Here is a 112,819-nt window from a genome sequence, read left to right as displayed (position 1 = left end):
CGGCGACCGGTACATCAACGTGCCCGCCGGCATCATCCAGACCCTCTCCTTCCCGTTCTACGACCCGAACTGGAACAAGCCCGGCCAGGAGAAGCTCCGCCAGGGCCTGTCACGGGCGATCGACCGGAACCAGATCACCGAGACGATCTTCCAGAAGACCCGCACCCCCGCCGTCGACTGGACCTCGCCCGTCCTCGGCGAGGAGGGCGGCTTCAAGGACGTCTGCGGCGACCTCTGCACGTACGACCCGGCCGAGGCGAAGAAGCTGGTCGCCGAGGGCGGCGGCATCCCCGGCGGCACCATGAAGATCTCGTACAACGCCGACACCGGCAGCCACAAGGAGTGGGTGGACGCGGTCTGCAACTCCATCAACCGCGCCCTCGGCAACGACCGCGCCTGCGTCGGCAACCCCGTCGGCACCTTCGCCGACTACCGCAACCAGGTCACCACGCAGAAGCTCACCGGCCCGTTCCGCGCCGGCTGGCAGATGGACTACCCGCTCATCCAGAACTTCCTCCAGCCGCTGTACTACACCAACGCCTCGTCCAACGACGGCAAGTGGACGAACCCCGAGTTCGACAAGCTGGTGAACCAGGCCAACGCCGAGGCCGACACCGCCAAGGCCGTCGGGATCTTCCAGCAGGCCGAGGAGGTCCTCCGCGACGACATGGGCGCCCTCCCGCTCTGGTACCAGAACGGCAGCGCCGGCTACTCGGAGCGCGTGAGCAACGTGACCCTGAACCCCTTCAGCGTCCCGGTCTACGACCAGATCAAGGTGAACTGACGCCGTAGCAAGGCCGACGGCACACGGCCCGGCCCGCGGACCTCCGCGCCGGGCCGTACGCCTTCCCGCATCCCTTCCCGGAGCCAACCCCCGGAGTCCCCCATGGGTCGATACGTGATCCGGCGACTGCTGCAGATGATCCCGGTCTTCTTCGGCGCCACGCTGCTGATCTTCCTGATGGTGAACGTGATGGGCGACCCCGTCGCCGGACTGTGCGGCGACCGCCAGTGCGACCCGGCGACCGCCGCCCAGCTCAAGAAGGAGTTCGGCCTCGACAAGCCGGTCTGGCAGCAATACCTGACCTACATGGGCAACGTCTTCACCGGGGACTTCGGCACGGCCTTCAACGGCCAGGAGGTCACCGAGCTGATGGCCAACGCCTTCCCGGTCACCATCCGCCTCACCATCGTCGCGATCCTCTTCGAGATCGTCATCGGCATCAGCCTCGGCGTCCTCACCGGCCTCAAGCGCGGCCGGCCCGTCGACACCACGGTGCTGCTGCTCACCCTGGTCGTCATCTCCGTCCCCACCTTCGTCACCGGCCTGCTCGTCCAGCTCCTCTTCGGCGTCAAGTGGAAGTGGATCGACCCCTCGGTCTCCTCCGACGCCACCTTCGACGAACTGATCGTCCCCGGCCTGGTCCTCGCCTCCGTGTCGCTCGCCTACGTCACCCGGCTCACCCGGACCTCGATCGCCGAGAACAAGCGCGCCGACTACGTCCGCACCGCCGTCGCCAAGGGCCTGCCCCGCCACCGGGTCATCACCCGGCACCTGCTGCGCAACAGCCTCATCCCCGTGGTCACCTTCATCGGCACCGACGTCGGCGCCCTCATGGGCGGCGCCATCGTCACCGAGCGGATCTTCAACATCCACGGGGTCGGCTACCAGCTCTACCAGGGCATCCTCCGCCAGAACACCCAGACCGTGGTCGGCTTCGTGACCGTCCTCGTCCTGGTCTTCCTGGTGGCCAACCTGCTCGTCGACCTCCTGTACGCCGTCCTTGACCCGAGGATCCGCTATGCCTGAGATGCCCGAGCACCACGACGAAGGGTCGGCCATCGCCTCCACCGGGGCCGGCGGCGCCACCGACCTCGCGATGTCCGAGGCCGAGACCCTGGAGAAGGCTCCCGGCGGCCCCGACGGCACCGGCCCCGACAAGAAGGCCCGCTCCCTCTGGTCCGACGCCTGGCACGACCTGCGCCGGAACCCGGTCTTCATCATCTCCGGCCTGGTCATCCTCTTCCTGGTGGTCATCGCGATCTGGCCGCAGCTCATCGCCAGTGGCAACCCGCTGGACTGCGACCTCTCCAAGGCCCAGGAGGGCTCCCAGCCCGGCCACCCCTTCGGCTTCAACGGCCAGGGCTGCGACGTCTACACCCGCACGGTCTACGGAGCCAGGGCCTCCATCGAGGTCGGCGTCCTCTCCACCCTCGGCGTGACCCTCCTCGGCTCCGTCCTCGGCGGCCTCGCCGGCTTCTACGGCGGCGCCTGGGACGGCTTCCTCTCCCGGATCACCGACATCTTCTTCGCCATCCCCGTCGTCCTCGGCGGCCTGGTCCTCCTCTCCGTCGTCAGCAACAACACCGTCTGGCCCGTCATCGGCTTCATGGTGCTGCTCGGCTGGCCGCAGATCTCCCGCATCGCCCGCGGCTCCGTCATCACCGCCAAGCAGAACGACTACGTGCAGGCCGCCCGCGCGCTCGGCGCCTCCAACTCCCGGATGCTGCTGAGGCACATCACGCCCAACGCCGTGGCCCCCGTGATCGTCGTCGCCACCATCGCCCTCGGCACGTACATCTCCCTGGAGGCCACGCTCTCCTTCCTCGGCGTCGGCCTCAAGCCCCCCACCGTCTCCTGGGGCATCGACATCTCCGCGGCCTCGCCGTACATCCGCAACGCCCCGCACATGCTGCTCTGGCCGGCCGGCGCGCTGGCCGTCACGGTGCTCGCCTTCATCATGCTCGGCGACGCCGTCCGCGACGCCCTCGACCCCAAGCTGAGGTAGGGATCCATGCTGCTCGAAGTGCGCGACCTGCACGTGGAGTTCCACACCCGGGACGGGGTGGCCAAGGCGGTCAACGGCGTCGACTACTCCGTCGACGCGGGGGAGACCCTCGCCGTCCTCGGCGAGTCCGGCTCCGGCAAGTCCGTCACCGCCCAGGCCGTCATGGGCATCCTCGACATCCCCCCGGGGAGGATCACCCGGGGCGAGATCCTCTTCCAGGGCCAGGACCTCCTGAAGCTCAAGGAGGACGAGCGGCGCAAGATCCGGGGCGCCAAGATGGCGATGGTCTTCCAGGACGCGCTCTCCTCCCTCAACCCCGTCCTCAGCGTCGGCGACCAGCTCGGCGAGATGTTCCAGGTCCACCGGGGCATGTCCCGCAAGGACTCCCGGGCCAAGGCCGTCGAGCTGATGGACCGGGTCCGCATCCCCGCCGCCAAGGAACGCGTCGGCCAGTACCCCCACCAGTTCTCCGGCGGTATGCGCCAGCGCATCATGATCGCCATGGCGCTCGCCCTCGAACCCGAACTGATCATCGCGGACGAGCCCACCACCGCCCTCGACGTCACCGTCCAGGCCCAGGTCATGGACCTGCTCGCGGAGCTCCAGCGCGAGCTCAACATGGGGCTCATCCTCATCACCCACGACCTCGGCGTCGTCGCCGACGTGGCCGACAAGATCGCCGTGATGTACGCGGGCCGGATCGTCGAACAGGCCCCCGTCCACGAGATCTACAAGGCCCCCGCCCACCCCTACACCAAGGGCCTCCTCGAATCGATCCCGCGCCTGGACCAGAAGGGCCAGGAGCTGTACGCGATCAAGGGCCTGCCGCCCAACCTGCTGCACATCCCGCCCGGCTGCGCCTTCAACCCGCGCTGTCCGATGGCCCAGGACGTCTGCCGGACCGACGAGCCCCCGCTGTACGAGGTGACCGAGTCCCCGGTGCCGCGCGCCAGCGCCTGCCACTTCTGGAAGGAGTGCCTCCATGGCTGAGGCGATTCTCGAAGTCCGGGACCTCCACAAGCACTACCCGCTGACCCAGGGCATCCTCTTCAAGAAGCAGGTCGGCGCCGTCAAGGCCGTCGACGGGGTCGACTTCGACCTCGTCGCCGGCGAGACCCTCGGCATCGTCGGCGAGTCCGGCTGCGGCAAGTCGACCGTCGCGAAGATGCTGGTCAACCTGGAGCGGCCCACCTCCGGCACCATCCGCTACAAGGGCGAGGACATCACCAAGCTCTCCGCGCGCGCCCTGAAGGCCGTCCGCCGCAACATCCAGATGGTGTTCCAGGACCCGTACACCTCGCTCAACCCGCGCATGACGGTCGGCGACATCATCGGCGAGCCGTACGAGATCCACCCCGAGGTCGCGCCCAAGGGCGACCGGCGCCGCAAGGTCCAGGACCTCCTGGACGTCGTCGGCCTCAACCCCGAGTACATCAACCGCTATCCGCACCAGTTCTCCGGCGGCCAGCGCCAGCGCATCGGCATCGCCCGCGGCCTCGCCCTCCAGCCCGAGGTCATCGTCGCGGACGAACCCGTCTCGGCCCTCGACGTCTCCGTCCAGGCCCAGGTCGTCAACCTCCTCGAACAGCTCCAGTCCGAGTTCTCCCTGTCGTACGTCTTCATCGCCCACGACCTGTCCATCGTGCGGCACATCTCCGACCGGGTCGGCGTCATGTACCTCGGCCGGATCGTCGAGATCGGCACCGACGCGCAGATCTACGACCACCCCACCCACCCCTACACACAGGCGCTGCTCTCCGCCGTCCCCGTCCCCGACCCCGAGGCCCGCGCCCACCGCGAGCGGATCATCCTCACCGGCGACGTGCCCTCCCCGGCCGACATCCCCTCCGGCTGCCGCTTCCGCACCCGCTGCTGGAAGGCCCGGGAGCGCTGCGCCCAGGAGGTCCCCCTCCTGGCGGTCCCGGCCGTCTTCCGCCTCACCGACAGCCCGGCCCGCCACGACTCGGCCTGCCACTTCGCGGAGGAGAAGCACGTGGTGGCCGAGGAGCACCGGGCGGTCCTGGAGAAGCCGGAGGACACGCCGGGGGCCGGCGCCCCGGACCTGGAGAAGGGCGCCCCGCCGCCCCCGGGCGGCAGCCACCTCCTCCGCCCGGACGACGAGAACCCGGAGACGGACCCCCCGGAGACGGACCCCCCGCCCCCCGGCACCCCTTAACACCGGGGCAACCCGCCCGACTCGGCTCCGATATACGGACACGGCAGGCTGCACACCGTACGGCCGTGCGGGTGCCGTGGGCCGGCCGGGACGCACCGAGCGCCCCGGCCGGCCACCCCGCCCCTCCGGATATCCGGAACCGCTTGTTTCGGCCGGTCGCGACCGTGAGTATCGAAGCCGTGACTGTGACACGACCGGCACGACTCACCGGCGCCGCCCTCTGCGGCGCCCTCGTCCTCGTCGCCGCCGTGTGGATCCTCAAGGACCTCGCCGCGCTCGGCGCGCCCGCCGACCTCGCGTGGTACTGGGCCGGGGACCGGTTCTTCCTGGCCCGGGGCCGGGCCGCCACCTCCCTGGCCGACCCGGTGCTCCTCGTCGCCTCCGCGGCCACCGCCGTCGCCGCCCTCCGCTCGCGGCACGCCGCCTCCGCGCTCGCCGCCACCGGCACCGCCACCCTCGCCCTGCGCCTGCCCGGCCTCTGGGCGCCCGGGAGCGGGGCCCTCGTCACCGCCCTCCTCGAACTGGCCCTCGCCGCCGGCCTCGTCCTCGTGGCCGCCGTCGGCCGCCGCCCGGCGGACACCCCGTACGAGCCGCTGCCCGGCCGCCCCCGCACCGGCCCCGCCGTCACCGCCGGGGTCCTCCTCGCGGCCGCCGCCGTCACCGTCACCGTCTGGGAGCTGTACTGGGGCGTCCGGCTGCCCGCGGAGATCACCGTCGACCGGTTCACCGGCGGCCGGTCCGTCGTCAAGGCCACCCTCGCGCCCCCGCCCGGCTGGCTGTCGGCGGTCCTCGTCGCGCTGTACGCCACGGCCGCCGCCTCCGCCGTCGCGCGGGCCCGCCACGCCCGCGCCTTCGGGCTGCTCGCCGGGGCGTTCCTGGCCGCGGGCGGGCTCGCGGGGACGGCGGGGGCCCTCCGGTACGGAACGCTCGTCCAGCTCGCGGACCTCCCCGGCCCGCACCGGGCGGACGTCCTCACCTCCGTCCTCGGACTGCTCGCGGGCCTCGTCGTCCTGGTCCTCCTGGCCGGGCGCGGCGCCCCCGCCGCCGCGCCCGCCCCGTACCCGCCGGCGGGGGCGCTGCCGCCGCCCCCGCCGCACCCCCGGCCGCCCGGCTGGTGAACCGGCCCGGTCCCGGCCCCGCTATCCGTCTCGCCCTCAGCCCCGGTCGAGCCCGAGGGACCGCTTCAGGAAGTCCACCTGGAGCAGGAGCAGGTTCTCCGCCACCTGCTCCTGCGGCGTCATGTGCGTCACCCCCGACAGCGGCAGCACCTCGTGCGGCCGGCCCGCCGCGAGCAGCGCGGAGGAGAGCCGCAGCGCGTGCCCCACCACCACGTTGTCGTCCGCGAGGCCGTGCACGATCATCATCGGCCGCGCCGGCACCTCCGGGGACGACAGCCCGTCGTCGGTGAGCAGCGACTGCGCCGCGTACACCTCAGGGTCGTCCTGCGGGGTCCCGAGGTACCGCTCCGTGTAGTGGGTGTCGTAGAGCCGCCAGTCCGTCACCGGCGCCCCGACGACGGCCGCGTGGAAGACGTCCGGCCGCCGCAGCACCGCCCGGGCCGCCAGATAGCCGCCGTACGACCAGCCCCGGACCGCCACCCGGCCCAGGTCGAGCGGGAAGCGCCCGGCGAGCGCGTGCAGCGCCTCCACCTGGTCGTCGAGCGTCGGCGTCAGGTCGCGCAGGATCGCCTTCTCCCAGGCGGGGGAGCGGCCCGGCGTGCCGCGCCCGTCCGCCACGACCACCGCGAAGCCCTGGTCGGCGAACCACTGGGACGTCAGGTGCGGATGGTGCGCGGCCACCACCCGCTGCCCGTGCGGGCCGCCGTACGGGTCCATCAGGACCGGCAGCGGCCCGTCGCCCTCCGCGTACCCCGAGGGCAGCAGCACCGCGCACGGGATGCGCCGGGCCCCGGCCTCCGTGAGCCGGGGCCGGGCGGTGATCACCGGCTGCTGCGCGTACGAGGCGACCACCGCGACCGGTTCGCCGTCCCGCAGCACCCGCGCCGTGCTCCCCGGCTCGTCCGGGCGCGCCGACACCAGGACGGTCACCGCCCCCGCGCGCACCGCGCCGTGCACGCCGACGCCCCCGGACACCCGCTCGGCGCCCTCCTCCGTCACCCGGTACACATGGATCTCGCCGGTCTCCGGCGCCGCCGCGCCCGTACCCGCCGAGGCCGACACGAGGAGGTCGTCCGGACCGGCGTCGAGCACCGCCCGGACGTGCAGCCGCCCGTCGGTGAGGACCCGGTCCCCGACGGCCAGGACCCGCGTCCCGCCGTCGCCCGTGTCCACGTCGGAGCCGCCGTCCGCGACGTCCGCGATCCGGACGAGCCGCCCGTCCGCGCTCCACGCCGGCACCCCCGGGAGCAGCTCCAGCCACGCCGGGTCCTCCTCCACCCGTACGACCGAGGTCGCCCCGGTCGCCGGGTCCACCGCCAGGTGCGCCTGCTCCCGCTGCTCCCGGGTCTGGACGAGCAGCAGCGGCGGCCCGGCCGCCGACCAGTGCACCCGCGCCAGGTACGGGTACCGCTCCCGGTCCCACGCCACCTCCGTACGGGACCCGTCGAGGCCCACGAGGAACAGCCGCACCTCCGCGTTGTCCGTCCCCGCCGCCGGGTAGCCCACCCGCTGCGGCTCCCGCTCCGGGTGCGCCGGGTCCGCGATCCACCAGCCCCGCACCGCCCGGTCGTCCACCCGCGCCACGAGCAGCCGGTCCGAGTCCGGGGACCACCAGTGGCCGCGATACCGCCCCATCTCCTCCGAGGCGATGAATTCGGCCAATCCGTAGGAGACGTGCGGGTCCTCCGGGCCGGCCAGCTCCCGGTCGTCCGAGCCGTCCGCGCCCACCACCCGCAGCGCGCCCTCCGCCGCGTACGCCACGAGCCGCCCGTCCGGCGAGGGGCGCGGGTCGATCACCGGGCCCGGCACCGGCAGCTCCCGCGCCGTCCCCGCCCGCAGCTCCGCCGCGAACAGCCGCCCCGACAGGGCGAACGCCGCCAACTCCACGGCCGCGTCCACCGCGTACGCCACGATCCCGGAGGAGCCCTCCCGGCTCCGCTCCCGGCGCGCCCGCTCCCGCGGGGACAACTCCTCCTCCGCGCCCGCGAGCAGCGCCTCCGGGTCGGCGGCCACCCGCTCGGCCGGCGCGCCGTCCCGGGGCAGGTCGAGCACCCAGAGCCGGTGCGAACGGTCCGTGCCGGAGCCGGATCTGACGAACACCACGCGCTCCCCGTCGGGGGAGACCGAGAAGCCGCGCGGGACTCCCAGGGCGAAGCGCTGGGTCCTGGCCTGCTGGCGGGGGAAGGAGAGTCCGGCCGAGGGTGCGGCGGACCGCTGTCGAGACGAGGTCATGAGGCCGAAACTAGCGCTGTGCGCCCCCCTCGTGCCTCCGTCCGCCGATCGATGCGATGGCACGGATAGTTATGATCCGTAGCGCTGGGTGGGTATGCATCCGTCTGGCACATGCTCTCTGCTCCATGCCCGAACCGCTCCGGGCGAACCGACCGAAGAAGTCCGACCGAGAAGTGTGGAGGTGAACCGCCGTGGCACTCTCGATCTCCGTGGTGGTGCTGCTGGCGATCGTCGTCTTCCTTCTGATCCGGAAATCCGGACTGAAGGCCGGACATGCGGCGGTCTGTGCCCTCCTGGGCTTCTACCTGGCGAGCTCGTCCATCGCCCCGTCCATCAGCACCCTCACGACCAACGTGGCGGGCATGATCGGCGGCCTCAAGTTCTGAGCCCCCGGACCCGGGGCCTCCTCCCGGTCCGGCCGCGCGGGGTCTCGTAGGGTGGGGGCATGTCCGATCTCCCCGCCCGCCGTCTGCTGCTGGTGCACGCGCACCCGGACGACGAGTCGATCAACAACGGCGTCACCATGGCCAGGTACGCGGCCGAGGGCGCCCTCGTCACCCTCGTCACCTGCACGCTCGGCGAGGAGGGCGAGGTCATCCCGCCCGGCCTCGCCCACCTGGCCCCGGACCGGGAGGACCGGCTCGGCCCGCACCGCGTCGGCGAACTCGCGGCCGCGATGGCCGAGCTGGGCGTCACCGACCACCGCTTCCTCGGCGGCCCGGGACGCTTCCGCGACTCGGGGATGATGGGCGCCGAGCAGAACGGCCGGGACGGCGCCTTCTGGAGCACGGACGTCGACACCGCCGCCGCACACCTCGTCGAGGTCGTCCGCGAGACCCGCCCGCAGGTCCTGGTCACCTACGACCCCGACGGCGGCTACGGCCACCCCGACCACATCCAGGCCCACCGGGTCGCCACCCGCGCCGCCGAACTGGCCGCCGACCCGGCCTTCCGCCCCGACCTCGGCCCGGCCCACACGATCGCCAAGGTCTACTGGAACCGCGTCCCTCGCCCCGTCGCCGAGGCCGGCCTCGCCCGGCTGCGCGCCGAGGGCTCCGCCTTCTCGGCGGTCGCGGACGTCACCGACGTCCCGGGCGTCGTCGCCGGGGACCGGATCACCGCCGAGATCGCCGCGACCCCGGAGCAGGCGGCCCGCAAGGCCGCCGCGATGGCCGCGCACGCCACCCAAGTCGCGGTCGACGGGCCCTTCTTCGCCCTCTCCAACGACCTCGGGCAGCCGATCCTCACCACCGAGTACTACGAGCTGGTCCGGGGCGTCCCCGGAGCCCCCGAGGGCGAGCGCGAGACGGACCTCTTCGCGGGGGTGACCGCGTGAGCCCCTCCTCTTCCTCCCCGAAGCCCTCCCCGAAGCCCTCGTCGAACCCGCTGCCGCGCGGGCGCGCCGCCTCGTCGGACCGCCCCGACCGCTCCGCCGCCCCCGGCCGCCCGGCCGCCGCGCCGGACGGCTTCCCCGTCTCCCGTACCGCCCGATACGTCTGGTACGGCCTCCTGTTCGTCCTCGGCCTCCTCGTCGGGACCGCCGGGGCCCTCGTCCAGGCCGCCTGGCTCCCCGCCGGCCTGCTCCTGGCGCTCCTCGCCGCCGCCGGCCTCTTCTACGGCGGGCTGCGCGCCACCGGCACCCAGATCGGCGTGGCCGCCGCGGGCGGCGGCTGGCTCGTCGCCGTCGTCCTGCTCAGCTTCGGACGCCCCGAGGGCGACGGGGTGTTCGGCGGGGGCGTCGGCGAGCTGCTCTTCCTCTTCGGGGGCATGGGCATCGCTGTGATGTGCACCACGCTGGCCCGGCTGCCGCGTCCGGCCCGGTGAGCAGGAGGACTTGAGGTCGGAGACGTCCCGACTTCGGCCGGATTGCCCGTCGTCGGCGGCCCGGGGGTCGGGTGCGTGACGGCGGCGGCCAGTATGGTGGTGCGCGCCGCCGAACCGCCCGGGTCACACGAGCACACGAGCATCAGCAAGAGCGGGCGGTGGAGCCAACCGGGAGATCCTGCTTTGAGTCGTGAAACTGGTCGAGAGACTGACAGTTCGTCCTCCGGCGCCCAGGGGCGCGGTGGAGCCGCATACCCCTCGGGCACCCCGCCGTACGGTTCCCGCCAGTATCCGTCGCTCCACCCCTCGCAGGACGCGCCGGAGGAGACCGCCGCCGCGTCCGCGCCGCCGGAGGAGCCCAAGACCGAGACGACGCTGACGACCCGGATCCGGATCAACATCCCGGGTTCGCGTCCGATTCCGCCGGTCGTGGTCCGCAAGACGGTCAACGAGACGCCCGCCCCGGAGCCCGAGCCGGAGCCCGCCCCCGCCGTGGAGCCGGAGCCCGAGCCGGTGGCGGCCCCGGAGCCGCCGAGGGCCGAGGAGGCCGCTCCGAAGGCGAAGGAGACGAGCGACTGGTTCGCCCCCCGCAAGTCCTCCGCGCCCGCGCCGGCGCCCGCTCCGGCTCCCGCGCCGTCCCCGGCCCCCGCGCCGGGCCCGAGGCGGACGGCTCCCGGCCCTGACGCCCCGGGCACGGGCTTCGCGGGCTCCGCGACCTCGGGCGTCCCGACGGTCGGCAGCACCCCGTCGAGCCGCCCGGTCACCCAGCCCGGCCCCGGCCCCGTCCCCGACAACCCGCTCTACGAGACCGGCACGCCGGCGGGCGGCACCCCGGCGTACGACGGGACCCCGGCGGGCGGCACTCCGCGCTACGACGGCACCCCCGCCGGTGGCGTGCCGCGCTACGACGGGACCCCCGCGGGCGGCGTGCCGCAGTACGACGGCACTCCCGCCGGTGGCACCCCCCTGTACGACGGCACCCCGGCCGGCGGCACGCCCGTCCACGGGGGTCCGGCGGCTCCGACCGGTCCGACCACCGGCCCGGCCAGCGGCATCGCCTCGCTCGGCGGCCCCGGCGGCGCGGGCCAGGGTCCCTTCCCGGGCCAGGGCCTGGGCCAGGGACAGCCGCAGGGCCCGGGGCAGGGTCACGGCGGTCCGGGCGCTCCGGGCGGTCCGGGCGCTCCGGGCGGTCCGGGCGCTCCGGGCGGTCCGGGCGCTCCGGGCGGTCCGGGCGGTCCGGGCGCGGGTTCCCCGTTCCCCGGCGGCGCCCCCCGCCTGTCCGACGACACCGCGGTCCTGACGCCCCAGCAGCCCGCCCCGGCGCCCGGTCCCGGCCGTGGCCCCGGCCCGGGCGGCCCGGCGGCCGGGGGCGGCGGTCACGTCTCCGGCGACACGCTCACCAGCGGCATCCCCGTCGTCCCGCCGACGGCGGCCCGCCCGGACCTCACCCCGAGGATCGAGGAGCGGCCGGCCCCGGCCCCCGCTCCCGCCCCGGCCGCGCGCCAGGCGCCCCCGGCGGGCCGGGCCCCGGCGAAGAAGGGCCGCTCCAAGCTGGTCCTCCTCGGCGCCGGAGTCGTCGGCCTCCTCGGCATCGCCTACGGCGCGGGACTGCTCCTCAACCACTCCGACGTCCCCAAGGGCACCACGGTGCTCGGCGTGGACATCGGCGGCGGCACGAAGGAGGAGGCCGTCAACAAGCTGGAGAAGGCCCTCGGCAAGCGCGCCCAGGCCCCGCTCCAGCTCTCCGTCGCGGGCAAGAAGGTCCAGCTGCCGCCGGACCGGGCGGGCCTGTCCCTCGACAGCCAGGAGACCGTCCGGGGCGCCGCGGGCAGCGACTACAACCCCGTCTCGGTCATCGGCTCCCTCTTCGGCGGCGAGCGGGTCGCCAAGCCGGTCTTCCCGGTCGACGACGAGAAGCTCGCCGTCGCCCTGACCGACCTGGCGGGCACCTCCGGCTCGGCGACCGAGGGCACGATCCTCTTCGCGCCGAACAAGGTGACCCCGGTCGAGGGCAAGCCCGGCAAGGGCCTGGACGTCCGCCGCGCGATGTTCTCGGTCAAGGACGCCTTCCGCGCCCAGGTCGAGACGGGGCGGAGCAACCTGGTCGAGCTGCCGGTCACGTCCCGCCAGCCGTCGGTCACCAAGGCCGAGCTGGACCGGGCCATGAAGGAGTTCGCGGAGCCCGCGATGTCCGACCGGATCACGATCAGGGCGGGCGGCAAGGAGATCCAGTTCGGCCCGGCGCGGTCGCTGCCGCAGATCCTCTCCATGAAGGCCGTCGACGGCCGGCTGGTCGAGGTCTACGACAAGAAGGCGATCGAGCGGCTCCTGGACGGCGCCTTCGAGGGCATCATGATCACCAAGGGCGACGGCACCAAGCACGAGGTCTCCGCCGACGACGTGGCCTTCGTGATGCGCGACGCGCTGCTCGGCAAGACGCCCGCCGAGCGGACGAAGACGATCGACCTGTCCGGCCAGGGCTGACCGGCCGGGGCCGACCGCCCGGGAACGAACGGTCGTGGGGGGGGGGGGGGGGCGCCCGCGCCCCCCCCCCCCCCGCCGCCCCCGCCCCCCCCCCCGGGCCCCCGGCCGCGCCCCCCCCGCCCCCCCCCCCCCCCCCCCCCCCCCCCCCCCCCCCCCCCCCCCCCCCCCCCCGGGGGGGGGCGGGGGGGGGGGGGGGGGGGGCGCCCCCGGGGCCCCGGGGGGGGGGGGGGGGGGGGGCCCCCCCCCCCCCCCCCACGACCGTTCGCGGGCCTCTGCCCGCCGGGTGGGCCTCAGTTCAGCCGGGCCCGTGCCGCCAGCGCCCGGCGTCGGATCGTGGTCGCCGCCTCCGGGTCCACCGCGTCCATGACCTGCGCGTACGCCTCCATCTCCACCGCGCCCGTCAGGAAGTCCCCGCGCCGCACCAGCAGCTCGGCGCGCTCGTAGCGGAGCCTCGCCGGGTGGGAGGGGAGCAGCAGGGCGAGCTCGACCGCCCACAGGGCGACGCCGGAGCGCTCGGGGCGGGGGGCCGCCCAGGCGCGGATGTTGTTGAGGACGCGCAGCACGATCGCACCGGGCTCGGCCGGCCGGAGCATCGAGCGGTCGAGCGCCTCGCCGGTCGCGCTCGTCACCAGCAGCTCGGCGTCCGCGCCCGTCATGGCCCGCCCGCCCGCGAACGGGTCCGCGAGGTCCAGGTCGGCCGGGTCGCCGAAGCCGACGACGAAGTGGCCGGGCAGCCCGAGCCCGTACACCGGCGCCCCGGCCCGGCGGGCGACCTCCATCCACACCACCGAGAGCAGGATCGGCAGCCCCCGGCGCCGCCGCAGCACCTCGTGGAGCAGCGAGGACTCCAGGCGCTGGTAGTCGGCGGGCACGCCCTCGAACCCCTCGCGGCGGCCGAGGAGCGCGGCCAGCGCGGCCGCCCAGTCGCCGGTGACCCGGGTCGTGTACGGGACGAGCCCGGCGAGCCGGTCGAGTTCGATCTCGGCCGCGTCGAGGTCGTGCCGGGTGACGGCGGGGTCGGCCACCGCCCCGATGAGCAGGCAGAGCCGCGCGAGGTCGGGCCGTTCGGCCCGCGCCTCCTCGGCGAACTCCCGCCGCCAGTCGGGCGGCCCGGGGGCCTCGTCCTCCGGGTCGTCGGCCGGGTCGCCGAGGGGGTCCTCCCGCGTCACGACTCCGCCCGCCGGTAGTGGTGGTAGTGGTGGTGGGGCGCGAAGCCCATGCCGTCGTACAGCGCCCGCGCGCCGTCGTTCCCGGCCTCCACCTGGAGCCAGGCCGCCGACGCGCCCTCGTCCAGGGCCCGGCGGGCGAGCGCGGTCATCACGGACGTGGCCAGGCCCCGGCGCCGCAGGTCCGGGTCGACCTCGACGGCCATGAAGCCGGCCCAGCGCCCGTCGACGACGCAGCGGCCGACGGCCGCCGGCACCCCGTCCGCGCCCGCCGCGGACGCGAACCACACGCTCGGGCCGGAGGCGAGGACCGCCCGCGCCGCCGGGCCCGGCTCCGTGACGTTCCGGTAGCGGCGCAGCCACCCCTCGTCGGCGGTGCGGGAGAGGCGGACGGCGGACACGTCGGCGTCCTGGTCCCCGATCGGGGCGAGCGCCGCGATCCGCACCTCGGCGGACACCTCGCGCCGCCAGCCGAGCCGTTCGAGCTCGGCGCAGAGCAGTTCCTGGGTGCCCTCGGCGCCGGTCGCGGCCTGGACGTACGCGGGCAGCCCCCGGTCCGCGTACCACTCCCGCACGCGCGCCAGCGCCTCGGCGACCGGCAGCCCCGGATCGCCCAGGGGGAGCACGGAGTTGGCCCGCCGGGTGAATCCCACCCGTCGCCCGGCCACCGCCCCTCCAGGACGCCCTTCGGGCGGCACCTCCTGGAACGAGGCACGCAGGACCCACTCTCCGAGCGCCTCGCTCTCGACCGGCTCCCACGCGCGCGCGGTGGCCCGCGCCAGCTCCGGGAAGGTGGCCGAGGGACCCCGCCGGCGGGCCGGCGCGGCGGGCACGACCTTGCCCGCCACCAGGCGGGATTCCGCGATCCGGACGGCCTCGCCGCTCCTTCGTGTGATCAGCAGCACGCCACCGTCCCATGATGTGAGAACCCCGACCGCGTCGGTGAACATGCCGCCCGCCTCGCCCGAGTCGGTCACGTACCGAACGGAGACACGTTTTCCCACGTCAGCGCTGGTGACACGGATCTCAAGGCGCCCACCGCCGGTGAATTCCACTGCTTCTCCACCCCTCCTGTTCGGATCGCCCCCGAGAACGGAGATACTAGGTGCGGGCATCGACGACGCCGCGCTCCCGCGCAGACCAGCCCTATCGAGGAGGAACGACAGCGTGACCTACGTCATCGCGCAGCCTTGTGTCGACGTCAAGGACAAGGCGTGCATCGAGGAGTGCCCCGTCGACTGCATCTACGAGGGCAAGAGGTCCTTGTACATCCACCCGGACGAATGCGTCGACTGCGGGGCCTGTGAGCCGGTTTGCCCGGTCGAGGCGATCTTCTACGAGGACGACACTCCGGAGGAGTGGAAGGACTACTACAAGGCGAACGTCGAGTTCTTCGACGAGCTCGGTTCGCCCGGTGGTGCCTCCAAGCTCGGCGAGATCGAGCGCGACCACCCCTTCGTCGCCGCCCTGCCGCCGCAGAACGGCTGATCGACCGCATCCGGTCCCGTACGGCGTCGAGCGCCGTGCGGGGCCGACGCGTTTCCCCCGACAGCCGGTCCGAGTCCACCAGTCCGTACGGGCCCGCACGCGCCCCTACGAGGAAGTGAGCCAATCCGTGAGCGCAGTCTCCTCGCGCCTTCCCGTCTTCCCCTGGGACAAGCTGGAGCCGTACAAGAAGACGGCCCTGGCGCACCCGGACGGGATCGTGGACCTGTCCGTCGGCACGCCCGTCGACCCGGTCCCCGCGCTGATCCGGGAGGCCCTGGTGGCGGCGGCGGACTCGCCGGGCTATCCGACGGTGTGGGGGACCCCGGCGCTGCGGGACGCGCTCACCGGCTGGTGCGAGCGGCGCCTCGGCGCGGTCGGGTTCGTCCACGAGAACGTCCTCCCGGTGGTCGGCTCCAAGGAGCTGGTGGCCTGGCTGCCGACGCAGCTCGGGCTCGGCCCGGGGGACGCGGTCGCCTACCCGCGCCTGGCCTACCCGACGTACGAGGTCGGCGCGCGGCTCTGCGGCGCGACCCCCGTCGTCTACGACGACCCGGTGGCCGACCTCGACCCGGCCGCGGTCAGGCTGCTCTGGCTCAACTCCCCGTCCAACCCGACCGGGAAGGTCCTCGGCAAGGAGGAGCTGACCCGGATCGTGGCCTGGGCGCGCGAGCACGGGATCCTGGTCTTCTCCGACGAGTGCTACCTGGAGCTGGGCTGGGAGGCCGACCCGGTCTCCGTCCTGCACCCGGACGTCAACGGCGGTTCGTACGAGGGGATCGTCGCCGTCCACTCGCTCTCCAAGCGCTCCAACCTGGCCGGCTACCGGGCCGCGTTCGTCGCGGGCGACCCGGCCGTGCTGGGCGAGCTGCTCCAGATCCGCAAGCACGGCGGCATGATGACCGCCGCCCCGGTCCAGGCGGCGACGGTCGCGGCGCTCGGCGACGACGCGCACGTGGCCGAGCAGCGCGGGCGGTACGCGGCCCGGCGGGCGGCGCTCCGGGCGGCCCTGGAGGCGCACGGCTTCCGGATCGAGCACAGCGAGGCGAGCCTGTACCTGTGGGCGACCCGGGACGAGCCGTGCTGGGAGACCGTGGCGTACCTGGCGGAGAAGGGGATCCTGGTGGCGCCCGGCGACTTCTACGGCGAGGCCGGGGAGCGGTTCGTGCGGGTGGCGTTCACGGCGACCGACGAGCGGGTCGAGGCGGCCGTCAAGCGCCTGGGCTGACCGGAAACGGCACACGGAAGGGCCCGGGGAGCGACGCGCGCTCCCCGGGCCCTTCCGGCGTTCCGTGCGGAGGTCAGCCGCCGAGGGGCAGGCCGCCCAGCGTCTGGCCGGTCGGCAGGCCGCCGAGGCCGCCGCCCAGGGCGCCGCCGGCCGGGGCCTCGGTGCTCTCGGCGGCCGCGCCGGCGGTCTTGCCGAGGGCCTCGCCCGCGCTGCCGGCGGTGTCGCCCGCGACCTTCTGGGCGACCGGGGCGGCGGCCTCGCCGGCCTCGCCGACGACGCCGGTGGTGGTCCGCGAGGCGCTGTCGACGGTGCCGCCCGCCTCGGCGGAGTCCAGGGCGGACAGGGTGCCCAGGGCGCCGGTCGGCGCGAGGCCGTGGTCGAGGGCGCTCGCGGAGCCGGCCGCACCGACCACGGGGGCTGCTCCGGCCGCGAGGATGAGGGCGGCGCGGGCGATCCGGCGGGTCAGGGGGAGGGACATGGTGCTCCTTCGACGAGGTGCGACGTGTGCGTTCGGACGCAGTGACAACCGGCTCCGGGGAGGGAGAGGTTGCGGCGGTCGAAGGTAAAGAATTGGCAATGCGTCCTATTGTCGGGCGGGGAGGAAAATGGACGAAGGCGTCATCGCGGGGGCATCTGGCGAACCGTCACTTCCCTTGTGGGGCAAGGGGATTGAGGGGTGGGAACGACACCCCGGAAATGCGCTCCGAAGACGTGCCGAATTCCCCGCGCTCCGGACCCGGGCCGTGCCACGGGCGGGTGAGGGGGGGAACGGCCGTGCGGGAGGTTCCGGCTACCGCGCCAGCCGGATGCGGACGGACTCGCCGCCCGCCGCCGGGGCGCCCGAGGGCTTCGACCAGCCGCCGAGGGCCTCGCCCGCGCGCCAGACCCGGTCCCCGTACGAGACCTCCGTGATGCGCAGGCCCTCCGCCCGCGCCACCGCCCACTGCGCCAGCTCCCAGCCGCGCCGCTCGTCCGCGCCGGCCCCCGCGCCCGCCACCGGCCGCACCGGCACCACGAGCACCGGGGGCTCCGCCGCCGACCGGCCCGCGCTCGGACCGCCGGTCACCGCCGTCGGGGCCGCCTTCTCGCCGAAGGCCCGTATCAGCTCCGCGCGCACCTTCCGCGGATCGCCCGGCCGGCCCTCCTCCGGGTTCGCCGTGCAGGAGAGCCCGGCCGGCGTCCGGCCCGTCAGGGCGGCGGCGAGCAGCGCGGCGTCCGGCTCGTGCTTCGCGTACGCCTGCGGGAAACCGCTCTTCTGCACCTTCTGCGCCGCCACCGTCAGCGGCAGCCGCGAGTACCCCGGGACCTTCTCCAGGCCCGCGTAGAACCTCCCCGCCGAGTACACCGGGTCCATGATCTGCTCCGGCGTCCCCCACCCCATCGAGGGACGCTGCTGGAAGAGGCCGAGCGAGTCCCGGTCGCCGTACCCGATGTTCCGCAGCGCCGACTCCTGGAGCGCCGTCGCGAGCGCGATCGTCACCGCCCGCTCCGGCAGCCCCCGGGTGGTGCCCACGGCCGAGATCGTCGCCGCGTTGGACGCCTGCTCCGGAGTGAACTCGTACCGGTGGTCGCCGCTGCCCACGCTGCACCGGGGAGTGCCCTTGCTGCCGGTCATCTGATGGAGACCGACGTACGAGGCAAGGCCGAGGAGCACGGCGAGGGCGGCCGCGGAGCGGGCGAGGCGGCCACGGCGGGCGGGGCGGATGGGCTCGGACACGGGCCCACCGTACTGGAGGCCGGGTTAGGGTCGGCATATGGCTGACATCACCCCGCTCGACGCCCCCCTCGACCTGTCCCTGGACGGGGCCGCGCTCACCGCCGCCCTCGTCGACTTCCCGTCCGTCAGCGGGACCGAGCGGCCCCTCGCGGACGCGATCGAGCGGGCCCTGCGCGCCCTGCCGCACCTCACCGTCGACCGGTACGGCAACAACGTCGTGGCCCGCACGACGCTCGGCCGCGCGGAGCGGGTCGTGCTCGCCGGCCACATCGACACCGTCCCGATCGCCGACAACGTGCCCTCGCGGCTCGACGGGGACGGCGTCCTGTGGGGCTGCGGCACCTCCGACATGAAGTCCGGCGTCGCCGTCCAGCTCCGGATCGCCGCCACCGTCCCCGAGCCCAACCGTGACCTCACCTTCGTCTTCTACGACAACGAGGAGGTCGCCGCCGACCTCAACGGCCTCGGGAAGATCGCCGCCGCGCACCCCGAGTGGCTGGAGGGCGACTTCGCGGTCCTCCTCGAACCCTCCGACGGCCAGGTCGAGGGCGGCTGCCAGGGCACCCTCCGGGTCGTCCTGCACACCGCCGGCGAGCGCGCCCACTCCGCCCGCTCCTGGATGGGCTCCAACGCCGTCCACGCCGCCGCCCCGATCCTCGCCCGCCTCGCCGCCTACGAGCCGCGCAAGCCGGTCATCGACGGCCTGGAGTACCACGAGGGCCTCAACGCCGTGGCGATCGCGGGCGGCGTCGCCACCAACGTCATCCCCGACGCCTGCACCGTCACCGTCAACTACCGGTACGCGCCCGACCGCTCCCCGGCCGAGGCCCTGGCCCACGTCCGCGAGGTCTTCGCCGACTGCGACATCGCCGAGCTGGTCGTCGACGACGAGAGCCCCGGCGCCCTGCCCGGCCTCTCCCACCCCGCCGCGGAGGCCTTCATGAAGGCCGTCGGCGGCAGCGCGCACCCCAAGTTCGGCTGGACCGACGTCTCCCGCTTCAGCGCCCTCGGCGTCCCCGCCGTCAACTACGGGCCGGGCGATCCCATGTACGCGCACAAGCGGGACGAGCACGTCGTCGTCGAGCGGATCCACCACTGCGAGGCACGTCTCCGCGACTGGCTGACCGCCCGACTTCCGTAATTTCGCGTTTCGTCACCTGTGTCGTCCTACCCTGACCGGACCAGAAGATCAGTTGGCGGTCCACGGCGGGCCGCCGATCGGCGGAGGGAGCAGGCCATGGGCATTCCCGAGGGAGTGGCGAAGCCCGAGGAGCAGCGTCAGGGCCCGGTGCTCAGGCGCAGGGACCAGGTCCAGCCGGGCACGGCGGACCAGCGGCTGCTCGACACCGAGGGTGACTCGGAGTGGGTGCACACCGACCCCTGGCGGGTCATGCGCATCCAGTCCGAGTTCGTCGAGGGCTTCGGCGCCCTCGCCGAACTGCCGAGCGCGATCAGCGTCTTCGGCTCGGCCCGCACCAAGCCGGACTCGCCCGAGTACGAGGCGGGCGTGCGGCTCGGCCGGGCGCTCGTCGAGGCGGGCTTCGCGGTCATCACGGGCGGCGGCCCGGGCGCCATGGAGGCGGCCAACAAGGGGGCCAGCGAGGCCAAGGGCGTCTCGGTGGGCCTCGGCATCGAGCTGCCCTTCGAGCAGGGCCTCAACCCGTACGTCGACATCGGCATGAACTTCCGGTACTTCTTCGTCAGGAAGACGATGTTCGTGAAGTACGCCCAGGGGTTCGTCGTCCTGCCCGGCGGCCTCGGCACCCTGGACGAGCTCTTCGAGGCGCTCACCCTGGTGCAGACCCGCAAGGTCACCCGCTTCCCGATCGTCCTCTTCGGGACGGAGTACTGGAAGGGCCTCGTCGACTGGCTGCGCGACGCGGTCGTCGCGGGCGGCAAGGCCGCGGAGCAGGACCTGCTGCTCTTCCACGTCACGGACGACGTGGAGGAGGCGGTGGCGCTGGTGAGCAAGGAGACCGGCAAGTAGGACCGGTCCGCTTACGGGGGGCGCCGCACCGCGGCGCCCCCTCTCGCTTCTCCGGAGGCCGTACGGGAGGGGCTACGCCAGCCCGCGCCGCGCCACGGCCGGCGGGCGGTGGCCCGCGATGGACGCCACCATGTCCAGGACCTGCTTCGTCTCCGCGACCTCGTGCACCCGGTACACCCGGGCCCCCAGCCACGCGGACACCGCCGTCGTCGCCAGGGTGCCCAGCAGCCGCTCCCGCACCGGGCGGTCCAGGGTCTCGCCCACGAAGTCCTTGTTCGACAGGGACACCAGCACCGGCCAGCCCGTCTCCGCCATCTCGCCGAGCCGCCGGGTCGCCTCCAGGCTGTGCCGGGTGTTCTTCCCGAAGTCGTGCCCCGGGTCGATCATGATCGCGTCCCGGCGCACCCCCAGCGCCGCCGCCCGCTCCGCGAGCCCCACGGTCACCCGCAGGACGTCGGCCATCACGTCCTCGTACTCCACCCGGTGCGGCCGGGTCCGGGGCTCCGCGCCGCCCGCGTGCGTGCAGACGAGCCCCGCCCCGTACTTCGCCGCCACCTCCGCGAGCCGGGGGTCGACCCCGCCCCACGCGTCGTTCAGGACGTCCGCGCCGGCCTCGCAGACCGCCTCGCCGACGTCCGCCCGCCAGGTGTCCACGCTGATCACCACGTCCGGGTGGCGCCTGCGGACCTCGGCGACGAAACCGACCGTGCGCCGCGCCTCCTCCTCGGCCGTCACCTCCTCGCCGGGGCCCGCCTTCACCCCGCCGATGTCCACGATCGCCGCCCCCTCGGCCACGGCGCGCTCGACCCGGGCGAGCGCCGGCTCGTCCAGGAAGGTCGCGCCCCGGTCGTAGAAGGAGTCCGGCGTCCGGTTCACGATCGCCATGACCACCGGCTCGTGCGGCCCGAATTCACGCCGTCCCAAGCGCAGCATCCCTTTTGTCCTCCCTCGCGTCCGTTCGCCTGCGACCCTAACCGTCGGTGACGCATGGCACGATCGGCACCGGACGGTTTCCACTCCGGGAAGAGGCGCGCAGGTGTTCTGGTTTCTGCTCATCACGATGGTCGTGGTCGTGGCCGCGGTGACCCTGGCCGTGGTCGGCGGCGGCGACAGCGAGGTGCTGCCCGACGTGGCGCCCGAGCAGCTCGTCGACCCCCTGCCGGTCACCCGGCCCGTCGACCGCGCCGACGTCGAGGCGCTCCGCCTCCCCGTCGCCGCCCGGGGCTACCGGATGGCCGACGTGGACGACGTCCTGGTCCGCCTCGGCGCCGAACTCGCCGAGCGGGACGCCCGGATCGCCGAGCTGGAGGAGGCGCTCACGGGCGCGGGCGACGGCCCCGGCTTCGGCCCGGCCCCCGGCTTCGGACCGGCCTCCGGGCCCGGCCGCGCTCCCGGGCCCGCCTCCGGCGGCGAGGACGACCGCCCGTGACGGCCGGCGGGACGGTCACCGGCCCGGACGGCCTCGCGCGCTGTCCCTGGGGCCTGTCGGCCGAGGACTACGTGGCGTACCACGACGAGGAGTGGGGCCGCCCGGTCCACGGCGACGACGCCCTCTTCGAGCGGCTCTGCCTGGAGGCCTTCCAGTCGGGCCTGTCCTGGATCACGATCCTGCGCCGCCGCGAGGGCTTCCGGCGCGCGTTCGCCGGCTTCGGCATCGCGGCCGTCGCCGCCTTCGGCGACGAGGACCGCGAGCGGCTCCTCCTGGACGCGGGCATCATCCGCAACCGGGCCAAGATCGACGCCACCCTCGCCAACGCGAAGCTGCTCGCCGGCTGGGACCCGGGCGAGCTCGACGCCCTGATCTGGTCCCACGCGCCCGACCCGGCGGCCCGCCCGGTCCCGCGCACGCTCGCGGACGTCCCGGCGGTCACCGACGCGTCCACGGCCCTGTCCAAGGCCCTCAAGAAGCGCGGCGTCCGCTTCGTCGGCCCCACCACGGCCTACGCCCTGATGCAGGCCTGCGGGCTCGTCGACGACCACCTGGAGGACTGCGTGGCCCGGGGCGGCCGCCTCGCCGCCCCGCAGGACGCCTCCTAGCGCCCCAGGTACACCGGCTTCTCCTTGGCGACGAAGGCGCGGACCGCGATGGTGTGGTCCTCCGACGCGCCCGCCAGGTTCTGGAGCTCCTCCTCCTTGCCGAGGGCCTCGGAGAGCGAGTGGTCGGCGCCGTACGCGAGGGACTCCTTCAGGGCCGCGTACGCCACCGTCGGGCCCTCCGCGAGCTTCCGGGCGGTCTTCTCGGCCTCGGCGGCCAGGTCGGCGGCCGGGACCAGACGGTTCGCGATGCCCAGCTCGTACGCCTCCCGGGCGCTGATCGAGCGCGGGAAGAGCAGCAGGTCGGAGGCGCGGCTCGCGCCGATCAGGCGCGGCAGGGTCCAGGACACGCCCGAGTCGGCGGTCAGCGCCACGCCCGCGAAGGAGGTGTTGAAGGAGGCCGTCTCGGCGACCACCCGGTAGTCCGCCGCGAGGGCGAAGCCGAAGCCGGCCCCGGCCGCGACGCCGTTCACGCCCGCCACCACCGGCTTCCGCATCCCGGCGAAGGCCCGGACGATCGGGTTGTAGTGGTCGCGGACCGTGTTCATGGTCTCGCGCGTGCCGGACTCCTGGTCCGCCAGGAGCAGCCCCACGTGCTCCTTCAGGTCCTGCCCGACGCAGAACGCCCGGTCCCCGGCCGCGGTGAGCAGCACCGCCCGTACGGCGGGGTCCGACGCGGCCGTCTCCGCCGCGTCCCGGAGGGCGACCTTGGCCGCCACGTTCAGCGCGTTCATGGCCTCGGGCCGGTTGAGCGTGATGGTGGCGAGCCCGTCGCTCACCTCGTACAGCACCGTGTCGGCCATGGGTTTCCTCCGCCTCGTCGCGTGGTTGACCAGCACAGCATGGCGGAGATCACCCCCGTCGCACATGTGAGCTGCGTCAAAGAACGAGGGGGTCCCGCCGGACGCCGGGCGGCGAAGTATCGCAGGCCGATCGCCGAAATGTGGGGTTATGAGAGAGCGCGTTGCGCAAGCGATGCCATTCGATGTTGGTCATCGGGTCCTGCCATGCGGGATAATGACCTGGAAGCAATGTGTTCGAAGCCGGTGACGCGTGCTCCACATCAAGGAGCTGCCCGGTTGTCTATGGGCTGGTTTCAGGAAGGGGAACAAGCATGGCGGCCATGAAGCCGCGGACGGGTGACGGCCCGCTCGAGGTGACCAAGGAGGGGCGGGGCATCGTCATGCGCGTTCCGCTCGAAGGCGGCGGTCGGCTTGTCGTCGAGCTGACCCCGGACGAGGCCGAGGCGCTGGGCGACGCACTCAAGAAGGTCGTCGGCTGACCCTCTCTCCACGCTTTCCGCCGCTGCCCCGGTACGGTCCGCCGTGCCGGGGCAGCGGTGTCTCCGTACCCCCACGGCGTGTACGGCCGGCTGTACGGCTCCGGTCAGCCGCGGCGCACCGCGCACAGCAGGCCGTCGCCCACCGGCAGCAGCGAGGGCACCAGGTCCTGGCTCTCCCGCACCGCGCGCAGCAGCTCGCGCACCCGCTGCACCTCCGCCGGCTGCGCCGACGAGTCGATCGTCCGGCCGTCCGCGAAGACGCCCTCGAAGCAGACCAGACCCCCAGGTCGCAGCAGGCGCAACGATTCAGCGAGGTAGTCCAGGTACTCGAGCCGGTCGCCGTCGCAGAACACGAGGTCGTACCCGCCGTCCGCGAGCCGGGGCAGCACGTCCAGGGCGCGGCCGGGGATGAACCGGGCCCGGTTGCCCGCGAAGCCCGCAGCCCGGAAGGCCGTCTTCGCCAGCTGCTGCCGCTCCGGCTGGAGGTCCACCGTCGTCAGGACCCCGTCCGGCCGCATCCCGAGCAGCAGATAGATGCCCGACACGCCCGTGCCGGTGCCGATCTCCGCCACCGCCTTGGCGTCCGCCGTCGCGGCGAGCAGGCGCAGCGCCCCGCCGGTGCCCGGCGACACCGAGGGGAAGCCCGCCTCCAGGGCCCGCTCGCGGGCCCAGCGCAGTGCTTCGTCCTCGGCGACAAAGGCGTCGGCGAACGCCCAGCTCGTCTGCCGGTTGGCGGTAATGGCCCTCTCCTGTCCCCGTAGTTGACGCAACGGTGACTGTATCCGCTGCCGGCGGGAACCCGCAGATGGGACCGGGCGTTCACCAGGGGAGGGACGCGACGGAGGCAGCCGGGCGAGCCGGTTCCAAATTCGCGTAAAGATTCTTATCCGGAACTAACGGGCGAGGTGGCTATGGTAGGGGCTCCACTGGACACCACCAGAGCCGACAGGGGAGGTGCGGCTGCGCCTGTGGATCGGGGAGGAGTGCTTCGGCGTCTTCTCAGGTCGGCGGGTGAGCCGAAATCCGTGACCGACACCGCTGACCGTTTCCGCACCGCCGACTCCGCACCCACCACCGCGACCTTCGCATCGGATGCGGAATCGCAGGCGTGGACCCCTCCCACGTGGGAGGAGATCGTCAGCACGCACAGTGGCCGGGTCTACCGCCTCGCCTACCGCCTCACGGGCAACCAGCACGACGCCGAGGACCTGACCCAGGAGGTCTTCGTCCGCGTCTTCCGCTCGCTGTCGACGTACACCCCGGGCACCTTCGAGGGCTGGCTCCACCGCATCACCACCAACCTCTTCCTCGACATGGTCCGCCGCAAGCAGCGCATCCGCTTCGACGCGCTCGCCGACGACGCCGCCGAGCGGCTGCCCAGCCGCGAGCCCTCGCCGCAGCAGGCCTTCAACGACACGCACTTCGACGCCGACGTGCAGCAGGCCCTCGACACCCTCGCGCCCGAGTTCCGCGCGGCCGTCGTCCTCTGCGACATCGAAGGACTGTCGTACGAGGAGATCGCCGCCACCCTCGGCGTGAAGCTCGGCACCGTCCGCAGCCGGATCCACCGCGGGCGCTCCCACCTTCGCAAGGCGCTCAAGCACCGCTCGCCCGAGGCCCGGGCGGAGCGTGCGCTCGCCTCCGTCGGATGGGAGGCGGGCACAGCGTGAGCGGCACACTCCCCACGTCACCGACCCCCGCGGAGCACCACCTCGGGGACCGGCTCGCCGCGCTCGTCGACGGCGAGCTGGGCCACGACGCCCGCGAGCGGGTCCTCGCCCACCTCGCGACCTGTGCCCGCTGCAAGGCCGAGGCCGACGCGCAGCGCACCCTGAAGAGCGTCTTCGCCTCCGCCGCGCCCCCGCCGCCCTCCGAGGGCTTCCTCGCACGGCTCCAGGGCCTTCCCGGAGGACCCGGTGGACCGTCGGGAGATCCCGGCGCCCCGGGAGACCCGGGGGACCTCAGGGGCACGGGGGGTCCGAAAAGCCCCCTCGAAGAGCTCCTGGGAGCCGGGGGGCTGAAGTCGGACGGCTTCGCCACGGCGGCGGTCGTCACCCCGCACCCGGTGCGGCCCGTCACCGGCTTCCGCATACACGAGGTGGGTGACCGCCCCTCGGGCTCCGGCGGCCGGGGCCGGCGCTTCGCCTTCGCGGCGGCCAGCGCCGTCTCGTTCGCGGCCATCGCCCTCGGCGGCACCCTGCCGCTGGACGCGTCGGTGAACGCGGGCGGGCGCGGTGGCCAGGGCACGGGCAGCGCGGTCACCCCGCTGCGCGCCGCCACCGGCGGCACCGGCACGGGCAGCACGTCCCTCGGCCGCGGCACGCGTTCCGGCGAGCGCACGGGCGCGCAGGCCGTCGCCGCCGAGCCGCTCGCCGCGGTCACTCCCGCGGCGGTCCCGCAGGCGCCCGTGGCGGCCGCGGTCCCGTTGATGGCGCGCTCCTTCACCCCGCCCCTGGTCGCCGTGGGCCTCTCGTACCCGCCTTCCCGATCCCTACTCCCCCTCGCGCCGTACGTCCGGCAGACGGGACCGGCCCTGCCGCCGGCCTTCGCCCCCGGACCCAGTCCGGCGCCGAGCCCGACGACCGCGCCTCTCGGCTCCCCCCGTTGACCCGCGACCTGGTTGAATCCAGGGACAGTCGCGCCCGATCCAGGGGCGCGGACGGGTCAGCGGTTGCGGGGAGAGCATGAACAACGGGAAGCCGAACTGGTGGAGCCGTCCTTCGAGCACACCGGAGGCGGCGCGGATACCCTCGCCGCCTCCGTCCGGTGACGGCGAGGGCGACTTCCCCCTGCCCGCGCCGCAGCCGCAGGCGACCCCGGAACCGCCGGTGGCGGCCGCCCCGGCCGCCCCGGCCGCCCCGGCCGAGCAGCCCCCCGCGCCCTCCGTCGTCCTGACCAAGGGCGACCCGCAGGGCCAGGAGCGGGACCGGGGACAGGAGCGGGACCGGGGACAGGACATGGACCAAGGCCAAGGCCAGGACCGGGGCCAGGTGCCGGAGCAGGCCCAGGTCCCGGCGCCCGAGCCCGTCTCCGCGCCCCCCGCGCCTCCGGCGGACCCGGCCCCCGCGCCGCAGGCACAGGCACAGGCGTCACAGGCGCAGCCCCTGCACGCCCCCGACGAGTACCGGACGCCGCCCTACGGCGAGCCCGGCCCGTGGGCGCCCGCGCCGCCCGTGCAGCGCCTCCCCGGCCCCGTACCGCCCCAGCAGGGCCCCGGGCACCCCGTACCCCCCGTACCGCCGCAGCCGCAGGGCCCCGCGCCCTGGGGGCAGTACGACCCCTGGGGCGTCGGCGGTCCCGCGCTTCCGCCCGCGCCCGCGAAGAGGTCCCGGAAGGGCCTCGCCGTCGCGGGAGCGCTCGTCTTCGCGCTGCTCACCGGCGTCATCGGCGGCGGGATCGGCGCCTACGTCGAGCGGAACGGCGGGCTCACCACCGTCGAGCTGCCCCAGGCCGCCGCCGAGGACACCGGCCGCGCCCCCGACAGCGTGGCCGGGATCGCCGCCAGCGCCCTGCCCGGCGTGGTCACCCTGCACGTCAAGGGCAGCGGCTCCTCCGGCACCGGCACCGGCTTCGTCCTGAACACCAAGGGCCACATCCTCACCAACAACCACGTCGTGGACGGGGCCCGGTCCTCCGCCGACATCTCGGTGACCTTCTCCAGCGGCGAGACCGCCCGTGCCAAGCTCGTCGGCAAGGACACCGGCTACGACCTGGCCGTCGTCCAGGTCACCGGCGTCTCCGGCCTCAAGCCCCTGCCGCTGGGCAACTCCGACAACGTGCGCGTCGGGGACCCCGTCGTCGCCATCGGCGCCCCCTTCGACCTCTCCAACACCGTCACCTCCGGCATCATCAGCGCCAAGGAGCGCCCGATCACCGCGGGCGGCGAGAAGGGCGACGGCAGCGACATCAGCTACGTCGACGCGCTCCAGACCGACGCCCCCATCAACCCCGGCAACTCCGGCGGTCCCCTCCTCGACTCCAAGGCCCGGGTCATCGGCATCAACAGCGCGATCCGCGCGGCCGGCGGCTCCGGCGGCGACGGCGAGGGCGGCGGCGCGAGCCAGCCCGGCTCCATCGGCCTCGGCTTCGCCATACCGATCAACCAGGGCAAGCGGGTCGCCGAGGAGCTCATCAGGACCGGGAAGGCCACCCACCCGGTCATCGGCGTGAGCCTCGACATGCAGTACGACGGCGACGGCGCCCGCGTCGGCGAGAAGGGCAAGGACGGCACCGCCTCCGTCACGCCCGGCGGCCCGGCCGCCAAGGCGGGACTCCGCCCCGGCGACGTCATCACCAAGGTCGACGGCCAGCGCGTGCACAACGGCGAGGAGCTCATCGTGAAGATCCGCGCCCACCGCCCCGGCGACCGCCTGGAGCTCACCCTGGACCGCGACGGCAAAGAGCTGACAAAGACGCTGACGCTCGGCTCCTCGCAGGGCACCTGAGCGCCATGCGGCCGACACCACGAGGTACCCGCCCGGCGGTTTCGGCGGGTACCGTGGACCGGGCCCCGGACCGGCGTGAAGGAGCTATCAGGTGTTCAGCGACATAGGCGCACTCGAGCTGGTGACGCTCGTCGTCCTCGCCGTGCTCGTCTTCGGGCCGGACAAGCTCCCGAAGGTGATCCAGGACGTCTCCCGCTTCGTCCGGAAGATCCGCGAGTTCTCCGACAGCGCGAAGAACGACATCCGCAGCGAGCTGGGGCCGGAGTTCAAGGACTTCGAGTTCGAGGACCTCAACCCCAAGACGTTCCTCCGCAAGCAGATGGAGAGCAACGAGGACCTCCGGGAGCTGAGGGAGCTGCGCGGCACCTTCGACCTCAAGAAGGAGATGAACGAGGTCGCCGACGCGGTCCACGGCCGCGAGACCCTGCCCGCCGTCAACGGCTCGGCGGGCGCCGGAGCACCGGTCGGCGGCGCCCCGGCGGGCACCCCGGACCTCCTCAAGAAGCAGGACAAGCCGGACGCCGGCGAGCGGCCCCCGTACGACTCCGACGCGACCTGACGACGGGCTGTCACCGATCCGGCGCGCCCCGGTGGCTATCCTCGCTCTGTTGACGGAACGAGGAGGCGGCCTAGATGGAGACCACGAGCCGGGTGGAGGGCACGCCCGCGGCCCGGCGGATCGACGAGGGCTACCTGCGGGCGCCCTTCGCCTGGTACGGCCTCGACGAGGCGTTCACCGGGCCACGTCGGCTGATGCAGGTCGGCACGGCGGCCGACGGCAGCGTGCAGCACGGATCGACCGGGCACGGTGACGTGCCGTCGATAAAGTCGGACGCGAGCGCGGCGGAGAAGGAGCGTTTCGCCGTCGTCGTGACGGTCGCGGCGAGCCCCGTCCGGCGGACCGGCGACGGGACGGGCGTCCTCGACGCCACCACGGTCTCCTCCGCCGCCTGGCTGGCCGGCTCCGGACTGCTCGTCCACACCTGGCCGGCCTCGCTCGACCACGTGACCCGCGACCACTGGCTGGACCAGCAGACCGAGACGGCCTTCGAGCTCGCCGACGACCTCGACGGGCCCGCCTGGACGACGCTCTCGCTGCCCGTGGACGGGGTGCCGGTGCCCTTCCACTACCGCGAGTCCGAGTTCGGCTGGGTCCTGGCCGGCTCGGCTGCGGGCGTCCACCTGGGGGCGTACGGGCGGGGGATGAGCGCGTACGGGCTCGGGTTCTCGCAGATCAAGGACCTCGACGCGTACGCCTGAGGACGGCGGAAACGGCGGAAGGGCGCCCCGGCGAACCGGGGCGCCCTTCCTCTCTTCACGAACGGCTCAGAATTTCGCGAACCGCCCAGATCTTCGCGAACCGCTCAGAACTTGTTGCGCGGCGTGATGCCCAGGCTCATGCCCGACAGGCCGCGCTGGCGGCCGCCCAGCTTGCCCGCGATGGCGCGGAGCGCCGCGCCGGCGGGGGAGTCGGGGTCGGACAGGACGACCGGCCTGCCGTCGTCGCCGCCCTCGCGCAGCCGCACGTCGATCGGGATCGAGCCGAGGACCGGGACCGTCGCGCCCGTGGTCTGCGTCAGCCCGTCCGCGACCTTCTGGCCGCCGCCCGTGCCGAACACGTCCACCATCTCGTCGCAGTGCGGACACGGCAGGCCCGCCATGTTCTCCACGACGCCGACGATCTTCTGGTGCGTCTGGACGGCGATCGAACCGGCCCGCTCGGCGACCTCGGCCGCCGCCTGCTGCGGGGTCGTGACGACCAGGATCTCCGCGTTCGGCACGAGCTGCGCGACCGAGATCGCGATGTCGCCGGTGCCCGGCGGCAGGTCGAGCAGGAGGACGTCCAGGTCGCCCCAGTACACGTCCGCGAGGAACTGCTGGAGCGCGCGGTGCAGCATCGGGCCGCGCCACACCACCGGCGCGTTGCCCGGGGTGAACATGCCGATCGAGATGACCTTCACGCCGTTCGCCGACGGCGGCATGATCATGTTCTCGACCTGGGTCGGACGCCCGTCCGCGCCCAGCATCCGGGGCACGCTGTGGCCGTAGATGTCGGCGTCCACGACGCCGACCTTCAGCCCGTCGGCGGCCATCGCGGCCGCCAGGTTGACGGTCACGGACGACTTGCCGACGCCGCCCTTGCCGGACGCCACCGCGTACACCCGGGTCAGCGAGCCCGGCTTCGCGAAGGGCACCTCGCGCTCGGCGCCGGTGCCGCGCAGCGCCGCCGCCAGCTCCTTGCGCTGCTCGTCGCCCATCACGTCCAGCGACACGTCGACGGCGGTGACGCCCTCGACGCGGGACACGGCATCGGTCACCCGCTGGGTGATGGTGTCGCGCATGGGGCATCCGGCGACGGTCAGGTAGACCGTGACGGCGACCCTGCCGTCCGGTTCGATCTCCACCGACTTGACCATGCCGAGCTCAGTGATCGGCTTGTTGATCTCAGGGTCGTTCACCGTCGCCAGTGCCGCGAGCACCGCGTCTTCCGTAGCCATACCGACGATGGTACGGCGCCGACCACCGCCCCATGAAAGGGCCGTCAACGGTCGGGTACGTCACTTCCCCGGCCGCCGCCGGACGGGAATAGATCCCGGCGCTCCTCCATCTCCTTCAGGAGGTCCTGGAGCTCCGAGCGGATCCAGTCGCGCGTGGCGACCTCGCCCAGGCCCATGCGCAGCGCCGCGATCTCCCGCGTCAGGTACTCGGTGTCCGCGATCGACCGCTCGTTCTGCTTCCGGTCCTGTTCGAGGTTGACCCGGTCCCGGTCGTCCTGCCGGTTCTGGGCGAGCAGGATCAGCGGCGCCGCGTACGAGGCCTGGAGGGACAGCGCGAGGGTCAGGAAGATGAACGGGTACTCGTCGAACTTCAGCGCCCCCGGCGCGAAGATGTTCCACAGCACCCAGACGACGATCGTCAGCGTCATCCAGACCAGGAACCGCCCGGTCCCCAGGAAGCGGGCGATCCGCTCCGACATCCGCCCGAAGGCCTCGGGGTCGTACTCCGGCAGCAACCGGGCCCGCCGCTCGCGCGGCAGGTCGAGCCGGATCCGGGGCACGGACCGCTCCCGGTCCCGCTCGCGGTCCTGCGTGCGTTCAGCGGCCATGCCCGGCCCCCTCCTCGTGGAACTCGGTCTCGCGCCAGTCGTCCGGCAGCAGGTGGTCGAGCACGTCGTCGACGGTCACCGCGCCGAGCAGGGAACCGCTCTCGTCCACGACGGGCGCGGCGACCATGTTGTACGCGGCGAGGTAGCTGGTGACGGCCGGCAGCGGGGTGTCCGGCCCGAGCGGCGGCAGGTCGCTGTCCACGATCGAGCTGACCAGGGTGAACGGCGGGTCCCGCAGCAGCCGCTGGAAGTGCACCGTGCCCAGGTACTTCCCGGTCGGCGTCTCGTCCGGCGGCCGGCACACGTACACCTGCGCGGCGAGCGCCGGGGACAGGTCCTGCTGGCGGACCCGGGCCAGCGCGTCCGCGACGGTCGCGTCCGGCCGCAGCACGATCGGCTCCGTCGTCATCAGACCGCCCGCCGTGCGCTCCTCGTACGCGAGGAGGCGGCGTACGTCCGCCGCGTCGTCCGGCTGCATCAGGGTCAGCAGCCGCTCCTGGTCCTCCTCCGGCAGCTCGGACAGCAGGTCGGCCGCGTCGTCCGGATCCATCGCCTCCAGGACGTCGGCCGCGCGCTCCTCCTTCAGCTTGCCGAGGATCTCGATCTGGTCGTCCTCGGGCAGCTCCTCCAGGACGTCCGCCAGCCGGTCGTCGTCGAGGGCCGCGGCCACCTCGGCGCGCCGCTTGGGGGAGAGGTGGTGCAGCGCGTTGGCCAGGTCGGCCGGGCGCAGCTTCTCGAAGGTGGCGAGCAGGTTCTCGGCGCCCTGGCCGTGCTCCTCCAGGGAGAAGCCGGTGACGGCCGACCACTCGACGGTCAGCGTCTCGCCCTTGCGGCGCAGCGCCCCGCCCTTGCCCTTGCGGACGAAGACCTTGTCGATCTCCCAGTCGCGGCGGGCGGGCAGCTGCTGGATGGCGACGTCGAGGACGGTGACCTCCTCGCCCTCCCGCCCGTCGGTCCCCACGAGCCGGACCCGCCGGTCGAGGAGCTCGCCGAGGACGAGCCGCTCGGTGGGCCGCTGCTCGAACCGGCGCATGTTGACCACGCCGGTGGTGATGACCTGCCCGGACTCGACGCCGGTGATCCGGGTCATCGGCACGAAGACCCGGCGGCGGCTCAGCACCTCCACGACCATTCCGAGCAGGCGCGGGGGCCGGCGGCCGACCCGCAGCATGGCCACCAGGTCGCTGACCCGGCCGACCTGGTCGCCGACGGGGTCGAAGACCGGAACCCCCGCCAGGTGGGAGACGAAGATCCGGGGGGCGCCTGCCGCCATGCCACGCGCCTCCTCGGTGCCGCACGATTCGAGTCCTCGCAGCGCCCGGCCGGTGATCGCGGAGCGCTACCGGTTCAGGCTAGCCCGTGCCGTTGTGCCCCGCTCCGGCAGTGCCTCCGTACGGCTGCCTGCGGGGGCCGCCGGCCGGCCCGGGTACGCTGCGGTCTGCTGTTACCCCGGTACCGGAGCCGGAACCCCCGGTACCGCCGGCGGTACCGGACCCCGCCCTTCCGCCCGGCCGGGGCCCGGCGCCGTACGCCCGCACGACACGAGAGGCAGCGCAGATGACCGTCCGCACCCCGTCATCGCGTATCCGCGGGGCCGTCGTGCCCCTGGCGCTCTGCGCCGGACTGACGGCGGGGCTCACGGCCTGCGCCGCCGACCCGGACGAGGGGACCAACGGGGTCGGGCGGCTCGCCGCCCCCGACATCGAGCGCGAGGCGCGGACCGTGGCGGACGCGGCGAAGGCGGTGCGCCTGGCCGGCACCCTGGTCAGCAAGGGCGGCACCTTCAAGCTGAACATGCGGCTCAAGCAGGGCGGCGCCACCGGTTCGGTGACGACGAGGAACAGCACCTTCGAGCTGATGCGGGTCGGGGACACGCTCTACCTGAAGGCCGACGCCGGCTTCTGGTCCCACGACAAGGGCGACGACAAGCCGACGAAGGCGGACGCCGAGGCCGCCGAGAAGCTCGACGGCAAGTACGTGAAGGTGCCGCAGGACGACCCCTCGTACAAGCAGCTGCGCGGCTTCACCGACATGAAGCCGCTGCTCGACGGGCTGATCGGGCTGCACGGCGAGAAGGTCAAGGGCGACCGCACCCGGGTCGGCGCGGTCCGCACGATCAAGGTCAAGGGCGGCGCGGACGGCGAGGGCGGCGTCCTCGACGTGGCCCTGGACGGCTCCCCGTACCCCGTGCAGTTCGCGCGGGGCGGCGGCGGGGGCGTGGTGATGCTCTCCGACTGGAACAAGGACTTCCCGCTCGCCGCGCCGACGAAGGACGAGACCGTGGACTACGGCAAGCAGCTGCCCCGCGCCTGAGGGGGAAGCGGGCTCCCGGCTTCCCGGCTCCAGGCTTCCCGGCTCCCCGGCTTCTCAGCGGCGCTTGCGGCGCTTCAGGAGCAGCCGGGGGAGCGCGGCCGGCGCGGGACGCCGGGTCGTGGCCCCCGTCGGCAGCGGTACGGCCGCCAGGGAGCCGTCCGGCAGCTCCGCGGCGATCTCCCGGGGGTCCAGCCGCACCACCCGGCACTCGCGCGCCCAGCGGCCCGGCATCGCCTCGCCGTCGGGCGCGTTGAGCCGCTTGCCCTTCAGCTCCGCGACGGCCGCGTCCCACTCCTCCGTACCGGCGGCGAGCTCGCGCACGGCGGCCGTCCAGGCGACGATCCGGCCACCCTTGTCCTTGCTGCGGACCGTCACCTCGGCCGTCCCGCCGTCCACCAGGCCCGGCAGCGGCTGCTCGCCGGGGCCGTCGCCGACGACGAACGCGGCGCCGTCGTGCCAGACGTGCCAGAGCGCGCGGGCGGGCCCGGTGCCGCGCACCCACACCAGGCCGGACTTCTTGGTGGCCTCCTCGACGAGGGCGGGCCCGAGCGACTGATCGGTCATGGCCGCAGCCTATCCACCCGGGTCCGGGCTACAGCCAGCCGTTGCGCTTGAGGGTGCGGTGGATGGTGAGGCAGACCACGACGATGCCGGTCAGCACCATCGGGTAGCCGTACTTCCAGTGCAGCTCCGGCATGTGGTCGAAGTTCATGCCGTACACCCCGCAGACCGCCGTGGGGACGGCGACGATCGCCGCCCACGAGGTGATCTTGCGCATGTCTTCGTTCTGCGCGACGGTCGCCTGCGCCAGGTTGGCCTGGAGGATCGAGTTGAGCAGCTCGTCGAAGCCGACGACCTGCTCCTGGACGCGGGCGAGGTGGTCCGCGACGTCCCGGAAGTACTTCTGGATGTCCGGGTCCACGAGCCGCATCGGCCGCTCGCTGAGCAGCTGCATCGGCCGGAGCAGCGGGGTGACGGCCCGCTTGAACTCGAGGACCTCGCGCTTGAGCTGGTAGATCCGGCCGGTGTCCGTGCCGCGCGTGGAGCCCTTCACGGCGGGTGAGAAGACGTCGATCTCCACCTGGTCGATGTCGAGTTCGACGGCGTCGGCGACCGCGATGTAGCCGTCGACGACGTGGTCCGCGATGGCGTGCAGGACGGCCGAGGGGCCCTTGCACAGCAGCTCGGGCTCGCCCTGGAGGCGGTGGCGCAGGTTGCGCAGGGAGCCCTGGCCGCCGTGCCGGACGGTGATGACGAAGTCGGGGCCGGTGAAGCACATGACCTCGCCGGTCTCGACGACCTCGCTGGTCGCGGTGAGTTCGGTGTGCTCGACGTAGTGGATCGTCTTGAAGACGGTGAAGAGGGTGTCGTCGTACCGCTCCAGCTTGGGCCGCTGGTGGGCGTGGACGGCGTCCTCGACGGCGAGCGGGTGCAGCCCGAACTCGGCCGCGATGCCGGCGAATTCGGCCTCGGTCGGCTCGTGCAGGCCGATCCAGGCGAAGCCGCCCTTCTCCCGCACGCGCCGCATCGCGCCGCGCGGGGTCAGGCATTCGTCGTCCTCGGCCCGGCGCCCGTCGCGGTAGACGGCGCAGTCCACGACGGCGGTGGACGCCGAGTGGTCGCGGGTGGGGTCGTACGCGGTGTACGTGGTGGGGGTCTTGCGCAGGGGGTGCCGCAGGCTCGGACGGACGGCGGCGCGCAGGTCACGGATCATCGACATGGGCATGCTCCTTCACGGAGAGGCCGTCGGCGAGCGTGGCACAGCCCGGAATGGGGACGTGGAGCTACGTCGTCCACAAAGCGGGCGGCACCGGAGGATCGCGGTGACGGCGTTCGCTACAGACATTCGCTACGGACAAGCGAGGGCGAAGTGCTCTTCCGTCGTGCGAGATGCCGGAGAAGGGGGTCGCGGGTCCGTACGGACCGGAGGATCGCGCGGTCCTGGAATCGCGTACCCGGAATCACCGGGAGGAAAAGCGCACCGGGCTGGGGTGCGGGGCGGAAGAGCCGCTGGTACTGCCCGACCGACTTCGGTCCATCGCAGCCCCACCTCCTCCGGCCGGTCCCCCGTGGGGGATGACGTGTGACGAGTGGTCGGGGGATCCAGCACTCCCGGCCAGCGGCCAAGGCTATCAGCCGACAGAGGGTCAATCCTGTCCTTTGCCCGTTCCATACGCGCTTTATGCTCAACCCATGGGAGAAGTTCTTGCTCTGGTCGAGGCCCGGTTGCGTACGGCCCTGGGGGAACCGGACGCGCGCGCCGCGGTGACGTTCCTCGGCACGGACCGGATCGAGGTGCTCCGCTTCGTCGAGGGCGATCTCGTGCGGTACGCGACCCTCGGGATGTCCGCGCAGCCGATGGCCGATCCGACCGCCGCGCTCGCCGATCCGGTAAAGGGCCCGCGCGCGGAACTCGTCCTCACCGTGCGGGCCGGGCTCGCCGACACCGACAAGGTGCTGCGCCCGCTCGCGGTGCTCGCCGCCACCCCGCAGGTCGAGGGCGTGATCGTGGCCCCCGGCGCCTCGCTGGACGTGGGCGACCCGCTCTGGCCCGGCGCCCCCTTCACCTCGGTCCTGGTGGCGGAGTCCGGCGGCCTGGTCGAGGACCTGGACCTGGACGAGCCGATGGACCCGGTGCGGTTCCTGCCGCTGCTGCCGATGACGTCGAACGAGGCGGCGTGGAAGCGGGTGCACGGGGCGCAGGCCCTGGAGGAGCGCTGGCTGGCGCGGGGGACGGACCTGCGGGATCCTCTGCGCGGGTCCGTGCCCCTCGACTGAGGGTCCCCGACTCCTTCGTGCCGCCGGTCAGTCGGCGAAGACGCCGACACCGTCCTCGGTGGCGTGTCCGGGGGCCAGCTCCTCGGCCTCGTGGGTGAGGGCGGTGCGGCGGACCACGACGACGGCGGCGCCGAGCAGCGCCGCCGCGCCGGCCACCAGGAACGGCACGTGGACGTCGGTCCACTCCTCGATCTTCGGGGCGAAGTACGGGGCGGCCGCCGCGGCGAACCAGCGGACGAAGTTGTAGCCCGCGCTCGCGACCGGGCGCGGGGCGTCCGAGACGCCGAGGGCCAGCTCGGTGAAGACGGTGTTGTTGACGCCGATGAACGCGCCCGACAGGACCGTGCAGACGATCGCGGTGGTGTGACCGCCGTAACCGAGCACCACCACGTCCGCCGCGAGCAGCACCAGCGAGCCGGTGAGCACCGTGAGCGAGCCGAACCGGCGCTGGAGCCGGGGTGCGACGAGCACCGAGAAGACGGCGAGCAGCACGCCCCAGGCGAAGAACACCGCGCCGGACTTGTACGGCGTCATGTTCAGCACGAACGGGGTGAAGGCGAGCACGGTGAAGAACGCGTAGTTGTAGAAGAACGCCGCCGCCGCGGCCGAGGCGAGGCCGCCGTGGCCCAGCGCCCGGAGCGGGTCGAGCAGGGAGGTCTTCCGGGCCGGCTTCGGCTGCTCCTTGAGGAAGACCGTGATGCAGAGGAAGCCGATCGCCATCAGGGCGGCGGTGCCGAAGAAGGGGTAGCGCCAGCTCGCGTCGCCGAGGACGGCGCCGAGCAGCGGCCCGCAGGCCATGCCGAGGCCGAGCGCCGACTCGTAGAGCAGGATCGCCGCCGCGCTGCCGCCGGCCGCCGCGCCGACGATGACGGCGAGCGAGGTCGAGACGAAGAGCGCGTTGCCGAGGCCCCAGCCGGCCCGGAAGCCGACGAGCTGGCCGACGGTGTCGGAGGTGCCCGCGAGTCCGGCGAAGACGACGACGAGCGCGAGTCCGGCGAGCAGGGTTCCGCGACCGCCGATGCGGCTGGAGACGAAGCCGGTGACCAGCATCGCGACGGCGGTGATCAGGAAGTACGAGGTGAAGAGCAGCGACACCTGGCTGGGGGTCGCGTGCAGGCCCTGGGCGATCGACGGCAGGATCGGGTCGACGAGGCCGATGCCCATGAAGGCCACGACCGAGGCGCCGGCCGTGGCCCAGACGGCCGGGGGCTGGCGCAGGAGGCTTTCGCCGGTGGGGGCTTCTCCGGCGAGCGCTTCTCCGGCGAGGACTTCTCCGGCGGGCGCTTCTTCTCTCTCCATGGGGGTCGTTCCTCCGTCGTGTCCGGATGGGCGCGTGATGGTGGGGGCGTCCACAGAATAAGTTAGACGGCCTAATAAGTGCAAGCTACACTTATATGGGGAGGCGAAGTGCGGGTATAGCGGAAGGGATGTGCGAGTGGGCGGCCCGTGTCGGACGGGTGATCGTTCGGGGTCGTCCTTGACGCGGGACGGAAGGGGTAGGACCGTTGAGCCCTATGAGGGGCGAACCCAGTTGCCCGAAGTGCGGTGGCCGGGTCAGAGCGCCCGGTCTCTTCGCCGACTCCTGGCAGTGTGACGCGCACGGCTCGGTGCACCCGCTCCAGCCCGTCGTCCCGCCCAGCGTCGAGGCCCTCGGCGTCGTGGCGCACCGCTCCCAGGTGCCCGTGTGGATGCCGTGGCCCCTGCCCGTCGGCTGGCTCTTCACCGGAGTCGCCTACGCGGGCGACGACCGCAGCGGCGGCCGCGCGACCGCCGTCGCCTGCTCGGGCCCCGGCCCGCTCGGCGGCATCGGGGAGCTGCTCCTGGTCGCCGAGGAGCTCGGCGTCGGCCTCGGCGCCCGCTACGCCGGCATCGACGGCCTCGACCCCGCCGCCGGCATGGCCATCGAGAAGCCGCCCCAGACGAAGGTCCTCGCCGCCGGCCGCCCCACCCCCCTCTGGCACGTCAGCGGCGCCCCGCACGACCGCGCGGTCTTCGCGGGCGAGGCGCGCGGCCTCTGGCTGTGGGCGATCGTCTGGCCCGAGCAGTCCGGCCTCCTGATGTACGACGAACTGGTCCTCACGGACCTGCGCGACGCCGGCGCCGAGGTCGAACTCCTGCCGTGCGGGGCACTCACGCCGAGGCTGCTGGGCTAGGGCCTGTCCGGCGGATCATGGCCGAAGCCGCGACGCCTGGCACGGCACCTCGCCGCGTTGCCGAAACGGCCCGACAGCTCCGCCATCGAACCGCTCCGGCGCCTTGCGATGCTTCCCCTGGGCCCTGCGGGCCCGGGGAGGCCCCATGCACCAGACGCCGCGGCCTACCCGACCCTGATCCGCCGGACAGGCCCTAGGGCACGCCCCAGGAGGCCCCGGGGCCGGGGCGTTCCTTCCGTGCGGTCGTGTTCGATTCGCCCGTTATGCTGGAGCGTCCCTCGTCCGTCCCGAGCCCCCGGAGTACCGCGTCGTGCGCATCGATCTGCACACCCACTCCACGGCCTCCGACGGCACGGACTCCCCGGCCGAACTCGTGCGGAACGCGGCCGCCGCCGGGCTCGACGTCGTCGCCCTCACGGACCACGACACCACCCGCGGCCACGCCGAGGCGATCGCCGCGCTGCCCGAGGGGCTGACCCTGGTCACCGGGGCCGAGCTGTCCTGCCGGGTCGACGGGATCGGCCTGCACATGCTCGCGTACCTCTTCGACCCGGAGGAGCCCGCGCTCCTCGCCGAGCGCGAGCTCGTCCGCGACGACCGCGTGCCCCGCGCCCGCGCCATGGTCGGCAAGCTCCGGGACCTCGGCGTCCCCGTCACCTGGGAGCAGGTCGCCCGGATCGCCGGTGACGGTTCCGTGGGCCGCCCGCACGTCGCCGAGGCGCTCGTCGAACTCGGGGTCGTCCCCGACGTGTCCGGCGCCTTCACGCCCGAGTGGCTCGCCGACGGCGGCCGGGCGCACGTCGGCAAGCACGAGCTGGACCCGGTCGAGGCGATCCGCCTCGTCAAGGCGGCCGGCGGCGTCACCGTCTTCGCGCACCCCCTCGCCGTCAAGCGCGGCCAGGTCCTCCCGGAGGCCGCGATCGCCCGGCTCGCCGAGGCCGGTCTCGACGGCATCGAGGTCGACCACATGGACCACGACGAGGCGACGCGGGCGCGGCTGCGCGGGCTCGCGAAGGAGCTCGGTCTGCTGACCACCGGCTCCAGCGACTACCACGGCAGCCGCAAGACCTGCCGCCTCGGCGAGTACACCACCGACCCCGAGATCTACGGCGAGATCACCCGCCGCGCGGCGGGGGCCTTCCCGGTCCCCGGCGCCGGGGGACCCGTCACCGCCTAGGCCTCCGGCCCCGCCGTCCGGGGCCGTACCTCCACGGAACCCGCCCGTCCGTCCGGCCCCGGCCGGACGGCACGTCCGCGCGCGTCCACAGGCCTCCCCCTTCCCGGTCCACCCCCGCACGGCCGCGTGCCGCGCGCGGGGCGGCACACCCCCTGCCCCGCTGCCGGAATCCCGCATTCCGCTGCTCGCGGGCGACACCCCACCGTTCCACCTCTCCCCCAAGGCACCCCACCGTGTTCGACGTCGCCGTCTTCGGCTCGCTGTTCCTGACCCTCTTCGTCATCATGGATCCCCCCGGGATCACCCCGATCTTCCTCGCCCTGACCTCCGGCCGCCCGGCCAAGGTGCAGCGCCGGATGGCCTGGCAGGCCGTCGCCGTCGCCTTCGGCGTCATCACCGTCTTCGGCATCCTGGGCCAGCAGATCCTGGCGTACCTGCACGTCTCCGTCCCCGCGCTGATGATCGCGGGCGGACTGCTCCTGCTGCTCATCGCGCTCGACCTGCTCACCGGCAAGACCGACGAGCCCAAGCAGACCAAGGACGTCAACGTCGCCCTGGTCCCGCTCGGGATGCCGCTGCTCGCCGGGCCCGGCGCGATCGTCTCGGTCATCCTCGCCGTGCAGCACGCCGACGGCGCGGCCGCCCAGATCTCCGTCTGGGCCGCCATCGCCGCCATGCACGTCGTCCTCTGGCTGACCATGCGGTACTCGCTGGTGATCATCCGGATCATCAAGGACGGCGGCGTCGTCCTGGTGACCCGGCTCGCCGGCATGATGCTCTCCGCCATCGCGGTGCAGCAGATCATCAACGGCGTCACCCAGGTGATCCGGGGCTCCTGACCCGTCCCCGGGCGGCCCCGGACACCACTGCGCCCCCGTACGGATTCCGCTGTCGCGAAGTCCGTGCGGGGGCGCGGTGCGTGGGGTGGACCCGACCTGTTACGAGGCCGAGGTCTCGGCGGGGCGGATCCAGATGCGCTGGCCGATCGAGGCGGCCTGCTGCACGATCCGGTTGACGGAGGCGGCGTCCACGACCGTCCGGTCGACGGGCGTGCCGTCGACGTCGTCGAGTCGCAGGATTTCGAAGCGCATGGGCTTCTCCCTTCGTCTGAGTTGATCCTCCTGGTGGAGAACTGCGTTACATGCCTGTACAACGACGTGCACCCTGCAAACATTCCTTACGCTAAGGAAAATTTTCGGATGACTAAATACTGACGAGTAAGAGGGTGTGGCGGCCGGCCGGACGGCGGCGGACAATGAGCCGCGTATGAACGACGCAGACACCCCACAGGTGACCGAGACCGACACCCGCCTCCGCGCACTCGACGCACGCCTGGAGCACACCAACGAGCTCCTCCGGCGGATGCTGGCCGAGGTCGCCAAGACCCCTTCCACCCACGCCATCTTCGTCGACGCGGGTTACGTCCATGCTGCGGCCGGGTTGCTGGTCGTCGGCACCGAGGACCGGCGCTCCTTCGACCTCGACGCGGAAGGGCTCATCGAGGCCTTCATCGACAAGGCCCGCACGATCTTCGCGGACAGCAGGCTGCTCCGCGTCTACTGGTACGACGGCGCCCGCCGCCGCATCCACACCCCCGAGCAGCAGGCCATCGCCGAACTCCCCGACGTCAAGGTCCGCCTCGGCAACCTCAACGCCAACAACCAGCAGAAGGGCGTCGACTTCCTCATCCGCACGGACCTGGAGTCCCTCGCCCGCCACCGCGCCATCAGCGACGCCGCCCTCGTCGGCGGCGACGAGGACCTCGTCTCGGCCGTCGAGGCCGCCCAGGGCTACGGCGCCCGCGTCCACCTCTGGGGCATCGAGGCCGCCGAGGGCCGCAACCAGGCCGAGGCCCTCCTCTGGGAGATCGACAGCCAGCGCACCTTCGACCTGGACTTCTGCCGCCCGTACGTCACCCGCCGCCCCGTCACCACGTACGAGAACGAGGGCGAGCCGCCGCCCTCCCGCGAGGAGGTGCGCTTCGTCGGCGCCCAGATCGCGGCGACCTGGCTCGCCGAGCGCGGCCGGGACCGGCTCGCCGAGCTCCTGCCGGGCGCGCCCTACCTGCCCGGATCGGTCGACCAGGACCTGCTCGTCGAGGCGGAGCGCCTGCTCAGCCGCTCCCTGCGCGGCCACGCCGCGCTCCGGCGCTCCCTGCGGGACGGCTTCTGGCAGCACCTCAAGGCGCAGTACTGACCTCCCGGGAGGCGGCCACGCGCTCCCAGAAGCCGAGGAGACGGGCCGTCAGCTCCTCGGGGTGCGACACGTTGGGGGAGTGGCCCGCGCCCGCCACCACCGTGTGGTGCGCCCCGGTGCGGGCCGCCGCCGCGGCGAGGTCGGCCGTCGACCAGACCATCTCGTCCGTCCCGTACGCGAAGTGCAGCGGCGTCCGCAGCGCGAGCAGCTCCTCCGTACCGTCCTCGCGGTCGAGCAGCAGCCGCCCGGCGCCCCTCAGCTGGGCGATCCGGGTGCGGTTCCAGCGCCGCAGCAGGAAGTCCGCGAGCCCCGGCACGTCGGAGGTGTCCGGCTCCTCGCCCCGGCTGTCCAGCCAGCACATCGCCCGCCACACCCGGTCCTTCGACAGCAGCGCGAGCCCGGCCCGCAGCGCCCGCACCCGGACCCGCTGCGGCCGGGAGACCCGCCCGACGCCGGAGGAGAGCAGGGTGAGGGAGCGGAAGGCGTCCGGCGCGACCGCCGCCGCCGCCCGCGCCACCAGACCGCCGAACGAGTGCCCCACCAGGTGCACGGGGCCGTCCCCGAGCGCGGCGGCCTGCGCCACCGCGTCGAGCGCGAGCGCCCGGCGGCGGTAGGCGGCCCGGCCCCGGGGACCCGGACTGTCGTGCTGCCCGCGCCCGTCCACGGCCACCGCCCGGTACCCGGCGTCGGTCAGCGGACCGAGGAGGGCCAGGAAGTCCTCCTTGCTGCCGGTGTACCCGGGCAGCAGCAGCACCGTGCCCCGCCGCTCCCCGTCCGGCTCCGCGTCGAGCACGGCGAACGGCCCGCGCACGGTGTCGAGACGGCGGACGCGGGTGCGCGGCGGCAGGGCCAGGGACCTGGGCTTACTCATACGGGGACTGTAATCCCCGGGGCGCGGGACGGCGCGGCCCGGGGACGCCGCGACGGCCCGACCCCCGGGAGGGGGGACCGGGCCGTCGCGGCGGTACGGGGCGGGGCTCAGCCCTCGGCCGGGGCCGCCGCCGCCTTCTTGGTGGTGCGGCGGCGCGGGGCCGCCTTCTTCGGCTCCTCGGCCACGGCCGCGGCCTCGGCGGCCGGCTCCGCGACGGCCTTCTTCACCGTACGGCGACGGGCCGGAGCCTTCGGCGCCTGCGGCTCGGAGGCGTCGGGCGCCTCGGCGGCGACCGTCTTCTTGGCCGCCCGGCGACGGGGAGCCTTCGGGGCCTCCTCGGCGGCCGGGGCCTCGGTCGCCGGAGCGGCCTCGGCGACGGCGGCCTCGGCCACCGCCTTCTTGGTGGTGCGGCGGCGCGGGGCGGCCTTCTTGGGGGCCTCCTCGACGACCGTCTCGACGGCCGGGGCCTCGGCCGCCGCCTTCTTCGCGGTGCGGCGGCGCGGGGCGGGCTCGGGAGCCTCCTCGGCCACCGGCGCCGGCGTCACGGCCGGTACGACGATGATCGCGGCGGCCTCGGCGGACGCCGGGGAACCGGCGGCCCGGGTGGCCGCGCGGCGGCGGCGCGGGGCGGGCGCCTCCTCGACGACCGGGGCCGCGACCGGCTCGGCCACCGGCTCGGCGGCCGGGGCCTCGGCGGTCACCGGCGAACCGGCGGGCCTCCGGGCGGTACGGCGACGGCGCGGAGCCGGGACCTCGGCCGGGGCCTCGGTCACGACGGCGACGGGCTCCGCCACCGGGGCGGCGACGGTCTCGACGGCCCGGGGGGCCTCGGCGACCGGCTCCGCGACGGCCTTGCCGGCCGCACGGCGGCGCGGGGCCCTCTTCGGCTCCTCGGCCCGGGGGGCCTCGGTGACGACCGGGGCCGGGGCCCCGGTCTTCGGGGCCTCGACGGCGGTCTGCGCCCGCAGGGCGGCCGCGGCGGTCTCGGGCGTCTGGAAGGAGACGGTGTCCTCGACCGGACGGACCCGGGCGCGGCGGCGGCGCACGGCCGGAGCCGGCTCCTGGACGGCGGGGGCCGCGGGAGTGCGGACCGCCGGAGCGGCCTGGGCGGCCTCCGGGCGTGCGGCGCGGGCGCGACGACGGGGGGCCTTCGGCTCCTCGGTCTTCGCGGCCTCGGCCTTCCGCTCCTCGGTCTTCGGAGCTTCGGCCTTCGCGGCCTCGACCTTCGGCGCTTCGGTCTTCGGGGCCTCGGTGACGACCGGGGCCGGGGTCTCGGTCTTCGGCGCCTCGGCGACGGCGACCGGAGCGGCCTGGGCCGTCTGCGCGACCGGCACGGAGCCCTGGACGCCGACCCGGGTGCGACGGCGGCGGCGCGGCGTGCGCGGACCGGACTCGGTCCGGGCCTCGTCACCCGCCGGTCCGGCCTGCCGGGTCTGCTCGGCCTGCCGGGTCTGCTCCGACGGAGCCGGGGCGTCGACGCTGTCGCCGCCACGGGTGCGCCGGCGCTGGCGCGGGGTCCGGGTGCGCTCGGGGCGCTCCTCGGTCCGCTCGGCCGCCTTCGGGCCGCGGCCACGGCGTCCGCCGGGCTCGCCCAGGTCCTCCAGCTCCTCCGCGCCCAGACCCGCGCGGGTCCGCTCGGCGCGGGGCAGGATGCCCTTGGTGCCCGCCGGGATGTCCAGCTCCTCGTACAGGTGCGGGGAGCTGGAGTACGTCTCGACCGGGTCGTGGAAGTCCAGGCCGAGCGCCTTGTTGATCAGCTGCCAGCGCGGGATGTCGTCCCAGTCGACCAGGGTCACCGCGGTGCCCTTGGCGCCCGCGCGGCCGGTGCGGCCCACACGGTGGAGGAACGTCTTCTCGTCCTCCGGCGACTGGTAGTTGATGACGTGGGTGACGCCCTCGACGTCGATGCCGCGCGCGGCGACGTCGGTGCAGACGAGCACGTCGACCTTGCCGTTGCGGAAGGCGCGCAGCGCCTGCTCGCGGGCGCCCTGGCCGAGGTCGCCGTGGACGGCGCCGGAGGCGAAGCCGCGGCGCTCCAGCTGCTCGGCGATGTCGGCCGCCGTGCGCTTCGTACGGCAGAAGATCATCGCGAGCCCGCGGCCGTTGGCCTGCAGGATGCGGGAGACCATCTCCGGCTTGTCCATCGAGTGCGCGCGGTAGACGTGCTGCTTGATGTTGGCGACGGTGACGCCCTCGCCGTCGGGCGAGGTGGCGCGGATGTGCGTCGGCTGCGACATGTAGCGGCGGGCGAGACCGATGACCGCGCCCGGCATGGTGGCCGAGAACAGCATGGTCTGGCGCTTCGCCGGAAGCATGTTCATGATCTTCTCGACGTCGGGCAGGAAGCCCAGGTCGAGCATCTCGTCGGCCTCGTCCAGGACGAGGACCTTGACGTGGGAGAGGTCGAGCTTGCGCTGGCCGGCCAGGTCGAGCAGGCGGCCGGGGGTGCCGACGACGACGTCGACGCCCTTCTGCAGCGCCTCGACCTGCGGCTCGTACGCGCGGCCGCCGTAGATGGCGAGCACGCGCACGTTGCGCACCTTGCCGGCGGTCAGCAGGTCGTTGGTGACCTGCGTGCACAGCTCGCGGGTGGGCACGACGACGAGCGCCTGCGGGGCGTCGGTCAGCTGCTCGGGCTTGGCCCGGCCGGCCTCGACGTCCATGGGGACCGTCACGCGCTCCAGGATCGGCAGGCCGAAGCCGAGGGTCTTGCCCGTGCCGGTCTTGGCCTGGCCGATGACGTCGGTGCCGGTGAGGGCGACCGGGAGGGTCATCTCCTGGATGGGAAAGGGGTTCACGATGCCGACGGCCTCGAGGGCCTCGGCCGTCTCGGAAAGGATTCCGAGCTCTCGGAAAGTCGTAGTCAGGGTGCTGCCTCTTCTGTGAGACGCGGCGCGAGGCGAACGAAGGGGGTCGTACCGTGCCGGATCGCTGTCGGCGCGATCGGGAAGACCGCTGCCGGGTGGCACGGGACCACTGCCGTCGCTCGAGCGTCGTACCGCTGAGGGTGACCCCTCCGCGGGTCCGCCGGAAGGGCTGTCGGGCCGGAGCCGATCGGGCCACCGACCGGGCATCCTCATTCATGAGTCGGCCCACCGGATACGTCCGAACGTGCGAAAGCATGTCCGCATAATCAGCAGGCGCCTTACCACTGTACCCCGGAATCACGCAGGTGTGTCGGGAGAAAACGTGATGAGGGCACGGTCACACTGACTGACCAGGGCCTTACCGGGCCGCGCGGGCGGGCTATTGTGCGCTCCATGGAGACGCCTGACAACGCCACACCCACCGGGATCGCCGCCAAGGACTGGGCGACGGCTTCCGCCGAGCCGCAGTACCGCGCCGCCGTGATCGACCTCCTCGGCGCCCTCGCCTACGGAGAGCTGGCGGCCTTCGAGCGGCTCGCCGAGGACGCCAAGCTGGCGCCGACCCTCGCGGACAAGGCGGAGCTGGCGAAGATGGCCTCGGCCGAGTTCCACCACTTCGAGCAGCTCCGGGACCGCCTCGCGACCGTCGAGGCGGAGCCGACGGCGGCCATGGAGCCCTTCGCGAAGGCGCTCGACGACTTCCACCGCCAGACCGCGCCCTCGGACTGGCTGGAGGGCCTGGTCAAGGCGTACGTGGGCGACTCGATCGCCAGCGACTTCTACCGGGAGGTCGCGGCCCGGCTCGACTCCGACACCCGCGCGCTCGTGCTCTCCGTGCTCGACGACACCGGCCACGGCAACTTCGCCGTGGAGAAGGTGCGCGCCGCGATCGACGCCGACCCGCGCGTCGGCGGCCGGCTCGCGCTCTGGGCGCGCCGGCTGATGGGCGAGGCGCTCTCCCAGGCCCAGCGCGTGGTCGCCGAGCGGGACGCGCTCTCCACGATGCTGGTCGGCGGCGTCGCGGACGGCTTCGACCTCGCGGAGGTCGGCCGGATGTTCTCCCGGATCACCGAGGCGCACACCAAGCGCATGGCCGCGCTGGGACTCGCCGCCTGAGGACGTCCCGAAGAGGACGTACGGAAGACGTACGGAAGAGGACGTACCGAGAAGCACGTACGGAAGAAGAAGGCGTACGGAGGAGGGTGGCGGCGCCAGACGCCGGCGGCGTCAGACCGTGGCTGATCGGCGCAGTCGGCGCGAGGCCGGGCGGACAAGGAGCGAGAGCAGGACCGCCGCCACCGCCACCGCGCCCACCAGGGTCGCGAGGGAGTGACCGGGGCCGAGCGCCCCGTGGGTGACGAACGCGCCGAACACGCCGCCGAGCGCGCCGGCGGAGAGGACGAGCCCCCGGCCGGGGAGACGGTCGGACAGCCGGTGCAGGGCGGCCCAGGCCAGAACGAGACCGAGCAGGGCGGAGCCGAGGACTTCCAGGTACATCGGGGAGATCACCTCGCGAGGGGTGCGGGGCGGGTGGTGCGGTCGAGGTCCTACCTACCCGTGGCGCTCGGCGCGCAATCCTCCCGTACCGCCCGACGTGGACATACGGGTACGCGAAGGGCCCGGTGGACCGAAGACGGTCCACCGGGCCCTTTCCGCAGATCCTGGGCTCAGATCGCGCCGAAACCCACGCGGCGGACGGCGGGCTCGCCGAGCTCCACGTACGCGATCTTGTCGGCCGGGACGAGGACCTTGCGGCCCTTCTCGTCCGTGAGGCTGAGCAGCTGCGCCTTGCCGGCCAGCGCGTCGGCAACCGCGCGCTCGACCTCCTCGGCGGACTGCCCGCTCTCCAGAACGATCTCCCGGGGCGCGTGCTGCACGCCGATCTTGACCTCCACGGCTATGTCCCTCCGAACGGTCAGCGTTGCGCGATTCATCCGCGCCGTACGCTGCACACATTAGCCCGGTGAGGGGACGAGCACGGCGCGGTCGCCACACGCCAGGAGCGAACACGTTCCGGGGGTGAACACGCTCCGGACGGGAACCGGCGGCGCGGGGTCAGTGGCCCTCGGCGCCCGGCTGGCCGTCGACCGGGTGGAGCGGGAAGCCCGCGATGCCGCGCCAGGCCAGCGAGGTCAGCAGCCCCACCGCCTTGTCGCGCGGGATGGGGGACTCGCTCGACAGCCAGTAGCGGGCGACGACCTGCGAGACGCCGCCGAGGCCCACGGCGAGCAGCATCGACTCGTCCTTGGACAGGCCGGTGTCCTCGGCGATCACCTGCGAGATCGCCTCGGCGCACTGGAGGCTGACCCGGTCCACGCGCTCGCGGACGGCCGGCTCGTTCGTCAGATCGGACTCGAAGACCAGCCGGAAGGCGCCGCCCTCGTCCTCGACGTAGGCGAAGTACGCGTCCATGGTCGCCGCGACCCGGAGCTTGTTGTCCGTGGTGGAGGCCAGGGCGGTGCGCACCGCCAGGAGGAGGGACTCGCAGTGCTGGTCGAGCAGGGCCAGGTAGAGCTCCAGCTTCCCCGGGAAGTGCTGGTAGAGCACCGGCTTGCTGACGCCCGCCCGCTCGGCGATGTCGTCCATGGCGGCGGAGTGGTACCCCTGGGCGACGAAGACCTCCTGGGCCGCGCCGAGCAGCTGGTTCCGTCGGGCACGTCGCGGCAGGCGCGTGCCCCGAGGGCGTGCTGCCTCTGTCTGCTCGATGGCGCTCACGCGGCCTCCAAAGATTCGATCCATGCGCGCTGTAGCGACGCGCCGCCATCGTACTTTTGGGTAACCCGGCTGTGCGCGGTGCGGACGCAGAATTTCACGGACCGGACACCGGGGTCGACAGCCGATTCAAGATTGAACCGAACGAATCGGCGGGAAGCGCGGTCCGGCGGCCGCCGCCCCCGCGTTCCTCCGGGCGTTCAGCGGTAGTCGTCCTCGTCGAGGGCGATGACGCGCGCCTGCTCGGACGCGTCGGCCTCGTTCGCCGACTCGCGTTCCACGTGGGTCAGCGGCTCGTCCTCGCGCGGCCGGAGCTCGGCGTGCTGCTCGGCGGCGTCGGCCTCCGGCGTCTCCTCGTCCAGCTCGACGGCCTCCTCCTCGGCGAACGTGTCCGGCTCGGTCGGATCGACGGTCATGCGGCTCCCTCCGGTACGGGGTCGAGGCCCCTCCCCGACGGCTTCCCTTCGAGCGTAGGAGTACACGCGCCCCGCCGCACACGGACTTGTGACCGCACCCACACGCGGGGGCGCGTGATCGTCTCGTAATATTGCGGCCATGTCCTCGACCGAGCTGCCGGAAACCCGGACCGCCGCCGCACCACCCGCGTCGCGGACCCGCGCCGTACGGGTCGCCGACGGCGAGGAGCTCCGCTCCGTCGCCCTGCCCGGCCTCAGCCTGACCGTCCGCTCCCGGCCGGGCACCCGGCCCGGACTGCCGCCCGCGCTGTACGTCCACGGCCTCGGCGGCTCCTCGCAGAACTGGTCCGCCCTGATGCCGCTGCTCGCGGACGTCGTGGACGGCGAGGCCGTCGACCTCCCCGGCTTCGGCGTCTCCCCGCCGCCCGAGGACGGCGACTACTCGGTCACCGGCCACGCCCGCGCCGTCATCCGGCTCCTCGACTCCGAGGGGCGCGGACCGGTCCACCTCTTCGGCAACTCGCTGGGCGGCGCCGTCGCCACCCGCGTCGCCGCCGTCCGGCCCGACCTGGTCCGCACCCTCACCCTGGTCTCGCCGGCCCTGCCCGAGCTGCGCGCCCAGCGCACCGCCTGGCCCACCGCGCTCCTCGCGCTGCCCGGCGTCTCCTCCTTCTTCGCGCGGCTCACCCGGGACTGGACGGCCGAGCAGCGGGTCCGCGGGGTCATGGCGCTCTGTTACGGAGACCCCGGCCGGGTGACCGACGAGGGCTTCCTGCACGCGGTCGAGGAGATGGAGCGGCGCCTGGAGCTCCCGTACTTCTGGGACGCGATGGCCCGCTCCTCGCGCGGCATCGTCGACGCGTACACCCTCGGCGGGCAGCACGGACTGTGGCGGCAGGCCGAGCGGGTCCTCGCCCCGACGCTGCTGGTCTACGGCGGGCGCGACCGGCTCGTCTCGTTCCGGATGGCCCGGAGGGCGGCCGCCGCCTTCGGCGGCTCGCGGCTGCTCACCCTGCCCGACGCGGGGCACGTGGCGATGATGGAGTACCCCGAGACGGTCGCCCAGGCCGCCCGGGAACTGATCGCCGATCACGGCGGGAGCTGATCCGGGGCGTGGGACGACACAGTCGCAAGGGCGCCGCGCCCTCACCGGCCGACACCGGCCGGCCGCCGGCCGCCGGACAGCAACGGACCGGACAGCAACGGACCGGACCGGAACCGGCCGCGTCCGGACCGGCCCCCGGCACGGGCCGCCGCCGCAGGAGCGCGACCGCGGCCGACGACGGCCGGGACCCGACGGGCACACCGCCGCGCGGGACGCCGCCGTACGGAAAACCGCCCCAGGGGAAACCGCCGTACGGCGCTCCCGGCCAGGGCTCCCCGGCGTACGGGACACCGGCCCACGGCACTCCGATGTACGGGACGCCCGCCCACGGGACCCCGGTGTACGGGACACCCGCGCACGGCACCCCCGCGCACGGCACTCCGGTCCACGGCACCCCGGCCCATGGCATCCCGGTCCACGGGATTCCCGCCCACGGCGGCCCTCCGCAAGGGCCCCCTGGCCGCCGGGTCCCGCGTCACGGTGCCCCCGCCCCGGCCGCCCCCGCCCCCGCGTCCGTCTCCGACACCCCCGCGCACGGCACCCCCGGCACCCCCGCCCACGGCATCCCCGTCCACCGGGCGGCCGCCGTGCGGGGTGGGCATCCGCAGCACGACGAGGGGGGTGCGCGGCCCGTGCCCTACGGCGGCCGGCGCGGGCGGACCCTGCCCGTCGATCCCGAACGGGCCGACGAGCAGGGGCCGTTCGTCCCCGGGCCCCGGCACGAGGACGAGCCCGAAGCCGAGGTCCCGGCCGGCCGGGGCGGGCTCGGCCGCACCCTCGCCGGGGTCGCGGCCGCCGCCGTCGCGACCGTCCTCGCCGTCGTCGTCGCCGGACAGGTCACCGGCCAGGAGGAGCCCACGGCGGCTCCCCGGGCCGCCGGGGAAGCGGCCGAGCGGGCCGTGGACGAGTCCTCCGCCTCCCGCTCCGACGACCGGATCACCCCGACGCGCCCCGTGCCCCGGAAGCCCGTGGTCCTCACGTACGAGCAGCTGATGACCCATCAGTTCCCCATCGATCCCGAGCTGAAGGGGTCCGGGGCCTTCGAGGCCGTCCAGGGTTTCCAGAAGGCGCCCGGCAAGGGACGGCTCATCCGCTACCGGGTCGACGTCGAGAAGGGCATCGGGCTCGACCCGAAGCTCTTCGCCGACGCCGTGCAGAAGACCCTCAACGACCCGCGCAGCTGGGCCGGCGACGGCGCGATGACGTTCGAGCGGATCTCCAGCGGGGAGCCGGAGTTCGTCATCACGCTCGCCAGTCCCGGCACCACCGGCGACTGGTGCCGGAAGTCCGGACTCGACACGACGATCGACAACGTCTCCTGCGACTCCGCCTCCACCGAGCGCGTGATGATCAACGCGTTCCGCTGGGCGCGGGGCTCCAGCACCTTCGGCCCCAAGGCCATGCACGCCTACCGCCAGATGCTCATCAACCACGAGGTCGGCCACCGGCTCGGGCACAACCACGTGACCTGCCGCACTCCCGGCGCGCTCGCCCCCGTGATGCAGCAGCAGACGAAGTCCCTGAACATCGACGGCGTCCGCTGCCGTCCCAACCCCTGGGTGAATCCCGGGAGTTGAGGTCGCGTCCGGTCAGCGGACACCCCGTGGCCGATCGTATGCCGAGACGCTTGTCTCAAAAGCAATGCGAACCGCGTTGACATCGCTCGCGTGTTCGTCCATATTTCTCGGCATGTCGCCCCGTCACGCCGTTTCCGAGTGCGCCGCCATCGAGCTGGCGCTCATCGGCGTGTCCGGACATGCCGTGTCCGACGTTCTCTGTCGCTGACCACCGCCCGAGCGCACGTCGGCCCCCTCGTCTTTCCCGCACCGGCCGATGCCTTTCCGCGCCCGGGTTCCCGTCCCCGTGGGCGCGGCTCCTCCGTGTGTCAGGAATGCTCGGCAATTCCCTGAAAACACCGTCTCTCGCCGCTGCCCGCGAGGAATTCCCCTTCCTTCCGCCGCAGTTCTCCGAGAGGTCTTCTCCGATGCGTCAACCGTCCGTCATTTCCCGCCGCGTGGCAGCGGCCGCCGTCAGTGTCGTCCTGGCCTCGGGCGCCGCCGCCTGCGCGGGACCCGAGGACGCCGGCACCGAGAGCGGCACCTCCGGCAAGGGCTCCTCCGCCCCGCAGAAGGGCGGCACGCTCACCGTCCTCAACGCCGAGGCGCAGACCGACTTCGACCCCGCCCGCCTCTACACCTCCGGCGGCGGCAACGTCCCCTCGCTCGTCTTCCGCACGCTCACCACCCGCAACCGCGAGGCGGGCGCCGCCGGCACCCAGGTCGTCCCCGACCTGGCCACCGACATCGGCCGCCCCAACAAGGACGCCACCGAGTGGACGTACACCCTCAAGGACGGGCTGAAGTTCGAAGACGGCACGCCCATCACCAGCGCCGACGTCAAGTACGGCATCGAGCGCTCCTTCGCCGCCGAGCTCTCCGGCGGCGCGCCCTACCTGCGCGACTGGCTGGTCGGCGGCGACACCTACCAGGGCCCCTACAAGGACCCCAAGGGCCTTGCGTCCATCGTCACCCCCGACCCGAAGACCATCGTCTTCAAGCTGCGGAAGCCCGAGGGCGAGTTCCCCTTCGTCGCCACCCAGACGCAGTTCGCCCCCGTCCCCAAGGCCAAGGACAAGGGCGCGAAGTACGAGGAGCACCCCGTCTCCTCCGGCCCGTACAAGGTCGTGAGCAACGAGAACGACGGCGAGCGCCTCGTCCTGGAGCGCAACGAGCACTGGGACCCCAAGACCGACGAGGAGCGCAAGGCCTACCCGGACAAGATCGACGTCCGGTCCGGGCTCGACGAGGCCGTCATCAACCAGCGCCTCGCCACCTCCTCCGGCGCCGACGCCGCCGCCGTCACCACCGACACCAACCTGGGCCCCGCCGAACTCGCCCAGATCGGCTCGGACAAGGCGCTCGCCGCCCGCGTCGGCACCGGCCACTTCGGCTTCACCAACTACATCGCCTTCAACCCGAAGGTGAAGCCCTTCGACAACCCGAAGGTCCGCCAGGCCATCTCGTACGCGGTCAACCGCACCAGCGTCGTCAACGCCGCCGGCGGCTCCGCGCTCGCCGAGCCCGCCACCACCTTCCTGCCCGAGCAGAAGGCCTTCGGCTTCACGCCGTACGACCACTTCCCGGCCGGCAAGACGGGCAACCCGGAGAAGGCGAAGGAGCTGCTCAAGGAGGCCGGCTTCCCCAACGGGCTCACGGTCACCCTGCTGCACTCCACCGCCCAGAACCGCACCACCAGCCCCGAGATCGCCACCGCCGTCCAGGAGGCCCTCGGCAAGGCCGGCATCACCGTCAAGCTCGACGGCCAGGAGCCCAACTCCTTCAACGAGAAGCGCTGGAGCGTCAAGGACGCGCCCGGCTTCTTCCTCTCCCGCTGGGGCGCCGACTGGCCGGCCGGCGGCCCGTTCCTCGCGCCGATCTTCGACGGGCGCCAGATCGTCACCAACGGCTCCAACTACAACCACGCGCAGCTCGACGACCCGGCGGTCAACAAGGAGATCGACGAGATCAACAAGCTGACCGACCTCAAGGCCGCCGCCGCGCGCTGGGGCGCCCTCGACAAGAAGATCGGCGAGCAGGCCCTCGACGTGCCCCTCTTCCACCCGGTCTACAAGCGGCTCGTCGGCAAGGACGTCAAGAACGTCGTCATCAGCGACTGGACCGGCGTCCTCGACGTCTCGCAGGTCGCGGTCAAGTGACCACTTTGACCGACACGTCGGCGCCCGTGGCGGGCATCCCCGCCACGGGCGCCGCCCGGCAGGTGTGGCGACGGCTGCGCACCCGCCCGGCCGCCCTCGCCTCCCTCGCCGTCCTGCTCCTGCTCGTCCTCCTCGCCCTCGCCGCGCCGCTGCTCGCCGCCCTGGAGGGCCAGGACGCGTACGCGTACCACGACGACCTCGTCGACTCGGCGCGCGGCGGCGTCCCGTACGGCTCCTTCGGCGGCGCGAGCGCCGACCACTGGCTCGGCGTCGAACCGGGCACCGGCCGCGACCTGTTCGTCCGGCTCCTGTACGGCGCCCGGATCTCGCTGCTCGTCGGCATCGGCGCCACCGTCGTCCAGATCCTCATCGGCGTCCTCGTCGGCCTCGCCGCCGGGCTCGGCAACCGCTGGGTCGACACCGTCCTCGGCCGCGCCACCGACGTCCTCGTCGCCCTGCCGATGCTGGTCCTCGCCATCGCGCTGACCGCCGTCGTCCCCCGCGACTTCCCCCGGCCGCTGCTCCTGATCCTCGTCATCGGGTTCCTCGGCTGGGCCGGCACCTCCCGGATCGTGCGCGCCCAGACGCTCACCCTCAAGAGCCTCGACTTCGTCGCCGCCTCCCGCCTCGCCGGCTCCGGCCGGTGGCGGACCGCCCGCCGGGAGCTGCTGCCCGCCCTCGCCGCCCCCGTCATCACCTACGCGGCGATCCTCGTCCCCACCAACATCGTCGTCGAGGCGTCCCTCTCCTTCCTCGGCGTCGGCGTCACCCCGCCCACCCCGTCCTGGGGACAGATGCTGTCGACCGCGCAGACCTGGTTCCGCGCCGACCCGGCGTACGTCCTGCTGCCCGCCGGACTGCTCTTCACCACCGTGCTCGCCTTCACCGTCCTCGGCGACGCGGTCCGCACGGCCCTCGACCCGCGCGAGGCGAGCCGGCTGCGCGTGGGCACCCGTAAGGAGTCCTCCCGATGACCCGCTTCGTCCTCAAGCGGCTCGCGGGTGCCGCGCTCGTCCTCCTGGCGCTCTCGGTCCTCGTGTACGGCCTCTTCTACCTGGCCCCCGGCGACCCCGCCCGGCTGGCCTGCGGCGAGCGCTGCAACCCCCAGCAGATCGCCCAGGTCCGCGAGCAACTCGGCCTGAACCAGAGCGTGTTCGCCCAGTACCTGCACTTCCTCCAGGGCGTCTTCACCGGCCGCGACTACTCCACCGGCACCTCCGTCGTGCACTGCGACGCGCCCTGCCTCGGCCTCTCGTACCAGAGCGACCAACAGGTCACCCAGCTCGTCCTGGAGCGCCTGCCCGCGACCGCCTCCCTGGCCCTCGGCGCCATGGTCGTCTGGCTGCTCGTCGGCGTCGGCACCGGACTGCTCTCGGCCCTGCGCCGGGGCGGGATCACCGAGCGCGTCCTGACCGTCCTCACCCTCGCCGGCACCGGCACGCCCGTCTTCATCCTGGGCCTGCTCCTCCTCATGGCCGTCTGCGCCTACCTCCAGTGGCTGCCCTTCCCCAGCTACGTGCCGCTGGGCGAGGACCCCGAGCAGTGGGCCTGGAACATGCTGCTGCCCTGGATCACCCTCGGCTTCTTCGAATCCGCCAAGTACGCCCGGCTCACCCGCAGTTCCACCCTGGAGACGCTCGCCGAGGACCACATCCGCACCTTCCGCGCCTACGGGGTGGGGGAGCGGTCCGTCGTCACCCGGCACGCCCTGCGCGGCGCCGTCCCGCCGGTGATCGCGATCAGCGCCGTCGACCTCGGCTCGATGTTCGGCGGGGCCGTCCTCACCGAATCCCTCTTCGGCATCCCCGGCCTCGGCAAGACCCTCATCGACGGCGTGCGCCAGATCGACCTGCCCGTGGTCGTCGGCGTGGTCATGGTGATGGGCACGGCCGTCGTCCTCGCCAACGTCGTCGCGGACCTGCTGTACGCGGCCGCCGACCGAAGGGTGGTCCTGACGTGACCGCGTCCGAGACTCCGGCCCCCCTGGTCGACGTACGGGACCTGTCGGTCTCGTTCGCCCGCGACGGCGACCCCGTACGGGCCGTCGACGGGCTCTCCCTCACCCTCGCCGAGGGCCGCGCGCTCGCCCTCGTCGGAGAGTCCGGCAGCGGCAAGTCCACCGTCGCCGGCGCTCTCCTCGGCCTCCACCGGGGCACCGGCGCGCGGGTCACCGGCACCGTGCGCGTCGGCGGCGTCGACGTCGCCACCGCCGGCCCCGCCGACCTGCGGCGGCTGCGCGGCGGAATCGCCGCCATGGTCTTCCAGGACCCGCTGTCCTCCCTCGACCCCTACTACGCCGTCGGCGACCAGATCGCCGAGGTCTACCGGATCCACGCCGGGGGCTCGCGGAAGGCCGCCCGCGCCCGGGCCGTCGAGGTCCTCGACCGGGTCGGCATCCCCGACGCGGCCCGCCGCTCCCGCTCCCGCCCGCACGAGTTCAGCGGCGGCATGAGGCAGCGCGCCCTCATCGCGATGGCCCTCGCCTGCGAGCCCCGGCTCCTCGTCGCCGACGAACCGACCACCGCCCTCGACGTCACCGTCCAGGCCCAGATCCTCGACCTGCTGCACGAGCTGCGGCGCGAGACCGGCACCGCGCTGCTCCTCGTCACCCACGACGTGGGCGTGGCCGCCGAGAGCGTCGACGAGGTGCTCGTCATGCGCGACGGACGCGAGGTCGAACGCGGCCCGGTCGGCGCCCTCCTCGGCGCGCCCTCGGAGCCGTACACGCGCACGCTGCTCTCCGCCGTGCCCCGGCTCGACGGACCGGTCGGGACACCGCCGGAGAAGGCTTCCCCGGAGGGCGAGGTGCTGCTCGAAGCGGTCGGCCTGCGGCGGGAGTTCGGGCGCGGCAAGCGGACCGTGACCGCCGTCGACGACGTCTCCCTCACCGTCCGCGCGGGCGAGACCCTCGGCGTCGTCGGGGAGTCCGGCAGCGGCAAGACCACCCTCGGCCGGATGCTGGTGCGGCTCCTCGACCCCACCGGCGGGCGGCTCCGGTACGGGGGCGCGGAGATCGGCGCCCTGTCGGAGCGGGAGCTGCGCCCGTACCGCCGCGAACTCCAGATGGTCTTCCAGGACCCCGTCGCCTCCCTCAACCCGCGCCGCTCCGTCGGCGAGTCGATCGCCGACCCGCTGCGGACGGCGGGGGAGCGCGACGAGCGGCGGATCCGGGACCGGGTGCGGGAGCTGCTCGACCGGGTGGGGCTCGACCCCGACCGGTACGAGGCCTATCCGCACGAGTTCAGCGGCGGCCAGCGCCAGCGCGTCGGCATCGCCCGCGCGCTCGCCGCCGAACCCCGGATCGTCGTCTGCGACGAACCCGTCTCCGCGCTCGACGTCACCACCCAGGCCCAGGTGACCGCGCTGCTCGCCGAGCTCCAGGCCGAACTCGGCCTCGGCCTCGTCTTCATCGCCCACGACCTCGCCGTCGTCCGGCAGGTCAGCGACCGGGTCGCCGTCATGCGCGACGGCCGGATCGTCGAACAGGGCACGGTCGAGGAGGTGTACGGGGCGCCCCGGGACCCCTACACCCGGCAGCTGCTCGCCGCCGTCCCCTCCCTCGACCCGGTCCTCGCGGCGGCACGCCGGGAGGAACGCCGGGAACGGCTCCGGGAAAGGGACCAGGAGCTGGCCGTCGCCTGACCCTCCGTGACCGTCCTGCCGCTTACCGCGACAGAACGCGACCGGGGTGGGAAAGTTACGAGCATTCACCCCTTCCGGTGGTGGGGGGGGGGGGGGGGCGGGCGGTGGTGCGACACACGTCCTTGTTGTGGGCCCGGGAGGGCGGGCCCGGGGCCCCGGTTTGTTTGGCGGGGGGCGCTTTCGCGGTGGGGCGGATCGCCGCGGCGGGGCGCGCCCCCCCCCCCCCCCCGCCCCTCCGCCCCCCCCCCCCCCACACCCGGCGCGGGGGGTGTAAAACAAACTCCAAGGGGCCCCCCCCGGGGGGGGGCGCCCCCCCCCCCCCCCCCCCCCACCACCGACTTCTTTGTTTACGTTCTTCCCGCTGCGAGTCACCGGACCAACGGTGGCCGCCGTCAAGGGAGATCGGGGGTGCACGCGTGCGGATCGCACTGCTCACGGAGGGTGGCCACCCGTACGCCGTCGGTGAGTCCGGGGTCTGGTGCGAGCGGCTCGTGCGCGGACTCGGACAGCACCGGTTCGACCTGTACGCCGTCGGCCGCCCCTCCTCCACCGGCGCCTCCCTGCCGCTTCCCCCCCACGCCCGGCTCGTCCGCGCGGCCGACCCCGGGGGCGCCTCCGGGAACCTCCTCGAACGCGCCGCGCTCGGCGCGCACCGCGCCGCCCGCCGCGCCTACGGCCGCCGCGACCGCCGCCGCTTCACCGAGGCGTACGAGCTGCTCGCCACCGGCCTCTGCGCGGAGGAGGGGGAGGAGACCGGCGCGGACCTCTTCGCCGAAGGGCTCCACGCGCTCGCGGAACTCGCCCGCGAGCGCGGCGGACTGCCCGGCGCGCTCCGCTCCGACGACGCCGTCCGCGCCCTCGAAGCCGCCTGCCGCGCGCCCGGCGCACGCCGGGGCGCGGCCGCCGCAGGACTCCCCGACCACCTCGCCTTCGCCGAGCACCTGGAGGGCGTCCTGCGCCCCCTCTCCCTCGACTGGTACGAGGAGGACGCCCTCGGCGCCGCCGACCTCTGCCACGCCGCCGCCGGAGGCACCACCGCCCTCCCCGGCCTCCTGGCCACCCGCTTCTTCGGCACCCCGCTGCTCGTCACCGAGTACGGCGTCCCGCTCCGCGCCCACTACCTCTCCTCCGCCGGCGCCGACCGCTCCGCGCCCCTGCGCACCCTGCTCGCCGCCCTCCACGGACGGCTCGCCGCCGAGGTCTACCGGCAGGCCGCCCTGCTCACCCCCGGCAACGCCCACACCCGCCGCTGGCAGGAGAGGTGCGGCGCCGACCGGGCCCGCATCCGCACCGTCCACCCCGGCATGGCGGCCGAGCGCTTCGACGGCGTCGGCGAGGACGAGGAGAGCGGCGACCCCACCACCCTGGTCTGGGTCGGCCGCCCCGAACCCGCCAAGGACCTGATCGCCCTGCTGCACGCCTTCGCCGAGATCCGGGCCCGACAGCCCGACGCCCGGCTGCGGATCGTCGCCGTCCCCGCGCGGGACCCGGGCGACGACGCGTACCTCGCCCACTGCAAGGGCTTCGCCGCGCAGCTCTTCCCCGACGAGGCCGCCGGGGCGCACGCGGTCGGGGAGAACCCCGTCTCCTTCGAGGAGCTCGGCGGCCCGGAGGCCCCCACCCTGGAGGAGACGTACGCCTCCGGCGCGGTCGTCGTCCTCTCCAGCGTCGTCGAGGGCTTCCCGGCCGGCCTCGTCGAGGCGATGTTCTGCGCACGGGCCACCGTCTCGACCGACGTCGGCGCGGTCGTCGAGATCATCGGCGGCACCGGGCTCGTCGTCCCCCCGCGCAACCCCCGGGCGCTCGCCGACGCCTGCCTCGCGCTGCTGCGCGACCCCGGACGGCGGCACCGGCTCGGCGCCGCCGCCCGCGCCCGCGCGCTCGAACTCTTCACCGTCGAACAGAACCTGGCCGCGTTCCGCGACATCTACCTCGAACTCCTCTCCCGCGCCCCCGTGCGCCACCGCCCCGGCGACGGAGCCCTCTTCGCCCACCCCGCCGAGGCGCACGTGCCGGGCAGCTGGAACCCCGGAGCCGTGACCGCGGGCACAGGAGCCCCCGATGCCTGAAGGAGACGACCCCATGCGCGGCTCCGCCGCCCCGCCGGGCCCCACCGCCCGGGACGCCCGCTCCGAGGTCCTCCTCGGCGCCCCCGCCCTCACGGCCGGCACCGTCGAGGACGCCCCGCCCGCGATAGCCCAGGCCGCGGCGCCCCCCCTGCGGCCCCACCCGACCGCCCCCGCCCTCCGGGAGGACCAGGAGGAACGGTCCGCCGAACCGCCCCGGCCGCCGACCGCCCACGGGGGCGGAAGCGGGGACGCGTACGAGCGCGGGAACGGGGGCGAGGACCAGTACGGGAACCAGTACGGGAACAAGGACCAGTACGGGAACCAGGGAGAGGACCAGGACAAGGACCAGCACGGGAACCAGGACGAGGACCAGGACGAGCCGTCGGCGGTCCCGGACGCCCCTGAGCCCGCCCCGGACACGCCGCCCGCGCCCCCGGCCGCGCAGGCCGCCCCGGCCGCCCCCCGACCCCGCCACGGCACCGCCGATCCCGTCAAAGTGCTCATGCACCGGCACCGGGAGCTGTGCGAGCGGGCCGTCGACCCCCTGGAGGTGGCCGCCGGGCTCGAAGCCCGGGGCTTCACCGACCGGACCGCCGCGCGCTACCGGCACCGGGACGTCTTCTCGCTCGCCGAGGAGCTGTACGCGCGCGTGCCGCGCGGCCGGGAGGAGACCGGGACCGCCGCCGTCGCCGTCCGGACCGAGCCCGTCGCCCCCTGGGCGCTCGCCGTGCTCGCGCCCGGCGCCGTCGCCGCGCTCGCCGGGCTCGGACTCGCCCTCACCCACGGGCCCGCGCGCACCGCTGTCGGCGCCGCCGGGGCCCTCGGGCTCGGCGCGGCGCTGTTCCTCGCCGTCCGGCGCGGCCCCCTCCGCGCGCCCGGCGGCCGGACCGTGCCCGCCGCCCGCCTCTGGACCCTCTGGCTCCTGGCGTACGCGGCCGGCGGCGACGGACTCCTCGCGGAGGTGCTCACCGGCGGCCCCGACGGGCCCTGGGACCTCACTCCCGGCCCCCTCCTGGGCCTCGCCCTCGCCGTCGCCCCCGCCGCCTGGTGCGCCCACCTCTTCGCCCGCCGGGCCCGCCGCCGGATCGCCGACAGCCGGGGCCTCGCCGACTTCGCCGCCGCCGTCCGGCCGCTGCTCCTCGGCACCGTGACCCTCCAACTCCTCGCCCTCGCCGCCCTCCTCGCCCCCACCGGGGCCGGTCCGGGGGCCTTCGCCCTCGGCGCGCTCCTCCTGCTCGCCCGGCTCCTGACCGTCCACGGCCACCCCGAGACGGCCTCGGGCGCCCTCGCCGCGGCCTGCGCCGCCGAGGCGCTCGCCCTCGCGAGCGTCCTCTCCTCCCGCCTCCCCCTCCCCGGCTTCGACGCGCTCGCCGTCCCGGTGCGCGCCGTCGTCGACGCCTGGGGCCCCGGGGCCGTCCCCGCCCTCGTCTGCGGCGCCGCCGCGCTCGGCCTCCTGGCCCACGCGACCGGCTCCCTCGCCCGGGCCTCGGCCCACACCACCCCGTGAACCCCCCGCACACCCGCGGAGCCGACGCCGCGGGCGTGCTCCTCCGCCCCCCTCACCACCCCTCTCACCACCCCGCAAGGAGAACAAAGAACATGACCCCGCAATCCCGAGGAACGGCCGGTCGGCACGAAGGGGCCGCGCGATGAGGGTGCTACTGCTCGGAGCCAACGGCTTCATCGGCCGCTTCGTCGCCGACCGGCTGCTCGCCGACCCGGCCGTCCACCTCACCGCCCTGGGCCGGGGCGACGACGCCGACGTGCGGTTCGACCTCGCGTCCGGCAGCCCCGGCGCGCTGACCCGCTTCCTCGACGCCGTCCACCCCGGAGTCGTCGTCAACTGCGCCGGCGCCACCCGCGGCGGCGCCCGCGACCTGACCCGGCACAACACCGTCGCCGTCGCCACCGTCTGCGAGGCCCTGCGCCGCAGCGGCTGCGGCGCCCGGCTCGTCCAGGTCGGCTGCGCCTCGGAGTACGGGCCGAGCCAGCCCGGCTCCTCCACCGCCGAGGACGCCGTGCCCCGCCCCGGCGGCCCGTACGGCGTGTCCAAGCTGGCCGCGACCGAACTCGTCCTCGGCTCGGGCCTCGACGCCGTCGTCCTGCGGGTCTTCTCGCCCGTCGGCCCCGGCACCCCCGCCGGCTCCCCGCTCGGCCGCCTCGCCGAGGCGATGCGCCGGGCGATGCAGGCAGGGGACGGCGAGCTCAAGCTCAGCGGACTCGGCGTGCAGCGGGACTTCGTCGACGTGCGGGACGTGGCGCGGGCCGTCCACGCGGCCTCGCTCTCCGCCGCCCAGGGCGTCGTCAACATCGGCACCGGCCGCGCGGTCCGGCTCCGCGACGCCGCCGCCGTCCTGGCCCGGGTCGCCGGCTACTCCGGCAACCTCAACGAGCTGGACGCCCCGCACGGCATTCCGCAGCGCCCGATGATCGGCGCCCCCCGCAGCGAGGGGACCATCGCCGACCAACTGGCCTCCGCCCCCTACCCGTATCCCGACGGCTGCGGGCCCTGGCAGCAGGCCGACGTGCGCACCGCCCGCGACCGGCTCGGCTGGCGCCCCCGGATCAACCTGGAGGAGTCGCTCGCCGACATCTGGATGGAGGCGGCGTGTCGCATCTGACGACCCCCGCGGCCACCGGGGCGGTCCAGGCCCTGGGGGTGGGCGTCCCCGGCTACGCCCACCCGCTGCTCGCCCCCGTCGAATGGGCCGAGCTGACCCGCCCCGGCACCCCCCTCCACTGGGCCGTGCTCAACGTCGCGGACGGGCCGGGCAGCCGCCCCGACCCGCACTGCCTGGAGGCGGCCGGGAAGCTCCGCGCCGCCGGGGTCAGGGTCCTCGGGCACCTGGACGCCGCCCACGGCTCCCGGCCCTTCGGGGAACTCGTCACGGACGCCCACCGCTTCCTCGACTGGTACAAGGTGGACGGCTACTACCTGGACCGCTGCCCCGCCGACCGGGCCGACCTGGCCGGGGTGCGGCGGGTCTGCGCGACCCTGGAGACCGTCCTCGGCGGCGAGGCCCACCTCGTCCTCGGCCACGGCACCCACCCCCACCCGGGGTACGCCGAGACCGCCGACCAGCTGGTGACCTTCTCCGGCGCCTGGACGGACTACCGCTGGTCGCAGGTGGCCGAGTGGACCGCCGAGCACACGGAGACGAAGTTCGTCCACCTCGTGCACGGCGTCCCGCGGACCCACCTCGACGAGGCCCTGCGGATCGCCCGCTGGCAGGGGGCGGGGACGATCTTCTTCACCGACCGGACGGGGCCTCCGGGACAGACCGTGCCATTCCACTCGCTGCCCGGCTACTGGGACGAAATCGTCTCGCGGATCGGACCGGGTGTCTCGGAATGAGAAGGGGCGTGGCAGTGTTACGGGGAGAACAACCGTACTGACATACCGACCACCGGAGTCCCCGTGTCGCTGCCACCCCTGGTCGAGCCGGCCGCCGAGCTCACCGTAGACGAGGTCCGCAGGTACTCCCGCCACCTGATCATCCCGGACGTCGGGATGGACGGGCAGAAGCGGCTGAAGAACGCCAAGGTGCTGTGCGTCGGCGCCGGCGGCCTCGGCTCGCCGGCGCTGATGTACCTGGCCGCCGCCGGCGTGGGCACGCTCGGCATCGTGGAGTTCGACGAGGTCGACGAGTCGAACCTCCAGCGCCAGATCATCCACAGCCAGTCCGACATCGGCCGCTCCAAGGCCGCGTCGGCGCGCGACAGCGTGCTCGGCATCAACCCGTACGTGAACGTGATCCTCCACGAAGAGCGGCTCGAGGCCGAGAACGTGATGGACATCTTCAGCCAGTACGACCTGATCGTCGACGGCACCGACAACTTCGCCACCCGCTACCTGGTGAACGACGCCTGCGTACTGCTCAACAAGCCGTACGTGTGGGGCTCGATCTACCGCTTCGACGGCCAGGCGTCGGTCTTCTGGTCCGAGTACGGCCCCTGCTACCGCTGCCTCTACCCGGAGCCCCCGCCGCCGGGCATGGTCCCGTCCTGCGCCGAGGGCGGCGTCCTGGGCGTGCTCTGCGCGTCCATCGGCTCCATCCAGGTCACCGAGGCCATCAAGGTCCTGGCCGGCGTGGGCGACCCGCTGGTCGGCCGCCTGATGATCTACGACGCCCTGGAGATGCAGTACCGCCAGGTCAAGGTCCGCAAGGACCCGAACTGCGCGGTCTGCGGCGAGAACCCGACCGTCACCGAGCTCATCGACTACGAGGCCTTCTGCGGCGTCGTGTCCGAGGAGGCCCAGGAGGCGGCGGCCGGCGCGACGATCACTCCGAAGCAGCTCAAGGAGTGGATCGACGACGGCGAGAACATCGACATCATCGACGTCCGCGAGCCGAACGAGTACGAGATCGTCTCCATCCCCGGCGCCCGCCTGGTCCCCAAGAACGAGTTCCTGATGGGCGCCGCCCTCCAGGACCTCCCGCAGGACAAGCGGATCGTCCTGCACTGCAAGACGGGTGTCCGCAGTGCGGAAGTCCTCGCCGTGCTCAAGTCCGCGGGCTTCGCGGACGCGGTGCACGTCGGCGGCGGCGTGATCGGCTGGGTCCACCAGATCGAGCCCGAGAAGCCGGTCTACTGACCGACCGGCCGTCGCGCTTTTCGGGGGCGGTGCGGAAATCCACGGGTTTGATTCCGGGAATCCGAGAGAGACGGAGTGCAGGGCCGGTCGGACAACCGGACCCGATGACCCCGGACAACGCATTCGTCTCAGGAGGATTCTCGTGACCACCCCCGAAAACAACGTGTGGAACTACGGATCGGCCTCCGGCTACGACGCGGGGACCGACCTGACGGGCTACCGCGTCGAGGCGACCGACGGCCACATCGGGAAGGTCGACAAGCACTCCAACGACGTCGACTCGCAGTACCTCGTGGTCGACACCGGCGTCTGGATCTTCGGCAAGGAGGTCCTGCTGCCGGCGGGCACCGTGAAGCACGTCGACACGGCCAACGAGACCGTGTACGTCGCCCGCACCAAGGACGAGATCAAGAGCGCCCCCGAGTTCGACAAGGAAAAGCACCTCGGCAACCGGGACTACCACGACCAGGTCGGCGGCTACTACCACGGCCACGGTCCGCGGATCTGACCTCCGGGTCGGGGCCCGAATTTCCCCGGAATCGCCCGCCGGCCGGAAACCTCGAAGGTTTCCGGCCGGCGGGCGATTCTCTTTTTCTTTTCCGCGATTTCGCCGTCCTGGGATTCCGCGCTACTTGCAGACGGTCCCGGACTTCGGCACGTTTCCGTCCAGCAGGTACGCGTCCACCGCCTTCTTCACGCACGCGCTGCCGCCGTTGTAGGCGCCGTGCCCCTCGCCCTCGTACGTCAGCTCCACGCCGACGCCCTTGCCGAGCGCGTTCACCATCGCCCGGGCGCCCTCGTACGGCGTGGCCGGGTCGCCGGTGTTGCCGACCACCAGGATCGGCGCCGAGCCGGGCGCCGAGACGTCCGGGTGCTCCCAGGCCCCCGCCGCCGGCCACTGCGAGCAGCCCGCGAGCGACCAACCCATGAAGTCCCCGAAGACGGACGAGGCCTCGCGGAACTCGCCGAGCCGCTCCTTCGCCTGGCCCAGGGTGTAGCGCTCCTTGAAGTCCACGCAGTTGATGGCGGCGTTGGCGGCCTGGATGTTGCTGTACGAGCCGTTCTGGCTGCGCCCGTTCATCGAGTCGGAGAGCGAGAGCAGCAGCGCCCCGTCGCCGCCGTCGGCCGCGTCGAGCCCCTGCTCCAGATAGGTCCAGAACTCCTTCGAGTACAGGGCCTGCGCGATGCCGTTGGTGGCCTGCGTCTGGGTCAGCTTGCGGTCCCCGATCCCGGCGATCGGCTTCTTGTCGAGGGACGCCAGGAGGTCGGTGATGAAGGTCTCGATCTCGCTGACACTGGAGCCGGGCAGCGTGCACTCGTCTCCCCGGTCCACGCAGTCCTGGGCGAAGTTGTCCAGGGCCAGCTGGAAGCCCTTCGCCTGGCCGAGGGCGCCGTCCTCGACGCCCGCCTCCGGGTCGACGACGGCGTCGAAGACGGCCCGGCCGACGTTCTTCGGGAAGAGGTGGGCGTAGACGCCGCCGAGCTCCGTGCCGTACGAGATGCCGAAGTAGTGCAGCTTCTCGTCGCCGAGGACCTGGCGCATCAGGTCCATGTCCCGGGCCGCGTTCTCGGTGCCGACGTGCGGCAGGGAGGGGCCCGAGTCCTTCTCGCAGCCGGCCGCGTACTTCTTCTGCGCGTCGGACAGCGTCCGCTCCTCGGCCGCGTCGTCGGGCGTGAAGTCCAGGGCGTAGTACGCGTCCAGCTCCTTGTCGCCCAGGCACTCGACGGGGTCGCTGCGGCCCACCCCGCGCGGGTCGAAGGAGACCAGGTCGTAGCGGCCGCGCAGGGTCTCGTAGTCCTCGGCGAAGCTCGGCAGGCCGGTGATGCCGGAGCCGCCGGGGCCGCCGAAGTTGAAGACCAGCGAGCCGATCCGGCGGGAGGCGTCCCGGGCGCGGGCCCGGATGAGGGCCAGTTCGATGGTCTCGCCCTCCGGCTTCGACCAGTCGAGCGGGGTCTGGAGGAAGGAGCACTCCCAGGAGCCGCCGCCGGGGAGCGCGGACGGCGCGGGCCCGCCGCCCTCGGCCGCGGACGGCGGCGGACAGGGCGCCCAGGACAGCTTCTGCGCGGTCAGCGCCGGGCGGCCGCTGGGGCCCGACTCCTTCGGCGGCTCCGCGGCGTCGTCCCCGCCGTCCGAGCACCCGGCGGCGAGCAGCACGGCGGTGGCGGCGAGCAGGGCGGCGCGGTGGGCTGCGGAGGTCGGCATGGATCCATGGTGGGCCGTCGCCCGCGCGTTCGCGCGGGAGGGGGGCCAAGCGGGTGGCCCGGGCGTGTCGGGCCGCCCGGGACGGCCCTCGCGTCACGGCGTCCGGTGCTTCCCCCCGGCGCTCACAGCGCCTCGCGCCTCGTCAGCCAGTTGAAGCAGAGCCAGCCCGGCAGGACCGGCAGCCACAGGGTGAGGAGGCGGTAGAGGAGCACCGCCGGGGTCGCGACCTCCAGGGGGAGGCCCACCGCCACCAGGCCGAAGGTGAGCGCGCCCTCGACCGCACCGACACCGCCCGGCGTCGGCGCCGCCGAGCCGAGCGCGTTGCCCGCGAGGAAGACGACGGCCACGCTCGCGTAGCTGATCGACTGGCTGTCGTGGCCGAAGGCCCGGATCGAGGCGTCCAGGCAGAGCACGAACGCGCCGGTGAGCAGCAGCATCCCGCCGATGCCGGTCAGCAGCTTCACCGGCCGCTGGAGCACGTCCAACATGCGCGGCACCACGCCCGCGAAGAGCGAGCGCAGCCGGGTCGACACGAACTTGCGCATGAACGGGATCGCCGTCACCACCAGGACCAGCACCGCGACCGTGAGCAGCCCGGCGATGACCGTCCTCGACGGGGTGAAGGACTGCGACTTCTCCGTCCCCGTCAGATAGCCGAAGGCGAGCAGGAGCAGGATGTGCGCCCCGAGCCCGAAAAGCTGCGAGGCGCCCACGCTGGCCACCGCGAGCCCCGGCCGGACCCCCGCCCGCTGGAGGAAACGGGTGTTCAGGGCGACGCCGCCGACCGCCGCCGGGGCGACGATCTTCACGAACGAGCCGGCGACCTGCGCCACCACCGTCCGCCAGAACCCGACCCGCTCGGGCACGAAGCCCAGCAGGCTCATCGCCGCCGCGACGTAGCTCAGAGCCGAGAACAGCACCGCCGCCGCCACCCACCGCCAGTCCGCCTGGCTGATCGTCGACAGCGGGGTGCTGGCGATCTGCGAGAGCAGGAAGTACGCGGCGACCGCGCCCGCGATCAGGCTGACCAGGGTCCGCGGCTTGATCCGCTCCAGGCGCACCGGCTCCACCGGGGCCTGCGGACGGATCAGCAGCACCTGCTGCCGGATCTGGGCGAGCAGGTCCTCCTCGCGGGCCTCGTCGAGCGCCGTGTCCAGGGCCCGCTTCTCGGCCTTCTTGTCCGCCTTCTTCTCGGCCTTGGTCTCGGCCTTCGTCTCCGTCCGCACGACGCCCCGGTCCGCGACGGCGGCCCCGGTGGCTCCGGCGGCCTCGGTCTTGGCGAGCTCCCGCTCGCGCTTGGCCGCCTCGGAGGCCGCGAGGACGGCCTCCCGCTCCCGCGCCGACCGCTCCCGCGCCAGCTTCCGCAGCGTCGCGCGCGTGGAGCGGCTCAGGGCGATCGGCTGGAGCAGCGGCAGACAGTCCGCGACCGTGTCCGGGCCGAGCACCTCGACGGCCGCGGCGACCGTCCGCTCGGCCCCGACCCGCAGGCCGAGGGTGGTCAGGAGCTGGGCGACGTCCATCCGCAGGACCAGGTCGCCGGCCGCGATCTCGCCGCCCCGCAGATCGGTGAGGACCACCCTGCCGGAACGATCCACCAGAATGGCGTCGCCGGTGAGCCTGCGGTGCGCGATCCGCCGCGACTGGAGCGCCTTCACCTGCCGCCAGGCGCTGCGGACCAGGTCGTCGGTGATCTCGTCGTCGTCCAGCGCGTCCAGGCTGCGGCCCCCGATGTGCTCGTACACGAGCATCACGGCGTCCGGGCCGAGCTCCGAGGTCGCGATCAGCTTCGGCGCGTTCGCCCCGGCGGCGATCGCCGCGTACGCGAGGAGCGCCTCCTGCTCCAGGGCCTGGCGCAGCGAGACGATGGAGCGGCGGGTGGTGATCGTCCGCAGGGTGATCCGCCGCCACGCGCGGTAGAAGAAGCCGTGCGCCTGCTGCTCCCGGTCGACGACGGTGACGTCGAGCGGCGGGCCGTCCTCCAGGGTCACGATGTACCGGCGGCCCCGGTCCCCGCTGTCGGCGGCGTCGGGCACGCCCTCCGCGCGCAGCGCCGTCACCGGCCGGAAGCCGACCCGGCGCAGACCGGCGAGGAGGGTCTGTCCGGTGGGCCGGACGTTCGGCGAGCCGACCGCGTACAGCGTGCCGTACGCCACCGTCCAGCCGATGAGGACGGTCAGGGCGATCGAGAGGGCCGTGGTGTAGCCGGCCACCAGCATGGTGAACGCGTCGAGCAGCAGCACCACCCAGAGCGACACCCGCCAGCGGGGTCTTCGGGCCATCCCGACGGCGGTCATATACGCGATCACCGGGGCGAGGTAGTTGTGCACCGGGTCGGTCAGGCCGCCCCCGGACTGCGGCTGGGTCAGCGCGTCCCGGATCGTGCCGGGCGCGGCCTCGGCGACCCAGAGGTCGGTGGCGAGGGTGACGCCGTGCGCGAGGACGGCGGCGAGCACGCCGTCCGCGATCCGCAGCCCGTCGCGTTTGATCAGCCGCTCGATGGCGAAGGCGACCGGGACGAGCAGGACGGCGATGGAGGAGACGAGACCGGCGATCCTGACGAAGACGTCCGGGGCGCCGCCTGCGCCCTCGTTGATGTCCTTCTCCAGGCCGGAGGTGGTGGCGTGGGCGAACGCGGCGACAGCGAGGACGAGCCCGATCGCGAGCAGGCCGCCGAGCAGCCGCATCAGGTCGGAGGGCCGGTGGACACGGGCCGCGAGCAGCGGTTCGTCGCCGGAGACCCGCTCGGGCACGTCGGCCCTGCCCTCCTCGGGAGGCTGCGTGTCCTGCCCCATCACCATGTCCGTCTCTGCCCGCGCGCCGTGTCGTTCTCGTTCTCGTACGCGTTCCCGTACGTGTCGCTCTCGTCGCTCTTGATCTCGTATCACCAGTCACCGCCCGCACGATGGTGGCACGAAGAGCCGCCGGGCGGAGGCATCAGGGCCATGTCGGTGGCGTGAGGCAGGATGGGGCGCGGGAGCCCGGAGGGGCCCGTGGGACGGGACGGACGAGGGTGGAGGGGCCCGTGGGGAAGACCGGAGGAGCGCCGGAGGGACTGCCCGGGGACGTGGAGGAGCTGCCCCCGTACGCGGAGCGGGTGCTCGACGTCGCGGACGCGATCCCGCCGGGCCGCGTGATGACCTACGGGGACGTCGCCGAGTGGCTGGACGAGGGCGGACCGCGCCAGGTCGGCCGGGTGATGGCCCTGTACGGCGGGGCGGCGCCGTGGTGGCGCGTGGTCCGCGCGGACGGCACGCTGCTGCCCGGCGCCGAGCTCCGGGCCCTGGCCCACTACCGCGAGGAGGGCACGCCGCTGCGGCAGGCGGGTCCGGCGTCCGAGGGGCACGTGCCCAGGATCGACATGCGGCGGGCCCGGTGGGACGGCGTCACGGACGCGGCCGGGAGCGACGCCGGCGGTGCCCCCGGGGGTGCCGGAACTCACACGTGAGGGCATCGGCCCAGGAGGCGCGGGCCGGGCGGGACGGACGGACCGGACGCGGTACGGGAAGCGGTGCGGAGTACGGCTCGTCGCCCCCCGGCTTCGCGTAACGTCGTCGTTCGCGTCTTCCGGGGCGGCCACGGCACACGGCCGCCTCACCCGCACCACCACACCCACCAGGACCGGCGATCCACGTGAGCTCCTCCTCCACCACCCGGCGTACGCCGCCGCACCAGGGACAGCCGCACCCGGGTCCGGGACGGCAGCGGACCCCGGGCGCGTACCGACTGGTGCGCACCGCGCCGGCCCCGCTGGATCCCCCTCGACTGGACGCGGCCCAGCGGGAAGTGGTTGAGCACGACGGCGGACCGCTCCTCGTCCTCGCCGGACCCGGCACCGGCAAGACGACCACCCTGGTCGAGGCGGTCGCGGCCCGGATGGAGAAGGGCGCCGACCCCGAGCGGCTCCTCGTCCTCACCTTCAGCCGCAAGGCCGCCGTCGAACTCCGCGACCGGATGGCGGCCCGGCTCGGCGGCCGCCGCCCGCCGCAGGCGACCACCTTCCACTCGTACTGCTACGCCCTGATCCGCGCCCACCAGGACGCCGGGCTCTTCGCGGAACCGCTCCGCCTGCTCTCCGGACCCGAGCAGGACCTCGCGGTGCGCGAGCTGCTCGCCGGCCAGATCGACCTGGAGAAGAGCGGCCTCGGCGGGGTCCGCTGGCCCGACGAACTGCGCGCCTGCCTCACCACCCGGGGCTTCGCCGACGAGGTCCGGGCCGTCCTCGCGCGCTCGCGGGAACTGGGCCTCGAACCGGACGCCCTCGCCCGCTTCGCCGACCGGGTCGGCCGCCCCGACTGGAAGGCGGCGGCCGGCTTCCTCGCCGAGTACCTCGACGTCCTCGACCTCCAGGGCGTCCTCGACTACACGGAGCTGGTCCACCGGGCCGTCCTGCTCGCCGGGAGCGTCACCCTGCCCCGGTACGACGCGGTGTACGTCGACGAGTACCAGGACACCGACCCGGCGCAGGTCCGGCTCCTCCACGCGCTCGCGGGCGGCGGCGGCCGGGACACGGTGGTCGCCTTCGGCGACCCGGACCAGTCCATCTACGCGTTCCGGGGCGCCGACGTGAACGGCATCCTCGACTTCCCCGCCTCCTTCGGCGGCGCGCCCGTCCGGGTCCTGCGCACCTCCCGGCGCTCCGGCGCGCGGCTCCTCGCCGCGACCCGGGAGCTCGCCCGGCGGATGCCGGTGCCCCGGCTGCCCGCCGACCGGGTCCGCGCCCACCGCGAGCTGACGGCGGTACGGGACGGGGGCCGGGCGGAGGCGTACACCTACCCCACGGCCTCGGCGGAGGCCGAGAACATCGCGGACCTGCTGCGCCGCGCGCACCTGGAGGACGGCGTCCCCTGGCAGGACATGGCCGTCCTCGCCCGCGCCGGCGCCTCCCTGCCGGCCCTCCGCCGCGCCCTCACCTCGGCGGGCGTCCCCGTCGAGACCGACGCGGCGGGCACCCCCCTCCGCCACGAACCGGCGGTGGCCCCGCTGCTCCTCGCCCTCCGGGCGGTGTCGGGGGCGGGGGTTCCTGCCGGGGCGGGGGAGCGGGGGGGCTCCGAGCTGGTCGGCTCCGGTGCGGGCGGCTCCGATCCGGCCGGCTCCGAGCCGGGCGTGCCGGTCCCGGCGCCCGGCGCCCCTGCGGAGCCGGTACGGGGCGACGCGACCGCCGATGCCGGGGACGCCGTTCTTGCGGAGGGCTCCGGGGGGGATGGGGCTCGGGGCGGGGCCGCTCCGGGCGGGATCGTGCCTGATGGAGCTGTTCCTGACGGGGTCACTCCGGATGGGGCCGCTTCGGACGGGACCGAGCCTGACGAGGCCGCTCCGGACGGGACCGCACCTGACGCGGCCGTTTCTGACGGAGCCGCGCCTGACGGAGCGTCAGGCTCGGGTGCGGGCCCCGGTCGCCACGGTGACGGCGGGTGGCTCGACACCGAGACCGCGCTCGCGCTGCTCGCCTCGCCGCTCGCCGGGGTCGACCCGGCGGACCTGCGGCGGCTCGGGCGGGCGCTGCGGGACGAGGAGCGGGCCGCCGGGAACAAGGTGCCGCCGCCCTCCGACGTACTGCTCGCCCGCGCGCTCGCCGAGCCCGAACGGCTCGTCGCCCACGACTCCGCGTACACCCACGGCGTGCAGCGGCTCGGCAGGCTCCTGCGGGACACCCGGACGCTGCTTGCCGCGGGCGGCACCGCCGAGGAGGCCCTCTGGGAGCTCTGGAAGGGCACCCCCTGGGCCGGCCGCCTGGAGCGCGCGGCCCTGCGCGGCGGCCCCGCCGGGCGGAACGCCGACCGCGACCTCGACGCCGTCTGCGCCCTCTTCGAGACCGCCGCCCGCGCCGAGGAGCGCGTCGGCGGCCGGGGCGTCGTCAACTTCCTCGAAGAGCTCGACGCCCAGGACATCGCCGCCGACACCCTCACCCGCCGCCACACCCGCCCGGACGCCGTCCGCCTCATGACCGCGCACCGCTCCAAGGGCCTGGAGTGGAGCCTCGTCGTCGTCGCCGGGGTCCAGGAGGGCCTCTGGCCCGACCTGCGCCGCCGCGGCTCCCTCCTGGAGGCCGACCGCATCGGCCGTGACGGCCTGGCCGAACCCCTCACCCCCGGCGCCCTCCTCGCCGAGGAGCGCCGCCTCTTCTACGTCGCCGCCACGCGCGCGCGTGACCGGCTCGTCGTCACCGCCGTGAAGGCCGCCGCCGAGGACGGCGACCAGCCCTCCCGGTTCCTCACCGAGTTCGGCGAGGAACCGAAGGACGTGCCCGGCCGCCCCCGCCGCCCCCTCGCCGTCTCCGCCCTGGTCGCGGAGCTGCGCGCCACCACCGTCGACCCGGACGCCTCGCCCGCGCTCCGGGACGCCGCCGCCCGGCGCCTCGCCCAGCTCGCCGCCCTCACCGACGACGAGGGCCAGCCGCTGGTCCCGGCCGCGCACCCGGACCGCTGGTGGGGCCTGTTCGAGCCGACGCGCAGCACGGCCCCGCTCCGCGAGCGCGACCGGCCCGTCGCGCTCTCGCCCAGCTCCCTCGACAACCTCGTCAGCACCTGCTCGCTCCAGTGGTTCCTTGGCCGCGAGGTCAAGGCCGCGGAGCCCGCCACCGCCGCCCAGGGCTTCGGCAACGTCGTCCACGTCCTCGCCGACGAGGTCGCCTCCGGACGCACTCCGGCCGACCTCGACGTCCTCATGGCCCGCCTGGACTCCGTCTGGGACGCCCTCGCCTTCGACGCCCCCTGGAAGTCGGCCCAGGAGAAGCAGAACGCGCGCGTGGCGCTCGAACGCTTCCTGAGCTGGCACGTCATGGACCGCGCGGGCCGCACCCCCGCCGCCTCCGAGCACGACTTCGACGTGACCCTGGAGGCGGGGGAGTACGAGGTCCGCATCCGGGGCTCCATGGACCGCGTCGAGACCGACGCGCAGGGCCGCGCCTACGTCGTCGACTTCAAGACCGGGAAGTCGGCCCCCACCAAGGACGAGGTGGCCCGTCACCCGCAGCTCGCCGTCTACCAGCTCGCCGTCCGCGAGGGCGCCCTCGACGAGGTCTTCGACGGCCGCCGCCCCGAGCCGGGCGGCGCCGAGCTCGTACAGCTGCGGCAGGCCGCCGCGAAGAAGGAGGGCGGCGACGCCCTGCCGAAGGTGCAGGCCCAGGAGCCGCTGTCCGGCGAGTGGGTCGGGGAGCTGCTCGCCGGAGCCGCCGGCCGGGTCCTCGACGAGCGCTTCACCCCCACCACCGGCCAGCACTGCGCCACCTGCTCCTTCCGCGCCTCGTGCAGCGCCCGGCCGGAGGGCCGGCACGTGATCGAGTAGCGGGACCCGGCCCCGGTACGGCCCACGGCCACGCGCGCGAAGCCCCTCGCCGGGGCTGGATCCGCCCACGCGCGAGTGAAGCCCCGCCGATGTGGTCCACGGCCACGCGTACGTGAAGCCCCCGCCAGGGCTGGACCGGCCACGCGCGCGTAAAGCTCTCCGCCGGTGCGGTCCACGGCCACGCGTACGTGAAACGCACCAGGACCGGACCGGCCACGTGTACGTGAAGTCCGCCAGGACCGGACCGGCCACGCGCGCGTGAAGCCCCCGCCGGTGCGTCCACGACCACGCGCGCGTGAAGCCCACCGGCCCTGGACCGGCCACGCGCGTGCACCCCCCACCCGTCCCGGATCCGCCCACGCGCGTGACGCCCCGTCCGAAAGAGAGGTCGGTCACGCGCGCGTGGGCACGGCACCCGCGGGCTCCGGCGCCCCGCGCCGGAACTCCCGGCGGCGGACGCCCGTAACTCCCGGTACGGGGCGCCCCGGCCCCCCGGCGGAGGAACCCCCGTACGGGCCCGCACTGTCGGACCACCCCGCTAGCCTCTTCCGGTGACCGCACGCATCAGCGACCCCGAGGAGCTCAAGGAGCTGCTCGGCATCCCGTTCACCCCGGAGCAGACGGCCTGCATCACCGCGCCGCTCGCCCCGCAGGTCGTCGTGGCCGGAGCCGGTTCCGGCAAGACGACGGTGATGGCCGCCCGCGTGGTCTGGCTGGTCGGCACGGGCCAGGTCGCCCCCGAGCAGGTCCTCGGCCTCACCTTCACCAACAAGGCCGCGGGCGAACTCGCCGAGCGCGTCCGCACCGCCCTCGTCCGCGCCGGCGTCACCGACCCCGACGTGATCGACCCCGACAACCCGCCCGGCGAACCCCGCATCTCCACCTACCACGCCTTCGCCGGACAGCTCCTCACCGACCACGGCCTCCGCATCGGCCTGGAGCCCACCTCCCGGCTCCTCGCCGACGCCACCCGCTACCAGCTCGCCGCGCGCGTGCTCCGCGAGGCCCCCGGCCCGTACCCGGCGCTCACCCGGTCCTTCCCGACCCTCATCACCGACCTGCTCGCCCTCGACGCCGAACTGGCCGAGCACCTCGTCCCGCCCGACCGGCTCCGCGCGTACGACTCCGACCTGCTCACCGCCCTCGCGGGCGCCAAGCTCAGCAACGCCGAGCTGCGCAAGGTCCCCGAGGCCGCCGCCGCCCGCCGCGAGCTGCTCGACCTCGTCGTCCGCTACCGCGCCGCCAAGCGCTCCCGCGACCTGCTCGACTTCGGCGACCAGATCGCCCGCTCCGCCGAACTCGCCACCACCCGGCCCGAGGTCGGCACGATCCTGCGCGAGGAGTTCCGGGTCGTCCTCCTCGACGAGTACCAGGACACCTCCGTCGCCCAGCGGCTGCTGCTCTCCGGCCTCTTCGGCCAGGGCACCGGACACGCCGTGACCGCCGTGGGCGACCCCTGCCAGGCCATCTACGGCTGGCGCGGCGCCTCCGTCGCCAACCTGGACGACTTCCCCGAGCACTTCCCGCACGGCGACGGCACCCCCGCGAGCCGCTACGCGCTCTCCGAGAACCGGCGCAGCGGCGGCCGCCTCCTCGACCTCGCCAACGGCCTCGCCGCCCCCCTGCGGGCCATGCACGCGGGCGTGGAGGCGCTGCGGCCCGCCCCCGGCGCCGAGAACGACGGCACCGTACGGATCGCCCTGCTGCCCACCCACGCCGAGGAGCTCGACTGGCTCGCGGACTCCCTCGCCCACCTCGTCCGCACCGGCCGCGAGCCCGGCGAGATCGCCGTCCTGTGCCGCACCGCCACCGACTTCCCCGCGATCCACGCGGCCCTCGTCGCCCGGGACGTGCCCGTCGAGGTCGTCGGCCTCTCCGGCCTCCTCCACCTGCCCGAGATCGCGGACCTCGTCGCCGTCTGCGAGGTCCTCCAGGACCCGGGCGCCAACGCCTCCCTGGTACGGCTCCTCACCGGCCCCCGCTGGCGGATCGGCCCCCGCGACCTCGCCCTCCTCGGCCGCCGCGCCCGCCTCCTGGTCCACCGGGGGAGCGGCGAGACCGACCCCGAGCAGCGGCTCGCCGCCGCCGTCGAGGGCGTCGACCCGGCCGAGGTGATCTCCCTCGCCGACGCGCTCGACACCTTCCTCGACTCCGGCGGCACCCCCGACGACGGCCTGCCCTTCTCCGCCGAGGCCCGGGTCCGCTTCGCCCGCCTCGCCGCCGAACTGCGCTCCCTGCGCACCTCCCTCGCCGACCCCCTCATGGACGTGCTCCACCGGGTCCTGAACACCACCGGCCTGGAGGTCGAGCTCTCCGCGTCCCCGCACGCCCTCGCCGCCCGCCGCCGCGAGACCCTCGGTCACTTCCTCGACGTCGCCGCCGGCTTCGCCTCCCTCGACGGCGAGGCCACCCTCCTCGCCTTCCTCGGCTTCCTGCGCACGGCCGTCCAGTTCGAGAAGGGCCTCGACAGCGCCCTGCCCGGCGGCGAGAACACCGTCAAGGTCCTCACCGCCCACAAGTCCAAGGGCCTGGAGTGGGACGTCGTCGCCGTCCCCGGCCTGGTCACCGGCCAGTTCCCCAGCGCACGCGCGCGCGAGGCGTGGACCTCCCAGCCGCAGGTCCTGCCGCACGCCCTGCGCGGCGACGCCGCCACGCTGCCGCCGATCGACGCCTGGGACGCCAAGTCCCTCGCCGCCTTCAAGACCGACATGCGCGAGCACCAGCACACCGAGGAACTGCGCCTGGGCTACGTCACCTTCACCCGCCCCCGCTCCCTCCTCCTCGGCTCCGGCCACTGGTGGGGCCCGAGCCAGAAGAAGCCCCGCGGCCCCTCGGACTTCCTCCTCGCCCTGTACGACCACTGCGAGGCCGGCCACGGCGAGATCGAGGCCTGGGCGGATGCGCCGGAGGAGGACGCGGAGAACCCGACCCTGGCGGCGGCGGACCGCGACGAGGCCTGGCCGCTGCCCCTGGACCGGGAGTCCTTCGCGCGCCGCCGGGAAGCCGCGGAGCGGGTGACGTCCCTGCTGTGGGCGGGCGCCCCGCAGGACGGAACGGAGGCGAGCGGCCCCACGGGCGCGGCGCCCGCCCTCCGGGCCCCGCGCCCCGAGGAACCCTGGGAGGACGAGGAGCCGGTCTGGGACGAGGAGCCCGTCTGGGACGAGGACGAGGAGGCCCTCCCCGAGGACACCCACGCGGACGCGGTGCCGGGCCCGAGGGCCCCGGAGCCCGAGAAGCCCGAGGAGCCCGCGGAGCCGGAGTCGGAGACATCCAGGGCCCCGGAGCCGGAGGCACCCGAAGGACCCGAGCCCCCCGAGGCCCCGGAAGACCCCGGCGCCCTCACCCCCGAGGACGCCAGGACCATCGCCTCCTGGGACCGCGACCTCACCTCCCTCACCACCGAGCTCCGCCGCGCCCGCGCCACCACCCGGGACGTCCTGCTCCCCCCGTACCTCTCCGCCTCCCAGGTGCTGCACCTCGCCGCCGACCCCGACGGCTTCGCGCGGGAGCTGGCCCGGCCGCTGCCGAAGCCGCCGCAGCCCGCCGCCCGCCGGGGCACCCGCTTCCACGCGTGGGTGGAGTCCCGCCACGAGGAGCTGCCGCTGCCGTTCCTCGGCCCGGAGGAGCTGCCCGGCGGCGAGGACTTCGCGGGCGAGCCCGAGATCCTCGACGAGCGGGACCTGGACGAGCTGAAGGAGGCCTTCGCCCGCACCCCGTACGCCCGCCGCACCCCGTACCGCGTCGAGGTCCCCGTGCACCTCTCCCTGGCGGGCCGGGTCGTCCGGGGCAGGATCGACGCCGTCTACCGGGACCCGGAGACCGGTGCGTACGAGATCGTCGACTGGAAGACCAGCCGGACGCGCAGCGCCGACCCGCTCCAGCTCGCGATCTACCGGCTCGCCTGGGCCGAGCAGCACGGCCTCGCGCCCGAGGAGGTGGCCGCCGCCTTCGTGTACGTGCGGACGGGCGAGGTCGCCCGGCCCGCCCGGCTGCCCGGCCGCACCGAGCTGGAGGCGATCCTGCTGGGCGGGGCACCCCCGGACGGCGGATAGGCTCATATGTATGAGCGAGACCCCGGACAGCGCCGTCCACGCAGTGCGCGCGTACATCGAGCGGCACCGCGCCGCCTTCCTCGACGACCTCGCCGAGTGGCTGCGCATCCCGTCCGTCTCGGCGCAGCCCGAGCGGGCCGGTGACGTGCGGCGCAGCGCCGACTGGCTCGCCGCCAAGCTCAAGGAGACCGGCTTCGCGACGGCCGAGGTCTGGGAGACCGCCGGCGCCCCCGCCGTCTTCGCGGAGTGGCCCTCGGACGACCCCGGCGCCCCGGTCGTCCTCGTCTACGGCCACCACGACGTGCAGCCCGCCGCCCACGAGGACGGCTGGCACACGGACCCGTTCGAGCCGACCGTGGTCGACGGCCGGATGTACGCGCGCGGGGCGGCCGACGACAAGGGCCAGGTGTTCTTCCACACCCTCGGCGTCCGCGCCCACCTCGCCGCCACCGGCCGCACGGCCCCCGCCGTCCACCTCAAGCTCCTGGTCGAGGGCGAGGAGGAGTCCGGCTCCCCGCACTTCCGCGAGCTGGTCGAGGCCCGCGCGGAGCGGCTCGCCGCCGACGCCGTGATCGTCTCCGACACCGGCATGTGGTCCGAGACCACCCCCACCGTCTGCACCGGGATGCGCGGGGTCGCGGACTGCGAGATCGAGCTGTACGGCCCCGACCAGGACGTCCACTCCGGTTCCTTCGGCGGCGCCGTGCCGAACCCGGCGACCGTCGCCGGCCGGATCGTCGCCGCCCTCCACGACGCCGACGAGCGCGTCGCGATCCCCGGCTTCTACGACGGCGTGACCGAGCTCACCGACACCGAGCGGGCCCTCGTCGCCGAGCTGCCCTTCGACGAGGCGGCCTGGCTGCGCACGGCCAAGTCGCACGGCACCCTGGGCGAGGCCGGCTTCTCCACCCTGGAGCGGGTCTGGGCCCGCCCCACCGCCGAGGTCAACGGCATCGGCGGCGGCTACCAGGGCCCCGGCGGCAAGACGATCGTCCCCGCCTCCGCCCACCTCAAGCTCTCCTTCCGGCTCGTCGCCGGCCAGGACCCGACCAAGATCGAACTCGCGGTACGGGACTGGCTCGCCGGACTCGTCCCGGCCGGGATCCGGTACGGAATCGTCTTCGGCGCCCCGACCCGCCCCTGCCTGACCCCGCTGGACCACCCGGCCCTGAAGGCGGTGGCCGGGGCCATGAGCCGGGCCTTCGACGGCGCCGAGGTCCGCTACACCCGCGAGGGCGGCTCGGGTCCGGCCGCCGACCTCCAGGACGTCCTGGAGGCACCCGTCCTGTTCCTCGGCATCTCCGTCCCGTCCGACGGCTGGCACGCCCCGAACGAGAAGATCGAGCTCGATCTCCTCATGAAGGGCGTCGAGACGACCGCTCATCTCTGGGGCGACCTGCCCGTCGCCCTCCAGGCCGCCGAGCGCTGAACCCACCACACCGAACCGGGGGAGTTGGAAGCAACCTGTGAGCACCTTGAAGAACGCGCCGGCCCTGAACAACGCGGCGGCCCCGGAGAACGCGCCGGGCGCCCCGGCCCCGGCGCACGCGTCGGCGGACCGCCCGATCTCGCTCACCGCCCCGAGCGGCATCGACCGCGCCGCCCACCACCGCCTCGACGAGGCGTGGCTCGCGGCGGCCTGGAGCCACCCCACGACCCGGGTCTTCGTGGTCTCCGGCGGCCAGGTGCTGATCGACGACCGGGCCGACGGCACCACCGAGCTGGTCATGACCCCGGCGTTCGAGGCCCCGGTCACCGAGACCCACCGCTACTTCCTGGGCACCGACGCCGACGGGGTCTCCTACTTCGCGCTCCAGAAGGACTCCCTGCCCGGCCGCATGGACCAGTCCGCCCGCCCCGCCGGGCTGCGCGAGGCCGGGATGCTGCTCTCCGACCGGGACACCGCCCTGATGGTGCACGCCGTGGCCCTGGAGAACTGGCAGCGCCTCCACCGCTTCTGCTCGCGCTGCGGCGAGCGCACGGTCATCGCCGCGGCCGGGCACATCCGCCGCTGCCAGGCCTGCGGCGCCGAGCACTACCCGCGCACCGACCCCGCAGTGATCATGCTGGTCACGGACGAGCACGACCGGGCCCTGCTCGGCCGCCAGGTCCACTGGCCGGAGGGCCGCTTCTCGACCCTCGCCGGCTTCGTCGAGCCGGGGGAGTCCATCGAGCAGTCGGTGGTGCGCGAGGTCTTCGAGGAGGCGGGCGTCACGGTCGGCGAGGTCGAGTACGTCGCCAGCCAGCCCTGGCCCTTCCCGTCCAGCCTGATGCTGGGCTTCTTCGCCCGCGCCACCTCCTCCGAGATCACCGTGGACGGGGAGGAGATCCACGAGGCCCGCTGGTTCTCCCGCGAGGAGCTGGCCGCCGGCTTCGAGAGCGGCGAGGTCCTCCCCCCGTACGGCATCTCGATCGCCTCCCGCCTGATCGAGCGCTGGTACGGCAGACCGCTCCCGAAGCCGGGCGACGTGATCTGACCCGCGCGGCCTTTCGCGCGCGTGAAAGAGCCCCTGCCGGACGGCGTGTCCGGCAGGGGCTCTTTTCGGCCACCCCGAAGGGGCGACGGAGGCTCAGGCGCCGATCTTCTGCTTGACCTGCGCGAGGCTCGGGTTCGTCAGGGTGGAGCCGTCCGGGAAGAGCACGGTCGGCACGGTCTGGTTGCCGCCGTTGGCCTTCTCGACGAACGCCGCCGAGTCCGGGTCCTGCTCGATGTTGATCTCCGTGTACGCGATGCCCTCGCGGTCCATCTGGCTCTTCAGCCGACGGCAGTAGCCGCACCACGTGGTGCTGTACATCGTCACAGTGCCCTGCATGGCCAGGCGCTCCTCTGGTTCTTCGTTCGCGTTCGCTGACGGGTCCGCACAGGAGAACGTACGACCCCTCCGTCCCATTCCCGCATTCGTACGACCGCAGCCCTCCGCCTGTGGACAACCCGGCGCACCGGCCCCGGGGGACCTGGCAGCATGGCGGGGTGACAGCAGCGACGCACTCCACTCTCTTCCCCCAGGTGCCGGAGACGGCCGACGCGGTGCTCGACGGACTCGACCCCGAGCAGCGCGAGGTCGCGCTCGCCCTGAGCGGCCCGGTGTGCGTCCTCGCGGGAGCCGGCACGGGCAAGACGCGGGCCATCACCCACCGGATCGCGTACGGGGTGCGGGCGGGCGTCCTCCAGCCCGCCGGCGTGCTCGCCGTCACCTTCACCAACCGCGCCGCGGGCGAGATGCGCGGCCGGCTCCGGCAGCTCGGCGCGGGCGGCGTCCAGGCCCGCACCTTCCACTCCGCGGCCCTCCGCCAGCTCCAGTTCTTCTGGCCGAAAGCAGTCGGTGGCGACCTGCCCCGGCTCCTGGAGCGGAAGGTCCAGCTCGTCGCCGAGGCCGCCGCCCGCTGCCGCATCCGGCTCGACCGGAACGAGCTGCGGGACGTCACCGGCGAGATCGAATGGGCCAAGGTCACCCAGACCGTCCCCGCCGACTATCCGGCCGTCGTCGCCAAGTCCCTCAGGGACGCCCCCCGCGACCCGGCCGAGATCGGCCAGATTTACGCCACGTACGAGCAGCTGAAGCGCGACCGCTCGGTGATCGACTTCGAGGACGTGCTGCTGCTCACCGTCGGCATCCTCCAGGACCGGCACGACATCGCCGACCAGGTCCGCCGCCAGTACCAGCACTTCGTGGTGGACGAGTACCAGGACGTCTCCCCGCTCCAGCAGCGGCTGCTCGACCTGTGGCTCGGCGACCGCGACAACCTCTGCGTGGTCGGCGACGCCAGCCAGACGATCTACTCCTTCACCGGCGCCACCCCCGACCACCTGCTGAACTTCCGCACCCGGCACCCCGGCGCCACCGTGGTCAAACTGGTCCGCGACTACCGCTCCACCCCCCAGGTCGTCCACCTGGCCAACGGACTGCTCTCCCAGGCCCGCGGCCGGGCCGCCGAGCACCGCCTGGAGCTGATCTCCCAGCGCGACCCCGGCCCCGAGCCGGTCCACACGGAGTACGCCGACGAGCCCGCCGAGGCCGAGGGCACCGCCCGCCGCGTCCGCGACCTCATCGCCGCCGGCGTCCCGGCCGGCGAGATCGCCGTCCTCTACCGGATCAACGCCCAGTCCGAGATCTACGAGCAGGCCCTCGCCGACGCCGGGGTGCCCTACCAGCTCCGCGGCGCCGAGCGCTTCTTCGAGCGCCAGGAGGTCCGGGAGGCGGGCATCGCCCTGCGCGGCGCGGCCCGCGCCGGGGGGAACGACTCCCTCCTCGACGACGCCGAGGACCTGCCCGCGCAGGTCAGGGCGGTCCTCTCCACCAAGGGCTGGACCACCGAGCCGCCCGCCGGCTCCGGGGCCGTCCGCGACCGCTGGGAGTCCCTCGCCGCCCTCGTCCGGCTCGCCGAGGACTTCGTCCGCGCCCGACCCGGCGCCACCCTCTCCGACCTGGTCGCCGAGCTCGACGAGCGGGCCGCCGCCCAGCACGCCCCGACCGTCCAGGGCGTCACCCTCGCCTCGCTGCACGCGGCCAAGGGCCTCGAATGGGACGCCGTCTTCCTGGTCGGCCTCACCGAGGGCATGATGCCGATCACCTACGCCAAGACCGACGAGCAGGTCGAGGAGGAGCGCCGCCTGCTGTACGTGGGCGTCACCCGGGCCCGGGTCCACCTCACGCTCTCCTGGGCCCTCTCCCGCTCCCCGGGCGGCCGGGCCTCCCGGCGCCCCACCCGCTTCCTCAAGGGCCTGCGCCCCGGCTCCGGCCCCCTCGGCGCCCCGGGACACGGCGGCGGCCCGGCCTCCGTCGAGCGGGGGACCGGCGCCGCCCGGCGCAGGCCGCGCGGCCCCGTCCTCTGCCGGGTCTGCGGCGCGACCCTCACCGAGGCGGGCGCGATGAAGCTGATGCGCTGCGAGGACTGCCCCTCGGACATGGACGAGGGCCTGTACGAGCGGCTCCGCGACTGGCGCGCCGAGCGGGCGGGCGAACTCGGCCAGCCCGCCTACTGCGTCTTCACCGACAAGACCCTCATGGCGATCGCCGAACGGGTCCCCGCGACCGGCGGAGAGCTCGCCTCGATCTCCGGCGTCGGGACCCGCAAGCTGAACCGCTTCGGAGCCGACGTCCTGGCCATCTGCGCAGGTGAGGAGGGAGGGAAGGGGGTCGGCGAGCTCTGAGGAAAACTCGTCGTAAAAATAGTTTGCGCCCGCCCCGTCAAGCCCCATAGGTTCTTAACCACGGAAACGGCGGCTTCTTCGAAGCCCTGTCTTCGTGCTGTACTTGTCCAAATAAACATGAGGGTCCGGCTCGCACCCGAGCCCTCCGAGACGCCGAGAGGAGGCGATTCCAGTGATCAGCTACACGATTCAGACCAGCACCGCCAGCTTCGTCAGCACCGCCAAAATGACCGATCGCTCGGTCGTCTCCGCCTGCACGCTCGGCCTCTCCGCCTCGGCGTTCATTGGCACCGGTCTGCCTACCACCGGTCTCTCCGGCCTCGGTATGCCCGGCGCCCTGGAGCTTCGCCCCTCCGTGGGCCTGCGCAACGAGCGACCGACCAAGGCACTGGAAGCAGGAGCAGCGGGCAAGGCCAAGGCCTATGCCTTTGCGGCGACCGGTGCCGGCACCCAGCAGCAGACGACGCACCACACGATGTGGGCCTTCCGTGGGCTCGAACCCTGGAGTGATCCAGCCTGATCCAGGATCAGGCAGGCGCCTTCAGGGCCGCGGAACCCCACCCGGGATCCGCGGCCCTTCTGTTTGTCCCCGAACGGGGACGGACGGGCGAAGGGGCCTCGGGACAGAAACACCCGGTACCAGCCGAAAGCCCGGCCAACAGGCCGGAACGACCAGACGAGGAAAGAACACCGTGCAACTCGAAGCGCACGCCCCGTCCGTACCGCCTTCCGCACCGCTCCCCCAGCCCGGCCGCCCCACGGAGGACCCCGCTTTGACCCCCCTCACCGCGCTCACCGCGCTCGACGACGCCATCGAGAACCTCGGCGTCCCCGTCCCCTGCCGCTCCTACGACCCCGAGGTCTTCTTCGCGGAGTCCCCGGCCGACGTGGAGTACGCGAAGTCCCTCTGCCGCACCTGCCCGCTCATGGCCGCCTGTCTCGCCGGCGCCAAGGAGCGGCGCGAGCCGTGGGGCGTCTGGGGCGGTGAGCTCTTCGTCCAGGGCGTGGTCGTCGCCCGCAAGCGGCCGCGTGGCCGTCCGCGCAAGAACCCGGTCGCGGCATGAACGCCACCGGAACCATCGACCGCCCCCACACGCACGATCCCCAGAAGCAGGCCCCGATGACCTCTTCCACCAGCGAGCCCGCCGGCTCCGCGACCCCCAGCTTCTCCCCCGCCGCCGCGCCCGTGGCGCGTCAGAACAGGACCCGTGAAATGCAACTCATCCCAGAAGCCCTGGCCCGTGCCCATATGCACGACCGACGGCGTGAGGCCGACGCGGAACGCCAGGCCGTGCGCCTGGTCGCCGCCCGGCGTATGCAGCGCCGCGCCGAGCGCGTCTCGCTGCGCGCCCGCCGCGCGCTCGCCATGGCCGTCATGCACTGAGAACCCGCGCCCTCCGGGGCGCCGTCGCGGGGGCCGGTCCTTCAGGACCGGCCCCCGCGGTGCGTGGTGCGGGACCGCGGGCGCCCGGCCGGGCTATCGTCGCAAGGGTGAACGACGCCGGTGCACCCGAGGAGCCCCTCACCTGCGCGCGCTGCGGCAGGACCGCCGACACCCTGCCGCTGACCTGGACCCGCGCGGTCGAGGACGGCCGCCGGGTGTACTTCTGCGAGGACTGCTCCCGGGCCAACCTCCGCGCCATCGAGGGCAGGCTCGACTCCTCCTGGTGGTGACGCCTCCTAGTCGACCTCGACCTCGACCTCGACCTCGGCCTCGGCCTCCGGTTCCGCCTTTGTCTCCGGCTCCGGCTCCGCGAAGCCCGGGAGCCACTCGTCCAGTTCGTCGCGCAGACGGACCGTCGCGTTCAGCTGGCACAGCACCCCGATGGTGCTCAGCGTCACCCGGTGTATCAGCAGGTACGAGGGCGGCAGGTTCAGCTGCTTGCCCAACTGGTGCGCGGGGGAGCGGGGGTCGGCGATCCGGGCCGCCTGGGTCCGCATCCAGGAACGGGTGAAGACGAACGACTCCGCCTCGGCCGGCTCGATGATCGGCAGCAGGTACTCCAGGACCGCGTCCGGATCGAGCGAGACGGTCTCCTTGACGAACCCCTCCGCGCGCAGCAGGTCGTGAACGGTCTCGGCCTCGCCGGCGAGCGTCATCCGCAGACAGGTGCCGATCGTCTCGGGCAGCCCGCCCGGCAGCCGGTCCACGGTGCCGAAGTCCAGGACACCGAGCCGCCAGCCCTCCGGGTCCCCCTCCCCGTCGGCTCCTTCGTCCTGCCCGGTCCCGGGCAGCAGCCGGAAGTTTCCCGGATGCGGATCGGCGTGCAGCAGACCGGTGCGCGCCGGGCCGGAGAAGAGGAACCGGGCGAGGAGCTGACCCGCCCGGTCCCGCTGCTCCCCGGTGCCGTCCGCGATCACCTCCGCGAGCGGCAGGCCCTCCATCCACTCGGTCACCAGGACCTGGTCCGACTGGTGCACCACCGCCGGGACCACCACGTGCGGGTCGTCCGCGAACTCCTCCGCGTGCTTCCGCTGGGCCGCCGCCTCCAGGGCGTAGTCCAGCTCCTCCGAGACCCGGTCCCGCATCTCGGCGATCAGCGGCTTGATGTCCATGCCCGGCACCAGCGGGCCGAGCAGCCGGGCGAAGCGGCTCAGCTGCGTCAGGTCCGAGAGCAGTGCCTCCCCGGCGCCCGGGTACTGCACCTTGACCGCGACCTCGCGCCCATCGTGCCAGATGGCCCGGTGCACCTGCCCGATCGAGGCCGCGGCCGCCGGCTTGTCCTCGAACTCCAGGAACAGCTCCCGCCAGTCGGCGCCCAGCCGCTCCTCCAGGACCGCGTGCACCGTCCGCGTCGGCATCGGCGGCGCCGCGTCCTGGAGCTTCGTCAGCGCCGCCCGGTAGGGCCCGGCGACCTCCTCCGGCAGGGCCGACTCGAAGACGGAGAGGGCCTGCCCGAACTTCATGGCCCCTCCCTTCAACTCCCCGAGGACCTTGAAGAGTTGATCGGCCGTGCGTTGCTGGAGCTCGCGGGCGACGATCTCCGCGGACCTGCCGCCGATCCGCTTGCCCAGGCCCCAGGTGGCCCGGCCCGCGAAGCCCAGGGGCAACGCGGCCAACTTGGCGGTCCGGGTGACCGCCTTCCGGGGAAGATCAGACATGCGCCCCTCCATAACCCAGACTGCCGTGCCGCGCGGGACCGTTACCCCGCCATTGTGTCGTGCGCGTCCAGCACCGCCGAGGCGCGCTCCCCCTCTCCTCCGCGCGCCGCCCCGCAGGGGCAGGCCGGATGGGGTCTCAACCGCTCCGACCGCCACTCCAGGAACGGCAGCGACGCCTCCCAGCGGGTGCCCGTGCTCGCCGGCAGGTCACCGTCCAGGAAGGCGAGGGCGTGCGCGGCGGTCAGTCCCGCCACCGCCGTGGCCAGCCCCAGGTCGCAGGCGGGCAGCGGATGCGGGGCGCCGGAGCGCCACTGGGCGAGCAGCCGGGGCCGGACCGGGTCCCGGTCCGTCCGCTCCTCCTGGAGGCAGCGGGCGCAGGCCGTGCCGCCCGGCAGCACCAGCGGCCCGACCACCCCCGTGGCCTCGACGACCCCGGCGTACAGGTGGGGGGTGCCGGTGGAGACCCACCACTCGGCCGGGAGCGGATCGGGGACGTACGCGCCGAGCCCGTCCCTCGGCGTCACCACCACGAGTGAAAGCCCGGCCCCACCCCTCCCTTCACCCGCGCCACCGTTTCCCCCGCCCGGCCCGCCGCCCACCCCGCTCCTTCCTTCGCCCGCCCCGGCGCCGCCCCCGCCGCCCCTTCGGCCCCAGCGTGCGGTGCCCCGTGACCAGTGGCCGACCAGGCGCCGGGCGGCCGTCGCCCGGCGTTCGCCGACGGCCTCGGGCGGCAGGCCGCCCGGGGCCGTCTCCCAGGGCTCGACCCGGCCCGAGTCCAGCACCTCGACCCGGCCCACGCCCGCCGCCGCGAGCAGGGCCGCCACCGTCGCCCCCACCCGCCCCGCGCCCCGCACCTGGACGCGCAGGGCCCGCCGGGCCGCCAGGACCCCCGCCGCCCGCTCCGGCTCGGGGTGGACCACGGACAGGGAGGCCAGGTCCGCCCGGAGGGGATCGAGGGCCGCGTCCGCCGCCCCGGCGGCCGGACCCGCCCGCCCGGGCCGCCCCGTCGCCCCGTCCGTGAGCAGCCCGGCCGACTCCAGGCGGCCGAGGAGCGCCTCCAGCCGCCCGTCCGGCAGACCGCGCGCCCGCGCCTCGGCCCGCAGCAGCTCCACCCCGCGCGTCCCGTCGAGCAGCCCGAGCACCGCCTCCGTCTCCGGGCCGACCGGGTCGAGCACCACGGCATGGGCCGGAGTGACCCCGAACTGCACGCACCGCAGGCTCCGCCAGGCCCGCCGCAGTGCCGGTTTCACCATCGGATGCATTTCCCCGCCCCCGTCCGCACTCATGGCCCGCGCCCATGATCCGCACGCGCGATCCGCATTCATGATCGACAACGGATTTCCGCCGTCACGGGAGTGAGAATGCCCCCGCCGCCCCGACCCGTGCGGAAAGTTGTCCACAGGCCGGGGGATTAGTCATTCAAATGGGGCGCGGTGCGGCCGGACCGTTCCCGAAACCGTCCCGGCAACGGGTAACGTCGGGGCCGTGCCCGCCGACCCACGACGCAGCGTCACCAGCAAGCCGCCCCGCGACCCGGGGCCGAGCGCGGTCGAGGTCCGCAGGAGCGCGCGGCGCAGCAGGACCGTCTCGGCCTACCGCGAGGGCGACCGGACCGTCGTCCTCATCCCCGCCCGGATGTCGGAGGCGGAGGAGCGGCGCTGGGTCGGGGTCATGCTGGACAAGCTCGCCGCCAAGGAGAGCCGGAGCGTCCTCGGCGACCGCGAGCTCACCGAGCGGGCGCTCCGCCTGTCCGGCCAGTACTTCGACGGCCGGGTCCGCCCCGGCTCGGTCCGCTGGGTGACCAACCAGAACACCCGCTGGGGCTCCTGCACCCCCTCCGAGGGCAGCATCCGCCTCTCCCACCGGCTCCAGGGGATGCCCGAGTACGTCGTCGACTACGTCCTCCTGCACGAGCTGGCCCATCTGCTCGTCCCCGGCCACGGTCCCCGCTTCTGGCGGCTCCTGGAGGCCTACCCCCGCACCGAGCGGGCCCGGGGCTACCTGGAGGGCGTGGTCGCCGCCGACCGCCTCCCCCACTTCCCGGGCCACCCCGGCCGCCCGGACGACGAGGGCCTCTCCGACGCTCGCGAGGAGTGACGGCGCCGCCACGCCCGGGCACGCGGATTTCCCGATTCCGTACCGAAAACGACCTGGCCTGTCTCAATGTCGCACGCAGCGGTTAGCCTGGCGCGAGCATTCGCCATTCGGGATGGGGGACGGTCGTTACGCATGGCCAGGGAATTCCAACGCGGCCACAAGGCCAAGATCAGTGATCTGACCGCGGGGACCGATCTGTACGTGGGCGTGCAGATCGCGGCGCCCGGACTGACTTTCGACATCAGCTGCTTCGGCCTCGACGCCGACGAGCGGCTCTCCGACGACCGCTACTTCGTCTTCTTCAACCAGCCGAAGTCGCCCGAGGAGTCCATCCAGCAGCTCGGCGCCCAGGCCGGTGACACCGAGTCCTTCCGCGTCACCCTCGACCGCATCCCCGCGCACATCCACAAGCTGTCCTTCACCGCCACGATCGACGGCGCCGGCCAGATGTCCCAGGTCGGCCCCGGCCACCTGCGGATCGTCGCGGGCGGCGAGGAGGTCGCCCGGTACGCGTTCACCGGAGCGGAGTTCTCCACCGAGCGCGCGGTGATGCTCGGCGACTTCTACCTCAAGGACGTCTGGCGGTTCGCCGCCGTCGGCCAGGGCTTCGACGGAGGCCTGGAGGCGCTCCTGCGGAACTTCGGCGGCGAGGTCGCCGAGGAGGAGCCCGCCGCCCCGCAGCAGCAGGCGGCCGCGCCCGGCTTCGCCCCGCCGCCCCAGGCGGCGGCGCCCCCGGCCTTCGGTGCCCCCGCCCCGGCTCCGGCACCCGCCCCCGCGTTCGGCGCCCCGGCGGCCCCGCCCGCCCCGGCACCCGCGCCCGTCCCGCCGGCGCCGCCGGTCCACACGGCGCCCACGATGGTCGCGCCCCTGGCCCCGGCCCCCGTGCCCCCGCCCGCCCCGTACGGGCAGACCCCGCCCCCGTACGGGCAGGTTCCCGGGCAGACCCCGGGCCAGTACCCCGGCCACGGCCAGCCGCCGGGGACCCCGCCCCACGGCCACCAGCAGCCGTACGGCCAGCAGCCCCCCTACGGGCAGACCCCGCCCCCGTACGGCCAGCAGCCGCCCGCGTTCGGGCAGCAGCACGCGGGCGTGCCCCAGGGCGTCCCCGCCGCCGGCGCGGGCCTCGCCGCCGCGCTCGCGCCGTACAAGGAGACCGCCACCGGCTCCCGCTGGACCCCGCAGAACCAGCAGCTCATGCGGGTCGACCTCGCCATGGGCGGCACGCCCGTCCTGGCCCGGCAGGGCTCCATGGTCATGTACCAGGGCAAGGTCGACTTCGGCTACAAGGGCGCGGGCTTCGCCGGCCGGATCGTCGGCAACGCCACCGGCCAGGAGATGCAGCTGATGCGCTGCACCGGCCGCGGCCAGGTCTTCCTCGCCGAGGAGGGCGCCCAGCTGCACCCGATCGAGCTCCAGGGCGACGGCATCTGCGTCTCCGCCGAGAACGTCCTCGCGTTCGACGAGACCCTCCAGTACGAGATCCGCCGCATCGAGGGCCACGGCATCCCCGGCGGCGCCCTCTTCACCATGCAGTTCCAGGGCAGCGGAACGGTGGTCGTGAAGACCCGCGGCATCCCCGTGGTCCTCCCGGTCACGCCCACGACCTTCGCCGACTGCAACGCCGTCGTCGCCTGGTCGTCCGCCTCCCAGGTCATCCTCTCCAGCCAGGTCCGCCTGCGCCGCAACGCCTACCCGGGCCACAGCGGGGAGACCGTGAACCTGCAGTTCCGGGGCGCCCCCGGCAACTTCATCGTCGTCCAGCCCTACGAGGTCTGAGGGAGCCCGAAGCCATGAACCAGCAACTCGCGGGCTACGTCCCGACCCCCGTCGCGGCCCGGATGGAGAACCACGGCAGCGCCATGCTCAAGGTCGCCATGGCGAGCGGCCAGGACCTCTACGCCCGCTCGGGCTCGATGGTCGCCTACGAGGGCTTCATCACCTACGAGCCCAACCCGCCCGCCGTCCGGCAGTACGCCCAGCAGTGGGCCACGGGCGAGGGCGCGCCGATCATGAAGTGCTCCGGCGACGGCCTGCTCTACCTCGCCGACTACGGCGCCGACGTCGTCGTGATCAACCTCAACAACGACTCCCTGTCGGTCAACGGCACCAACCTCCTCGCCTTCGACGCCCACCTCCAGTGGGGCGTCGAGCGGGTCAAGGGCCTCGCCAAGTTCGCCGGGCAGGGCCTGTTCAACGTGACGATCGCCGGCACCGGCTGGGTCGCGCTCACCTCGCGCGGCACCCCGATCGTCGTCGACTGCGGCCGCGGCGAGGACGAGACGTACGTCGACCCCGACGCGCTCGTCGCCTGGTCGCCCGCGCTCAAGGTCAAGGGCAAGCGCAGCTTCAAGGCCTCCTCCCTCATCGGACGGGGCAGCGGCGAGGCGTACCAGATGGCCTTCTCGGGCCAGGGCATCGTCGTCGTACAGCCGAGCGAGGACAGCACCGACCGCCTGCGGGTCCGGGGCTGAGGGGGAGCGAGAACACACCATGCAGAGCCCGCTTTTCAACCACGCCGAGCAGCAGAGCCAGGAGCGGTACGTCGTCCAGAACCCGCAGCTCCTGCGGGTCAGCCTGACCGGACAGGACGACGTCCTCGCCCGCAAGGGCGCCATGGTCGCCTACCAGGGCCTCATCGACTTCGACGGCGAGTACCAGACCGCGAACCAGCGCCGGGCCCGCGCCCGCACCGGCGAGGGCCTCGACCTGATGCGCTGCTCCGGGCAGGGCACGGTCTACTTCGCCAACCTCGCGCAGTACGTCCACGTCGTGGAGGTCGAGCAGGAGGGCCTCACCGTCGACAGCGCCTACGTCCTGGCGCTCGACTCGACCCTCCACACCGAGGTCATCGCCGTCGACAGCCAGTACGGCGTCTCCGGCTCCGGCAAGTACCAGCTCAACATCTCCGGCCGCGGCAAGGTCGCCCTGATGACCTCCGGGCAGCCGCTGATGATGCAGGTCACGCCCGAGAAGTACGTCAGCGTCGACGCGGACGCGATCGTCGCCTGGTCCACCGGCCTCCGCGTCCAGATGCAGGCGCAGACCCACAACTCCAGCGTCCGCCGCCGACGCGGCGACACCGGAGAGGGCTGGGAGCTCAGCTTCCTCGGACAGGGCTTCGCCCTCGTCCAGCCCAGCGAGGTCATGCCCCCGCAGCACGCGGCCATCGGCCAGGGCATCGCCGCCCAGTACGGGGCCGGACAGCACGGCGTCCACGGCCAGAACCAGAACAACGCCTGGAACTAGGCAGGGGTACGGAGGAGGGGGCGGGCGCCGGTCGGGCGCCCGCCCCCTTCCCGTCTCCTCACAGCCGCGCCAGCGTGCCCTCCAGGAGACGGACCACCGACGCGTCCGCCGTGCCCGCCACGTCCTCGTACGCGAACCAGCGCAGGTCCAGCGACTCCTCGCTGATCCGCTCCACCGCGTCCGCCGGGGCCAGGGCCGCGTACTGCACGTCCAGGTGCCAGTGGCAGGGCGGCGGGATCGGGTGCCGGTCCAGCCGCACCGGGCCGCCCGGCAGCAGGACGAGCCCGGGGATCCCGGACTCCTCCGTCGCCTCCCGCAGCGCGGCGGCCTCGACCGTCGCGTCGCCCGGCTCGCAGTGGCCGCCCATCTGGAGCCACAGGCCCAGCTTCTTGTGCAGGGTCAGCAGCACCCGGCCCCGCGAGGGGTCGACCACCAGCGCGCTGGACGTCAGGTGACCGGCCGAGCAGGGCTTGTACATGCCGTCCGGGTGCGCGTCCAGGTGGTCCAGGTAGACCTGGCGCAGCTCTTCCTGGCCCCCGTACTCCTTGAGCACGAGGACCGCGTCGTCGTGCAGGGTCACTCCTTGCCGTCCCCGCCGCCGCTGCCGCCCTTGTCCCCGCCTTCGGTCCCGTCCTCCGGGGCGTCACCCTTCGGGGCGTCGCCCCGCGCCGCCTCGCCCAGCATCTTGTCCAGCTCGGAGAAGTCCAGGTGCTCGCGGTGCACGAAGCCGTCCGGGTCGTCCAGGTCGGTCGCCGTCGGCAGCATGTCCGGGTGCTCCCACAGACCGTCCCGGCCGTCGACCCCGCGCGCGTCGGTCAACGAGGCCCACAGGCGCGCCGCGTCCCGCAGCCGCCGAGGCCGCAGCTCCAGACCGATCAGGGTCGCGAAGGTCTGCTCGGCGGGACCGCCCGACGCCCGGCGCCGGCGCAGCGTCTCGCGCAGCGCGTCCGCCGAGGTCAGACGGGTCTTGGCGGCCTCGTGGACCACCGCGTCCACCCAGCCCTCGACCAGCGCGAGCGCCGTCTCCAGACGGGCCAGGGCCGCCTTCTGCTCCGGGGTGTCCTCCGGCTGGAACATGCCCTGCTGGAGCGCCTCCTGAAGCTGCTCGGGATGCGTCGGGTCGAGCTGGCCCACCGCCTCCTCCAGCTTCGAGGTGTCGACCTTGATCCCGCGCGCGTACCCCTCGACCGCGCCGAACAGGTGCGCCCGCAGCCACGGCACGTGCGCGAAGAGGCGCTGGTGGGCCGCCTCGCGCAGGGCCAGGTAGAGCCGCACCTCGTCCGAGGGCACGCCCAGGTCCTTGCCGAAGGCCTCGACGTTCAGCGGCAGCAGCGCGGCACGCCCGGCCGGGCCCAGCGGCAGGCCGACGTCGGTCGAGCCGACGACCTCACCGGCGAGCGCGCCCACGGCCTGCCCGATCTGCTGGCCGAACATGGCGCCGCCCATGGAGCGCATCATGCCGATCAGCGGGCCCGCCATGGCCTGCATCTCCTCCGGCAGCACGTCGCCCATGGCCGTGCCGACCCGCTCGGCGACCGGGTCCACGAGCTGCTGCCACGCCGGCAGCGTCGCCTCGACCCACTCCGCGCGGCTCCACGCCACGGCGACGTTCGCACCGGAGGGCAGCGAGGTCACCTGGTCCAGCCAGAGGTCGGCCAGGCGCAGGGCCTCCTGGACCGCCGACTTCTCGGCCGGGCCCACGCTGGCGTCCTTGGTGCCGTCGGGGGTGCCCTGGGCCACCACCTGGCGGGCGATCTGCTTGGCCATGTCCCAGTTCACGGGACCGCCCTCGTAGCTCAGCATCTGCCCGAGCTGCTGGAAGGCCGCGCCCAGGTCGTTGGGGTTCAGCGAGCCGAACATCGCCGCGAACGGATTGTCCGCGCCGCCCGGTCCTCCCATGCCCGGCAGTGCGCCGAAGCCGAACGGGTTCGCCCCGAACGGGTTGCCGCCCTGGCCACCGGACCCCTGGCCACCTCCGGCGGGGTCCTTCTTCTTGCCCTCGTCGCCGTCCTCCGGCTCCTCCGGCGGAAGGCCGAATCCGAATGGGGTGTCACTCACAGGTTTCCTCGGCTCGTAGGGCCGCCGGCCTCCTGCCGACGGCGACTGCCCGACCAGAGCCTGCCCACGACAGGCTCCGCACACCACCAGCGTAGACATCCGGGCCGGAAACGGGCTCGGTGCTCCGCCGGGGCACGGCCTGCGGCAGGATGGACGCCACCTGGTCCGTACGTCGTGCGGCGTACGTACTGAAGACAACCGCTGGAGACGCCCGGTGAGTTCCCCAGATCCACAGGTTCGCGGAACGCGAAACCACTCGACCCGGTCCACCGCGCGCGGGCCCGTCGTCGCGGTCACCGGCGCCGCGTCCGGCGTCGGCGACCTGCTGACCAGGCGCCTCGCCGCCTCCGACGAGGTCAAGCGGGTCGTCGCCATCGACGAGCGCCGGGGCGAGGTCCCCGAGGCCCAGTGGCACGTCCTCGACGTGCGCGACCCGGCCATCGCGGAGAAGCTGCGCGGCGCCGACGTCGTCGTGCACCTCGCCGTCGACCTCGACCTGGAGACCGACCCCGCGGCCCGGACGGCCTACAACGTGCGCGGCACGCAGACCGTCCTGACCGCCGCCGCCGCCGCCGGCGTCCACCGGGTGGTGCTCTGCACCTCCGCGATGGTCTACGGCGCCCTGCCCGACAACGACGTCCCGCTCTCCGAGGACGCCGAGCTGAAGGCCACGGCGGAGGCCACCGGCGTCGGCGACATGCTGGAGATCGAGCGCCTGGGCCGCCGGGCGCCCCGCGCGCACCCCGGCCTCCACGTCACCGTGGTCCGCCCGGCCGTCCTCGTCGGCGGTACGGACACGGCGCTGACCCGCTACTTCGAGTCGCCCCGGCTGCTCGTCGTCGCCGGCTCCCGCCCCACCTGGCAGTTCTGCCACGTCGAGGACCTGGTGAGCGCCCTGGAGTACGCGGCCCTGGAGAAGGTCGACGGGGAGTTCGCGGTCGGCTGCGAGGGCTGGCTGGAGCAGGAGGAGGTCGAGGAGCTGTCCGGGATCCGGCGCATGGAGCTGCCCTCCGCCGTCGCCCTCGGCACGGCGGCCCGCCTCCACCGGATCGGCCTCACCCCGTCCCCGGCGGGCGACCTCGCGTACACCATGCACCCCTGGGTGGTGAGCGTCGGACGCCTGCACGACGCCGGCTGGCGGCCGAAGTGGACGAACGAGGAGGTCCTCGCCGCGCTCCTGGAGGAGGTCGAGGGCCGCCACACGGTCGCCGGCCGCCGCCTGGGCCGCAAGGACGCGACGGCGGCCGGGGCGGCCGGCGCGACGGTGGCCCTGCTCGGCACGGCGGCGCTCGTCCGGCAGATGCGGAAGCGGCGCGGGATCTGACCCGCGCCCGGGAGGGGGCCTTCCGGCGGACTGTAGGACCCTCCTACGGAGGGTCCCGAGCGCCGGTCGAAACCGCTCTTCCGGGTTGTCGGCGGCGTACGGCACGATGGGCTCATGGCACTGACGTTTGACCACCCCGGCGAGCAGGCCTCGGCCGACCCCATCAAGCTCCTCGCGATCCGGGAGACCCCGCTCTCCGTCGACGAGGTCTTCCGGGCCGTCGGGGACGACGCCTCCGGCGGCACCACCCTCTTCGTCGGCACCGTGCGCAACCACGACGGCGGCGCGGACGTCGACGCGCTGGGCTACTCCTGCCACCCCACGGCCGAGGCGGAGCTGCGCCGGGTCGCCGAGAAGGTCGTCGCGAACCACCCGGTCCGCGCCCTGGCCGCCGTCCACCGCGTCGGCGACCTGAAGGTCGGCGACATCGCGGTCGTCGTGGCCGTCTCCTGCCCCCACCGGGCCGAGGCCTTCGAGGCCTGCCGCAAGCTGATCGACGACCTCAAGCACGAAGTACCCATTTGGAAGCACCAGACCTTCTCGGACGGAACCGAGGAATGGGTGGGTGCCTGCTAGGGGCGCCCGGGAAGCAAGGCGACGCGCCGACGGGGCGTAGCCGAACGCCCGATTTGCGTAACCGACCCCCGCACGCGAGCGTTGACGACACGGATGAAACAGTCTGCTGATCAACTCACTGGGGATGGGAGGTCGGGATGGCAGCGCTGGCCTGGTTGCTGATTCCGCTTTTCGCAGTCGTCGGCGCGGCGATATGGGGAAGCTGGGCTTCGAGGAACAAGACCATAGGCGACGTGGCCGAGCTCGCCGGCTACGCCCGCTTCCGGGACGCGATGGAACGCGCCCACCCCGCGCCCTCCGAGGCCGCGCACCCCGCGTTCCCCGAATCCGCCCGCCCCGAGCGCGAACCGGCCGCGGCCGCCACCGCCGTCACCCCCTCCTCCTCCGGCTGACGCGGGCCGCCCCGTACGGACCCGCCCCGGGGGTGCACCCACAGGCGAGTCCCGTACTGTCGTTCCATGCCACGCCGCACCGCGACGATGCTCGCCTCCACCCTGGTCCTGATCTGCCTGCTCATCGCGGGCGTTCTGATCCCGGTGCCGTACGCGGAGATGAGCCCCGGACCGACGGTCAACACCCTCGGTGACGCCCGCGGGGAGCCCGTCCTGCAGATCTCCGGACGCAAGACGTACCCGACCGACGGCCACCTCAACATGACGACGGTCCGCGTCACCGGCGCGGACTACCGGATGAACGCCGTCGAGGCCGTCTACGGGTGGCTCGCCCACGACAACGTGGTGGTGCCGCACGACACGCTCTACCCGGACGGCAAGACCGAGGAGCAGTCGAGCCAGGAGAACGCCGAGGAGTTCAGCCAGTCCCAGGAGAGCGCCAAGGTGGCCGCCCTCAAGGGGCTGGGCATCCCGGTGGTCTCCCGGGTCGTCGTCGCCACGGTCGTCAAGGGCGCCCCGGCCGAGGGCAAGCTGCACGCCGGTGACGTCATCAAGGCCGTCGACGGCGTGGCGATCACCGAGCAGAGCGGCGTCGCCGCGCAGGTGGTCAAGCGGAAGCCCGGCCAGAAGGTCGAGTTCACGATCGTCCCCGCCAAGGAGGCGGCCGCCGCCGAGAAGGCGGGCAAGGAGCCGACCGCGACCCGCGAGGTGGTCATCACGACCACCACCTCCGAGGAGGGCGACCGGGCCGTCGTCGGCATCCAGGCCGGCACCGACCACGTCTTCCCGTTCACGATCGACATCAAGCTCGCCGACGTCGGCGGCCCCAGCGCCGGGCTGATGTTCGCGCTCGGCATCATCGACAAGCTGACCCCGGACAGCCTCACGGGTGGCCGGTTCATCGCCGGCACCGGCACCATCGACGACAAGGGCGAGGTCGGCCCGATCGGCGGCATCGAGATGAAGCTGGTCGGCGCGCGCAACGCGGGCGCCGAGTACTTCCTCACCCCGGCCGACAACTGCGCCGCGGCCGCCTCCGACATCCCCGACGGCCTCACCCTCGTCAAGGTGGACACCATCGACGACGCCACGAAGTCCCTGGAGAAGCTCCGCAAGGGCGACACGGCGTCCCTCCCGAGCTGCACGAAGGGCTGAGAAGCGGGAGTCGGCCCGCGCGGACACGAAAAGGGCGGCACCCCGGCCGGGGCGCCGCCCTTCCCGTACGGACGGGTCCTCAGCCCTCGAAGGTGGCCGCGAGCGCCTCGGCGAGCCCCGGCACCAGGTCCGGGCCCGTCAGCACCTCGGTCGCCGAGTCCTTCTCGCGCAGCCGGATCGCCGCCTCGCGCGCCCCGCTCCGCAGCACCGCCACGGTCATCCGCACCTCCTGGCGGTCCGGGTGCCCGGCCACCCACTTGGCGAGCTGCTTCTCGCCCAGCCCCTGCGGCACCTGGGCCTCCGCCGACGGGGGCAGCATGAGCCGCTCCACCGTCATGGCGCAGCCGGCGACCGCGTCGGGCCAGGCGATCGTGCCGAGGAACTCGTCGAGGGGCTTCCCGCGCGGCAGCTTGTCCTGCTCGATCGGGGTGTAGGAGGTGGAGTCGTCGCCCAGGCCGAGCTGGGAGGCGAGCTTGGGCTCCTGGGCGCGCAGCCGGGCGGTGTCGACCAGGGCGAACAGGCGGGCGGGCTGGTCCCAGCCGAGGCCCGACGCGTACTCGTCGATCTCGAGCACGGTGCGGGTGAGGGGGCTCGCGGCCATCGCCGGGCCGGAGGGGGAAACGTTGGACATGACCAATATCCTGCCTCCTCTTTCCCCGAAGCCGGGAACTAGGTAAAGCCTCGGTAAGTTGCATCAGTGGGCCCTACGATCGCGGGGCCTGCTTCAGACCCACCCGTACACGTCGACACACCGACACCGAGACGCATCAACATCGAGGGGCGCACGTTGGCTTTCCAGATGCCGGACCGCGGCGGAGGCCCGTCAGGGCCAAGGATGAGAGTCGGCCGGCCGTCCCGGCGGGCCCGTACCCTGCTCATGACACTCGGGGTGCTGGCCGTCCTGGCCATGGCGTTCGTGATGTTCGCCGGGTTCTGGACGGACTGGCTCTGGTACCGCTCGGTCGAGTACTCGTCCGTGTTCACCACCACCCTGTGGACCAAGATCGGCCTCTTCGCGGTCTTCGGCCTCCTGATGGGGCTCGCCGTCGGCTTCAACATCTGGCTGGCGCACCGGCTGCGGCCGCCGCTCAGCGCGATGTCGCTGGAGCAGCAGAGCCTCGACCGGTACCGGATGGGCCTCGCCCCCTTCAAGAAGTGGGTGCTGCTCGCGGTCACGGCCCTGGTGGCCCTGATCGCCGGCGCCTCCGCCTCCGGCCAGTGGCGCACCTGGCTGATGTGGATCAACGGCGTGAAGTTCGGCCAGAAGGACCCGCAGTTCGGGCTCGACGTGTCGTTCTACGCCTTCGACCTGCCCTGGTACCGCTTCCTCCTCGCGTTCGGCTTCGCCGCCGCCGTCCTGTCGCTGATCGCCGCCGCGCTCACGCACTACCTGTACGGCGGGCTGCGGGTCACCAGCCCGGGCGCGCGCGCCACCGCCGCCGCCACGGGCCACCTGTCGGTGCTGCTCGGCGTCTTCGTGTCGCTGAAGGCCGTGGCGTACTGGCTCGACCGGTACGGCCTGGCCGTGAAGTCCAGCGACTTCAAGGCCACCGGCAACTGGACGGGCCTGCGGTACGTCGACGCCAACGCGTACCTGCCGGCGAAGACCATCCTCTTCTGCATCGCCGCGATCTGCGCCGTGCTGTTCTTCGCGACGCTCTGGCGCCGCACCTGGCAGCTGCCGGTGATCGGCTTCGGACTGATGGTGCTGTCCGCGGTCCTGATCGGCGGCCTGTACCCGGCCATCGTGCAGAAGTTCCAGGTCCAGCCGAACGAGCAGGCCAAGGAAGCGCCGTACATCCAGAAGAACATCGACGCGACCCGCGAGGCGTACGCGATCGACGGGACGAAGCCCGAGAACTACTCGGGCAAGTCGACGGTCAAGGACAAGGACAGGCTGCGGACGGACGCCGACACGGCGGCCAGCTACCGCGTCCTCGACCCGAACATCGTCTCGCCCACGTTCCAGCAGCTGGAGCAGAAGCGGAAGTACTACCAGTTCCCGACCACCCTGGACGTGGACCGCTACCAGGGCAAGGACACCGTCATCGGTCTCCGCGAGCTCAACATCCGGGGCATCCCGAAGCGGAACTGGATCAACGACCACTTCACCTACACCCACGGCTACGGCGCCATCATGGCCTCGGGCACGCAGACCGACGCCAACGGCTCCCCGGTCTTCACCGAGTCCGGCCTGCCGACCACCGGCCAGCTCCCGAAGTACGAGCAGCGGATCTACTACGGCGAGAAGACCGACCAGTACTCGATCGTGGGCGGGCCCCAGCGGGAGCTCGACTACGAGGACAACGGCGAGAAGACCACCAGCTACAAGGAGAAGAGCGGCGTCAGCCTCTCCAGCGCCTTCAACCGCGCCGCGTACGCGGTGGCCTTCAGCGAGCCGCAGATCCTCTACTCGGGGGCCATCGGCGACGGCTCGCGGATCCTCTACAACCGCACGCCCAAGCAGCGCGTCGAGGCGGTCGCGCCCTGGCTGACCATCGACGGCGACGCCTACCCGGCGGTCGTCGGCGGCCGGATCCAGTGGATCGTCGACGCGTACACGACGACCAACGGCTACCCGTACGCCTCGCGCACCACGCTCGGCGACACCACGGCCGACTCGCTGACCGTCGGCAACCAGCAGCGCACGGTCGTCGCCCAGCAGAACCAGGTCAACTACATCCGCAACTCGGTGAAGGCCACCGTCGACGCCTACGACGGCACGGTGAAGCTGTACCAGTGGGACACCCAGGACCCGGTCCTCAAGACCTGGATGAAGGCCTTCCCGGACACGGTGAAGCCGAAGTCCGAGATCAAGGGCGACCTCCTGGAGCACCTGCGCTACCCGCAGGACATGTTCAAGGTCCAGCGCGAGCTGCTGACCCGCTACCACGTCACCGACCCGGCCCAGTTCTACAGCGGCTCGGACGCCTGGCAGGTGCCGGACGACCCGACCAACAAGGACGGCAACGCGGTCCCGCCGTACTACCTGAGCATGAAGATGCCCGGGGACACGGCACAGCGCTTCTCGCTGACGACGACGTTCACGCCGAACGGGCGGCCCAACCTGGGTGGCTTCATGGCGGTCGACGCCGACGCCACCAGCAAGGAGTACGGCCGGATGAGACTGCTGCGGGTCACCCAGGACGTGCCGGGCCCGGCCCAGGTGCAGAGCAAGCTCAACGGCCTGCCGTCCGTGGCCCAGTTCGTCCGGGACATGAAGGGCGCCGACTCCGACATCCAGTACGGCAACCTGCTGACCGTGCCGCTCGACGGCGGGTTCCTGTACGTGGAGCCGGTGTACGCCCAGGGACGGAACGCGCTGTATCCGCTCCTGAAGAAGGTCGCGGTGTCGTACGTGGACGCGGACCAGCCCGAGGGTGACACGACCAAGGACACCACGGTGTTCGAGGACAACCTCACCAAGGCGCTCAACGCGGTCTTCGGGGTGGAGGCGCCCACCCAGCCGACGCCGGAACAGCCGACGCCGGAGCAGCCGGGCACCACGCCTCCGCCGCCGGCGTCCAACGACGCCGCGCTGAAGCAGGCGATCGCCGACGCCCAGAAGGCGTACGACGCGGGCGAGGCCGCCCTCCAGAAGGGCGACTGGACCGCGTACGGCAAGGCGCAGGAGGACCTGCAGGCGGCCCTCCAGAAGGCCGCCGAGGCCGGGGCGAAGCTCAAGTCACCGGGAGCAGGCGGCTGACCTGAGGTTTTCCACCTCCGCGTCGTGATACTGTTACGTCACCGACGCGGGGTGGAGCAGCTCGGTAGCTCGCTGGGCTCATAACCCAGAGGTCGCAGGTTCAAATCCTGTCCCCGCTACTCTGTGGCAAACGAGGGCCCGGATCCATAAGGATCCGGGCCCTCGTCGTGTGTCGACGTGCCAGGGGGTACCGAAGAGCGGTAGGGAAGGGGCGAGTTGGCGTGAGTCGTGTTTGACTTGTCTCTCTGTGGGCATGTCGACAAAACGCTGAGTGACCTCACTGGCTGCGGTTTACCAGGTGTGCTCGGGTGGCGGGTGGTGCGACGATGGTATTTATGGGGGACAGGGCAACTCTGTTGGAGACAGGGCGGTTTGTGCAGCGGCATACCAGGAGCGCCGCGGACGAGATCATCGAGGCGGTGGGGGCCGCCGAGACGGTCCTCGGCACCACGGCCGTGGCCGATGCCGACACCGAGAACGAGACCGAGACGGAGGCCCGGCACCGCCGCGCCGCCGAGTACGGGGACCTCGCCTCGATGAGCGCCCTCGGCGCCATGCTGCTGCGCCGCGGCGACCTGGACGGCGCCGAGCCCTACCTGCGCGGCGCCACGGCCGAGGGGGACCGGGCCGCCGCCAACAACCTGGGCGTCCTGCTGCACCAGCGCGGATACGCCGACGAGGCCGCCGGCTGGTGGCGGGTCGCCGCCGTCGCCGGCTCCGCCCCCGCCGCCCACGCGCTCGGCCGCCACCACCGCGAGCGCGGCGACGAGCCCGCCGCCGAGTACTGGCTGCGCCAGGCCGCCGAGCAGGGCCACGCCCTCGGCGCGTACGCCCTCGCCGACCTCCTGGAGCACCGCGGCGACGTCGGCGCCGAGCGCTGGCTGCGCGCCGCCGCCGAGCAGGGCCACCGCGAGGCCGCCTACCGGCTCGCCATGGCCCTGGAGCGGCGCGCCACCGAGACGACCCGCGGCCCGCACGCCACCGGCACCCGCCTCCCGGTCCCCGGCGCCGCCAGGAGCGCCGCGGGGGCGGCCCCCGGCATCCTGCCGGAGGCCCCGGCCGCCGAGCCCGTGGGCGAACTCGCCGAGGCCGAGCAGTGGTTCCGGCAGGCCGCCGCGCGCGGCCACCGGCGGGCCGCCCTCCACCTCGGCGCGATCCTGGAGCAGCGCGGCGAGCTGAAGGAGGCCGGCCGCTGGTACCTCAGCTCCGCCAAGGAGGGCGAGGCCAGGGCCGCCTGCGCGCTCGGCTTCCTGCTCCGCGACGCGGGCGACGAGGAGAGCGCCGCCGTGTGGTGGCTGCGGGCCGCCCAGGACGGCGACGGCAACGCCGCCAACGCCCTGGGGGCCCTGCACGCGGCCCGGGGCGAGCAGCAGACCGCCGAGCGCTGGTACCGGGCCGCCATGGACGCTGGCGACGTCAACGGCGCCTACAACCTCGGGCTGCTCTGCGCCGCCCAGGACCGCATCCCGCAGGCCGAGCAGTGGTACCGGCGGGCCGCCTACGCGGGCCACCGCGAGGCCGCCAACGCGCTCGCCGTGCTGCTCCTCCAGGCCGGCGACGCGAACGGCGCCGAGCCCTGGTTCTCCAAGGCCGCCGAGGCCGGCAGCGTGGACGCCGCCTTCAACCTGGGCATCCTGCACGCCGGGCGCGACGACGACCGCACGGCCCTCGTCTGGTACGAGCGGGCCGCCGCCGCCGGGCACACCGAGGCCGCCCTCCAGGTCGGCATCGCCGCCCTGCGCGACGGCGACGAGCGGACCGCCGAGCGCCACCTGCGCTGCGCGGCGGGCGGCGGCAGCGCCGAGGCCGCCTTCCGGCTCGCCTCGGTGCTCGACGCGCGCCGCCCCGAGCCCGGCCCCGCCGTGCTCGGCGCGCCCCGCGAGGAGAAGAGCGAGTGCGAGGAGTGGTACGAGCGGGCCGCCCGGCAGGGCCACCGGCGCGCCCAGGTGCGGGTCGGGATGCTCGCCGCCGCGCGCGGCGACCTGGCGGAGGCCGACCGCTGGTACCGGGAGGCCGCCGAGGCGGGCAGCCGCAACGGCGCCTTCAACCTGGGGCTGCTGCTCGCCCGCGAGGGCAGCGAGCGCGAGGCCTCGCTCTGGTGGACCCGGGCCGCCCGGGCCGGCCACGGCCGCGCCGCGCTCCGGCTCGCGCTGCTCGCGGCGCGCCGGGGCGAGCTCACCGAGGGGCGCCGCTGGTGCGCCCGCGCGGTGGAGCTGGGTCCGGCCGAGGTCGCCGAGCGGGCGGCGCGGCTGAGCGAGGCGCTGCACCAGGAACTCACGGCGTGACGGCCGGACCGAAGGCGGCGGGCGTCAACGGATTTGCGCGGGTGACGGAGGAGCCGTAGGGTTGGGTTCACCGACGCGGGGTGGAGCAGCTCGGTAGCTCGCTGGGCTCATAACCCAGAGGTCGCAGGTTCAAATCCTGTCCCCGCTACTCAGTAGCAAACGAAGGCCCGGATCCTCTTGGATCCGGGCCTTCGTCGTGCGTGTATCAGTCACATGGAGTCGGGCGCATGGAGAAGCCCCCGCCGCAGCGGGGGCCTTCCTCGCTCTCAGGCCGTCGTGGCGCAGCTCGGGCAGATGCCCCGGTACGTGACCTCGACGTCGGAGATCGTGAAGCCGAAGCGCTCGCTGTCCGGCAGGTCCGCCAGCGGGTCGCCGCCCGGATGCACGTCGCGGATCGCGCCGCAGCGGCCGCAGACCAGGTGCTGGTGCGGACGGTGGGCGTTCGGGTCGTACCGCTTGGCGCGTCCGTCGGTGGCCACCTCGATGACCTCGCCGAGCGTGACCATCTCGCCCAGCGTGTTGTAGACGGTCGCGCGCGAGATCTCGGGCAGTCGCGTCACGGCGCGCGCGTGGACCTCGTCGGCGGTCAGGTGGACGTGGTCCCCGTCGAGCACTTCGGCCACGACGCGTCGCTGCGCGGTCATGCGCCAGCCACGTCCGCGCAGTCGTTCCAACAGGTCGCTCATGGGGGTCAGCCTAACAGTCGGTGACAAGATCGCGAACGAGTGTGACTTTGGAGTGACCTTTGACTTGGACTTTGTCCAAGGTAGGATCGAGCCTTCGGCGGGCGTCCGGAGGTCGCGGTCCAGGCCCTGCGCGGCCCACGGCGGCCCGCCGGGAAGAGAGGGCCGGTTCCCCCGTATCCGTACGGGGGAACCGGCCCTCTCGTGCGTGCTCAGGCGGCGGCGCTGTGCACCGGGATCCAGCAGCGGACGATGTCGCGTACGGAGACGATGCCGACCGGCCCGTGGTCGTCGAGGACGACCAGGTGGCGGAAGCCGCCCCGGGTCATGGCCTCGGCCGCCTCCGCCAGCGTCCAGGTGGGCGCGGCGAAGACGACGTCCCGGGTGGTGTGGGCGTCGGCGGTCTCGTGGTCGGGGTTCCGGTCGGCGCCGACGGCGTCGAGGATGTCGCGCTCGGTGAGGATGCCGATGCCGCCGGAATCCCCGTCCTGGACGACGGCGGCGCCGACGCGGCGCGCCGACATCAGTCGTGCCGCCTGGCGGAGGGTGTGGGCCGGGCCGATGGTGAGGGTCACGGGACTCATGGCGTCGCGGACGAGCATGGAAGGGACCACCTCCGGTTCGAGAACTTTTTCACAAGTTCACAAGTGGGGGGAGTCTCAGAGTGGCACCGGGGGAGGGGGCCGACAAGAGGGCGCGCGAGGCGTCTCCGGGAGCACCCGGGGGCGCCCGGCGCTCCCCGAGGGGCCGTCAGCCCTCCTCGGGCGCCCGCTGGTTCAGGTACGAGAGCAGCTCGCCGTGGAGCAGCCCGTTGGACGCCGCCGCGTTCCCGCTGTGCGGCCCGTGCCGCCCGTCCAGGCCCGTGTACGTGCCGCCGGCCTCCTGGACCACGATCGACACCGCCGCCATGTCCCACAGCGACAGCTCCGGCTCCGCGCAGAGGTCCACGGACCCCTCCGCGACCATCATGTACGGCCAGAAGTCGCCGTACGCCCGCGTCCGCCAGCACGCGCGCGTGAGGTCCAGGAAGCCGTCGAGCCGCCCCTGCTCCTCCCAGCCGCTCAGCGAGGAGTACGCGAACGACGCGTCCGCCAGGGAGGAGACCTTCGAGACCCCGAGCCGGGTCGCCGAGGCCAGACTGCGGCCCGTGTACGCCCCGAGGCCCTTCGCCGCCCACCAGCGGCGGCCGAGCGCCGGGGCCGACACCACGCCCACCACCGGCTGGAAACCGGTCTCCCCGGCCTCCATCAGCGCGATCAGGGTCGCCCAGACCGGCACCCCGCGCACGTAGTTCTTCGTCCCGTCGATCGGGTCGACCACCCAGCGGCGCGGACCCGAGCCCTCCACGCCGTACTCCTCGCCCAGGATCGCGTCGCGCGGCCTGGCCCGCTGGAGCTGACCGCGGATCAGCTCCTCCGCCGCCTTGTCCGCCTCGCTCACCGGAGTCATGTCCGGCTTCGTCTCGACCTTCAGGTCGAGCGCCTGGAAGCGGGCCGTCGTGGCCGCGTCGGCGGCGTCGGCGAGAACGTGGGCGAGACGCAGGTCATCGTGGTAATCGGCCATGGTCGGCACTCTATCCCCGGGTGATCCGGGCCGGACGAACCGTCCGCGACGGCCCCGCGCTCCTTGACAGGGCGGGGGAGCCTGTCGACTCTGTGTACGGGTCCGCGCACGGAGCGTGCCGGACCCCGCACCGACACGTACGGCCCGGGAGGCGCCGATGCCGACTGCCCGCGAGGCCCTGCTCGACGCGGCGCTCGCCGCGCTCGCGCACCGGCCCTGGTCCGCCGTGCGGATGGCCGACCTCGCCGCCGCCGCCCGGGTCTCCCGCCAGACCCTCTACAACGAGTTCGGCAGCAAGGACGGGCTGGCCCGCGCGCTCGTGCGCAGGGAGGCCGACGCCTACCTCCAGGGCGTCCGGACGCTGCTCGCCGACCCCGGGCCGCCCGCCCGGACCCTCGCCGCCCTCGCCGAGTGGATCGTGGCCAGGACCGCCGCCCGGCCGGTCCTGCGGGCCCTGCTCACCGGCGCCTGGGACGCGCGGCTGCCGGCGCCCCGGCCGGCCCGTCCGGGCGCCCGGCCCGCGGCCGTCCCCGCCCAGCGCCGCGCCGACGCCGGGCCGCCCGCGCCCGGGGAGCTGGTGGCGGCCACCGTGGCCTGCGCGGACGAGCGCTGGGCGGCCGGCTGCGAACTCGCCGTCCGGATCGCCCTCAGCCACGTCGTCGCGCCCCCGGTGCCGTACGGAACGCCCCCGGTGCCGTACGGAACGGCCGCGGGGGCGCGGAGGGCGGAGGGTCAGTGCGCGGAGCCGGAGAGCTGGAGCCCGATGACGCCCACGATCACCAGGGTGATCGAGACGATCTTGAGGGTGGAGACCACGTCGCCCAGGAAGACCATGCCGTAGATCGCGGTCCCGGCCGCGCCGATCCCCGTCCACACCGCGTACGCCGGACCCACGTCGAGCTTCCGCAGCGCCAGCGTGAGCAGACCGAAGCTGCCCAGGGCGAAGGAGGCGAAGGCGACCGTCGGCCACAGGCGCGTGAACCCGTGCGAGAGCTTGAGGCAGACCGCGAAACCCGTTTCCAGGAACCCCGCCACCACCACCAGCAGCCACGCCATCGTCAGTGCCTCCCACGCCGTCGGTGACTGCTTCGTCGCACTTGGTGCGATTATGCACTTACCGGTACCGAACGGACGTAAACACGGGCGGCTCAGTCGCCCTCGCGTCGCTCCCGGGTCGAGAGCAGCCGCCGCAGCGACACGAGCCGCGCCGGATCGGCGTGCCCCTCCGCCACGTACGCGTCGAGGGCGCAGTCCTGCTCGTCGTGGCTGCACGCGCGCGGGCAGTTCTCCGTGCCCGGCACGAGGTCGGGGAAGGCGAGGATCACCCGGGACGGGTCGACGTGGTTCAGGCCGAAGGAGCGCACGCCCGGGGTGTCGATCACCCAGCCGCCCTCCTTGTCGTCCAGCGGCAGCGCGAGCGCCGAGGTCGTGGTGTGCCGGCCCCGGCCCGTCACCGCGTTCACCACCCCGGTGGTGCGCCGCCGCTCCGGCGGCACCAGGGCGTTGACCAGGGTCGTCTTCCCGACGCCGGAATGCCCCACGAACGCGGTGGTCCGCCCCTTGAGGTGCTCGCGCACCCGCTCGGCGGCGGCCCCGTCGACGAACTCGTCCCGGGTGGTCACCACGTGCGGCACGCCCAGCGCCCCGTACATCTCCAGGAGCGCGTCCGGCGGCGCCAGGTCCGACTTGGTGAGCACGAGCAGCGGGGAGAGGCCGCCGTCGTACGCGGCGACCAGACAGCGGTCGATCAGCCGGGGCCGCGGCTCGGGGTCGGCGAGGGCGGTGACGATCGCCAGCTGGTCGGCGTTGGCCACCACCACCCGCTCGTACGGGTCGTCGTCGTCGGCCGTGCGCCGGAGCACCGAGGTGCGCTCCCCGATCCGTACGATCCGGGCCAGCGTGTCCCGCTCGCCGGAGAGGTCGCCGACGATCGAGACCCGGTCGCCCACCACGGCGGCCTTGCGGCCCAGCTCGCGCGCCTTCATCGCCGTCACGACCCGGTCGTCGACCAGACAGGTCAGCCGGCCCCGGTCGACGGTGAGGACCATGCCCTCGACGGCGTCCTCGTGCTTCGGCCGGATGCTGGTCCGGGGACGGGTCCCCTTGCGGTTGGGCCGCTGGCGGATGTCGTCCTCGTCGGTGTGCTTGCCGTAGCGCCGCATGGCTCAGGCCCCGAGCATTTCGGTCCACATCGCCGGGAAGTCGGGCAAGGTCTTGGCCGTCGTCGCCACGTCCTCGATCTCCACGCCCTCGACCGCCAGGCCGATGACCGCGCCCGCCGTCGCCATCCGGTGGTCGTGGTACGTGCGGAAGACGCCGCCGTGCAGCGGGCGCGGGCGGATGTGCAGACCGTCCTCGGTCTCCGTCACGTCCCCGCCCAGCTCGTTGATCTCCTTGGTGAGCGCCGCCAGCCGGTCCGTCTCGTGCAGCCGCAGATGGGCGACCCCGCGCAGGGTGGAGGGGGAGTCGGCCAGGGCCGCGACCGCCGCGATGCCCGGGGTCAGCTCGCCGACCTCGCCGAGGTCCACGTCGATGCCGTGGATCCGGCCCGTGCCGGTGAAGGTCAGACCCGCCTCGGTCAGCTCGCAGGAACCACCCATCTCGGTGAAGATCTCCCGCAGCGCGTCACCGGGCTGGGTGGTCCGCGCGGGCCAGTCCCGGACCGTCACCCGGCCGCCGGTCACCAGGGCGGCCGCCAGGAACGGCTGCGCGTTCGACAGGTCCGGCTCCACGACCAGGTCGCGGCCGCGCAGCGCGGAGGACGCCACCCGCCACACGTCCGGCTCGCCGCCGTGCTCCGGCTCGTCGACCCGCGCGCCGACCGCCCGCAGCATGTCGACCGTCATCCGGATGTGCGGCATCGAGGGCAGCCGCGACCCCACGTGCCGCACCTCCACGCCCTGGTTGAAGCGGGGCGCGGAGAGCAGCAGGGCGCTGACGAACTGGGAGGACGAGGAGGCGTCGATCTCGACCGTGCCGCCGTCCAGGCCCCCGGAGCCGTGCACGGTCATCGGCAGCGCGCCCCGGCCGTCGTCCTCGATCCGGGCGCCGAGCGCGCGCAGCGCGTCGATCACGCCGTGCAGCGGGCGCTCGTGGGAGCGGGGGTCGCCGTCGAAGCGCACCGGTCCGTCGGCGAGCGCCGCGACCGGGGGCAGGAAGCGCATGACCGTGCCCGCGTTGCCGACGTCGACGGTCGCGGGGCCGCGCAGCGGCGCGGGGATGATCCGCCAGGCCTCGCCGGACCCGTCGGGACCCACGCCCTCCTCGATCCGCACGCCGAGGGTGCGGAGCGCCTCGGCCATCAGGAGGGTGTCCCGGGAGCGCAGCGGGCGGCGCAGCCAGCCGGGCTCGGCGGCCAGCGCGGCGAGCACCAGGGCGCGGTTGGTGACCGACTTCGACCCGGGCACGGTGACGGTCGCGTCGACGGCGCCGCGCGCGTACGGAGCGGGCCAGAGGTCGGTGGACGGGTCGGTGTGCGGGGAAGCTGCTGCGGTCATGCCCTCACTGTACGGGGGCGTCAGAACCGCAGGAGCCAGCGACCGCCGCCGATCAGGCAGCAGATCGAGACCGTGTGGAAGAAGATCAGCCACACCCCGGCGGGCACGTGGGTGAGCCGCGCCAGCTGGTCCGCGTCCGAGTCCGGGGCGCCGCCCCGGCGCCGCTTCGCCTGGAGCTCGAAGGCCGGCCGGACACCGCCCAGGAGCAGGAACCAGACCGCCCCGTAGGCGAAGGTCCCCTGCACGTCGGGCCCGGTGAAGAGGGAGACGAGGAGGAACGCGGCGCCCGTCACCAGGACGGTGAGGATCCCGTACGCGTTGCGGACCATCACCAGGAGCGCGAGGAGCAGCGCGGTCGCGGCCCACAGCAGCAGCGTGGTCCGGTGGGTGCCGAGCAGTGCCGCGCCGCCGAGGCCGAGCAGCGGGGCCGCGGGGTAGCCGGCGGCCAGGGTGAGGACTATCCCGAGGCCGGTCGGGCGGCCCCGGGACACGGTCAGGCCGCTGGTGTCCGAGTGCAGCCGGATCGCTTCCAGGCGGCGGCCGGTGGCCAGGGCGACGATGCCGTGGCCGCCCTCGTGCGCGATGGTGATCGCGTTGCGGGCCGGCAGCCAGAGCTGTCGGAAGAGGACCAGGGAGAGCGCGCAGCCGGCGGTGAACCAGACGATCCACTCGTTCGGGGCGGGCTGGGTGCCGAGGATGTCGTTCATTCGGCGAAAGGCTCCTCGGTCGCGGGCGGGATCGTGGCAGTCTGGCACGTATGTGCGGACGGTTTGCATCGAGTCGACGGCCCGAGGACCTCGTGGAGACCTTCGGGGTGGAGCAGTGGGAGCCGGAGGAGACCCTGGCCCCCGACTGGAACGTGGCCCCCACCAAACAGGTCTGGGCCGTTCTGGAGCGTCCTGTGAAGGACGCGGAATCCAAGGAGCCGGTTCGCCAGCTGCGCACCTTGAAGTGGGGACTCGTCCCGTCCTGGTCGAAGTCCCCGGACGGCGCGGCCCGGATGATCAACGCGCGCTCCGAGACCCTCCACGAGAAGCCCTCCTTCAAGCGGGCCTTCGCCTCCCGCCGCTGCATCATTCCCGCCGACGGCTACTACGAATGGGTGACCGGGACGGCGGAGCGGGACCTGGAGGTCGAGGGGAAGAAGAAGCGGCCGCGCAAGCAGCCGTACTTCGTGACCCCGGCGGACGGCTCGGTCTTCGCGATGGCGGGGCTCTACGAGTTCTGGCGCGACCGGACCCTTCCCGACGACCACCCCTCCTCCTGGTGGGTCACCTGTTCGGTCATCACCACGGAGGCGGAGACCGGGCCGCTGGGCGTGGCCCCGGCCGAGGGACCCCGCTCGCTCGCCGACATCCACCCCCGGATGCCGCTGATGCTGACCGAGGACCGCTGGGACGCCTGGCTCACCCCGGAGAACAGCGACCTCGAAGAGCTGCGCGGACTGCTCGCCCCGCCGCCGGAGGGCCTCATGCGGGCCTACCCGGTGCCGACGGCCGTCAGCAACGTCCGCAACAACGGCCCCGAACTCCTGACGGAGCTGGAGGGCCCGGAGGAGGGCACGCTCTTCTGAACCGCCGCCCGCGCGGCAGGATGGGGACGTGACCGATGAGACGACCGGCGCCGTGACCGCCGACGTGACCGACGGGGCGACGCGCCGCGAGACCGTCCCCACCGACGCCGGCGACGCCCGCGTCACCTGGTACGAGCCGGACGGGGGCGCGGAGCCGTGGACCGTCCTCGCCCTCGGCCACGGCGCCGGCGGCGGGATCGAGGCCCGCGACCTCCGGGCCCTCGCCGGGACGCTGCCCGCCCGGGGCGTGACCGTCGCCCTGGTCGAACAGCCCTGGCGGGTCGCGGGCAGGAAGCTCGCGCCCGCCCCCAAGACCCTCGACGCCGCCTGGCGCGGCCTCTGGCCCGCCCTCGCGAAACCCGGCCTCCCCGTGGTCGCGGGCGGCCGCAGCGCCGGCGCCCGGGTCGCCTGCCGCACCGGCCGCGCACTCGGCGCCACGGCCGTCCTCGCCCTGAGCTTCCCCCTGCACCCCCCGGGCAGGCCCGAGAGGTCCCGCGCCGACGAGCTCCTCGGCACCGGCCTGCCCACCCTCGTGGTCCAGGGCGGCAACGACCCCTTCGGCCGCCCCGAGGAGTACCCGGAAGGCCCGTACGCCCTCGTCGGGATCCCGTACGGGGACCACGGCTTCGCCCTGCCCAAGCGCGCCCCCCTCGGCGGGGACGAGGCCCTCGGGCTCCTCGTGGACGCCGTCGCCGAGTGGCTCGACGCCCTCCGCTGACGCCCTGTCCGCCCCGCCCCCGCACCGGGAATGCCGAGCGGGGGAGCGCTGTTGTTCGGTACGTCGTACGACCGCAGGAAAGAGCAAGAGGAGAGGGAGTCCGTCGCATGGGTTCGACCATCTGCCCGGAGCGCGCGCAGGGCGCTGACCTCGACTGGACGGTGCTGCCCGCGCCCAAGGGCGCCCCGATTCGGGCGGCGGGCGGAGCGGTTCCTCGTCTATCCTCCGAAACGAGCGGGTCCGCCCCCGGGCTCGCCGCCGCGCTGGAGGAGGTGGGTCCGGTCACTGGGACCGACACAGGGACCGACGACGGCCCCGAGGAGACGACCGAGGAGCGCAACGCGCGCTTCGAGCGGGACGCCCTCGGCTACCTCGACCAGATGTACTCGGCCGCGCTCCGCCTGACGCGCAACCCCGCGGACGCGGAGGACCTGGTGCAGGAGACCTACGCCAAGGCGTACGGATCCTTCCACCAGTTCCGCGAGGGCACGAACCTCAAGGCGTGGCTGTACCGCATCCTCACGAACACCTTCATCAACTCGTACCGCAAGAAGCAGCGCGAACCCCAGCGCAGCGCCGCCGAGGAGATCGAGGACTGGCAGCTCGCCCGCGCCGAGTCGCACATGTCGACCGGCCTGCGCTCCGCCGAGTCCCAGGCCCTCGACCACCTTCCCGACTCCGACGTGAAGGAAGCGCTGCAGGCGATCCCCGAGGAGTTCCGCATCGCCGTCTACCTCGCCGACGTCGAGGGCTTTGCGTACAAGGAGATCGCGGACATCATGGGGACACCCATCGGTACGGTGATGTCCCGACTGCACCGGGGCCGCCGCCAGCTGCGCGGAATGCTCGAGGACTACGCCCGCGACCGCGGGCTCGTTCCCGCGGGCGCCGGAGAGTCGTCGAACGATCTGAAAGGCTCGGGCTCATGAGCTGCGGAGAGCCGCACGAGACGGACTGCTCAGAGGTCCTGGACCATCTCTACGAGTTCCTCGACAACGAGATGCCCGACAGCGACTGCACCAAGTTCGAGGTGCACTTCGAGGAGTGCTCCCCGTGCCTGGAGAAGTACGGCCTGGAGCAGGCCGTGAAGAAGCTCGTCAAGCGCTGCTGCGGCAGTGACGACGTCCCCACCGACCTGCGGGCCAAGGTCATGGGCCGGATCGAGCTGATCCGCTCCGGCCTGCCCGCCCCCGAGCAGGACGTCGCGGCGGGCGCGCCCGCGACGCCCGCCCCGCAGGAGTAGCACCCCACCGCTCCCTCACGGACGCACGGGCACGGAAGGCCGCCGCGACGCGATCGCGGCGGCCTCCGGCGTAAGTCGGCTTGTATCACCCGAAGGTGCGAATCAGTCGTACCGCGCCGTCACGGGCCGCCCGACTCGCTAGCGTGACGGGGATGATGGGCGTGAAGGTCATTCCCCCGGCGGCCCGCGTGTACATCGGCTGCGCCCTGCTCGCCGCCGGCGCGTGCGTCCTGCCCGCGCTGCGCCCCGGCGCGCCCTGGGAGACGATCGCGCTCCTCGCCGCCCTGTACGCGCTCTGCGAGCTGCCCGCCCGCTGCCCCCTCATGGGCCGCGCGCTCGGCGGCTCCGTCCCGCTGGGCACCGGCTCCTTCTTCCCCGTCCTCCTCGCCGCGGCGCTCCTCCTGCCGCCCGCCGCCGCCGCGCTCACCGCCCTGCCCGGCAGCCTCCTCGCCCGCGTCGAGGAACCCCCGGCCGCACCCCGCCGCGCCTGGCGGGCCGCCGCCACGGCCCTCGCCGTCTGGGCCGCCGCCCACGCCGCCGGCGCCCTGGGCGGACCGGCCGCCCTCGGACCCGGCCCGGACACCCCCGACTTCCCGTACGCGCTGCTGCCCGCCTGCGCCGCCGCCCTCGTCTTCTGCCTGGTCCTGACCGCCCTCGACGGCGGCGTCCGCGCCACCGCCGACGGACTGCCCCCGCGGGCCGCCTGGCGCGGCCTCCTCGGCCGGGCCCTCGCCCCGCACCTCGTGCACGGCCTCGCCGGGCTGATGATGGCCGTCCTGTGGCGCGGCAGCCACGGGCCGGTCGCGGGGCTCTTCGTGCTCCTTCCCATGTACGTCTCCTGCTGGGTCTTCGCCCAGTACCACCGCGAGCGCGCCGCCCACCACGCCACCATCCGCGCCCTCGTCCAGGCCGTCGACATCAAGGACCGCTACACCCGCGGCCACAGCGAGCGCGTCGGCCACGCCTCCGTCCTCATCGCCCGCGAACTCGGCATGTCCGGGGACCGGCTCGACGCCGTCCGCTTCGCCGGCATCCTGCACGACGTCGGCAAGCTGGGCGTGCCCACCCGGGTGCTCCGCAAGGACGGGCCCCTCACCCCCGAGGAGCGCCGGGTCATCGAACTGCACCCCGAGTACGGGCACGAGATCGTCCGGGGCATCGGCTTCCTCGGCGAGGCGCGGGCCGCGATCCTCCACCACCACGAACGCATGGACGGCAGCGGCTAC

At 73.8% G+C, this 112,819-nt stretch carries 104 protein-coding genes and 2 tRNA genes (2 of these 106 only partly in view); 70 read left to right on the top strand and 36 right to left on the bottom strand.

The annotated features are described in order from the left end of the window. The 6 genes from ACIQD7_RS27975 to ACIQD7_RS27950 form a co-directional block, all read left to right on the top strand. Positions 1-784, top strand: the end of a protein-coding gene (locus ACIQD7_RS27975; protein ID WP_402445149.1) for an ABC transporter substrate-binding protein. The gene continues 845 nt to the left of window position 1, outside the view; the window shows 784 of its 1,629 coding nt (coding positions 846-1,629); the start codon falls outside the window, past its left edge; its stop codon occupies positions 782-784. Between the two features lie 102 nt (positions 785-886). Then, the gene (locus tag ACIQD7_RS27970; RefSeq protein ID WP_402445147.1) at positions 887-1,810 is read left to right on the top strand and encodes an ABC transporter permease; all 924 of its coding nucleotides are present in this window, start codon (positions 887-889) and stop codon (positions 1,808-1,810) included. A 1-nt stretch (position 1,811) separates the two neighbouring features. Then, positions 1,812-2,789, top strand: a complete 978-nt coding sequence (locus ACIQD7_RS27965; protein WP_402445200.1) for an ABC transporter permease — start codon at positions 1,812-1,814, stop codon at positions 2,787-2,789. Positions 2,790-2,795: 6 nt separating this feature from the next. Further along, complete coding sequence (locus ACIQD7_RS27960) at positions 2,796-3,779, top strand: ABC transporter ATP-binding protein (RefSeq protein ID WP_402445146.1); 984 nt, start codon at positions 2,796-2,798, stop codon at positions 3,777-3,779. Next, positions 3,772-4,965: an ABC transporter ATP-binding protein gene (locus ACIQD7_RS27955; protein WP_402445144.1), complete on the top strand. Its 1,194-nt coding sequence runs from the start codon at positions 3,772-3,774 to the stop codon at positions 4,963-4,965. The genes ACIQD7_RS27960 and ACIQD7_RS27955 overlap by 8 nt, the downstream gene beginning before the upstream one ends. Before the next feature lie 179 nt (positions 4,966-5,144). Continuing rightward, positions 5,145-6,083 (top strand): hypothetical protein, encoded by a 939-nt coding sequence (locus ACIQD7_RS27950; protein WP_402445142.1) that lies wholly within the window; start codon positions 5,145-5,147, stop codon positions 6,081-6,083. Between the two features lie 36 nt (positions 6,084-6,119). Here the strand turns inward: ACIQD7_RS27950 and ACIQD7_RS27945 are convergent, their stop codons facing one another. After that, positions 6,120-8,315 carry a prolyl oligopeptidase family serine peptidase gene (locus ACIQD7_RS27945; protein WP_402445141.1) on the bottom strand — a complete coding sequence of 732 codons (2,196 nt, stop codon included), beginning with the start codon at positions 8,313-8,315 and terminating at the stop codon, positions 6,120-6,122. A 191-nt stretch (positions 8,316-8,506) separates the two neighbouring features. Between ACIQD7_RS27945 and ACIQD7_RS27940 the strand changes: the two genes are divergently transcribed. From ACIQD7_RS27940 to ACIQD7_RS27925, 4 genes are all read left to right on the top strand, one after another. Next, positions 8,507-8,701, top strand: a complete 195-nt coding sequence (locus ACIQD7_RS27940; RefSeq protein WP_015035959.1) for a hypothetical protein — start codon at positions 8,507-8,509, stop codon at positions 8,699-8,701. A 59-nt stretch (positions 8,702-8,760) separates the two neighbouring features. Beyond that, positions 8,761-9,651 (top strand): N-acetyl-1-D-myo-inositol-2-amino-2-deoxy-alpha-D-glucopyranoside deacetylase, encoded by an 891-nt coding sequence (mshB, locus tag ACIQD7_RS27935; protein WP_402445138.1) that lies wholly within the window; start codon positions 8,761-8,763, stop codon positions 9,649-9,651. After that, positions 9,648-10,139, top strand: a complete 492-nt coding sequence (locus tag ACIQD7_RS27930; protein WP_402445136.1) for a DUF6113 family protein — start codon at positions 9,648-9,650, stop codon at positions 10,137-10,139. The genes mshB and ACIQD7_RS27930 overlap by 4 nt, the downstream gene beginning before the upstream one ends. A gap of 429 nt (positions 10,140-10,568) precedes the next feature. Further along, positions 10,569-12,623: a hypothetical protein gene (locus ACIQD7_RS27925; protein WP_402445135.1), complete on the top strand. Its 2,055-nt coding sequence runs from the start codon at positions 10,569-10,571 to the stop codon at positions 12,621-12,623. 290 nt (positions 12,624-12,913) lie between these two features. Here ACIQD7_RS27925 and ACIQD7_RS27920 read toward each other — a convergent pair whose 3' ends face one another. Next, on the bottom strand, positions 12,914-13,792 hold the full coding sequence (locus ACIQD7_RS27920) for a tetratricopeptide repeat protein (RefSeq protein ID WP_402445133.1): 879 nt from the start codon (positions 13,790-13,792) through the stop codon (positions 12,914-12,916). Further along, the gene (locus ACIQD7_RS27915) at positions 13,789-14,844 is read right to left on the bottom strand and encodes a GNAT family N-acetyltransferase (protein ID WP_402445131.1); all 1,056 of its coding nucleotides are present in this window, start codon (positions 14,842-14,844) and stop codon (positions 13,789-13,791) included. Before ACIQD7_RS27915 ends, ACIQD7_RS27920 begins: the two co-directional genes overlap by 4 nt. 112 nt (positions 14,845-14,956) lie before the next feature. Between ACIQD7_RS27915 and fdxA the strand changes: the two genes are divergently transcribed. Both fdxA and dapC read left to right on the top strand, forming a co-directional pair. Continuing rightward, entirely contained in the window at positions 14,957-15,277 is a 321-nt protein-coding gene (gene fdxA / locus ACIQD7_RS27910) for a ferredoxin (protein WP_053640884.1), read from the top strand. Positions 15,278-15,404: 127 nt separating this feature from the next. Continuing rightward, positions 15,405-16,502, top strand: coding sequence for a succinyldiaminopimelate transaminase (gene dapC / locus ACIQD7_RS27905; RefSeq protein ID WP_402445129.1), 1,098 nt, complete (start codon positions 15,405-15,407; stop codon positions 16,500-16,502). Between the two features lie 73 nt (positions 16,503-16,575). On the opposite strand, the gene ACIQD7_RS27900 is transcribed toward dapC, so the two are convergent. Further along, on the bottom strand, positions 16,576-16,980 hold the full coding sequence (locus ACIQD7_RS27900) for an ATP-binding protein (RefSeq protein ID WP_402445127.1): 405 nt from the start codon (positions 16,978-16,980) through the stop codon (positions 16,576-16,578). A gap of 312 nt (positions 16,981-17,292) precedes the next feature. Continuing rightward, positions 17,293-18,219, bottom strand: a complete 927-nt coding sequence (locus ACIQD7_RS27895) for a hypothetical protein (RefSeq protein WP_402445125.1) — start codon at positions 18,217-18,219, stop codon at positions 17,293-17,295. A 37-nt stretch (positions 18,220-18,256) separates the two neighbouring features. Between ACIQD7_RS27895 and dapE the strand changes: the two genes are divergently transcribed. Together dapE and ACIQD7_RS27885 are read left to right on the top strand one after the other, a co-directional pair. Beyond that, complete coding sequence (gene dapE / locus ACIQD7_RS27890; protein WP_402445124.1) at positions 18,257-19,360, top strand: succinyl-diaminopimelate desuccinylase; 1,104 nt, start codon at positions 18,257-18,259, stop codon at positions 19,358-19,360. A gap of 96 nt (positions 19,361-19,456) precedes the next feature. After that, positions 19,457-20,206 carry a TIGR00730 family Rossman fold protein gene (locus ACIQD7_RS27885; RefSeq protein ID WP_121833362.1) on the top strand — a complete coding sequence of 250 codons (750 nt, stop codon included), beginning with the start codon at positions 19,457-19,459 and terminating at the stop codon, positions 20,204-20,206. Between the two features lie 72 nt (positions 20,207-20,278). Here the strand turns inward: ACIQD7_RS27885 and folP are convergent, their stop codons facing one another. Then, complete coding sequence (gene folP, locus ACIQD7_RS27880; protein ID WP_391164792.1) at positions 20,279-21,139, bottom strand: dihydropteroate synthase; 861 nt, start codon at positions 21,137-21,139, stop codon at positions 20,279-20,281. A 103-nt stretch (positions 21,140-21,242) separates the two neighbouring features. Between folP and ACIQD7_RS27875 the strand changes: the two genes are divergently transcribed. Together ACIQD7_RS27875 and ACIQD7_RS27870 are read left to right on the top strand one after the other, a co-directional pair. After that, positions 21,243-21,635, top strand: coding sequence for a hypothetical protein (locus ACIQD7_RS27875; RefSeq protein ID WP_402445122.1), 393 nt, complete (start codon positions 21,243-21,245; stop codon positions 21,633-21,635). Further along, entirely contained in the window at positions 21,632-22,243 is a 612-nt protein-coding gene (locus ACIQD7_RS27870; RefSeq protein ID WP_402445120.1) for a DNA-3-methyladenine glycosylase I, read from the top strand. Before ACIQD7_RS27875 ends, ACIQD7_RS27870 begins: the two co-directional genes overlap by 4 nt. On the opposite strand, the gene ACIQD7_RS27865 is transcribed toward ACIQD7_RS27870, so the two are convergent. Then, entirely contained in the window at positions 22,240-23,043 is an 804-nt protein-coding gene (locus ACIQD7_RS27865) for an enoyl-CoA hydratase/isomerase family protein (RefSeq protein WP_402445118.1), read from the bottom strand. The two genes, ACIQD7_RS27870 and ACIQD7_RS27865, sit on opposite strands and share 4 nt — an antisense overlap. A 311-nt stretch (positions 23,044-23,354) precedes the next feature. On the opposite strand from ACIQD7_RS27865, the gene ACIQD7_RS27860 reads away from it, so the two are divergent. Further along, positions 23,355-23,522: a DUF3117 domain-containing protein gene (locus ACIQD7_RS27860; protein WP_009997451.1), complete on the top strand. Its 168-nt coding sequence runs from the start codon at positions 23,355-23,357 to the stop codon at positions 23,520-23,522. A 104-nt stretch (positions 23,523-23,626) separates the two neighbouring features. Here ACIQD7_RS27860 and ACIQD7_RS27855 read toward each other — a convergent pair whose 3' ends face one another. Next, the gene (locus ACIQD7_RS27855; protein WP_121833367.1) at positions 23,627-24,292 is read right to left on the bottom strand and encodes an O-methyltransferase; all 666 of its coding nucleotides are present in this window, start codon (positions 24,290-24,292) and stop codon (positions 23,627-23,629) included. Positions 24,293-24,433: 141 nt separating this feature from the next. On the opposite strand from ACIQD7_RS27855, the gene sigE reads away from it, so the two are divergent. The 5 genes from sigE (at position 24,434) to ACIQD7_RS27830 (ending at position 29,227) form a co-directional block, all read left to right on the top strand. After that, positions 24,434-25,192 carry an RNA polymerase sigma factor SigE gene (gene sigE, locus ACIQD7_RS27850; protein WP_121833368.1) on the top strand — a complete coding sequence of 253 codons (759 nt, stop codon included), beginning with the start codon at positions 24,434-24,436 and terminating at the stop codon, positions 25,190-25,192. Further along, entirely contained in the window at positions 25,189-26,130 is a 942-nt protein-coding gene (locus ACIQD7_RS27845) for an anti-sigma factor family protein (protein ID WP_402445116.1), read from the top strand. Before sigE ends, ACIQD7_RS27845 begins: the two co-directional genes overlap by 4 nt. A gap of 76 nt (positions 26,131-26,206) precedes the next feature. After that, positions 26,207-27,967, top strand: coding sequence for a S1C family serine protease (locus tag ACIQD7_RS27840; protein ID WP_402445114.1), 1,761 nt, complete (start codon positions 26,207-26,209; stop codon positions 27,965-27,967). Positions 27,968-28,058: 91 nt separating this feature from the next. Next, complete coding sequence (locus ACIQD7_RS27835) at positions 28,059-28,526, top strand: sec-independent translocase (protein ID WP_161371630.1); 468 nt, start codon at positions 28,059-28,061, stop codon at positions 28,524-28,526. 74 nt (positions 28,527-28,600) lie between these two features. Beyond that, on the top strand, positions 28,601-29,227 hold the full coding sequence (locus ACIQD7_RS27830) for a hypothetical protein (protein ID WP_121832730.1): 627 nt from the start codon (positions 28,601-28,603) through the stop codon (positions 29,225-29,227). A gap of 104 nt (positions 29,228-29,331) precedes the next feature. Here the strand turns inward: ACIQD7_RS27830 and ACIQD7_RS27825 are convergent, their stop codons facing one another. Genes ACIQD7_RS27825 through ACIQD7_RS27815 form a run of 3 tightly spaced genes read right to left on the bottom strand, consistent with a single transcriptional unit; the run spans position 29,332 to position 32,346 of the window. Next, positions 29,332-30,465: an Mrp/NBP35 family ATP-binding protein gene (locus tag ACIQD7_RS27825; RefSeq protein ID WP_121832729.1), complete on the bottom strand. Its 1,134-nt coding sequence runs from the start codon at positions 30,463-30,465 to the stop codon at positions 29,332-29,334. Positions 30,466-30,509: 44 nt separating this feature from the next. Next, the gene (locus ACIQD7_RS27820; RefSeq protein WP_121832728.1) at positions 30,510-31,073 is read right to left on the bottom strand and encodes a DUF1003 domain-containing protein; all 564 of its coding nucleotides are present in this window, start codon (positions 31,071-31,073) and stop codon (positions 30,510-30,512) included. Next, positions 31,063-32,346 carry a magnesium transporter MgtE N-terminal domain-containing protein gene (locus ACIQD7_RS27815; protein WP_402445111.1) on the bottom strand — a complete coding sequence of 428 codons (1,284 nt, stop codon included), beginning with the start codon at positions 32,344-32,346 and terminating at the stop codon, positions 31,063-31,065. Before ACIQD7_RS27815 ends, ACIQD7_RS27820 begins: the two co-directional genes overlap by 11 nt. 284 nt (positions 32,347-32,630) lie before the next feature. Here ACIQD7_RS27815 and ACIQD7_RS27810 point away from each other — a divergent pair, with 284 nt between their 5' ends. After that, positions 32,631-33,386 carry a hypothetical protein gene (locus tag ACIQD7_RS27810; protein WP_402445109.1) on the top strand — a complete coding sequence of 252 codons (756 nt, stop codon included), beginning with the start codon at positions 32,631-32,633 and terminating at the stop codon, positions 33,384-33,386. A 54-nt stretch (positions 33,387-33,440) separates the two neighbouring features. On the opposite strand, the gene ACIQD7_RS27805 is transcribed toward ACIQD7_RS27810, so the two are convergent. After that, entirely contained in the window at positions 33,441-33,950 is a 510-nt protein-coding gene (locus ACIQD7_RS27805; protein ID WP_161371628.1) for a hypothetical protein, read from the bottom strand. A 28-nt stretch (positions 33,951-33,978) separates the two neighbouring features. Further along, positions 33,979-35,106, bottom strand: a complete 1,128-nt coding sequence (locus ACIQD7_RS27800; protein WP_402445107.1) for a magnesium and cobalt transport protein CorA — start codon at positions 35,104-35,106, stop codon at positions 33,979-33,981. Between the two features lie 473 nt (positions 35,107-35,579). On the opposite strand from ACIQD7_RS27800, the gene ACIQD7_RS27795 reads away from it, so the two are divergent. Continuing rightward, positions 35,580-36,164 carry a suppressor of fused domain protein gene (locus ACIQD7_RS27795; RefSeq protein ID WP_121832723.1) on the top strand — a complete coding sequence of 195 codons (585 nt, stop codon included), beginning with the start codon at positions 35,580-35,582 and terminating at the stop codon, positions 36,162-36,164. A gap of 27 nt (positions 36,165-36,191) precedes the next feature. On the opposite strand, the gene ACIQD7_RS27790 is transcribed toward ACIQD7_RS27795, so the two are convergent. Continuing rightward, positions 36,192-37,463, bottom strand: a complete 1,272-nt coding sequence (locus tag ACIQD7_RS27790; protein WP_402445104.1) for an MFS transporter — start codon at positions 37,461-37,463, stop codon at positions 36,192-36,194. A 215-nt stretch (positions 37,464-37,678) separates the two neighbouring features. Between ACIQD7_RS27790 and ACIQD7_RS27785 the strand changes: the two genes are divergently transcribed. The 3 genes from ACIQD7_RS27785 to ACIQD7_RS27775 all read left to right on the top strand — a co-directional run bounded on the left by ACIQD7_RS27785 (position 37,679) and on the right by ACIQD7_RS27775 (position 40,333). Further along, positions 37,679-38,317 carry a DUF6758 family protein gene (locus ACIQD7_RS27785; protein ID WP_121832721.1) on the top strand — a complete coding sequence of 213 codons (639 nt, stop codon included), beginning with the start codon at positions 37,679-37,681 and terminating at the stop codon, positions 38,315-38,317. A 310-nt stretch (positions 38,318-38,627) separates the two neighbouring features. Next, on the top strand, positions 38,628-39,494 hold the full coding sequence (locus tag ACIQD7_RS27780) for a PHP domain-containing protein (protein WP_402445102.1): 867 nt from the start codon (positions 38,628-38,630) through the stop codon (positions 39,492-39,494). Positions 39,495-39,727: 233 nt separating this feature from the next. Further along, complete coding sequence (locus ACIQD7_RS27775; RefSeq protein ID WP_121832719.1) at positions 39,728-40,333, top strand: MarC family protein; 606 nt, start codon at positions 39,728-39,730, stop codon at positions 40,331-40,333. Between the two features lie 99 nt (positions 40,334-40,432). On the opposite strand, the gene ACIQD7_RS27770 is transcribed toward ACIQD7_RS27775, so the two are convergent. Then, positions 40,433-40,585, bottom strand: a complete 153-nt coding sequence (locus ACIQD7_RS27770; protein WP_104860408.1) for a hypothetical protein — start codon at positions 40,583-40,585, stop codon at positions 40,433-40,435. 175 nt (positions 40,586-40,760) lie between these two features. On the opposite strand from ACIQD7_RS27770, the gene ACIQD7_RS27765 reads away from it, so the two are divergent. Then, the gene (locus ACIQD7_RS27765; RefSeq protein ID WP_402445101.1) at positions 40,761-41,690 is read left to right on the top strand and encodes an NYN domain-containing protein; all 930 of its coding nucleotides are present in this window, start codon (positions 40,761-40,763) and stop codon (positions 41,688-41,690) included. Here the strand turns inward: ACIQD7_RS27765 and ACIQD7_RS27760 are convergent. Both ACIQD7_RS27760 and ACIQD7_RS27755 read right to left on the bottom strand, forming a co-directional pair. Continuing rightward, a complete protein-coding gene (locus ACIQD7_RS27760; protein WP_121832717.1) occupies positions 41,674-42,561 on the bottom strand; it encodes an alpha/beta fold hydrolase in 888 nt (295 codons plus the stop codon). The two genes, ACIQD7_RS27765 and ACIQD7_RS27760, sit on opposite strands and share 17 nt — an antisense overlap. 107 nt (positions 42,562-42,668) lie before the next feature. Further along, the gene (locus tag ACIQD7_RS27755; RefSeq protein ID WP_402445198.1) at positions 42,669-45,335 is read right to left on the bottom strand and encodes a DEAD/DEAH box helicase; all 2,667 of its coding nucleotides are present in this window, start codon (positions 45,333-45,335) and stop codon (positions 42,669-42,671) included. Positions 45,336-45,821: 486 nt separating this feature from the next. Here ACIQD7_RS27755 and ACIQD7_RS27750 point away from each other — a divergent pair, with 486 nt between their 5' ends. After that, positions 45,822-46,544, top strand: a complete 723-nt coding sequence (locus tag ACIQD7_RS27750) for a ferritin-like fold-containing protein (protein ID WP_121833102.1) — start codon at positions 45,822-45,824, stop codon at positions 46,542-46,544. 111 nt (positions 46,545-46,655) lie between these two features. On the opposite strand, the gene ACIQD7_RS27745 is transcribed toward ACIQD7_RS27750, so the two are convergent. The 4 genes from ACIQD7_RS27745 to ACIQD7_RS27730 form a co-directional block, all read right to left on the bottom strand. Next, positions 46,656-46,925 (bottom strand): hypothetical protein, encoded by a 270-nt coding sequence (locus ACIQD7_RS27745; protein ID WP_121833101.1) that lies wholly within the window; start codon positions 46,923-46,925, stop codon positions 46,656-46,658. Between the two features lie 170 nt (positions 46,926-47,095). After that, a complete protein-coding gene (locus ACIQD7_RS27740; protein ID WP_121833100.1) occupies positions 47,096-47,323 on the bottom strand; it encodes a DUF3107 domain-containing protein in 228 nt (75 codons plus the stop codon). Between the two features lie 160 nt (positions 47,324-47,483). Continuing rightward, positions 47,484-48,143, bottom strand: coding sequence for a TetR/AcrR family transcriptional regulator (locus tag ACIQD7_RS27735; RefSeq protein ID WP_121833099.1), 660 nt, complete (start codon positions 48,141-48,143; stop codon positions 47,484-47,486). Between the two features lie 197 nt (positions 48,144-48,340). Beyond that, a complete protein-coding gene (locus tag ACIQD7_RS27730; RefSeq protein WP_402445097.1) occupies positions 48,341-48,556 on the bottom strand; it encodes a hypothetical protein in 216 nt (71 codons plus the stop codon). Positions 48,557-48,695: 139 nt separating this feature from the next. Between ACIQD7_RS27730 and ACIQD7_RS27725 the strand changes: the two genes are divergently transcribed. The 13 genes from ACIQD7_RS27725 (at position 48,696) to ACIQD7_RS27665 (ending at position 64,192) form a co-directional block, all read left to right on the top strand. Further along, complete coding sequence (locus ACIQD7_RS27725) at positions 48,696-49,661, top strand: alpha/beta fold hydrolase (RefSeq protein WP_402445095.1); 966 nt, start codon at positions 48,696-48,698, stop codon at positions 49,659-49,661. An 8-nt stretch (positions 49,662-49,669) separates the two neighbouring features. Continuing rightward, on the top strand, positions 49,670-51,238 hold the full coding sequence (locus tag ACIQD7_RS27720; RefSeq protein ID WP_402445093.1) for a DUF3152 domain-containing protein: 1,569 nt from the start codon (positions 49,670-49,672) through the stop codon (positions 51,236-51,238). Positions 51,239-51,302: 64 nt separating this feature from the next. Beyond that, positions 51,303-51,446 carry an Ms4533A family Cys-rich leader peptide gene (locus ACIQD7_RS27715; protein WP_373682823.1) on the top strand — a complete coding sequence of 48 codons (144 nt, stop codon included), beginning with the start codon at positions 51,303-51,305 and terminating at the stop codon, positions 51,444-51,446. A 199-nt stretch (positions 51,447-51,645) separates the two neighbouring features. Further along, entirely contained in the window at positions 51,646-53,376 is a 1,731-nt protein-coding gene (locus ACIQD7_RS27710) for an ABC transporter substrate-binding protein (RefSeq protein WP_399757400.1), read from the top strand. Next, the gene (locus tag ACIQD7_RS27705; RefSeq protein WP_402445091.1) at positions 53,373-54,350 is read left to right on the top strand and encodes an ABC transporter permease; all 978 of its coding nucleotides are present in this window, start codon (positions 53,373-53,375) and stop codon (positions 54,348-54,350) included. Before ACIQD7_RS27710 ends, ACIQD7_RS27705 begins: the two co-directional genes overlap by 4 nt. Beyond that, the gene (locus tag ACIQD7_RS27700; protein WP_121833094.1) at positions 54,347-55,336 is read left to right on the top strand and encodes an ABC transporter permease; all 990 of its coding nucleotides are present in this window, start codon (positions 54,347-54,349) and stop codon (positions 55,334-55,336) included. The genes ACIQD7_RS27705 and ACIQD7_RS27700 overlap by 4 nt, the downstream gene beginning before the upstream one ends. Continuing rightward, positions 55,333-57,018 carry an ABC transporter ATP-binding protein gene (locus ACIQD7_RS27695; protein WP_402445088.1) on the top strand — a complete coding sequence of 562 codons (1,686 nt, stop codon included), beginning with the start codon at positions 55,333-55,335 and terminating at the stop codon, positions 57,016-57,018. The genes ACIQD7_RS27700 and ACIQD7_RS27695 overlap by 4 nt, the downstream gene beginning before the upstream one ends. Before the next feature lie 416 nt (positions 57,019-57,434). After that, a complete protein-coding gene (locus ACIQD7_RS27690; protein WP_402445086.1) occupies positions 57,435-59,087 on the top strand; it encodes a glycosyltransferase in 1,653 nt (550 codons plus the stop codon). Further along, entirely contained in the window at positions 59,080-60,594 is a 1,515-nt protein-coding gene (locus ACIQD7_RS27685; protein WP_402445085.1) for a hypothetical protein, read from the top strand. Before ACIQD7_RS27690 ends, ACIQD7_RS27685 begins: the two co-directional genes overlap by 8 nt. Before the next feature lie 142 nt (positions 60,595-60,736). Beyond that, positions 60,737-61,708, top strand: a complete 972-nt coding sequence (locus ACIQD7_RS27680; protein WP_121831584.1) for an NAD(P)-dependent oxidoreductase — start codon at positions 60,737-60,739, stop codon at positions 61,706-61,708. Then, positions 61,696-62,442: a spherulation-specific family 4 protein gene (locus ACIQD7_RS27675; RefSeq protein WP_402445083.1), complete on the top strand. Its 747-nt coding sequence runs from the start codon at positions 61,696-61,698 to the stop codon at positions 62,440-62,442. The genes ACIQD7_RS27680 and ACIQD7_RS27675 overlap by 13 nt, the downstream gene beginning before the upstream one ends. 63 nt (positions 62,443-62,505) lie before the next feature. Beyond that, positions 62,506-63,684, top strand: a complete 1,179-nt coding sequence (gene moeZ, locus ACIQD7_RS27670; protein WP_402445081.1) for an adenylyltransferase/sulfurtransferase MoeZ — start codon at positions 62,506-62,508, stop codon at positions 63,682-63,684. A gap of 142 nt (positions 63,685-63,826) precedes the next feature. Next, positions 63,827-64,192: a PRC-barrel domain-containing protein gene (locus tag ACIQD7_RS27665; RefSeq protein ID WP_121831587.1), complete on the top strand. Its 366-nt coding sequence runs from the start codon at positions 63,827-63,829 to the stop codon at positions 64,190-64,192. A gap of 120 nt (positions 64,193-64,312) precedes the next feature. On the opposite strand, the gene ACIQD7_RS27660 is transcribed toward ACIQD7_RS27665, so the two are convergent. Both ACIQD7_RS27660 and ACIQD7_RS27655 read right to left on the bottom strand, forming a co-directional pair. After that, positions 64,313-65,887 carry an alpha/beta hydrolase gene (locus ACIQD7_RS27660; protein WP_402445079.1) on the bottom strand — a complete coding sequence of 525 codons (1,575 nt, stop codon included), beginning with the start codon at positions 65,885-65,887 and terminating at the stop codon, positions 64,313-64,315. A gap of 122 nt (positions 65,888-66,009) precedes the next feature. Continuing rightward, positions 66,010-68,679: a lysylphosphatidylglycerol synthase domain-containing protein gene (locus tag ACIQD7_RS27655; protein WP_402445078.1), complete on the bottom strand. Its 2,670-nt coding sequence runs from the start codon at positions 68,677-68,679 to the stop codon at positions 66,010-66,012. A gap of 230 nt (positions 68,680-68,909) precedes the next feature. Between ACIQD7_RS27655 and ACIQD7_RS27650 the strand changes: the two genes are divergently transcribed. The 5 genes from ACIQD7_RS27650 (at position 68,910) to nudC (ending at position 79,700) form a co-directional block, all read left to right on the top strand. Continuing rightward, on the top strand, positions 68,910-69,332 hold the full coding sequence (locus tag ACIQD7_RS27650; RefSeq protein WP_402445076.1) for an MGMT family protein: 423 nt from the start codon (positions 68,910-68,912) through the stop codon (positions 69,330-69,332). A 185-nt stretch (positions 69,333-69,517) separates the two neighbouring features. Next, positions 69,518-73,171: an ATP-dependent helicase gene (locus ACIQD7_RS27645; RefSeq protein WP_402445074.1), complete on the top strand. Its 3,654-nt coding sequence runs from the start codon at positions 69,518-69,520 to the stop codon at positions 73,169-73,171. Between the two features lie 551 nt (positions 73,172-73,722). Further along, positions 73,723-77,223, top strand: coding sequence for a UvrD-helicase domain-containing protein (locus ACIQD7_RS27640; RefSeq protein ID WP_402445072.1), 3,501 nt, complete (start codon positions 73,723-73,725; stop codon positions 77,221-77,223). 10 nt (positions 77,224-77,233) lie between these two features. Next, on the top strand, positions 77,234-78,652 hold the full coding sequence (locus ACIQD7_RS27635) for a dipeptidase (protein WP_402445070.1): 1,419 nt from the start codon (positions 77,234-77,236) through the stop codon (positions 78,650-78,652). A 64-nt stretch (positions 78,653-78,716) separates the two neighbouring features. After that, entirely contained in the window at positions 78,717-79,700 is a 984-nt protein-coding gene (gene nudC / locus ACIQD7_RS27630) for an NAD(+) diphosphatase (protein ID WP_402445196.1), read from the top strand. 93 nt (positions 79,701-79,793) lie between these two features. On the opposite strand, the gene ACIQD7_RS27625 is transcribed toward nudC, so the two are convergent. Continuing rightward, positions 79,794-80,036: a mycoredoxin gene (locus ACIQD7_RS27625; RefSeq protein WP_062752343.1), complete on the bottom strand. Its 243-nt coding sequence runs from the start codon at positions 80,034-80,036 to the stop codon at positions 79,794-79,796. A 158-nt stretch (positions 80,037-80,194) separates the two neighbouring features. Between ACIQD7_RS27625 and ACIQD7_RS27620 the strand changes: the two genes are divergently transcribed. The 5 genes from ACIQD7_RS27620 to ACIQD7_RS27600 all read left to right on the top strand — a co-directional run bounded on the left by ACIQD7_RS27620 (position 80,195) and on the right by ACIQD7_RS27600 (position 84,049). Beyond that, entirely contained in the window at positions 80,195-82,375 is a 2,181-nt protein-coding gene (locus ACIQD7_RS27620) for an ATP-dependent DNA helicase UvrD2 (protein ID WP_402445068.1), read from the top strand. A gap of 172 nt (positions 82,376-82,547) precedes the next feature. Further along, positions 82,548-82,895, top strand: coding sequence for a hypothetical protein (locus ACIQD7_RS27615; protein ID WP_121831594.1), 348 nt, complete (start codon positions 82,548-82,550; stop codon positions 82,893-82,895). Between the two features lie 172 nt (positions 82,896-83,067). Next, positions 83,068-83,439, top strand: coding sequence for a WhiB family transcriptional regulator (locus tag ACIQD7_RS27610; protein WP_402445067.1), 372 nt, complete (start codon positions 83,068-83,070; stop codon positions 83,437-83,439). Further along, complete coding sequence (locus ACIQD7_RS27605) at positions 83,436-83,759, top strand: hypothetical protein (protein ID WP_121831596.1); 324 nt, start codon at positions 83,436-83,438, stop codon at positions 83,757-83,759. The genes ACIQD7_RS27610 and ACIQD7_RS27605 overlap by 4 nt, the downstream gene beginning before the upstream one ends. 107 nt (positions 83,760-83,866) lie before the next feature. Further along, positions 83,867-84,049 carry a hypothetical protein gene (locus tag ACIQD7_RS27600; RefSeq protein WP_121831597.1) on the top strand — a complete coding sequence of 61 codons (183 nt, stop codon included), beginning with the start codon at positions 83,867-83,869 and terminating at the stop codon, positions 84,047-84,049. 6 nt (positions 84,050-84,055) lie between these two features. Here ACIQD7_RS27600 and ACIQD7_RS27595 read toward each other — a convergent pair whose 3' ends face one another. After that, the gene (locus tag ACIQD7_RS27595) at positions 84,056-85,477 is read right to left on the bottom strand and encodes an ABC1 kinase family protein (RefSeq protein WP_402445064.1); all 1,422 of its coding nucleotides are present in this window, start codon (positions 85,475-85,477) and stop codon (positions 84,056-84,058) included. A gap of 41 nt (positions 85,478-85,518) precedes the next feature. Beyond that, positions 85,519-86,739, bottom strand: a complete 1,221-nt coding sequence (locus ACIQD7_RS27590; protein WP_402445062.1) for a TOMM precursor leader peptide-binding protein — start codon at positions 86,737-86,739, stop codon at positions 85,519-85,521. A gap of 223 nt (positions 86,740-86,962) precedes the next feature. On the opposite strand from ACIQD7_RS27590, the gene ACIQD7_RS27585 reads away from it, so the two are divergent. The 4 genes from ACIQD7_RS27585 (at position 86,963) to ACIQD7_RS27570 (ending at position 90,820) form a co-directional block, all read left to right on the top strand. Further along, positions 86,963-87,574 (top strand): M48 family metallopeptidase, encoded by a 612-nt coding sequence (locus ACIQD7_RS27585; RefSeq protein ID WP_402445061.1) that lies wholly within the window; start codon positions 86,963-86,965, stop codon positions 87,572-87,574. Between the two features lie 132 nt (positions 87,575-87,706). After that, on the top strand, positions 87,707-89,350 hold the full coding sequence (locus tag ACIQD7_RS27580) for a TerD family protein (RefSeq protein WP_402445060.1): 1,644 nt from the start codon (positions 87,707-87,709) through the stop codon (positions 89,348-89,350). Between the two features lie 14 nt (positions 89,351-89,364). Further along, complete coding sequence (locus ACIQD7_RS27575; protein WP_402445059.1) at positions 89,365-90,045, top strand: AIM24 family protein; 681 nt, start codon at positions 89,365-89,367, stop codon at positions 90,043-90,045. Between the two features lie 19 nt (positions 90,046-90,064). After that, a complete protein-coding gene (locus ACIQD7_RS27570; protein WP_402445057.1) occupies positions 90,065-90,820 on the top strand; it encodes an AIM24 family protein in 756 nt (251 codons plus the stop codon). 58 nt (positions 90,821-90,878) lie between these two features. Here the strand turns inward: ACIQD7_RS27570 and ACIQD7_RS27565 are convergent, their stop codons facing one another. Both ACIQD7_RS27565 and ACIQD7_RS27560 read right to left on the bottom strand, forming a co-directional pair. Next, positions 90,879-91,400 carry an NUDIX hydrolase gene (locus tag ACIQD7_RS27565; protein ID WP_402445056.1) on the bottom strand — a complete coding sequence of 174 codons (522 nt, stop codon included), beginning with the start codon at positions 91,398-91,400 and terminating at the stop codon, positions 90,879-90,881. Further along, entirely contained in the window at positions 91,397-92,878 is a 1,482-nt protein-coding gene (locus tag ACIQD7_RS27560) for a zinc-dependent metalloprotease (RefSeq protein ID WP_402445054.1), read from the bottom strand. The genes ACIQD7_RS27565 and ACIQD7_RS27560 overlap by 4 nt, the downstream gene beginning before the upstream one ends. Positions 92,879-93,092: 214 nt before the next feature. Here ACIQD7_RS27560 and ACIQD7_RS27555 point away from each other — a divergent pair, with 214 nt between their 5' ends. From ACIQD7_RS27555 to ACIQD7_RS27540, 4 genes are all read left to right on the top strand, one after another. Next, complete coding sequence (locus ACIQD7_RS27555; protein WP_053646788.1) at positions 93,093-94,202, top strand: SDR family oxidoreductase; 1,110 nt, start codon at positions 93,093-93,095, stop codon at positions 94,200-94,202. A gap of 114 nt (positions 94,203-94,316) precedes the next feature. Next, positions 94,317-94,778: a molybdenum cofactor biosynthesis protein MoaE gene (locus ACIQD7_RS27550; RefSeq protein ID WP_121832787.1), complete on the top strand. Its 462-nt coding sequence runs from the start codon at positions 94,317-94,319 to the stop codon at positions 94,776-94,778. 233 nt (positions 94,779-95,011) lie between these two features. Continuing rightward, positions 95,012-95,170 carry a hypothetical protein gene (locus ACIQD7_RS27545; RefSeq protein ID WP_237529045.1) on the top strand — a complete coding sequence of 53 codons (159 nt, stop codon included), beginning with the start codon at positions 95,012-95,014 and terminating at the stop codon, positions 95,168-95,170. Between the two features lie 66 nt (positions 95,171-95,236). Beyond that, entirely contained in the window at positions 95,237-96,325 is a 1,089-nt protein-coding gene (locus tag ACIQD7_RS27540; RefSeq protein ID WP_402445052.1) for a PDZ domain-containing protein, read from the top strand. Between the two features lie 79 nt (positions 96,326-96,404). On the opposite strand, the gene ACIQD7_RS27535 is transcribed toward ACIQD7_RS27540, so the two are convergent. Further along, positions 96,405-96,956, bottom strand: coding sequence for a PPA1309 family protein (locus ACIQD7_RS27535; RefSeq protein WP_121832784.1), 552 nt, complete (start codon positions 96,954-96,956; stop codon positions 96,405-96,407). A 168-nt stretch (positions 96,957-97,124) separates the two neighbouring features. Here ACIQD7_RS27535 and ACIQD7_RS27530 point away from each other — a divergent pair, with 168 nt between their 5' ends. The 4 genes from ACIQD7_RS27530 (at position 97,125) to ACIQD7_RS27515 (ending at position 102,464) form a co-directional block, all read left to right on the top strand. Next, positions 97,125-100,031, top strand: coding sequence for a UPF0182 family protein (locus ACIQD7_RS27530; protein ID WP_402445194.1), 2,907 nt, complete (start codon positions 97,125-97,127; stop codon positions 100,029-100,031). A 45-nt stretch (positions 100,032-100,076) separates the two neighbouring features. Then, positions 100,077-100,150 (top strand) — tRNA-Met (locus ACIQD7_RS27525). A 207-nt stretch (positions 100,151-100,357) separates the two neighbouring features. Next, a complete protein-coding gene (locus ACIQD7_RS27520; protein WP_121832782.1) occupies positions 100,358-102,316 on the top strand; it encodes a tetratricopeptide repeat protein in 1,959 nt (652 codons plus the stop codon). Positions 102,317-102,390: 74 nt separating this feature from the next. After that, positions 102,391-102,464: transfer RNA gene (locus ACIQD7_RS27515), tRNA-Met, on the top strand. A 118-nt stretch (positions 102,465-102,582) separates the two neighbouring features. On the opposite strand, the gene ACIQD7_RS27510 is transcribed toward ACIQD7_RS27515, so the two are convergent. The 3 genes from ACIQD7_RS27510 to hisN all read right to left on the bottom strand — a co-directional run bounded on the left by ACIQD7_RS27510 (position 102,583) and on the right by hisN (position 104,562). Further along, positions 102,583-103,002: a Fur family transcriptional regulator gene (locus ACIQD7_RS27510; RefSeq protein WP_121832781.1), complete on the bottom strand. Its 420-nt coding sequence runs from the start codon at positions 103,000-103,002 to the stop codon at positions 102,583-102,585. Positions 103,003-103,211: 209 nt separating this feature from the next. After that, a complete protein-coding gene (locus ACIQD7_RS27505; protein ID WP_030207283.1) occupies positions 103,212-103,601 on the bottom strand; it encodes a cyclic nucleotide-binding/CBS domain-containing protein in 390 nt (129 codons plus the stop codon). A gap of 148 nt (positions 103,602-103,749) precedes the next feature. Then, positions 103,750-104,562: a histidinol-phosphatase gene (hisN, locus tag ACIQD7_RS27500; protein ID WP_402445049.1), complete on the bottom strand. Its 813-nt coding sequence runs from the start codon at positions 104,560-104,562 to the stop codon at positions 103,750-103,752. A gap of 157 nt (positions 104,563-104,719) precedes the next feature. Between hisN and ACIQD7_RS27495 the strand changes: the two genes are divergently transcribed. Beyond that, positions 104,720-105,403: a TetR/AcrR family transcriptional regulator gene (locus tag ACIQD7_RS27495; RefSeq protein ID WP_402445047.1), complete on the top strand. Its 684-nt coding sequence runs from the start codon at positions 104,720-104,722 to the stop codon at positions 105,401-105,403. Here ACIQD7_RS27495 and ACIQD7_RS27490 read toward each other — a convergent pair. From ACIQD7_RS27490 to ACIQD7_RS27475, 4 genes are all read right to left on the bottom strand, one after another. Further along, complete coding sequence (locus tag ACIQD7_RS27490) at positions 105,295-105,618, bottom strand: multidrug efflux SMR transporter (protein WP_078968180.1); 324 nt, start codon at positions 105,616-105,618, stop codon at positions 105,295-105,297. The two genes, ACIQD7_RS27495 and ACIQD7_RS27490, sit on opposite strands and share 109 nt — an antisense overlap. Before the next feature lie 92 nt (positions 105,619-105,710). Further along, positions 105,711-106,724: a ribosome small subunit-dependent GTPase A gene (rsgA, locus tag ACIQD7_RS27485; protein WP_351971041.1), complete on the bottom strand. Its 1,014-nt coding sequence runs from the start codon at positions 106,722-106,724 to the stop codon at positions 105,711-105,713. A 3-nt stretch (positions 106,725-106,727) separates the two neighbouring features. Continuing rightward, positions 106,728-108,059, bottom strand: a complete 1,332-nt coding sequence (aroA, locus tag ACIQD7_RS27480; protein ID WP_402445044.1) for a 3-phosphoshikimate 1-carboxyvinyltransferase — start codon at positions 108,057-108,059, stop codon at positions 106,728-106,730. A gap of 20 nt (positions 108,060-108,079) precedes the next feature. Then, positions 108,080-108,766 (bottom strand): M50 family metallopeptidase, encoded by a 687-nt coding sequence (locus ACIQD7_RS27475; RefSeq protein WP_402445042.1) that lies wholly within the window; start codon positions 108,764-108,766, stop codon positions 108,080-108,082. Positions 108,767-108,816: 50 nt separating this feature from the next. Between ACIQD7_RS27475 and ACIQD7_RS27470 the strand changes: the two genes are divergently transcribed. From ACIQD7_RS27470 to ACIQD7_RS27450, 5 genes are all read left to right on the top strand, one after another. Then, the gene (locus tag ACIQD7_RS27470) at positions 108,817-109,632 is read left to right on the top strand and encodes an SOS response-associated peptidase (RefSeq protein ID WP_402445040.1); all 816 of its coding nucleotides are present in this window, start codon (positions 108,817-108,819) and stop codon (positions 109,630-109,632) included. Between the two features lie 52 nt (positions 109,633-109,684). After that, positions 109,685-110,350: an alpha/beta family hydrolase gene (locus ACIQD7_RS27465; RefSeq protein WP_402445193.1), complete on the top strand. Its 666-nt coding sequence runs from the start codon at positions 109,685-109,687 to the stop codon at positions 110,348-110,350. Positions 110,351-110,622: 272 nt separating this feature from the next. After that, complete coding sequence (locus ACIQD7_RS27460) at positions 110,623-111,279, top strand: sigma-70 family RNA polymerase sigma factor (protein WP_402445191.1); 657 nt, start codon at positions 110,623-110,625, stop codon at positions 111,277-111,279. Beyond that, entirely contained in the window at positions 111,276-111,593 is a 318-nt protein-coding gene (gene rsrA / locus ACIQD7_RS27455) for a mycothiol system anti-sigma-R factor (protein WP_121833759.1), read from the top strand. Before ACIQD7_RS27460 ends, rsrA begins: the two co-directional genes overlap by 4 nt. A 161-nt stretch (positions 111,594-111,754) precedes the next feature. After that, a protein-coding gene (locus tag ACIQD7_RS27450; protein WP_402445190.1) for an HD-GYP domain-containing protein crosses the window boundary here: on the top strand, positions 111,755-112,819 show its 5' portion. The gene runs 303 nt beyond the window's last position; the window shows 1,065 of its 1,368 coding nt (coding positions 1-1,065); its start codon is at positions 111,755-111,757; its stop codon lies off the right edge, out of view.

The sequence above is a fragment of the Streptomyces sp. NPDC093071 genome (assembly GCF_044754545.1).
Taxonomy (GTDB): Bacteria; Actinomycetota; Actinomycetes; order Streptomycetales; family Streptomycetaceae; genus Streptomyces.
The sequence above is the reverse complement of the archived record's forward strand: the minus strand, read 5'-3'. Positions and strand labels throughout refer to the sequence as shown.

What these genes read in the sequence shown, in the direction of transcription:
- ACIQD7_RS27745 (WP_121833101.1), bottom strand. Translation starts at nt 46,925, where the DNA reads ATGTACCTGGAAGTCCTCGGCTCCGCCCTGCTCGGTCTCGTTCTGGCC.
- ACIQD7_RS27815 (WP_402445111.1), bottom strand. Translation starts at nt 32,346, where the DNA reads ATGGCGGCAGGCGCCCCCCGGATCTTCGTCTCCCACCTGGCGGGGGTT.
- ACIQD7_RS27750 (WP_121833102.1), top strand. Translation starts at nt 45,822, where the DNA reads ATGGAGACGCCTGACAACGCCACACCCACCGGGATCGCCGCCAAGGAC.
- ACIQD7_RS27710 (WP_399757400.1), top strand. Translation starts at nt 51,646, where the DNA reads ATGCGTCAACCGTCCGTCATTTCCCGCCGCGTGGCAGCGGCCGCCGTC.
- rsrA (WP_121833759.1), top strand. Translation starts at nt 111,276, where the DNA reads ATGAGCTGCGGAGAGCCGCACGAGACGGACTGCTCAGAGGTCCTGGAC.
- ACIQD7_RS27885 (WP_121833362.1), top strand. Translation starts at nt 19,457, where the DNA reads ATGGGCATTCCCGAGGGAGTGGCGAAGCCCGAGGAGCAGCGTCAGGGC.
- ACIQD7_RS27960 (WP_402445146.1), top strand. Translation starts at nt 2,796, where the DNA reads ATGCTGCTCGAAGTGCGCGACCTGCACGTGGAGTTCCACACCCGGGAC.
- aroA (WP_402445044.1), bottom strand. Translation starts at nt 108,059, where the DNA reads ATGACCGCAGCAGCTTCCCCGCACACCGACCCGTCCACCGACCTCTGG.
- ACIQD7_RS27760 (WP_121832717.1), bottom strand. Translation starts at nt 42,561, where the DNA reads ATGAGTAAGCCCAGGTCCCTGGCCCTGCCGCCGCGCACCCGCGTCCGC.
- ACIQD7_RS27805 (WP_161371628.1), bottom strand. Translation starts at nt 33,950, where the DNA reads ATGACCGATCAGTCGCTCGGGCCCGCCCTCGTCGAGGAGGCCACCAAG.
- ACIQD7_RS27800 (WP_402445107.1), bottom strand. Translation starts at nt 35,106, where the DNA reads ATGTCGATGATCCGTGACCTGCGCGCCGCCGTCCGTCCGAGCCTGCGG.
- ACIQD7_RS27790 (WP_402445104.1), bottom strand. Translation starts at nt 37,463, where the DNA reads ATGGAGAGAGAAGAAGCGCCCGCCGGAGAAGTCCTCGCCGGAGAAGCG.
- ACIQD7_RS27830 (WP_121832730.1), top strand. Translation starts at nt 28,601, where the DNA reads ATGGAGACCACGAGCCGGGTGGAGGGCACGCCCGCGGCCCGGCGGATC.
- ACIQD7_RS27580 (WP_402445060.1), top strand. Translation starts at nt 87,707, where the DNA reads ATGGCCAGGGAATTCCAACGCGGCCACAAGGCCAAGATCAGTGATCTG.
- ACIQD7_RS27955 (WP_402445144.1), top strand. Translation starts at nt 3,772, where the DNA reads ATGGCTGAGGCGATTCTCGAAGTCCGGGACCTCCACAAGCACTACCCG.
- ACIQD7_RS27715 (WP_373682823.1), top strand. Translation starts at nt 51,303, where the DNA reads ATGCGAACCGCGTTGACATCGCTCGCGTGTTCGTCCATATTTCTCGGC.
- ACIQD7_RS27595 (WP_402445064.1), bottom strand. Translation starts at nt 85,477, where the DNA reads ATGTCTGATCTTCCCCGGAAGGCGGTCACCCGGACCGCCAAGTTGGCC.
- ACIQD7_RS27730 (WP_402445097.1), bottom strand. Translation starts at nt 48,556, where the DNA reads ATGACCGTCGATCCGACCGAGCCGGACACGTTCGCCGAGGAGGAGGCC.
- ACIQD7_RS27685 (WP_402445085.1), top strand. Translation starts at nt 59,080, where the DNA reads ATGCCTGAAGGAGACGACCCCATGCGCGGCTCCGCCGCCCCGCCGGGC.
- ACIQD7_RS27510 (WP_121832781.1), bottom strand. Translation starts at nt 103,002, where the DNA reads ATGAGCGACCTGTTGGAACGACTGCGCGGACGTGGCTGGCGCATGACC.
- ACIQD7_RS27590 (WP_402445062.1), bottom strand. Translation starts at nt 86,739, where the DNA reads ATGCATCCGATGGTGAAACCGGCACTGCGGCGGGCCTGGCGGAGCCTG.
- ACIQD7_RS27570 (WP_402445057.1), top strand. Translation starts at nt 90,065, where the DNA reads ATGCAGAGCCCGCTTTTCAACCACGCCGAGCAGCAGAGCCAGGAGCGG.
- ACIQD7_RS27520 (WP_121832782.1), top strand. Translation starts at nt 100,358, where the DNA reads ATGGTATTTATGGGGGACAGGGCAACTCTGTTGGAGACAGGGCGGTTT.
- ACIQD7_RS27660 (WP_402445079.1), bottom strand. Translation starts at nt 65,887, where the DNA reads ATGCCGACCTCCGCAGCCCACCGCGCCGCCCTGCTCGCCGCCACCGCC.
- ACIQD7_RS27550 (WP_121832787.1), top strand. Translation starts at nt 94,317, where the DNA reads ATGGCACTGACGTTTGACCACCCCGGCGAGCAGGCCTCGGCCGACCCC.
- ACIQD7_RS27770 (WP_104860408.1), bottom strand. Translation starts at nt 40,585, where the DNA reads ATGCGCTTCGAAATCCTGCGACTCGACGACGTCGACGGCACGCCCGTC.
- ACIQD7_RS27635 (WP_402445070.1), top strand. Translation starts at nt 77,234, where the DNA reads ATGAGCGAGACCCCGGACAGCGCCGTCCACGCAGTGCGCGCGTACATC.
- folP (WP_391164792.1), bottom strand. Translation starts at nt 21,139, where the DNA reads ATGCTGCGCTTGGGACGGCGTGAATTCGGGCCGCACGAGCCGGTGGTC.
- rsgA (WP_351971041.1), bottom strand. Translation starts at nt 106,724, where the DNA reads ATGCGGCGCTACGGCAAGCACACCGACGAGGACGACATCCGCCAGCGG.
- ACIQD7_RS27755 (WP_402445198.1), bottom strand. Translation starts at nt 45,335, where the DNA reads ATGACCCTCCCGGTCGCCCTCACCGGCACCGACGTCATCGGCCAGGCC.
- ACIQD7_RS27490 (WP_078968180.1), bottom strand. Translation starts at nt 105,618, where the DNA reads ATGGCGTGGCTGCTGGTGGTGGTGGCGGGGTTCCTGGAAACGGGTTTC.
- ACIQD7_RS27810 (WP_402445109.1), top strand. Translation starts at nt 32,631, where the DNA reads ATGACCGTCCGCACCCCGTCATCGCGTATCCGCGGGGCCGTCGTGCCC.
- ACIQD7_RS27865 (WP_402445118.1), bottom strand. Translation starts at nt 23,043, where the DNA reads ATGGCCGACACGGTGCTGTACGAGGTGAGCGACGGGCTCGCCACCATC.
- ACIQD7_RS27605 (WP_121831596.1), top strand. Translation starts at nt 83,436, where the DNA reads ATGAACGCCACCGGAACCATCGACCGCCCCCACACGCACGATCCCCAG.
- ACIQD7_RS27785 (WP_121832721.1), top strand. Translation starts at nt 37,679, where the DNA reads ATGAGGGGCGAACCCAGTTGCCCGAAGTGCGGTGGCCGGGTCAGAGCG.
- ACIQD7_RS27495 (WP_402445047.1), top strand. Translation starts at nt 104,720, where the DNA reads ATGCCGACTGCCCGCGAGGCCCTGCTCGACGCGGCGCTCGCCGCGCTC.
- ACIQD7_RS27765 (WP_402445101.1), top strand. Translation starts at nt 40,761, where the DNA reads ATGAACGACGCAGACACCCCACAGGTGACCGAGACCGACACCCGCCTC.
- ACIQD7_RS27540 (WP_402445052.1), top strand. Translation starts at nt 95,237, where the DNA reads ATGCCACGCCGCACCGCGACGATGCTCGCCTCCACCCTGGTCCTGATC.
- ACIQD7_RS27625 (WP_062752343.1), bottom strand. Translation starts at nt 80,036, where the DNA reads ATGCAGGGCACTGTGACGATGTACAGCACCACGTGGTGCGGCTACTGC.
- ACIQD7_RS27530 (WP_402445194.1), top strand. Translation starts at nt 97,125, where the DNA reads ATGCCGGACCGCGGCGGAGGCCCGTCAGGGCCAAGGATGAGAGTCGGC.
- ACIQD7_RS27970 (WP_402445147.1), top strand. Translation starts at nt 887, where the DNA reads ATGGGTCGATACGTGATCCGGCGACTGCTGCAGATGATCCCGGTCTTC.
- ACIQD7_RS27840 (WP_402445114.1), top strand. Translation starts at nt 26,207, where the DNA reads ATGAACAACGGGAAGCCGAACTGGTGGAGCCGTCCTTCGAGCACACCG.
- ACIQD7_RS27655 (WP_402445078.1), bottom strand. Translation starts at nt 68,679, where the DNA reads ATGGGGCAGGACACGCAGCCTCCCGAGGAGGGCAGGGCCGACGTGCCC.
- ACIQD7_RS27900 (WP_402445127.1), bottom strand. Translation starts at nt 16,980, where the DNA reads ATGTCCCTCCCCCTGACCCGCCGGATCGCCCGCGCCGCCCTCATCCTC.
- ACIQD7_RS27860 (WP_009997451.1), top strand. Translation starts at nt 23,355, where the DNA reads ATGGCGGCCATGAAGCCGCGGACGGGTGACGGCCCGCTCGAGGTGACC.
- sigE (WP_121833368.1), top strand. Translation starts at nt 24,434, where the DNA reads ATGGTAGGGGCTCCACTGGACACCACCAGAGCCGACAGGGGAGGTGCG.
- ACIQD7_RS27795 (WP_121832723.1), top strand. Translation starts at nt 35,580, where the DNA reads ATGGGAGAAGTTCTTGCTCTGGTCGAGGCCCGGTTGCGTACGGCCCTG.
- ACIQD7_RS27680 (WP_121831584.1), top strand. Translation starts at nt 60,737, where the DNA reads ATGAGGGTGCTACTGCTCGGAGCCAACGGCTTCATCGGCCGCTTCGTC.
- ACIQD7_RS27505 (WP_030207283.1), bottom strand. Translation starts at nt 103,601, where the DNA reads ATGCTCGTCCGCGACGCCATGAGTCCCGTGACCCTCACCATCGGCCCG.
- ACIQD7_RS27575 (WP_402445059.1), top strand. Translation starts at nt 89,365, where the DNA reads ATGAACCAGCAACTCGCGGGCTACGTCCCGACCCCCGTCGCGGCCCGG.
- ACIQD7_RS27965 (WP_402445200.1), top strand. Translation starts at nt 1,812, where the DNA reads ATGCCCGAGCACCACGACGAAGGGTCGGCCATCGCCTCCACCGGGGCC.
- ACIQD7_RS27475 (WP_402445042.1), bottom strand. Translation starts at nt 108,766, where the DNA reads ATGAACGACATCCTCGGCACCCAGCCCGCCCCGAACGAGTGGATCGTC.
- hisN (WP_402445049.1), bottom strand. Translation starts at nt 104,562, where the DNA reads ATGGCCGATTACCACGATGACCTGCGTCTCGCCCACGTTCTCGCCGAC.
- ACIQD7_RS27700 (WP_121833094.1), top strand. Translation starts at nt 54,347, where the DNA reads ATGACCCGCTTCGTCCTCAAGCGGCTCGCGGGTGCCGCGCTCGTCCTC.
- dapE (WP_402445124.1), top strand. Translation starts at nt 18,257, where the DNA reads ATGGCTGACATCACCCCGCTCGACGCCCCCCTCGACCTGTCCCTGGAC.
- ACIQD7_RS27820 (WP_121832728.1), bottom strand. Translation starts at nt 31,073, where the DNA reads ATGGCCGCTGAACGCACGCAGGACCGCGAGCGGGACCGGGAGCGGTCC.
- mshB (WP_402445138.1), top strand. Translation starts at nt 8,761, where the DNA reads ATGTCCGATCTCCCCGCCCGCCGTCTGCTGCTGGTGCACGCGCACCCG.
- ACIQD7_RS27725 (WP_402445095.1), top strand. Translation starts at nt 48,696, where the DNA reads ATGTCCTCGACCGAGCTGCCGGAAACCCGGACCGCCGCCGCACCACCC.
- ACIQD7_RS27945 (WP_402445141.1), bottom strand. Translation starts at nt 8,315, where the DNA reads ATGACCTCGTCTCGACAGCGGTCCGCCGCACCCTCGGCCGGACTCTCC.
- ACIQD7_RS27535 (WP_121832784.1), bottom strand. Translation starts at nt 96,956, where the DNA reads ATGTCCAACGTTTCCCCCTCCGGCCCGGCGATGGCCGCGAGCCCCCTC.
- ACIQD7_RS27825 (WP_121832729.1), bottom strand. Translation starts at nt 30,465, where the DNA reads ATGGCTACGGAAGACGCGGTGCTCGCGGCACTGGCGACGGTGAACGAC.
- ACIQD7_RS27470 (WP_402445040.1), top strand. Translation starts at nt 108,817, where the DNA reads ATGTGCGGACGGTTTGCATCGAGTCGACGGCCCGAGGACCTCGTGGAG.